The sequence below is a fragment of the Pseudomonas brassicacearum genome (assembly GCF_003732175.1).
GTDB classification, from domain to species: domain Bacteria; phylum Pseudomonadota; class Gammaproteobacteria; order Pseudomonadales; family Pseudomonadaceae; genus Aquipseudomonas; species Aquipseudomonas brassicacearum_G.
In genome coordinates, this window is the sequence record NZ_MOBI01000030.1 from 1 (window position 1) to 83924 (window position 83924).

The 83924-nt window shown below is 58.7% G+C and carries 69 protein-coding genes; 42 read left to right on the forward strand and 27 right to left on the reverse strand.

What is annotated here, in order from left to right; all coding sequences use genetic code 11:
- The first annotated feature begins 574 nt into the window (after positions 1-574).
- The gene (locus BK658_RS26730; RefSeq protein ID WP_123584908.1) at positions 575-946 is read left to right on the forward strand and encodes a DUF6124 family protein; all 372 of its coding nucleotides are present in this window, start codon (positions 575-577) and stop codon (positions 944-946) included.
- A 73-nt stretch (positions 947-1019) separates the two neighbouring features.
- Here the strand turns inward: BK658_RS26730 and BK658_RS26735 are convergent, their stop codons facing one another.
- The 4 genes from BK658_RS26735 to BK658_RS26750 all read right to left on the reverse strand — a co-directional run bounded on the left by BK658_RS26735 (position 1020) and on the right by BK658_RS26750 (position 6935).
- A complete protein-coding gene (locus tag BK658_RS26735; protein ID WP_123584909.1) occupies positions 1020-1397 on the reverse strand; it encodes a response regulator in 378 nt (125 codons plus the stop codon).
- Between the two features lie 68 nt (positions 1398-1465).
- Positions 1466-2656, reverse strand: a complete 1191-nt coding sequence (locus BK658_RS26740) for a hybrid sensor histidine kinase/response regulator (protein ID WP_123584910.1) — start codon at positions 2654-2656, stop codon at positions 1466-1468.
- Positions 2646-3467, reverse strand: coding sequence for a CheR family methyltransferase (locus tag BK658_RS26745; protein ID WP_123584911.1), 822 nt, complete (start codon positions 3465-3467; stop codon positions 2646-2648). The genes BK658_RS26740 and BK658_RS26745 overlap by 11 nt, the downstream gene beginning before the upstream one ends.
- The gene (locus tag BK658_RS26750) at positions 3468-6935 is read right to left on the reverse strand and encodes a response regulator (RefSeq protein WP_123584912.1); all 3468 of its coding nucleotides are present in this window, start codon (positions 6933-6935) and stop codon (positions 3468-3470) included.
- A 193-nt stretch (positions 6936-7128) separates the two neighbouring features.
- On the opposite strand from BK658_RS26750, the gene BK658_RS26755 reads away from it, so the two are divergent.
- Positions 7129-7491: a response regulator gene (locus tag BK658_RS26755; protein WP_123584968.1), complete on the forward strand. Its 363-nt coding sequence runs from the start codon at positions 7129-7131 to the stop codon at positions 7489-7491.
- A gap of 2 nt (positions 7492-7493) precedes the next feature.
- Here BK658_RS26755 and BK658_RS26760 read toward each other — a convergent pair whose 3' ends face one another.
- Positions 7494-8372, reverse strand: a complete 879-nt coding sequence (locus tag BK658_RS26760; RefSeq protein WP_123584913.1) for a GntR family transcriptional regulator — start codon at positions 8370-8372, stop codon at positions 7494-7496.
- A 17-nt stretch (positions 8373-8389) separates the two neighbouring features.
- Positions 8390-8554, reverse strand: coding sequence for a hypothetical protein (locus BK658_RS30085; RefSeq protein WP_185019907.1), 165 nt, complete (start codon positions 8552-8554; stop codon positions 8390-8392).
- On the opposite strand from BK658_RS30085, the gene BK658_RS26765 reads away from it, so the two are divergent.
- Complete coding sequence (locus BK658_RS26765; RefSeq protein WP_123584914.1) at positions 8553-9848, forward strand: glycosyltransferase; 1296 nt, start codon at positions 8553-8555, stop codon at positions 9846-9848. The two genes, BK658_RS30085 and BK658_RS26765, sit on opposite strands and share 2 nt — an antisense overlap.
- Before the next feature lie 62 nt (positions 9849-9910).
- On the opposite strand, the gene BK658_RS26770 is transcribed toward BK658_RS26765, so the two are convergent.
- Positions 9911-10747 (reverse strand): phosphatidylinositol-specific phospholipase C domain-containing protein, encoded by an 837-nt coding sequence (locus BK658_RS26770; protein WP_123584915.1) that lies wholly within the window; start codon positions 10745-10747, stop codon positions 9911-9913.
- A 304-nt stretch (positions 10748-11051) separates the two neighbouring features.
- Here BK658_RS26770 and BK658_RS26775 point away from each other — a divergent pair, with 304 nt between their 5' ends.
- Entirely contained in the window at positions 11052-11915 is an 864-nt protein-coding gene (locus tag BK658_RS26775) for a phosphatidylinositol-specific phospholipase C domain-containing protein (protein ID WP_123584916.1), read from the forward strand.
- An 89-nt stretch (positions 11916-12004) separates the two neighbouring features.
- Entirely contained in the window at positions 12005-12910 is a 906-nt protein-coding gene (locus tag BK658_RS26780; RefSeq protein WP_123584917.1) for an AraC family transcriptional regulator, read from the forward strand.
- Between the two features lie 10 nt (positions 12911-12920).
- Here BK658_RS26780 and zapE read toward each other — a convergent pair whose 3' ends face one another.
- From zapE to BK658_RS26805, 5 genes are all read right to left on the reverse strand, one after another.
- Positions 12921-14039, reverse strand: a complete 1119-nt coding sequence (gene zapE / locus BK658_RS26785) for a cell division protein ZapE (protein ID WP_123584969.1) — start codon at positions 14037-14039, stop codon at positions 12921-12923.
- Positions 14040-14212: 173 nt separating this feature from the next.
- Entirely contained in the window at positions 14213-14554 is a 342-nt protein-coding gene (locus BK658_RS26790) for a nuclear transport factor 2 family protein (RefSeq protein WP_123584918.1), read from the reverse strand.
- Positions 14555-14605: 51 nt separating this feature from the next.
- Complete coding sequence (locus BK658_RS26795; RefSeq protein ID WP_123584919.1) at positions 14606-15322, reverse strand: helix-turn-helix transcriptional regulator; 717 nt, start codon at positions 15320-15322, stop codon at positions 14606-14608.
- A 326-nt stretch (positions 15323-15648) separates the two neighbouring features.
- Positions 15649-16608: an agmatinase gene (gene speB / locus BK658_RS26800; RefSeq protein ID WP_123584920.1), complete on the reverse strand. Its 960-nt coding sequence runs from the start codon at positions 16606-16608 to the stop codon at positions 15649-15651.
- Between the two features lie 13 nt (positions 16609-16621).
- Entirely contained in the window at positions 16622-17713 is a 1092-nt protein-coding gene (locus BK658_RS26805) for a polyamine ABC transporter substrate-binding protein (protein ID WP_123584970.1), read from the reverse strand.
- A gap of 101 nt (positions 17714-17814) precedes the next feature.
- Here BK658_RS26805 and BK658_RS26810 point away from each other — a divergent pair, with 101 nt between their 5' ends.
- The 5 genes from BK658_RS26810 to BK658_RS26830 all read left to right on the forward strand — a co-directional run bounded on the left by BK658_RS26810 (position 17815) and on the right by BK658_RS26830 (position 22344).
- Positions 17815-18723 (forward strand): LysR family transcriptional regulator, encoded by a 909-nt coding sequence (locus BK658_RS26810; protein ID WP_123584921.1) that lies wholly within the window; start codon positions 17815-17817, stop codon positions 18721-18723.
- Between the two features lie 320 nt (positions 18724-19043).
- The gene (locus BK658_RS26815) at positions 19044-19409 is read left to right on the forward strand and encodes a DUF6124 family protein (protein ID WP_123584922.1); all 366 of its coding nucleotides are present in this window, start codon (positions 19044-19046) and stop codon (positions 19407-19409) included.
- Between the two features lie 332 nt (positions 19410-19741).
- Entirely contained in the window at positions 19742-21214 is a 1473-nt protein-coding gene (locus tag BK658_RS26820; RefSeq protein WP_123584923.1) for a nucleobase:cation symporter-2 family protein, read from the forward strand.
- 56 nt (positions 21215-21270) lie between these two features.
- Positions 21271-21744: an LEA/WHy family protein gene (locus tag BK658_RS26825; RefSeq protein WP_123584924.1), complete on the forward strand. Its 474-nt coding sequence runs from the start codon at positions 21271-21273 to the stop codon at positions 21742-21744.
- 54 nt (positions 21745-21798) lie between these two features.
- Positions 21799-22344 carry a GNAT family N-acetyltransferase gene (locus tag BK658_RS26830; RefSeq protein WP_123584925.1) on the forward strand — a complete coding sequence of 182 codons (546 nt, stop codon included), beginning with the start codon at positions 21799-21801 and terminating at the stop codon, positions 22342-22344.
- Here BK658_RS26830 and BK658_RS26835 read toward each other — a convergent pair.
- Complete coding sequence (locus BK658_RS26835; RefSeq protein ID WP_123584926.1) at positions 22337-23257, reverse strand: carbon-nitrogen hydrolase family protein; 921 nt, start codon at positions 23255-23257, stop codon at positions 22337-22339. The genes BK658_RS26830 and BK658_RS26835 overlap by 8 nt on opposite strands.
- Before the next feature lie 85 nt (positions 23258-23342).
- On the opposite strand from BK658_RS26835, the gene BK658_RS26840 reads away from it, so the two are divergent.
- Positions 23343-24281 (forward strand): LysR family transcriptional regulator, encoded by a 939-nt coding sequence (locus tag BK658_RS26840; RefSeq protein ID WP_123584927.1) that lies wholly within the window; start codon positions 23343-23345, stop codon positions 24279-24281.
- Here the strand turns inward: BK658_RS26840 and BK658_RS26845 are convergent.
- Positions 24256-24507, reverse strand: coding sequence for a hypothetical protein (locus BK658_RS26845; RefSeq protein WP_123584928.1), 252 nt, complete (start codon positions 24505-24507; stop codon positions 24256-24258). The genes BK658_RS26840 and BK658_RS26845 overlap by 26 nt on opposite strands.
- 165 nt (positions 24508-24672) lie before the next feature.
- Between BK658_RS26845 and BK658_RS26850 the strand changes: the two genes are divergently transcribed.
- Entirely contained in the window at positions 24673-24990 is a 318-nt protein-coding gene (locus BK658_RS26850) for an ElaB/YgaM/YqjD family protein (protein WP_123584929.1), read from the forward strand.
- 200 nt (positions 24991-25190) lie between these two features.
- Here BK658_RS26850 and BK658_RS26855 read toward each other — a convergent pair whose 3' ends face one another.
- Positions 25191-26231, reverse strand: coding sequence for an Ldh family oxidoreductase (locus tag BK658_RS26855; RefSeq protein WP_123584930.1), 1041 nt, complete (start codon positions 26229-26231; stop codon positions 25191-25193).
- 252 nt (positions 26232-26483) lie between these two features.
- Here BK658_RS26855 and BK658_RS30465 point away from each other — a divergent pair, with 252 nt between their 5' ends.
- Together BK658_RS30465 and BK658_RS26865 are read left to right on the forward strand one after the other, a co-directional pair.
- A complete protein-coding gene (locus BK658_RS30465) occupies positions 26484-31313 on the forward strand; it encodes a dermonecrotic toxin domain-containing protein (RefSeq protein ID WP_259740150.1) in 4830 nt (1609 codons plus the stop codon).
- A gap of 78 nt (positions 31314-31391) precedes the next feature.
- Positions 31392-32393: a FecR family protein gene (locus BK658_RS26865; protein WP_123584931.1), complete on the forward strand. Its 1002-nt coding sequence runs from the start codon at positions 31392-31394 to the stop codon at positions 32391-32393.
- An 83-nt stretch (positions 32394-32476) separates the two neighbouring features.
- Here BK658_RS26865 and pvdQ read toward each other — a convergent pair whose 3' ends face one another.
- Positions 32477-34822 carry a bifunctional acylase PvdQ gene (gene pvdQ, locus BK658_RS26870; protein WP_123584932.1) on the reverse strand — a complete coding sequence of 782 codons (2346 nt, stop codon included), beginning with the start codon at positions 34820-34822 and terminating at the stop codon, positions 32477-32479.
- A 313-nt stretch (positions 34823-35135) separates the two neighbouring features.
- Here pvdQ and BK658_RS26875 point away from each other — a divergent pair, with 313 nt between their 5' ends.
- Positions 35136-35513, forward strand: coding sequence for a fe2+ zn2+ uptake regulation protein (locus BK658_RS26875; protein WP_123584933.1), 378 nt, complete (start codon positions 35136-35138; stop codon positions 35511-35513).
- Between the two features lie 16 nt (positions 35514-35529).
- Here BK658_RS26875 and BK658_RS26880 read toward each other — a convergent pair whose 3' ends face one another.
- Complete coding sequence (locus tag BK658_RS26880; RefSeq protein WP_019690573.1) at positions 35530-35718, reverse strand: hypothetical protein; 189 nt, start codon at positions 35716-35718, stop codon at positions 35530-35532.
- 596 nt (positions 35719-36314) lie between these two features.
- Between BK658_RS26880 and BK658_RS26885 the strand changes: the two genes are divergently transcribed.
- Genes BK658_RS26885 through BK658_RS26905 form a run of 5 tightly spaced genes read left to right on the forward strand, consistent with a single transcriptional unit; the run spans position 36315 to position 43435 of the window.
- Positions 36315-37562, forward strand: a complete 1248-nt coding sequence (locus tag BK658_RS26885; RefSeq protein ID WP_123584934.1) for an MFS transporter — start codon at positions 36315-36317, stop codon at positions 37560-37562.
- Positions 37563-37584: 22 nt separating this feature from the next.
- Entirely contained in the window at positions 37585-38712 is a 1128-nt protein-coding gene (locus tag BK658_RS26890) for a LuxE/PaaK family acyltransferase (protein ID WP_123584935.1), read from the forward strand.
- 1 nt (position 38713) lies between these two features.
- On the forward strand, positions 38714-41146 hold the full coding sequence (locus BK658_RS26895; protein ID WP_123584936.1) for an acyl-CoA reductase: 2433 nt from the start codon (positions 38714-38716) through the stop codon (positions 41144-41146).
- A gap of 34 nt (positions 41147-41180) precedes the next feature.
- Positions 41181-42473: a phenylacetate--CoA ligase family protein gene (locus tag BK658_RS26900; RefSeq protein WP_123584937.1), complete on the forward strand. Its 1293-nt coding sequence runs from the start codon at positions 41181-41183 to the stop codon at positions 42471-42473.
- Positions 42470-43435 carry a GNAT family N-acetyltransferase gene (locus BK658_RS26905; RefSeq protein ID WP_123584938.1) on the forward strand — a complete coding sequence of 322 codons (966 nt, stop codon included), beginning with the start codon at positions 42470-42472 and terminating at the stop codon, positions 43433-43435. The genes BK658_RS26900 and BK658_RS26905 overlap by 4 nt, the downstream gene beginning before the upstream one ends.
- On the opposite strand, the gene BK658_RS26910 is transcribed toward BK658_RS26905, so the two are convergent.
- Positions 43393-44319, reverse strand: a complete 927-nt coding sequence (locus tag BK658_RS26910) for a LysR family transcriptional regulator (RefSeq protein ID WP_123584939.1) — start codon at positions 44317-44319, stop codon at positions 43393-43395. The two genes, BK658_RS26905 and BK658_RS26910, sit on opposite strands and share 43 nt — an antisense overlap.
- A gap of 117 nt (positions 44320-44436) precedes the next feature.
- On the opposite strand from BK658_RS26910, the gene BK658_RS26915 reads away from it, so the two are divergent.
- Positions 44437-45432 carry an aldo/keto reductase gene (locus BK658_RS26915; protein ID WP_123584940.1) on the forward strand — a complete coding sequence of 332 codons (996 nt, stop codon included), beginning with the start codon at positions 44437-44439 and terminating at the stop codon, positions 45430-45432.
- Between the two features lie 57 nt (positions 45433-45489).
- Here BK658_RS26915 and BK658_RS26920 read toward each other — a convergent pair whose 3' ends face one another.
- The gene (locus BK658_RS26920) at positions 45490-46026 is read right to left on the reverse strand and encodes a hypothetical protein (RefSeq protein WP_123584941.1); all 537 of its coding nucleotides are present in this window, start codon (positions 46024-46026) and stop codon (positions 45490-45492) included.
- Between the two features lie 406 nt (positions 46027-46432).
- Between BK658_RS26920 and BK658_RS26925 the strand changes: the two genes are divergently transcribed.
- The 21 genes from BK658_RS26925 (at position 46433) to BK658_RS27025 (ending at position 77119) form a co-directional block, all read left to right on the forward strand.
- The gene (locus tag BK658_RS26925) at positions 46433-48427 is read left to right on the forward strand and encodes a methyl-accepting chemotaxis protein (RefSeq protein WP_123584942.1); all 1995 of its coding nucleotides are present in this window, start codon (positions 46433-46435) and stop codon (positions 48425-48427) included.
- A gap of 141 nt (positions 48428-48568) precedes the next feature.
- Entirely contained in the window at positions 48569-49012 is a 444-nt protein-coding gene (locus tag BK658_RS26930) for a DUF411 domain-containing protein (RefSeq protein WP_123584943.1), read from the forward strand.
- Positions 49012-49446: a YqaA family protein gene (locus BK658_RS26935; protein ID WP_123584944.1), complete on the forward strand. Its 435-nt coding sequence runs from the start codon at positions 49012-49014 to the stop codon at positions 49444-49446. The genes BK658_RS26930 and BK658_RS26935 overlap by 1 nt, the downstream gene beginning before the upstream one ends.
- A 97-nt stretch (positions 49447-49543) precedes the next feature.
- Positions 49544-50497 carry a D-2-hydroxyacid dehydrogenase family protein gene (locus BK658_RS26940; RefSeq protein WP_123584972.1) on the forward strand — a complete coding sequence of 318 codons (954 nt, stop codon included), beginning with the start codon at positions 49544-49546 and terminating at the stop codon, positions 50495-50497.
- Between the two features lie 551 nt (positions 50498-51048).
- On the forward strand, positions 51049-52617 hold the full coding sequence (glgA, locus tag BK658_RS26945; RefSeq protein WP_123584945.1) for a glycogen synthase GlgA: 1569 nt from the start codon (positions 51049-51051) through the stop codon (positions 52615-52617).
- 13 nt (positions 52618-52630) lie between these two features.
- On the forward strand, positions 52631-54436 hold the full coding sequence (treZ, locus tag BK658_RS26950) for a malto-oligosyltrehalose trehalohydrolase (RefSeq protein ID WP_123584946.1): 1806 nt from the start codon (positions 52631-52633) through the stop codon (positions 54434-54436).
- On the forward strand, positions 54433-56514 hold the full coding sequence (gene malQ / locus BK658_RS26955) for a 4-alpha-glucanotransferase (protein WP_123584947.1): 2082 nt from the start codon (positions 54433-54435) through the stop codon (positions 56512-56514). Before treZ ends, malQ begins: the two co-directional genes overlap by 4 nt.
- Positions 56511-59297 carry a malto-oligosyltrehalose synthase gene (locus BK658_RS26960; RefSeq protein ID WP_123584948.1) on the forward strand — a complete coding sequence of 929 codons (2787 nt, stop codon included), beginning with the start codon at positions 56511-56513 and terminating at the stop codon, positions 59295-59297. Before malQ ends, BK658_RS26960 begins: the two co-directional genes overlap by 4 nt.
- Positions 59298-59318: 21 nt before the next feature.
- Positions 59319-59636 carry a DUF2934 domain-containing protein gene (locus BK658_RS26965; protein WP_123584949.1) on the forward strand — a complete coding sequence of 106 codons (318 nt, stop codon included), beginning with the start codon at positions 59319-59321 and terminating at the stop codon, positions 59634-59636.
- Between the two features lie 116 nt (positions 59637-59752).
- Complete coding sequence (gene glgX, locus BK658_RS26970; protein WP_123584950.1) at positions 59753-61912, forward strand: glycogen debranching protein GlgX; 2160 nt, start codon at positions 59753-59755, stop codon at positions 61910-61912.
- Positions 61913-62143: 231 nt separating this feature from the next.
- A complete protein-coding gene (locus tag BK658_RS26975) occupies positions 62144-62902 on the forward strand; it encodes a PIG-L deacetylase family protein (RefSeq protein WP_123584951.1) in 759 nt (252 codons plus the stop codon).
- A 470-nt stretch (positions 62903-63372) separates the two neighbouring features.
- Complete coding sequence (locus tag BK658_RS26980) at positions 63373-64437, forward strand: autotransporter domain-containing protein (protein WP_123584952.1); 1065 nt, start codon at positions 63373-63375, stop codon at positions 64435-64437.
- A gap of 280 nt (positions 64438-64717) precedes the next feature.
- The gene (locus BK658_RS26985) at positions 64718-65677 is read left to right on the forward strand and encodes an AAA family ATPase (RefSeq protein WP_019690591.1); all 960 of its coding nucleotides are present in this window, start codon (positions 64718-64720) and stop codon (positions 65675-65677) included.
- A 5-nt stretch (positions 65678-65682) separates the two neighbouring features.
- Positions 65683-66627: a DUF58 domain-containing protein gene (locus BK658_RS26990; protein WP_123584953.1), complete on the forward strand. Its 945-nt coding sequence runs from the start codon at positions 65683-65685 to the stop codon at positions 66625-66627.
- Positions 66624-67118, forward strand: coding sequence for a DUF4381 domain-containing protein (locus BK658_RS26995; protein ID WP_123584954.1), 495 nt, complete (start codon positions 66624-66626; stop codon positions 67116-67118). The genes BK658_RS26990 and BK658_RS26995 overlap by 4 nt, the downstream gene beginning before the upstream one ends.
- Entirely contained in the window at positions 67111-68187 is a 1077-nt protein-coding gene (locus BK658_RS27000; RefSeq protein ID WP_123584955.1) for a vWA domain-containing protein, read from the forward strand. Before BK658_RS26995 ends, BK658_RS27000 begins: the two co-directional genes overlap by 8 nt.
- Positions 68184-69935, forward strand: a complete 1752-nt coding sequence (locus tag BK658_RS27005; RefSeq protein ID WP_123584956.1) for a VWA domain-containing protein — start codon at positions 68184-68186, stop codon at positions 69933-69935. The genes BK658_RS27000 and BK658_RS27005 overlap by 4 nt, the downstream gene beginning before the upstream one ends.
- Positions 69932-71572 (forward strand): BatD family protein, encoded by a 1641-nt coding sequence (locus BK658_RS27010; RefSeq protein ID WP_123584957.1) that lies wholly within the window; start codon positions 69932-69934, stop codon positions 71570-71572. The genes BK658_RS27005 and BK658_RS27010 overlap by 4 nt, the downstream gene beginning before the upstream one ends.
- 62 nt (positions 71573-71634) lie before the next feature.
- Positions 71635-72879 carry an exonuclease SbcCD subunit D C-terminal domain-containing protein gene (locus BK658_RS27015; RefSeq protein ID WP_123584958.1) on the forward strand — a complete coding sequence of 415 codons (1245 nt, stop codon included), beginning with the start codon at positions 71635-71637 and terminating at the stop codon, positions 72877-72879.
- On the forward strand, positions 72876-76517 hold the full coding sequence (locus tag BK658_RS27020) for an AAA family ATPase (protein ID WP_123584959.1): 3642 nt from the start codon (positions 72876-72878) through the stop codon (positions 76515-76517). Before BK658_RS27015 ends, BK658_RS27020 begins: the two co-directional genes overlap by 4 nt.
- The gene (locus BK658_RS27025; RefSeq protein WP_123584960.1) at positions 76514-77119 is read left to right on the forward strand and encodes a glutathione S-transferase; all 606 of its coding nucleotides are present in this window, start codon (positions 76514-76516) and stop codon (positions 77117-77119) included. Before BK658_RS27020 ends, BK658_RS27025 begins: the two co-directional genes overlap by 4 nt.
- 95 nt (positions 77120-77214) lie before the next feature.
- Here the strand turns inward: BK658_RS27025 and BK658_RS27030 are convergent, their stop codons facing one another.
- The 8 genes from BK658_RS27030 to BK658_RS27060 all read right to left on the reverse strand — a co-directional run bounded on the left by BK658_RS27030 (position 77215) and on the right by BK658_RS27060 (position 83529).
- On the reverse strand, positions 77215-77472 hold the full coding sequence (locus BK658_RS27030) for a hypothetical protein (RefSeq protein ID WP_123584961.1): 258 nt from the start codon (positions 77470-77472) through the stop codon (positions 77215-77217).
- Positions 77469-77678 (reverse strand): hypothetical protein, encoded by a 210-nt coding sequence (locus BK658_RS27035; protein ID WP_123584962.1) that lies wholly within the window; start codon positions 77676-77678, stop codon positions 77469-77471. The genes BK658_RS27030 and BK658_RS27035 overlap by 4 nt, the downstream gene beginning before the upstream one ends.
- Before the next feature lie 115 nt (positions 77679-77793).
- The gene (locus BK658_RS30470; protein WP_259740151.1) at positions 77794-77919 is read right to left on the reverse strand and encodes a hypothetical protein; all 126 of its coding nucleotides are present in this window, start codon (positions 77917-77919) and stop codon (positions 77794-77796) included.
- Between the two features lie 211 nt (positions 77920-78130).
- On the reverse strand, positions 78131-78310 hold the full coding sequence (locus BK658_RS27040) for a hypothetical protein (protein ID WP_123584963.1): 180 nt from the start codon (positions 78308-78310) through the stop codon (positions 78131-78133).
- 156 nt (positions 78311-78466) lie between these two features.
- Complete coding sequence (locus tag BK658_RS27045) at positions 78467-79642, reverse strand: lactonase family protein (RefSeq protein ID WP_123584964.1); 1176 nt, start codon at positions 79640-79642, stop codon at positions 78467-78469.
- Positions 79629-79961, reverse strand: a complete 333-nt coding sequence (locus tag BK658_RS27050; protein WP_123584965.1) for a DUF5629 family protein — start codon at positions 79959-79961, stop codon at positions 79629-79631. The genes BK658_RS27045 and BK658_RS27050 overlap by 14 nt, the downstream gene beginning before the upstream one ends.
- A 115-nt stretch (positions 79962-80076) precedes the next feature.
- On the reverse strand, positions 80077-82452 hold the full coding sequence (locus tag BK658_RS27055) for an efflux RND transporter permease subunit (RefSeq protein ID WP_404943200.1): 2376 nt from the start codon (positions 82450-82452) through the stop codon (positions 80077-80079).
- Positions 82453-82476: 24 nt separating this feature from the next.
- On the reverse strand, positions 82477-83529 hold the full coding sequence (locus BK658_RS27060; protein ID WP_123584967.1) for a WD40/YVTN/BNR-like repeat-containing protein: 1053 nt from the start codon (positions 83527-83529) through the stop codon (positions 82477-82479).
- Positions 83530-83924 lie beyond the last annotated feature (395 nt).

An 83924-nucleotide genomic window follows, 5' to 3' on the forward strand; every position in this document is an offset into this window, starting at 1 on the left:
AGCTCCCCCTTCAGTTTTTACCGGACACTAGTGACGCTCTGCGTGGGAATGCCTCTAGGGACGCGGAGCGTCACGGGCTGCATTCCCACGCGGGAGCGTGGGAACGATCAAGTCCTCGCCAATCCTGTGTACGCGGTTTGCCTGAAAGAAGGTGTTGCTTGATTTTACGACCGCTCTGTCCGGATGCGGCCCAGACCGAACGCAGCCTCGCGGGCTCGACAGCTGCTACGAGTGTTTATACCTGCCGACTCGGCCTTCGCCTCGGGCTACAGCACCTTGCGTAGCGACCTACACCTACGCCAGAATCCGCCGGCTTGTGCGCTTTGGTCGTCGTCTCTATTGTTTCCGTGTCACTGCTTATCAGTGATCGGGTTTAGTCGCTCGCGGTTCTCCAAGGCGTATCACGCAACAATCAGTCAGATATTCCCTATCCCTGCACTTGATGGTGGCTGTGCGCAGGGCGCTTCGGCGCGCCGGATTTCCTTGGGTCCCCGGTCGACTAACCTGCGTACAGCCGCCACCCATTCGTTTAGTCGCGAAGTGGTGGCAGCTCCAACCTTAAGGACCCAATACCATGTTCAAAGCCACGCCAAATCCGCCCGAAACCGATCCGGTCTCCCCCTACGCCTCCCTCGATTCAAAAGAACTTCACGCCGCTGCGCACCGTGCGCTCGATCACTACCTGGTACTGCCTGAGACCAAGGCACTGTTAGCCGACCGGCGTCCCGGCTGCATTTTCGTCATTGCACCAGATGTCGACAGCGAGACCCTGCTGGCCCACGCCTGCGAAACCCCGGCCTCGGCGAATGTCATGGCCAGCGACCTGGCGTTTGAGCTTGAAGGTCCGAAGCGCAATACCGCGCTGGCGATTCAGCAGATGATTTCTCTGGCCGAGTTGGCGGTGAATCGTGCACTGGATCACCTCGATACACCTGAACCAGCGTAGGAGCTGGCGCAGCCTGCGATCTTTGATCCTGGAAAGATCGCAGTCTTCGGCTGCTCGGGGTATTGCGTGGAGCTTACGAAAGCATTGCGTGCATCAAGACCTGCAATTCATCCAGATCGAACGGTTTGGCCAGGATCGGAGCCTTTTGCGCGATCGGGCTGCCAGACTCACGAATTTCCTGCGGGTAACCGCTGATGAAAATCACCTTGAGTTCAGGTCGCAGCTTCACCGCAGGTTCCGCAATCTGTACCCCGGAGATGCCACCGGGCAGACGGTAATCGGTGATCATCATATCCAGGTGCGGTTTGCTCGCGAGAATTTCAAAAGCCTGCTCGCCATCTACAGCCTGCAAAACCCGATAGCCTTCACCCGACAGATAGGCGACCAGCACCATCAGGATCGAAGGGTCATCTTCAACGATCAATACGACGTCTTGTGCATCTTCACTCATGGGAAGCCTTTGTTCGGTCAATAGCTGCTGATACGACCCTTCGGTCACGCAGAGGTTGCGTTGCTTTGTCAGTTTTCCTTCAGCGGTAGACAAACACGAAATAACGAACCTTGATTAATCTTGCTCTCAACGGTGATGGATCCGCCATGGGCGGCGACGATTTGCTCGGAAATAAACAGCCCCAAGCCAAGTCCGGCCACCACGGTTTTCGCCGACACACGCTCGAACTGCTGAAAAATACGCTTCTGGTTTTCCTCACTGATGCCAATCCCCTGGTCTCTGATCTCCATTCGGGCTTCGCCGTCCTGGCTGTACACGCGCACCTCGATTGGACGTTTGGCACCGTAACGCAGAGCGTTGGTCAGCAAGTTGGACACCACCTGCTCGATGCGAAATTCATCCCAATTGCCTTCCACCGGCAGCGGCGCGACAAACGTCACCGACGACTCGGCAGACTCCACCTGCGGTGCAAAATCCTGCAACAGGTTACCCGTCAACTGCGTCAGGTCAAAACGACTGGGGCGGATGGACAGCTTGCCGGTGCGAATCCGCGACACATCGAGCATGTCCTCGATCAAGCGAATCAGGCTCTTGATCTGCCGCTCATCGCGATCGACCATCGCGTGCATCTTGTCCAGGGTAAACGCTGCAGCATTGTCCCGGGCCAGGTGCATCTTGCGCAGCTGGGTTTCGAGGATCAGCCCGTTCAACGGTGTACGGACCTCGTGAGCGACAATCGACATGAAGTCATCGCGCATGCGCACGGCCTGCTCCAGTTCGCTCTGCGTGGCCTGCAATTGCTTGAGTAACGCCTCCTGCTCACGACGGCTTTGCTCCAGGGCGTCGACCTGCAGCTTCATCGCCTTGCGCTGCCGGTACAGGTCGACAAACATGTTGACCTTGCTTTTCACCGCGTGGATATCCAGCGGTTTATGCAAAAAGTCCACGGCGCCACTTTCGTAACCCTTGAACGCGTAATAACTCTCTTGCCCGGCCGCACTGACGAAAATAATCGGAATGCTCCGGGTTTTCTCGGTACCGCGCATCAGTTCGGCCAGTTCGAAGCCGTTCATGCCGGGCATCTGCACATCGAGGATGGCGATGGCGAACTCGTGTTGCAGCAGCAATGACAAGGCTTCGTCCGCGGATAGCGCCTTGTGCACCGTGCGATTTTCACGCGTGATCAACGCTTCGAGCGCCAGCAGGTTCTCTGGCAGATCGTCGACAATCAGCAATTTGGCCTGGATATTACTCAGCATGCTTGCGGTAGATCCGTTCTTGTTTGACCAAAGGTTCGAACTGCTTGCCATAGGTCGAGAAGTCCAGGGTTTCCTTACTGCCCAGCACCAGGAAACCACGATGACACAGCGACTCATGAAACAGCCCGAAGGCGCGATCCTGTAATTTTTTATTGAAATAAATCAATACATTGCGACATGAAATTAATTGAGTTTCTGTAAAGACACTGTCAGTCGCCAGGCTGTGATCGGCAAAGGTCACGTTCTCACACAGGGTCTTGTCGAAAATCGCGTGGTCATACGCTGCCGTATAGTAGTCGGCGAACGAGCATCGACCACCGGCCTGCTGGTAGTTATGGGTGTAGGCGCGGATGTTCGCCAGCGAAAAGATCCCCTGTTTGGCCTTTTCCAGCGAGCGTGGGTTGATGTCAGTGGCGTAAATGATGGTGCGCTCCAGCAAACCCTCTTCGCGCAGCAGAATGGCCATCGAATAGACCTCTTCGCCCGTGCTGCACCCGGCAATCCAGATCTTGATCGAAGGATAGGTCTTGAGCAGTGGCACCACTTCCTGACGAATGGCCTGGAAGTGTGCCGGGTCGCGAAACATCTCGCTGACTGGAATCGTCAGCAATTGCAGCAACTGCATGAACGCCGTCGGGTCGTGCAGTACCCGCTCCTGCAGCGCGGAAATGGTCTTGCACTCGAACTGATGCAAGGCGTGATTGACCCGACGCTTGATCGAAGCGCCGGAGTAATCACGAAAGTCGTAGCTGTATTTGAGGTAGATCGCTTCGACCAGCAACCGCAGTTCGATGTCGGTATTTCGTTCCACTTAGATACGTTCCATCTTCGGTAACCACACGCGAATCAGCGAGAACAGGCGGTCCAGGTCGATGGGCTTGGCCAGGTAATCGTTGGAACCTGCTTGCAGGCAGCGCTCCTGATCGTCCTTCATGGCCTTGGCCGTCACCGCGATGATCGGCAGCTTGCGCCAGCGCGGGTCCTTGCGGATCTCGATGGTGGCTTCGAATCCGTCCATCTCCGGCATCATCACGTCCATCAGCACCAGGTCGATGTCATCCACCTCATTGAGTTTCTCGATCGCTTCACGACCGTTACGGCCAATCACCACGATAGCGCCCTTGTGCTCCAGCGCGCTGGTGAGGGAAAAGATATTGCGCACATCATCATCCACCAACAGCACCTTGCGGCCTTCGAAGACCCTGTCGCGGCTGCGGGCAGTCTTGAGCATGGTTTGCCGCTCATGGGACAACCGCGATTCGACTTTGTGCAGAAAGAGTGTCACCTCGTCAAGCAGGCGCTCTGGCGAGCGCGCGCCCTTGATGATGATCGAGCGTGAATACTTGCGCAGATCCGCCTCTTCATCGCGGGTCAGGTTACGCCCGGTATAGACGATCACGGGCGGGAACGAGCAGATTTCTTCGGTGGACATGCGCTTGAGCAAGTCATTGCCGAGCATGTCCGGCAGTTTCAGGTCGATGATCATGCAGTCATAGATCGTCTCGCGCAGCAGGTCCAATGCTTCCTGGGCCAGGCCGACAGCGGTGATCTCGATGTCATCGTCACCGATCAGCCGGGCAATACTGTCGCGTTGCAGGTCATCGTCCTCCACCAGCAGCACGCGTTTGACCTTTTGCGTCAATTTGGCTTCCAGTCGTGCGAATACGTCCTTGAGCTCTTCGCGGGTGGTCGGCTTGAGCGCATAACCGATGGCGCCCATGTGCATGGCGGCCTCGACGCGATCCTCGACGGAAATCACGTGAACCGGGATGTGCCGGGTTTCGGCATGTTCCTTCAGGCGCTGCAACACCGTCAGCCCGGAATGGTCCGGCAGGCGCATGTCCAGCAGGATTGCATCGGGCATGAATTGTGTCGCCAGGTCGTAACCTTCATCGGCGCCGTGAGCCACCAGGCATTGATAGCCCAGCTCGTGGGCCAGGTCGAAGAGGATGTGTGCAAAGTTCACTTCATCTTCCACTACCAGCATGCAACGGCGAGTGAACGGCGCTTTGTCACGGTCATCCGCAAAGCGCGGAATCTTCGCTTCGACGATCAGCGGCACAGGCGCGGCAGTCACCTTGGAAGCTGCGGCGACCGGTACGATCTTCAGCAGCTCACGCGGCTCATCGCCGAGGTCGACATACTGCACAGGCAACACCAGCGTGAATGAGCTGCCCTGCCCCGGTTCGCTGATGACGCTGATCGAGCCGCCGAGCAACGCTGCCAGGTCACGCGAAATCGACAAGCCCAGCCCCGTGCCACCGTAACGACGGTTGGTACTGCCATCGGCCTGACGGAAGGCCTCGAAAATACCTTCCTGCTGATCGCGGGCAATACCGATGCCCGAGTCACGAACGATAAAAGCAATGCCCTCGCCCGCCTGCCTGGCGACCGTCAGGTTGACGCTACCCTTCTCGGTAAACTTGATAGCGTTCGACAACAGGTTCTTGAGCACCTGCTCCAGACGCTGACGATCAGTGAACACCATCAACGGCGCATCCGTTTGCAGTTCGACGTTGAACGCCAAATGCTTGTGCGCTGCCAACGGTTCAAACATGCCGCGCAAGCCATCGACCAACCGTGCGACGCTGGTGTTCTCCGGGCGTATTTCCAGCTTGCCGGCCTCGACCTTGGAAATATCGAGAATGTCGTTGATCAGGTTGAGCAAATCGTTGCCGGCCGAGTAGATAGACTCGGCAAATATCACCTGTTCGGCGCTGAGGTTTTGTTGTGGGTTCTCTGCCAGCAACCTGGCGAGAATCAGCGAGCTGTTCAGCGGCGTGCGCAGTTCGTGGGACATATTGGCGAGGAATTCGGATTTGTACTGACTGGAACGCTGCAACTCTTGCGCACGCTCTTCAAGTTGTACCTGGGCCTGATTCAACTCACCGTTCTTGCGATCCATCGCATCGCGCTGTTCGGCTAGCTGCTCGTTGGTCTGCTCAAGCTCGACCTGCTGAGTCTCCAGGTGCCACTGCGACTCTTTGAGCACCCGCGACTGTTCTTCCAGCTCTTCGTTGGCAGTCTTCAGTTCCTCTTGCTGCACCTGCAACTCTTCATTGAGTTGCTGGGTCTGGGCGAGGACTTCCTGCAATCGTTGGCGATAACGCGCCGCTTCGATGGAGGTGCCGATATTCCCGGCTATCAGCTCCAGCAACTCGACATCGCGCTCGGTCAGGGCACGCAGAAACCCCAGTTCGATGACACCGTTGACTCGATCGTCATCACGGGTCGGCACCACCAGCACACTGCACGGCACACCCTCACCCAACCCGGAGCTGACTTTGAAATAGCCGGCCGACACTTCATCCAGACGGATCAGCCGGCCTTGCTGTGCCACCTGGCCGGTAATGCCCTCGCCACTGTTGATCGCTTGCTCGCGCCCTTCCTGCTCGCGGGAGAAACCATAAGAGGCAATGCGCGTGAGGCCTCCGCGCTCTTCTTTGACGTACATCGCGCCGACGGCGCTGCCGAGGTATTGCGCGCAAAACTGCAGAATATTGCGACCCAGCCGATTTAACGTCAGTTGCCCAAGTACCTGTTCCGCCAATTCGGTCTGGCCATTACGCAGCCAGGCTTGTTGTTCCAGACGTTGCGCGCTGCTCTGTTGCGCCGCGAGGTTGGCACTGTAGCTTTTCGACAGACTGAGCAAATCGCGACGGCCGATGTAGGCCAGCAAACCACTGATACCGGCAACCAACAGCAAATACAGGGAAATGCTCCAGATCGTCGTGCGTCGAACCTCTTCGTTGCGCGTGATACGCAACTGTTGCTCCATGTCGATGACATCTTCGTACTGCTTGCGGATTTCATCAGTCAGTCGCTTACCGCGGCCGGATTTCACGGCAGCCCGGTAATCACCGCTGCGGTGCTGCAAATCGATCATGGTCTGCGCGTAATCGTTCCACTCGACCTGCAACGCCTCGATCCTGCGCAGGCGATCAACCTGTGGCGGGTTATCGGCCGTCAGTTCCTGCAAGGTCTTGAGCGCTGCGATGATCCTCGGTTTGGCCGTTTCGTAGGGATCGAGAAAATGCTCGTCACCGGACAACAGAAAACCACGCATCCCGGTTTCCAGATCGACCGTCAGCGTTAACGCTTGGTTGGCGTTATTGATCACCCGGTCCGTGTGCTCGACCCATTGAATCACCGACAACAGATAGGTGATCAAAGAGACAAAAAATACCGCGCTAAGCACGCCCATACCCAGCGGCAGGCTGATATTGCGGCTCAGGAGTTTGCGAAAACCTTGCTCATCAACCGAAGACGAAGAAGTCATTGGATGGCCTTGGTGAACCGTTGTAAGTGAAGGAGTTTGCTCCATAAACGCCTCTCGGATCCTTTTTTCTGACAACCTTGCGGCAATATCCTGCATCGTTCTGCATGATTCAGCGAGAATGGTTACCCTGTCGACTCACGTCGGTAACTACAATCAACCCGTGACCGAACGCCTTCTTCCGAGAGCCGCCACCATGTCCGCCACAGCGCCCACCATCCTTGTAGTCGAAGACGATAGCATCGTGCGGATGCTGATCGTCGACGTGCTGGAAGAACTCGAGTTCAAGGTGCTGGAGGCCGACAGTGGCAAAGCAGCGCTCGCCCTGATCAACAATAGCGCGCAAATCATTGATTTGCTGATGACCGATGTGGGATTGCCGGGGATGGATGGCCGGGAGCTGGCTGCACAGGCGCGCGAGCTGCGTCCGGCGTTACCGATACTGTTTGCCAGTGGTTATGCGGAAAATATCGACGTGCCGGAAGGCATGTCGGTGATTGGCAAGCCGTTCTCTATTGAGCAGTTGCGCGACAAGGTTCTGAGCATGCTCGCGGCCTGAACTCAGCCTTTCTTGGGCATTTCGTTCAGGGTGCTGGCGACTTTCAGATGGCGGTACAACAAGGTCGATGCCCATTCCCGATCGCCGTGCTCTAGCGCATCAATAATTTCCAGGTGTTCGCGGCACGAGGTGCGAACCCGCTCGAGATTGGACACGGTGTGAAATTCGGTCAGCCGGCGCAGGCGGTTTTGCTGCTGCACGGTTTGCAGAATGAAGCTATTGCCGGACGCAGCAGCCAATAACTCGTGGAACTCGGCATTGGCTTCGAAAAAGCTCAGGCTGTCGGGAGTACCTTCGAGCAGTGCCTGCTGCTTTTCACGACAACGCTGTAGACGTTCACGCGGCAGGTTGAAGGTCGGTTCGAGCAAACCCGCAGGTTCCAGGAGCATGCGGAAACGATAGCTTTCGAAGCGCTTTTCTGCCGAGCTCAACGTGGGTAAAAACATCCAGCCGTGCCCGTGTTTGCGCTGCATGACCCCTTCGTCGGACAACCGCAGCAAACAACGGCGCAATACCGCTTTACTGGCACCGTAACGACGCAACAGATCACTCTCCATCACCTGATCGGGAATCGCCTGAGCCAGTCGATCATCGATCAACCGCTGATACAACTCCTCATCCTCACCGATCGGCAGACTGACCTTGGCCAACTCATCGCTGAGCGGTGTATCCAGCACGCAATAACCCTGATGCGGCAAGCGTCCGATCACCAGCTCTTGCGCCAGATAGACCAGCGCCCCACGAATCGGTGAGCGAGACACGCCAAAGCGCTCGGCCAGTTCGACCTCTTTAAGGTGACTGCCGGGTGTTAACTCGCCAGACCGGATCGCCATGAGAATCTGCGAGGCGACTTTAGTCTGAAGTGCGGTGGGTTGGGTCATCGAAAAACGTCCATGAATCAGCTGTCAGACGCTAACTCATGAATCGGGAAACTTCCAGTCAATACAAGCGCATAAGGCATCGTTGGACGATTGCCGGGCACAATAAACACCATCAGCTGTGGTTTAATTGCGCCCCTCGTTTCTTCCCAGTCTTCTGCCTGCATCAAGGAAATCCCGTTCATGAGTCAGCCCCGCGCAACCAAAGTCCTGGTCATTGGTTACGTCTGGCCCGAGCCGCGCTCTTCCGCAGCCAGCGGACACGTGATGCAAATCCTTGAAACGTTTTTACAGCAAGGCTGGGACATCACGTTCAGCAGCCCGGCCGGTGCGGGCGAACACAAGGCCGATCTGACGGAGCTGGGTATTCGTGAAGTCCCCATCGAGTTGAACAACAGCAGTTTCGATACCTTCGTCAGCGATCTGGCTCCGGATATCGTGCTGTTCGATCAGTTCATGATGGAAGAACAGTTCGGCTGGCGTGTTGAGAAACATTGCCCGGGCGCCTTGCGCGTACTTGAGACCTCTGACCTGCAGAGCTTGCGACATGCCCGCCACCAGCGGCTCAAGGAGCGCCTGAAGGCCAGTGACGACGCCAATGACTTCAGCGAGTTGTTCGCCCCGGCGTTGCGTGAAGAGTTCGAGCTCATGGCCGAAACCGACCTGGCCAAGCGTGAAATTGCCGCGCTGTTCCGTTGCGACCTGAACCTGATGATCTCGGAGGTCGAGATTGAGTTGCTGATCGAGCAGTTCAAACTGCCGCGTCAGGTGCTGCACTGGTGCCCGTTGATGATCGACCCGATCACTCAGCCGTTCACCCCCTTCGAGGACCGTGCGCACTTCCTGAGCATCGGCAATTTCCGTCACGCGCCTAACTGGGACGCCGTACTCTGGATGAAAACCACTCTCTGGCCGCTGATCCGGCAACAACTACCCGGTGCGCAACTGCACATTTATGGCGCCTACACACCGCCCAAAGCCACCGCATTGCACAACCCGAGCCAAGGGTTTCATGTGATGAACTGGGCCGAAGACGCCTTGCAGGTCATGTCTGCGGCACGCATCTGCCTGGCACCGCTACGATTCGGCGCTGGCATCAAGGGCAAGATTGTCGACGCCATGCTTTGCGGCACTCCGAATGTCACCACGCCGGTCGGTGCCGAAGGCATGTCGGGGAATATGCCTTGGCCGGGCGCGATCGCCGAAAGCGCCCAAAGCCTTGCCGATGCAGCCGTGCGCCTATACCAAGACAAGACGCAGTGGACCCTTGCTCAAAACGCCGGCATAAAACTATTGGCCGGTCGTTACCAACAGCGCGTCCATGGCCCGGCACTGATTGATCGGCTGATGGGTTGCCGCGAAAACCTGTTGAAACAGCGCAATGATAACTTTATCGGCAGTATGTTGCGGCACCATCAGCACAAGAGCACTCAATATATGTCGCAGTGGATTGAAGAAAAAAACCGCACTAACGGTTAAGCTTTCGTTAACCCGCGGGTCGTTCATGCTGACTTTTCGGTCGAGCCCGACACAACAAAGCGTCACTTTTGTTTCGCTTTCGCCTTCATAAGATTGGCTTCCATGCAATGAGCAACCAGCGCCGACTCTTCAAAGAAATCAACATTGATCACGCTGCAATTCAACACCCTTTCATTGCGAGCCGGGTCAAACCACTCATTCAAATGAGTGGTTATGTTCACAGGCCCTTGTGCCAAACCGTAACTCGTGGCGGACATTGACCATGGCATCCCAACACCCTCTGGATACTCTATGGTTTTGGTAATAAACACCTTTACATCAGCGACACTGGCAAGGTCTATCCCCGTCCATTCGCCTCTGAGTCCCCAATTGAAGTAACTGCGATCAACGTCCCCATAAGACGCCAGCATGACACGTTGAAATGGACTGACACTTTTTAGCTCCCCCAACGTCAAATAACGATTTTCGGGGGGAATCACCCGGCCTCCCAAGTGTTGCGTCAGCAGTCGAGAAAATTCTTTTTCGTCGAAGCGACTGCTATTGGAACTCAGTTGCTGAAAATTCAGGACAATGAACTCACCGGGATTTTGCTCAAGGAATCTGTCCACGGCCATGATCAGATCTTCCAGGGCCCGAGAAGATCGATATCCATTGTGCTGAAACCAGAAGCCGCCCTTGCCGTCATACTCAAGCCTGAGATCAAGTGCGCGGGCACCATTGACCAGTTGATAGTAAAAACTATTATTCTGGCAAGCTGCCCAGTGGCTGACGCCCGGAACGGCATAAGCAGCCTTTTTGTCGACGCCCGAATTGTGAGCGCCTGGCAATACCAACTCTCCCAATGTCAAGCCGTCGAGGACAGGCATGTCGGTCATCCATTTATAAAAATTGTTAGCCATATTTCATCCAATACGTATGTGTTTTTGCGCGCAGCATGACAATGTGCTCATCGCAACTTTCGCTATCTTTATATCCGCATACACGCCAACTAACCACTCACCCAACAACCTCAAGATTGACAATATATTACTGTGCCGCCAGCGTATTCCTACGTAACAAAAGGATCGTAGTAGCTGTCACCCGGTACACACTGCACTTATCTTGTTATGTGCAGCCTGTGTCCGCGAAGGCTCAGCACTCAACACCCAAAAAACATACCGCGCGTCTATGGATTGACACGTGCAACAGACAGCAGGAGCACACATGCCACAAAACACTGCAGGACATTTAAACAAGCAGGCCTGGATGAACGAAGTCCTGGATATCGACACCCTGAAGTTAACCGACATTATCTGGCCAGGCGCCCACAATTGCGGCATGGATAAAAAGGCCCCTAACTACGACGTGGTTATCGGCCATTGGACAACCTGTCAAAACGATACATTTCCCTGGCAACTGGCCCAGGGTGTCAGAGCGTTCGATATACGCCTGGGGTATAAGCCGGGACACGATCAGGATATTTTTTACTTTCACCACAATGGCCTGGAGTCTCATCGCGTACTGGATGAACTTATCGACGCCGTTCTGGCGTTTCTTCAACGCAATCCTAACGAGTTCATCGTGCTTGATTTTCACCTTCTGGCGGGTGGCAAGCACTCCTTCGACTATAAAAAGTTCAACGCCTTGCTCTTGAGGCGGCTGGGACACACAACCATTCCATTTGCACAATCGCGGCTCTCCATCGGGCAACTGAAGCGAGCCAGCCCTCATCGCAGGCTAGTGCTGGCCGCCCACGGGCCGGATGATCTTGATGAAACCACGTTCTGGCCGAGAGTTGTTCACAAGTGGAGCGACAAGCTATTCACTGATATCGACGATTTGCGCAACCACATTGCCAACACCTTGAGTACTGAGCATTCCGGCAATTTTCTATGGTCCCTGTCAGCCACCAGCTATTCGTTTCTTGGAGGTCCCGTGGACATCAAGAACGCTATCAATGACTGGTTTCATCAATCACGGGACTGGGTGAGCCGCTGCTGCATTATCAACACCGACTTTGTCGAAGAGTCCGAAATTGTTCGTTATTGCTGGATAGCCAACAGTATGAAGGCCGTCAGCATGGGCTGATCGCGCTTGCGCCGGGCGCGTAACTCAAGACTGGTGTCCCTTTCTTGAAGGAGGCATTATCGGCTGCAGATACCCACAAGCGTGCAGCCATGACCCGAGCGGCAAGAGTCACCGACCCCTCATACGAATTGATGGACGACCATAACGGGTTGTCCATCATTTATCGCCAGCACGGATTCCCCTGCCCGCTGGTGCGTTGGCATTTCCATAAGGAATATGAACTGCACCTGATTGTCGCAAGCTCGGGCAAGGTGTTCATCGGCGATTACATCGGCAATTTTTACCCCGAAACGCTGTTTCTGACCGGCCCTAACCTGCCCCACAACTGGATCAGCCAGGTCGCCGAAGACGAAGTGGTGCCCAAGCGCGACATGCTGGTGAACTTCACCGATGAGCTGTTCGAAAGCGGCCATCAGGTGTTCACCGAGCTCAAGAGCCTGACACCCCTGCTGGAGCGTGCGCAGTACGGCATCGAGTTTCGGTGTAAACACACGATTCGCCAGGCGATGGACCTGATGCAGCGGATTGCCGACGCCAAAGGCGTTACCCGCCTCGGGTACTTTTTCATTCTGCTGGAGTTGCTGGCGGCCACCGACGATTACCAGTTGCTGTCCGGTGCCACCACGCCGCAATTGGCCGACGAACATAACATCGACCGCACCAACCGGGCGGTGGATTACATCTTTGCCCACTACGCTCGCGAACTGCCACTGGAAGAAGTCGCCGAACATCTGGGCATGAAACCGACCTACTTCTCGCGAGTCTTCAAGCAGGCTACCGGGCGCTGTTTCATCGAGTTCGTCAATCGCTTGCGCATCAGTAAATCCTGCGAGTTGCTGGCCGATGGCGATAAACCGGTGACCGAGGTGTGCTTCGAGTCGGGCTTCAACAATATTTCCAACTTCAACCGACGCTTTCAGCAACTCAAAGGGATGACCCCTTCCCATTACCGTCGGCTGGCGGTGCAGCGTTTGACCGAACAAAATCTCGGTTAGCCTAATAGTTTCAGGCTTCGGCAAAGCGCTGTAATTGCATTTCTTTCAACCGGCTGTGGGTCCGGCGAAACGGGAACTCCAGGTAACCCTCGGTATACAGCTCATCCATCGGCACCTGCGCGTCGAGGTACAGCGGCACTTTGCGGTCGTAGCACTCGTCGACCAGCGCGATGAAGCGCCGCACGCTGTCATCGTGTATAGACAATTGCGGCAGTTCACGGTCGCCGGCCTCGACGCGCTCGGCGCCATCCTCAGTGCCTCGGGCAATGCGGCCGGGACGCTGATGGGCGCTGAGACTGGGGACTTCGCTCAACAGAATAGCGTTGAAGCGGTCACACAGTGCCATGAAGTCCATCGCCGCAAATGGTTGCTCGCACAGGTCCCCGTAACGGCACCAGAGTACGGTTTCACTGGCCTTGACGACCGTTACCGAGCGATAGCCGATGGTGACCGAATCGCTGGATACCGGCTGTCCTTCGGTCAGTTGTTTGAACACCTCACTCATCGGATCGTGCTGACCGGGTGCGCTGACCCAATAACGCTGCAGAGCTGCGCCAGGATGCAATCGGTGATCTTCGCCACCCTCCACCGCCACCACTTGCATGTGGCCTTTGATCGCGGCAATCCCCGGCAAAAACCGGTCACGGTTGAAACCGTCTGCGTAGAGCTGATCCGGTGGTTGATTGGAAGTGCAGACCATCACCACGCCTTCGTCGAACATCACCTGAAACAATCGCCCGAGGATGATCGCGTCACCGATGTCATTGACGAACAATTCGTCAAAACACAGCACCCGCACATCCCGGGCCAACTCACGGGCCAGCGCTCGCAGCGGGTCGGCCGTGCCGGTCAGTTGAAACGAGCGCTGATGCACCCAGCCCATGAAATGGTGAAAGTGCTGACGCCGCGCCGGAACACGCAGGCTTTGGTAAAACTGATCCATCAACCAGGTCTTGCCACGCCCGACCGGCCCCCAGAGGTAAACCCCGGTGACCGGCGTTCGGCCTTGATGCAAGGCTTCGTGACAGTGCTGTAACGCCAGAACGGCATGTTCTTGCGCGGCATCGGGGACGAAGCCTTTTTGCTTGATTGCGTATTGGTAAGCGCTGAGGGGCGAATCGAAAGTCATATCGGCCATTGGTCAGTGCACAAAACGCCAAGTATGGCATGTGTTTGTCGACGGATGATCGTTCCCACGCTCTGCGTGGGAATGCAGCCCGTGACGCTCTGCGTCACTGGACGCGGAGCGTCCCAAGAGGCATTCCCACGCGGGAGCGTGGGAACGATCAATAGCGGATGTAGTTAGAGCGAGATATCGAGTCGGGCAATTTTGCCTTGTTCGTTCAGACGGAACATGTAGCGCAATTCCAGCGGGCTGCCGGGGAACGTGCCGGAAATCAGGTTACTGACCAGTACTTTTCCGGTGCGTTGCTGCACATCCAGCACCTCGACCCGAGGCTGGTAACGGCGTGCGGTGTCTTCCATCCATTGGGCGATGGCGTGGGTGCCGACCTGATGGGCGCCTTCATCGAAAACGTTGGCATCCTCGGCGAAAAAACTGGCGACCGCCGAACTGTCACGAGCATTGGCGGCAGCGATATAGGCGGCAATGGCGGGTGCGAGTGAAACGGCTGGGTTCGACATGGTACGGCTCCTTGTTGATTGATTCTGGAGCCATGCTAAAACAACCTCGTGTCAGTTCTTGTCAGGAGTGAAACGCCCTGTTTCATCCAGTTGCATTGCCTTGCGCCAGGCGCGCAACAGGTCACTACGACGCCCCGGATAGCGCTCACCCAGCTCTCGGGCAGCGGCAATCCGGTCGGTACGAAACGTTCGATAATCCCCGCGCAACTCGCACCAGGCAACGATCACCCGCGCCTCATTCAGAAACCCCAGCGCCAACGGCCAGATCAACCGCTGGCTAGGGGTTTTGTTCACGTCCGCGTAATCGATATGCAACTTGGCCTGCGCACGAATCGCCTGGCGAAACACGTTCAATTCCACCGCGTTTTGCGGATAGCCATAACCCGGCGGCCCCGGCAAGACCGTCGGGTTGCGCAAGGCCTCCTGAGCGTCGGGCGCCAGCACCGCGGCAATCTTCGCCAACGCATCGGCGGCGGCCTTGCTCAACACCTCATCGCCACGCTGATCGACATAACGCAAACCCAGCACCACCGCTTCCGTCTCGTCGGCATTGAGCATCAGCGGCGGCAGAAACAAACCGCTGCGCAGCACATAACCGATACCCGCTTCGCCAAAGATCGGCGCACCGAGGGCCGTCAGTTCCGCGATATCGCGATACAGCGTACGCTCCGAGATCTCCAGCTCACTGGCCAGTGTCGCCGCCGTCACCGGACGACTTTTACCGCGCAGCACTTGCAACAAGGTCAACAACCGACTGGTACGCGACACGATCAGCCTGCTCTGTGGAATGAAGGTCGGCGGAGCTTAGCAGAGGCCACTGTCAGAAACTGTCAGCAGCAAATGCCCCTCCTGTGAAGGAGCGGGCTTTCCCTGGTGCTGGTAAGTCAGACGCCTAATCTGTGGCGAGGGGGCTTGCCCCCGCTGGGTCGCAAAGCGGCCCTAAATTCGATGGTCGTCTTTCATCAGGGAGAATGCATCTGCCGGTTTACGACTGCTTCGCAGCCGAGCGGGGGCAAGCCCCCTCGCCACAAATTTCCGCCAGGCGAAAGATTTATGTTACTGACTGGCATTAGGGCAAGCTCGCTCCCACAGGGTTAGCGATCGACCTTGTGTTTAGCCGCGTACAAACACAGCATCTCCATCGCCAGTGTCGCCGCCGCCAGTGAGGTGATTTCCGCGCAGTCGTACGCCGGCGCGACTTCCACCACGTCCATGCCCACCACATTGATCCCGCGCAGGCCGCCGAGAATCTCCAGCGCTTGCACCGTGCTCAAGCCACCGCACACCGGGGTGCCGGTGCCGGGCGCGAAGGCCGGGTCGAGGCAGTCGATGTCGAAGGTCAGGTACACCGGGTTATCGCCGACCCGGGCACGAATCGCTTCGATGATCGCGTCACAGCCGCGCCGATGCACGTGCCGTGCGTCCAGCACTTCAAAGCCCTGGTGATCGTTGTTGGTGGTGCGCAAGCCGATTTGCACCGAACGCGATGGATCGACCAGGCCTTCTTTGGCTGCGTGCCAGAACATCGTGCCGTGGTCGATGCGCTTGCCATCTTCGTCCGGCCAAGTGTCGCTGTGCGCATCAAAATGGATCAGCGACAAGGCGCCGTGCTTGCGGGCATGGGCCTTGAGCAACGGATAGCTGATGAAATGGTCGCCGCCGAAGGTCAACATCGCGCAACCCGCCGTGAGGATTTTCTCGGCATGGGCTTCGATGCTGTCCGGTACCGACTCCGGCGTACCGGAGTCGAAGGCGCAATCGCCATAGTCAATCACCGCCAAATGATCGAACGGGTCAAACGTCCATGGCCAGTGACGTTCCCAGGCGATACCGGTCGACGCGGCGCGAATCCCCCGAGGCCCGAAGCGTGCGCCGGGACGGTTGCTGGTAGCCGTGTCGAACGGCACGCCGCTGACCACCACATCCACACCACGCAGGTCTCGGCTGTAACGGCGCCGCATGAAACTGGTGATACCGGCGTAGGTACTTTCGGCGGCAGTCCCGTAAAGACTGTCGCGAGTGATGGCCTGGTCGTTCTGTTCAGAGATATCCATGAAGCAATCCTTGTTATTCGCGGCTACGGAAAGTGGTCCACAGACGGGTGCGCTGACGCATGTCCTTGAGGCTCATGGTCTGGTCGGCGTAAAGCCGGCCGCGTACGTCATCGGGCGGAAAGATGTCTGGGTCATTGCGCACCGCCGAATCAACCAAAGGCGTGGCGGCGAGGTTGGCGGTGGCGAAAAACAGCGTGTTGGTCAGCGCTGCAACGGATTCGGGGCGCAACATGAATTCGATGAAGGCCCGCGCGGCTTCCGGGTGCGGAGCATCCTTCGGGATCGCCAGATTGTCCTGCCAGACCAGCGTGCCCTGCGTAGGAATCCGGTAGGCAACTTCGAAGGTTTTGTTGGCCTTGCGCGCCTGATCGGCGGCCATGCTGGCGTCACCGTTGTAGGTCAGCGCCAGGCACACGCTGCCGTTGGCCAGGTCATTGATCTGTCGGCCGCTGGCGACGTACAACACGGAAGGCTGTAGCTGGTGCAACAAGGCTTCGGCAGCCGCCAGATCATTCTTGTCGGTGCTGTAGGGATCTTTACCGAGGTAATGCAGCGCAAGGCCGATGACTTCCTGCGGCGAATCGATGATCGCGATGCCGCAATCCTTCAACTTGCTGGCGTATTCAGGCTTGAATAGCAAGTCCAGGCTGTTCAGCGGTACGCCGGGCAAGCGCTTCTCCACGGCCTCGACGTTCATGCCCAAGCCCAGAGTGCCCCAGGTATACGGCACGCCATAGCGGTTACCGGGATCGACGGCGGCGAGTTTGCCGAGTAAATCCGGATCAAGGTTGGCGTAGCCTTTGAGCTGATCGTGGGGAATTTCCTTCAGCGCCCCGGCCGCCAGCCCACGGGCCAGCACGCTGGAAGACGGCACCACCACGTCATAACCACTGCCGCCGGTGAGCAGTTTGGTTTCCAGGACTTCCGGTGTGTCGAAGGTGTCGTAGCGCACATGGATGCCGGTTTCCTGCTCGAAGCGCTGCAGGGTTTCGGGTGCCACGTAATCGGCCCAACTGTAGAGATTGATGACCTTTTCTTCAGCCTGCGCCGACAGGGCCGCAGCCAACATTAACGCGGGAAACGCAAACCTGAGAGCCGTAACCATGACGAGCACCTGAGCGATTGAAGTGCTTGCAGCTTGCAGCGAAAGATACATTGGAAAAATATTAAGTTTATTATCCTGACTTTCGCCTGGAGTAATGTTTGATGCTCGGTCAACTGCATGATCTGGATCTGCACCTGCTGCGCCTGTTCGTCAGCGTCGTCGAATGCGGCGGCTTCAGCGCTGCACAAGGTGAACTAGGCCTGAGCCAGTCGAGCATCAGTCAGCAAATGGCCAAGCTGGAAACCCGCCTCGGCTATCGGTTGTGCAGTCGCGGCAAAGGCGGATTCAGGCTGACGCCCAAGGGTGAGCAGTTACTGCTGGCGACTCGCGGGCTGTTCGAGTCCATCGAAGCCTTCCGCCATCAATCCAATGGCGTGGCCGGACGGTTGATCGGCGAGGTGCGCCTGGGGCTGTCCGAAGCTCTCGATCAGTCCGTGCTGCAACAGGTCGCCGAGGCGATTCGACGCTTTCGTGAACGGGATGAATCGGTGCGCATCGAGCTGATCAGCGCGATGCCCGGGGAAATGGAACGGCTGTTGTTGCAACAGCGGCTGGACCTGGCGATCGGTTACTTCTCCCAGGTGCAAAGCGCTTTCGACTACCGTTCGCTGTTCAGCGAAACCCAGCACCTGTATTGCGCGATCGGGCATCCGCTGTTCAACAACGACGCACCGGATGAAGAAGCGTTGCGCAACACCGACCGGGTCGATCACCCCTACCGCTTCCTGCGCAGTGACGAACCGCTGCACAGCAAACTCAGCTCGGCGCGTTCGGAACAGGTCGAAGGCACCCTCGCCTTCATTCTTTCCGGCAAACACGTTGGCTACCTGCCCGACCACTTCGCCCGGTCGTGGGAAGACAAAGGCTTGATCAAAGCGGTTGGCCAGCCAGCGTTGAGTTTTGACGTGAACTTCCACCTGGCCCGACACCGCGCGCAGGTGCCGGGCGATGCGCAGTTGGCGTTTGAAGAGGATTTGTTGGCGGCGTTTAATTTGTCGGCCAACGGATAAACCAAAGGCTACAACACCTTGCGTCGCTGCCTACACCTGCGCCAGAATCCGCCGGCTTGTGCGCTTTGGTCCTCGCCTCTATCGTTTCCGTGTCGCTGATTATCAGCGATCGGGTTTGGTAGCCCGAGGTAAGGCGCACAGCTCCGACATTTCCATTCAGTTGACGCTTTTTGTCGTCTGCTGTTTGTTATGGCGGCTGTGCGCAGGGCGCCTTCGGGTGCGCCGGTTTCCTTACCCGGTCTACCAACCTGCGTTCAGTCGCCACCCTATCGTTTGGTAGCAATAGGTTGCGACTCCACTTTTAAGTAAGGAGATTCGCCATGTTCAAAGCTACCCCAAATCCCCCCGAAACGGACCCTGTTTCCCCCTACGCTTCCCTCGATTCAAAAGAACTCCACGCCGCCGCACACCGTGCGCTCGATCATTACCTGGTGCTGCCCGAGACCAAGCAATTGTTGGCCGACCGACGCCCCGGCTGCATTTTCGTCATTGCCCCGGATGTCGACAGTGAAACCCTGCTGGCCCACACCTGCGAGACCCTCGCCTCGGCGAATGTCATGGCCAGCGATCTGGCGTTCGAACTCGAAGGCCCCAAACGCAATACCGCACTGGCGATCCAGCAGATGATTTCCCTGGCCGAACTCGCCGTAAATCGCGCCCTGGATCACCTCGATCCACCGGATTGACCGCAGTAACAAGCAACACCGGGGGGCCCTTGTGGCGAGGGGGCTTGCCCCCGTTCGGCTGCGCAGCAGTCGTCACCCCGGCCAACAGAAACTTCCAGATACACCGCGGACACCGGTTTTAGGGTCGCTTCGCGCCCCAACGGGGGCAAGCCCCCTCGCCACAGGTTCTCCTGCGGGTCTGCAAATAACACAAAACCCGCCACCTTTTCACAAGGCTGGCGGGTTTGTCGTTCCAGCCCCGTCCGTTTTGAACAGCCGTGCGTTGCCCTTGATGCCCGCGGCTGGCATCCTGCGCCTCCCTTTTCTGACCTGGCCTTTTTGGCCCCCTTCCCGTGACCTCATCTGACCACTCGAAAACTGCGCTTCGTTCCGACCTGATCTACGGTCTCTACGACCGCCCGCACTTCACCGCGACGGTCTTCGCCGCACTTCAACACGTATTGGCGAGCTTTGTCGGGATCATCACACCGACCCTGATCATGGGCAGCGCTCTGGGCCTGCAAAGCGAAATCCCGTATCTGATCAGCATGGCGCTGTTCGTCTCGGGCCTGGGCACTTTCGTTCAGGCTCGGCGCTTCGGGCCAATCGGTTCCGGCCTGCTGTGCCTGCAAGGCACCAGCTTCTCGTTTATCAGCGTGATTCTCAGCGCCGGCTTCATGGTCAAGGCGCGTGGTGGTGGCACCGATGAAATCCTATCGACGATTTTCGGTGTGTGCTTCTTTGCCGCGTTTATCGAAGTGGTGCTGAGCCAGTTCATTGGCAAGTTACGGATGTTGATCACCCCGGTAGTGACCGGCACCATCATCACCTTGATGGGTTTGTCGCTGGTCAAGGTCGCCATGACCGACATCGCCGGCGGCTTTGGCGCTGCGGACCTGGGCGCCGCAAGCCACCTGGCTCTGGCCGCATTGGTGCTGGGCACCATCGTCGTTCTCAATCGGGTCGATGTACCGTTCTTGCGTCTGGGCGCCATTGTCATTGGCCTGACCCTCGGTTACGTCGTCGCGTGGCTGATGGGCGCTGTCGATTTCGCCAACATGACTGCTGTGCCGCTGATGAGCGTGCCGGTGCCGTTCAAGTACGGTTTCAACTTCGATTGGGTGGCGTTCGTTCCGGTGGCGGTGATTTTCCTGGTCTCGCCGCTGGAAGCGGCGGGCGACCTGACCGCCAACTCGATGATTTCCCAGCAACCGGTCAAGGGCCCGATCTACATTCGGCGGATCAAGTCCGGCTTGCTTGCCGACGGCCTCAACTCGGCAATGGCGGCGGTCTTCAATAGCATGCCAATGGTGACCTTCGCGCAAAACAACGGGGTGATCCAGCTCACCGGCGTGGCCAGTCGTTATGTCGCGTTCTTTATTGCCGGGCTGCTGGTAGTGCTCGGGCTGTTCCCGATGATTGGCGCCGTGTTGCAACTGATGCCCAAACCGGTGCTGGGCGGCGCTGAGCTGGTGATGTTCGGCACGGTGGCGGTGGCCGGGATCAAGATCCTCGCCGAGGCCGGACTGCATCGGCGCAACATGCTGATCGTCGCCATTTCGCTAGGCATGGGACTGGGTGTTGCGGCCGTACCGGAAGTGCTGCACGAATTGCCCAAGGCGCTGCACAACATCTTCGAGTCGCCGATCACCGTCGGCGCATTGTGCGCTATCGTGCTGAATATCTTTCTGCCCGAAGAATTCATTGAGCTGGAAGAAGACGATTTCGATCCGGAAGCCTCGATCCTCACGGTCATGGAGAACCCGGATGTCACACCTCACGGCGAACCACTCAAGCCGGTCGTGGTCGCACAGGTGAACCGCTAACGCTGCTCGAGGGTCGAGCCGCCTGCGGTTCGACCCTTATTTTCGAGAGCTCGTTCATGCGCAGATTCCTCGCTTTAAGCCTTTCCCTGCTGTTGCTCAGTCTGAGCGCCTGCGCCCTGTTCCCCAATCGTGATCCGCTGAACATCAACGTGGTCGGCATCGAACCGTTGCAAAACCAGGACCTGGAAGTGCGCTTTGCGGTGAAACTGCGCCTGCAAAACCCCAACGAAACTCCCATCAACTACAACGGCGTGGCCCTGAGCCTGGAGGTCAACGGCCAACCCCTCGCCACTGGCGTGAGCGATCAAACAGGATCGATCCCGCGTTACTCGGAAGCGATCATCAGCGTACCCGTGAGTATTTCGGCGTTCTCCATGCTGCGCCAAACCCTTGGCCTGAGCCAGACACAATCCCTCAACAACCTGCCTTATGTATTACGCGGCAAACTGTCTGGCGGCGTGTTTGGCACCATCCGTTTTGTCGACAAAGGCACACTCAACCTGCCGGGCTCGACAGCCGGCATCTGGTAAATCAGCCGCAGAACACAGTGCGTATTGCTGACAAACAGGGAAGTGGATTCAACCATGGAAAGATCCCCCACGCTGTACACCGAACGCTTGATCCTGCGGCCACTGGAACTGGCCGATGCCGAAGCAATTCAACAGCACTTCCCGCACTGGGAAGTGGTGCGCTACCTGAATGCCCTGGTCCCGTGGCCCTATCCGGCAGATGGCGCGCTGACTTACCTGCGCGACATCGCCCTGCCGGCGATTGCCCGTGGCGAAGAATGGCATTGGTCGATTCGCTTGAAATCAGCGCCCGAGCAGTTGATCGGTAATGTCAGCCTGATGAACGAGCCGGACAACAACCGTGGCTTCTGGCTCAGTCCGCAGTGGCAAGGTCAAGGGTTGATGGCCGAAGCCAGCGCTGCAGTCACTCAATACTGGTTCGAGACCCTCGACCGTTCGCTGATGCGGGTGCCCAAGGCCGCGCCCAATCTGGCTTCGCGGCGACTGTCGGAGCGCACCGGGATGCGTTTGATTCACTGCGATGATGGCGATTTTGTCGGTGGGCGCTTTCCCAGGGAGCTCTGGGAAATCACCCGCGAAGAGTGGCGGCGTCTCAGATAAACCGCACACCGGGTTTGGCCCGTTCATCCACGGTCAGCTCGAACACGTCCGGGCGCGCGTAGTGCCCGACCACGTCGTAGTCGTAGCGCGCACGCACCAGTTCGTCGGTGTCGATCTCGGCGGTCAGCAAACCTGCGCCGCCCAACAATGGCCCGGCCAGAACGTCGCCCATCGGGCCGATGATCACACTGCCGCCGGAAATCAACGGGCGCTCGGCCGGCCAGTTGGCAATCTTAAGACCCAAGGCTTGGGGTGATTGCTGAACCTGGCAGGCGCTGACCACGAAGCAACGTCCTTCATGGGCGATGTGGCGCATGCTGACTTGCCACATTTCGCGCTCGTCGACCGTCGGCGCGCACCAGACTTCCACGCCCTTGGCGTACATCGCCGTGCGCAGCAGCGGCATCATGTTTTCCCAGCACACGGCCGCGCCAATGCGCCCGACCTGGCTGTCGACCACGGGCAGCGTGGAGCCGTCGCCCTTGCCCCAGATCAACCGCTCGGTGCCGGTGGGCATCAATTTGCGGTGCTTGGCCACCAACCCGGCTTGTGGCTCGAAGTACAACACGGTGCAGTACAAGGTGCTGCCTGAACGTTCGATCACCCCCAGCACCAGATTCGCACCGGTACGCGCAGACAATCCCGCCAAGGCTTCGGTTTCAGCGCCCGGCACATCGATGGCATTGGCGAAATAGCGCGCAAACGCCTCACGACCTTCCGGCAATCGGTAACCCAACTGCGTGCCGAAGCCTTCGCCTTTGGGGTAACCGCCGAGCAATGCCTCGGGCATGACCACCAGCCCGGCGCCGGACTCGATGATCGCCTGTTCATAAGACAGTATCTGTTCCAGGGTCTCGCCCTTGCCACCTGGCAACGAACCGATTTGCAGTGCAGCAACAATGGATTTTGGCATCGCGGTAACTCCCTGAGCTGTGAGGTATTGCTCATTCTCCGGCCACCGCCGATCATGAATAAAGCCCCGCTCACTGCTGAAAGATATGAGCCAAATGAATATCGCCGAGATCGACCTCAACTTGCTCAAAGTCTTCGAAGCGCTGCACGACGAATCCAGCGCCAGCCGCGCCGCACTGCGCCTGGGCGTCACGCAATCGGCGGTCAGTGCGGCATTGCGCCGGCTGCGCGACGTCTACGCCGATCAACTGTTCGTGCGCACCGGTCGCGGCCTGGCGCCGACATTGCGCGCCAATCAATTGAAACCGGTGATCAGCGATGCGCTGAACAAATGCCGACAAAGCCTGGCAATGGTCGATCCGACCGCCAACCAGTACGAAGGTCGTTCAGTGATTGTGGGGCTGTCGGATGATTTCGAGATTGCCTACGGTCGGCGATTGATCGAGGAAATCGCCCAGTGCGCGCCAAAGCTGCGCCTGATCTTTCGCCAGACCCACAGCCAGATCGTGGCTCAGGCCTTGATGGAGCGCAGCGTTGACCTGGCGATCACCGCCGGCGGTTTTGCCGAACGTTTGCTCAGCCGTCAGGTACTGGGTGAAGGCGGCTATCAGTGCCTAGTCGACCCCGAAAGCCTGGCCGACGGACAACAGGAAATAGGCCTCGACGAGTTTGTCGCTCGCGAGCACATTCTGGTGTCGTCTGGAGGGTTTATCGGCATTACCGATGAGGGGTTGGCGGGGCTAGGGCTGAGTCGGAGGGTGTGCGCATCAACTACGCATTTCGCTGCGTTGCCGTTCCTGCTCAAGGGCAGCCAGGCCGTGGCGACGATCCCCGCCCATGCGGCGCAGAGCATCGCCGCACTCAGCGGGCTGACAGTGCTGCCCTGCCCGCTGGCACTGCCGCGCTATCCGATTGAACTGGGCTGGCGGACCAACAGCCAGCTGGATCCGCTGTTGCTGAAAGTGCGTGAAGCGATCGTAGCGAGCTTTTTACAAGCGCCTACTTGGCGGTCATCAAGCGATTGACTTCGCTGCGGACCATATTCGCGTATTCCGGCGGTGACATGGCGTCCAGTTCGGAGCGCACCCACTCCGCCCATTTGCCTTTACGCTTGGAGCGCTCGCCGAACAAGCGTGCCGCTTCGCCTTTGGATTTACCCAGGTTGCTCTGCCAGAGATCGAACAGACGGGACTTTTCATCTTCAAGCGCAGCGCGCTCGGCAAGGGGCTTGTCGGCCAGATTGAAGCTCATGGGAGTTACCTGCTGCATAAAATAGGCAACATCTTACACTGAAGGTGGAAATCTCCGGAGGCAGATTTTCCATTGGCGTTGAGTTTCAGGGCAAAAAGCCTGCAACTTTTCCGCCGCGCCTACACTCCATTGATCATTGCCCCAAAACCAGCAAGGAGTCACCTGATGGCCCGAAAAACCCCGGTGCACGCAAACGACGAGCAAATCAAGGATCAAGTCTTCAGCGAGCTTCAAGCGCTGATCGAAGAATCGGAGAAGCTGCTCAAAAGCAGTGCCTCACTGGTCGGTGAGGAAGCTGAGAACCTGCGCGAACAAATCGCGCTGAAACTGCGGCAGGCACGCGATTCCGTCTCCAGCGTGCGTGAGCGGACCCAGCCGGTGATCGACGCGACCGAAACCTACATCGGCGGCCACCCTTGGCAAACCGTTGCGATCTCGGCCGGTTTCGGTCTGGTGGTGGGGTTGCTGCTGGGGCGTCGCTGAAACAATGAAGGCGATCCATGGAGCGAAGCAGGTCCAGTGTGGGAGCGAGCTTGCTCGCGATGGCGTCCGTCCAGTCGGTATTGATGTCAGCTGACACACCGCTATCGCGAGCAAGCTCGCTCCCACATTTGTTCTTTGCTGTTTCTGAGTTTGAGTCGCTTAACTAAATTGGCATTACGTCATAGCTCGCCTTTTTCACCTCAATTACCCGCCAGTTCGTGCAATTGCGCCAGGGTCTGCGCATCGAGCGCGATGCCTTCGGTCTGTGACTTGGCCCGCTCGCGGTGACGGCGGTCACCCGGCAGGCGCCGCAGCCCGACTCCGTGCATCTGTCTGACCAGTTCCTGACTGCGTTCGGCGAAGTTCTGCCCGGCGGCTTTGCTCGGGTCGATCACAATCAGTAACTGGCCGGTCCACGGGGTTTTCGCCCCTGGATGATTCGACCAGTCGAACTCGAACGAAAAATTACCGCCCGTCAACGCCGCCGCCAGCAGTTCGACCATCATCGACAACGCCGACCCCTTGTGCCCGCCGAACGGCAGCAATGCGCCGCCCTCCAGGATGGCTTTCGGGTCCTGCGTTGGCTGGCCCAGGCTGTCGACACCCATGCCGGGTGGCAGACGCTCGCCCTTGCGCGCAGCGATCTGCACGTCGCCATGGGCGATGGCGCTGGTGGCCAGGTCAAACACGATCGGGTCTGCCCCCGCACGGGGTGCAGCGAAAGCAATCGGGTTGGTGCCAAACAGCGGGCGATCAGCACCGTGCGGCACCACGCAGGTCATGCTGTTGACCACGCTCAGCGCCACCAGGCCTTCATAGGCAAAGGGTTCGACGTCTGGCCAAAGTGCAGCGAAATGATGGGAATTGCGGATCGCCATGACCGCGATGCCGGCGCTGCGGGCTTTCGCCACCAACAGTTCGCGGCCTGCGGCCAATGCCGGTTGGGCGAAGCCGTTGCCGGCATCCACCCGGACAAAACCCGAGGCCACATCCTCGACCACCGGAACGGCCTTGCCATTGACCCAACCGCTGTTCAGCGTCGAGACATAGCCAGGCATCCGGAACACTCCATGGCTGTGGGCACCATCGCGTTCGGCGCCCGCACAGTTTTGCGCCAGCACCCGGGCAACCTCGGGGCTTGTGCCATGCCTCAGAAATATCGATTCCAGTAGGCCAACCAACTCTTCGTACGACAAGTGTTGCGAGACTGCATTGACGGCATGATCGTGTGGCACAGACATCTGAAGCTCCAGGTTTTTTATTGGAGGGGGCAACAGCGTACGGGGACCTTACGAGCTGATTAAACACCGTTTTGCGAGCCCTCTGTCAACCTTCGTCGTTCAACGCTGCCAAGACCTGCCACAGGCCAGATCATCAACGATGCAGGCGCCGCGCGTGCCCTAACTATTTACCACCGTTTGATGCTGCCACGACTCTAGCCTTGCGCTTTCTTCCTGCGACGTAGAACCGTCGCTTCAGCTGAGGCAAAAACAATGACTGACGATTCGTTACCGCTTTTTTTTCCTGAAGCATTACGCGACACCAGAATATTGAGCCCACGCATCAGGGCCATGGGTTTCACACTCGCGGACCTGTCCTGGCTGCGTACCGTTGAACTGGCGACCCACGCGCTTCGTTCGGCGCAAACATCGCCGATGACCGCCGAGAACATCATGCTGAAGGCTGCTGGTTCAGACGCCGAGCCCCTTGCGGGCAGCTTCATGATGCATCCGGTGCCCAACGGCACACAGGCCATCCTCTACACACCCTATGGCGGGCTGCAAAAGTTCGATGACCGACAAGCATTGTTGAAGGCGCTGGACGACAAACTGAAAAATGCTGCAGAGCGCAAGGACCTGTTGCGCTTTCTCCCCATCTCCAGACGCGACGCGCTAGGTATCAACGATGCATTCACGCTGACTAGCGAAATGATCGACGGTCTGGTATTCGAAGATCAGACCCGTATTCTCAAACAGTGTCATCGCAAAAATGTCGAACTCATGCTCCAGGAGCTGAGTGCAATACCGACACTGACGGCCATGCTCAATCAATTGCTCAACAACGCGCTGCGCAAGCCCTTTCCCAGGCTCGATCAAAGCGCCACCCATGTCAGCTTTTTCGTAGAAAGCCGGGCCGCTGGAGCGACGAACACTACCACCGCTCGACACCAGGTGGACTCCATGGCCCTGAGTGATGCACTACTGAATTTTTACCTGCATCAGACATGGCCTTCGGGACAGGTTCGCGAGTTCACCAATCCTCTACAACCCTCCTCTCCCGTTAACCCGGTACACCAGTATCAGTGGGAGCGGGCCACAAAGGAGCTAGCAGCAAGCCTGACGCCCATGCTGGCAAGTCTGTTGCAGGTCTATTGGACAACGGACGTTCGTACAGGCGTTTCTCGCCGGGACTTTTTTGCTCAAGCCATGGCTGACAAGGCTCGAATGGATCTGTTGTTCAAGCGCCAGAGCGCAATCATCAGCCCTGAGCAAAGCCTGGCACTAACCGGACTCCTCGACCATGAAAGCGCTGCACGCAGCCATGCTGCCAGCGACCTGAAACCGGAAAAAATCCGCATCTGGGAACACCGCGAGCACTTCGTCGAACTTGCTGGCGCCATGATGCTGAACAGCGACTCCACGGCTTATCTGTATACCCAGTCCAATGGCTTGCAGGTCCTGAAAGATTACGCAGACCTTAAAGCGATCATACAAACCATGGTCAGGTCAGCCGGACACGAGGACGAGCTGTACAGCTTGCTGACACCGCAACAGCGTGATGTGTTTCTGGGCTTCGACAAGCCTGAGGTATCGGGAGTGCCGATACTCGGTCCGGTCTTTCATGACATGGTCGACGACATCATCGCCAAGCAACAACTCAGCATCACGGATGCACTGGACACTTGCCGACACAGCGATGGTGCCATTGATGTCCAGGCCTTGTTCGACCAGGCACTGGATGTGCGTGACATGCTCGACACTCAGTTGCTGGAGGCGGCGACCACGGAGCGCTGGAGCACGCGCCCGCTGATTTCTGGCGACAATCGCCTTTCGATCGTATTGGCTGACAAGGCCGCCCTGTCGCTAAAAACACTACACAGCGTTCAATCCTCCCTTGAGGTGAAAACAGCCGCTCAACCTTCGGGAAGTGTTGAACAACAAGGCACTTTTCTGGAGACCATCAAGACCGATCTCGCCCATGCAATGTCGGTGGGAATCCGCGGTGAGGCCGCACTTCGTGTGAGCACCAAGACGCTCCGTGCGGACGAAAAGGCCATCATCGATACCGTGCTCAACCCCGACAAACCGACCCGAAAGCAAAGGCAAGCGCTGCACGGGTTTCGGCCAGATGCCTGGTCGTTGACGCTTGAGTGCTCGAACGAGCCGGATCTGATGCCGCTGGCCAACTGCTTTTTGCTGACCGAGCGTGGCGGGCTTGACCCGGCACACTCCGGTCGGGCGATCCTGTGGACGCCCGGGCGCGGGCTCGAAACCTTCAGCTCCGTCACCAGTGTCAAGGTCGAGCTGGGCAGGCGCCTCCTGGATGACGAACAACGAATGTTGCTCCTGGAAAATATCCCTCGCACGCAATATCGCCCACACCGAACCTACACGCTTGGGCCTTTTCGATTGATTGAAAGAAATATGCTTCAGGAGTGTCAACAGTCAGCCATCAAACAGTATCTGGACGCCCGAAGGCATACCCATTCACTTGAATTGCCCAGCTCGGTGGTACGGGCTGATTTTGAGCAACACAAACAGACCCCCACCCAACTCAACCTTCAGCGTGCGACGCAGATTGCCGAGGGGATCGTCACGCAACAGTCACTCCCCGTCTGGCTAGGGGCGGCGCCCGAGCATGAAGTGCTGCAACATGTAGAAATACTGGAGCAATTGCGCCACAGCATAGAGAGCGGCAAAGACTACCTGTATGGCTTTAAGCCGCTGACTGACTATGCCCGCGAACAGCTGAAAACGCTGATGACCACGCAATTTCCGGGAGCAGGTCTCGATCCGGATCAACTGCTGGTGACGCCCAATCTGGCGTTGGCCGGTCCTGTGCGAACATTGACCGATTTTGCGCTGAACCATACCAATACATTGCAAAACACCGGGTTCAGCATTGCCTCGAAAATCGCTCAGACGCTCCCGACAGCCCTTGATGCCAGCGCAGTCAAAAGGCTTTTGCTGCAGCTGGACATCAAGACCGCCTATCGTCAATTTCTTTCGGACACATTGGCGATCGACGCGCCAGCTGTCGCGACCCGACAGCTCCGATTCATCAAGCAACTGCCCTGGCAACTGCTGTTGCATGCCCACACGCTGAAGCTTCAGGGAAAACTCTCCGAACGCGGCTTCGGGTTGGTTCAGCAAGTTCTGGACATGCCGGATGCCCTGGCACGCGCAGCGGTAACGGGCGCCAATGCAATCGTTCGCCCTCTGGAGCTGATCGCGACCGAAGGCGCTGCGGCCGTCAAAACACTAGGGCTCTACCTGATAGGAGAGCGCGCTGCGGGACCACAAATTCTGTACGCGCCATACGACAGGCATCTGGGGATCACCGAGTATGAAAATGAAGCCAGCGTGCTGAGCGCAATCAACCTTCCGGGGGCATTGCAGGATCTACTGATCAGGCGCCTGCCGGATCCGCAAAAGGCCACCTACAAAAATTTGCTGGCAGGCAGCCGCGATACTGACATTCGACTGGCGTCCAGCCCTATCGATGGAAATCTGTTGCATCAACTGTTCATCGATAACAAAACGCTGCTGTCACACATGCTCGACAGTCAATCGCAATCTTCCGGGCAATCCGACTGGGAGGCGCTCAAGGCGCTGTTTAGCAAAGGCTTCAGGTATGGCATAGAGTTTCTGCCAGGCAAACTGGCGATCCCGCGCATTCTCTGGGATAGCTACACGTCATTCAAACAGTCGGCCGAAGCCCTGCAGGACCATCATTGGAAGACTGCGCTCAAGACCTTTATCAACGGCGTGTCGCAAATGGCGACACTGGGCAAGTTGTTGCATCAACCTGGCGCTTCGACTGGCGAGCCGGTTGTGCACAGCGGACCTGTCGTCGAAAAGCCTTTCGTTGCCACCGACCTTGCCAAGGTCGACCTCACCTCTCCTTCTCGCACTTCACTGCAACCCTTTGAAGCCACCGGCATCGAGTTGAAAAAGCTGGAGGCCAAGGCGGCTGACGGCACTTACCGTGATTCAATAACCAGGCACAAATACGCCCCGGTCGACGGAAAGGTTTATCGGGTCGAAAAGTTCGGTGTGGCACCACGAGTCGTCGACGATCAACGACAAGGCCCTTATCTGCAGAACAGCGGCACGCAGTGGGTGCTGGATCCGGATGTGCACACCGTTCATTTCGGGAAAGCCATGTCTCAAATGTACAACCGGTACCAGTCCTACTTCAGTGCTCGAAAACACATCAACATAGAGGCTCACGGCATGGAGGCCATCCGTCAGCTCTACCCGGAAAGGGCCCGGATGATTGTCCAGTCGCTGGATCTGGCACGGTTCTACGCATTTAACAGCCTGCATAATCTGGCTCAATTGAAAGTGGCCACATCTGGAACACGACTGGATGGTTTTCTCAAAGCGTTCTTTGATGTGCCGACGATCGATAGAGCCATTCTGGATAAAATCAAGGCAACCATCGTTCCGCTGTGCAAGGCACTGGTAGATCCGACACTGGACAGGCTCGACAGCAAGCGATTTGTCGTCGGTTCAAACCGTTATCCCGAGGACGGCTTGATTGCCTTTGTACTCGACGATGATCAGCAACAGAAAGTGCACTTTACAGAAAGGTTCTTCGATCAAAATCTAAACCACTACAACCATGTGCTGACAGAGCCCTTTGATGTCGTTGCCCATGCGCAGGCGGCAACGCTTATCCATGAGTTCTCGCACCTGTTTTCAAATACGCTGGATATCGCGTACCTGGAAGCGAGAAGACCCTTCAGCGACCTGATCTCGACGATCACCACTCAAGCCAGCCAGTTGAAACAGGATCAGGAGCAATTTCAGAGCGAAGCATTGTCGATGCAAACCCCCGTCGATGAATTGTTCGCCTACTGGAACAGCGCGCAGAAAACCTGGCATGACCTCGATGACATTCCTGCCGCGAAAAAACTGAGTGATGAGATCAAGACCATCACCGGCACCAACAGTCTGAACGAAGCCCGCAGAGTATTTCGCGATCGGGCTTCAGCGGATCGGCGGATCGACACTATCCTTCGCAATGCCGATTCTGTCGCACGTCTGGTCTGTGAAATGGGACGTCAACTCGACCCGGTGCCTTTGGCCGAAAACTGATGCCCGTGAATCAAACGTAAAGGGTGGTTCTCGCCAGCTCACCGCGAAGGTTAGAATGCGGGAAATCAGGATGAGTCAATGAGCGAAGATACCCTCTCGGAAGCAGAATACGACGCCGTCACAGACGCCGCGGCGCATTGGTGCATGCGTCTGCACGCCACCGACTGCACCGCGGCCGAACGTCAGGCATTCGAGCAGTGGCGTGATGCCCATCCGCTGCATGCCTTCGAATACGAGGCGATGCTGGAAATCTGGGATGTCTCTGAGCATTTGCCGCGCACCGAAAACCTTGCCCCGGTATCACCGCCCAAGTTCCGTTCGAGTTGGCGTGCCTGGGGCATGGCCGCCGCAATCAGCGCATTTGCATTGCCCCTTGCCGCCTACACGGGATGGGAACTGGGTTGGCTGCCGAACGCCTACGAGCGTTTCGAGGCCGAGGGAGCGCTGCGTCATGTGACCCTGAGCGATGGCAGCCAGGTCGAGCTGAATCTGGGTACGGTGCTGACGTACAGCAACTACAAGGATCAACGCCGGGTCACACTGAAAAAAGGCGAAGCCTTTTTCCGTGTCAGCCATGACCGTCAGCACCCGTTCGTGGTCAAGGCAGCTGAGGGCCAGATCCGCGTCACCGGTACGCAGTTCAACGTCTGGAAATATCAGGATCAGGTGCGCGTGACCCTGGTGGAAGGCTCGGTGCTGGTCACCAGCAACGATACCCTTCGCGGTGACGGTTTACGGCTCGAGCCCGGCATGCAGGCGCGCTACAAAGGCGGGGACTATCAACCCCGGATCAGTCAGGCCGACGCCAACGATGCCTCACTGGCCTGGCGAGAGGGCAAGCTGGTGCTGGACAATCTCTCGCTGAACGAAGCACTGCCATTGATCAATCGGTACCTGAGCAATCCGGTAATGCTCGCGGACACGGCCACCGGCATGCTTCGCGTTGGCGGCATTTACAACATCAGCGAGCTGAAAACGCTGGTGCTCTCTCTGCCCCAGGTACTGCCCGTGTACCTGAGCCAAAACACCGATGGCAATCCGGTGATCAATTCCCTGCTGCAACAACCGCTAAAACGCTGAAGGCCGCAACCTGGGGGCGCGGCCTAATGCCTGTCAGTCAAGTGTTGGCTACCCCCCAAAAAGATCGCAGCCTGCGGCAGCTCCTACGGCGTAGCCATATTCCCTTGCTGATCGCGCGTCTCACGGATCGTCCGCACTTGGTATTGCGGATCAGAGGTGATCTGCTGTTCGGTGAATGGCAAGACACTCCATTGCTTCTTCGAAAACGCTTCAGTCTGGTCCCGGGAATGCTCCGATGCCGGATCGCTGGAGATGGAAAACGCCAGTAGCCCTTGTGCGTGCGGTCCCTTGTCGTCGAATGTCACCACTTGCAGGTAACTGGTGCCACTGACCACTTCGCGATGACCGTCCTCGGTCGGTACGCTCTGTATGGCGTTGTAGACCCCAAGGCTCGCCGGGCCACCGTGAATCGGTATCTGCCGCCCGCCACTGCTGACCCTCTGGATATCACCCCAGCGGCTCTGTGCCGTGTGCCCTGTTTTGTCTATCTGCTCAACCGATGCCAGCATTGCCTGACTCACTGCCTGCGCCACTTCAGGCTGCTCGATGTTCAACCCTCGCGGAGTGTGCTGTGGGTCTTTCGGATCGAACCCGACGCGCCAGACGTTGGGTACTTGTGCCAAATGCTCCATCAGATTCTGGAAATGCAAAAACCCCACGCCACTGTCCAGATTGGCACTGCGGTCCCAGGCCTTGAGACTGGCGCACAACCCTGACAATGCGCTCGTATTCGCACCCAGGTCAGTAGCGCAAAACTGCAGCAGGTCCGGCATGATCTGACCGGCCTGATACACCTGATCGTCCATGACCATTCGTTGCAAATCCAGCGTCGTCACCGGACCGGTTTTGGCCAATGTGCCGAGGTAATCCAGTGCAAAGCGTGTACGTTGGCCCAGCGGTTGCCCGGCCTGACTGATCAAGGGCGAATACCCGGCGAGTGGCTGTGCCGGGTTGACCATCCAGGCCGAATCGTTAGAGTGCTGCACGAAGTCGCTGCGCAACAATTGCGGCAACTTGTCTGCCGCAAAAATACCCTTTTGCGCCGCCTTGCTATCGATATCCCAGGCGCAAGCACTGTTGGAACCGTCGAGCACGATCATCGCCAGACCGGCCCGCGGATCGCTGCATTTTTCCAGTTTTTCAGCGTTGACGTTCGGCACCACGGACAGGTTCATGTACAGCGCCTGCCCCTGATCATCCACCGCCAGCGTATTGACCCACGGAATGCCTTGAATCTTGTGCACCGACGCTTGTAGATCCTTGAGGCTGCGGGCCTGGTTCATCGAGTACCACTGCTGTAGCACGCGATCATTGTCCAGGTTGGCATCGCGCAAGCTGTAGGCGAACTGATGATCCCAGTCCAGCTTGCCGGGCCATTGGACCACCGGACCAAATACCGAGCTGTACACCCCATGTGAAATCGTTGTGATCTGACCATCGGCCTGTTTGACCCTGGCCGTTATCGTTTGCTTGCTCAATGGCCTGGACTTGCCGTCGAGCATGTACCGGGTCGGGTCCTTCGGATCAAGTTGCAGGCGATACAACGTGAAGTGCTTTGACGTATCGACGGTATGGGTCCAGGCCAGATGCTGGTTGAATCCGATATTGATCATCGGCAAGCCCGGCAATGCAGCACCCATCACATCAAGCTTGCCCGGGATGGTCAGGTGCATCTGGTAAAACCGCATACCGCCGACCCAGGGGAAATGCGGGTTGGCCAGCAACATTCCGCGCCCATTGAACGAACGCTCGCGTCCAATGGCAACCGCATTGCTGCCTCGGTCGAGGGCGAAACGCTGGAGTCGCGCGGCAGCGACTTCGAACGCCTGCGGAGCACCCGACATCCGGGTGACGGCTTTGGGTGGAGAGGCTCCGGCCAAGGCTTCGGCAAACAGCCCAACTCCGCCCTCGACCAACAGCCGTCGGGTCAGCTTGACCAGATCCAGCGCGGTGATCGGCCGCACCCAGTCAGCCCGGCACTGCTCAGGCAAACCCTGAGGTGTGCGCTCAGCCAGCCAGCGGTTGTACCCGGCCACGTAGCCTTCGATCAGCTGACGCACATGCGGGGGCTGCGCTTGCCAGAAACCGAACACCGCCTGTGGTGTATTCAGCCAGTTGAAAAACAGGTCACTGACCCGGTTCTCGCGCTCTTCAAGCGTGAACTGCGCAGGTCCGAAATAGCGTGAACGCTCACCGTTGACCGTGACAATTTCGTTGGCCAGCAGGCACAGGTTGTCCTGCGCGTAGGCATAGCCGATTCCGTACCCGAGCCCTCGTTCGTCCTGGGCACGAATATGTGGCACGCCGAAGCTGGTACGGCGAATCTCGGCCGTCGTCTCATCCGCCTGAACCCGCGCGTGGGCCGAAAGGCTCAGCCCCAGAAACACACCCGCAAGGCACACCCTGGGAAACTGCCTGAAAATAATCACGCTGACTCCTGATCGCAATAAACAAAGGCCAGGACAGACGCAAAGTATGATGACGATGCAGGAACACCCGACCCGGCCTGGGAAAGACCATCCCTGCGGCTGACGGGAATGTGCCTTGCCAGAGTAACGAGTCAACATGAAAAAAATTTAATGGTTCAGACCCCGACAAAACAGCGCATCTCACCTTGCACTGACGTGGTTCCGACAAATTTTCTACATACGAGCCCTCATGATTTACGCAGCTCATTCGTCATTAATCAATGAGAGCACCCATCACTTTTTTACTGATCAGGCTCTGAAAAGGAGTTTTTGCATGTACAACTCGCAACTGCCAACGGATGGCAACCCTGCGGCAAACGGTTCGCTGAACCTGGACGCTCGCGCGTTCACCAAAACCGCTGAACGCCACAACAACGAGCGCATCAGGCAGTTGCTCAAAAGCTTCGGCCTGCGAACCAGCCTGATTCGCCTGAAAGTGATCGACGCGCTACTGACCGCCGCCGAAAACGATCGTCCGCAGGGGGTGCGCGGCGTGCACAGCCACTTGCTGGACCTGGGTATTCCCCTGTCCTTTCTCAGCGTTCGTGAAGTGTTGAAGCGACTGTGCAGCGAAGGCGTGATTGTCTTGAACGAAGACAAGAGCTACAGCCTGCACCCGCAAGCCGCAGCCGTGCTCTACGGCAACCGATGATGCGTTACCGCGTCGCCTAAGGTTTGACCTTGCGACGCATCACACCATTGATCACTACGACGATCACCGCAACGCCAATAGCGATGTACTGGAACAGCTTCTCGCTGATCATTCCGGCGTTCTGCATGTACGACAGACCAAGCATGATCCCCAGCACGACAAGGGAGATCAGAATCGAATATTTCAAACGTTGCGACTGGGTCATTGCGGGTTCCTGAACCTGAAGATATGTATCCGGTTTGTATCGTGATGCATGCCAAGCTCATACGCATCTTCGGGGATGAGCAACTGCAAGCGGGGTCTCATGTTACAGCCCATGAAGCATTTTGGCTGCATGCGGTTCAAACGATGAGGATTGAGAAATGTTCCGTCGAATCACAATGCTGATTCCCCTGCTGATTATCCTGACCATGAGCGGTTGTGTATGTTTCCCATGCGGAGGTGGCTGGCATGGCGACCACCGCTATCACCATGATGGCTACTACCGCCGTTGACCTGAATCAAGCGGGGCGCTCTCCTTATTAAGTGCTCCCCTGCTCTCGATAGTTGACAACTATTGAGAACACCACGACATAAGCCCGCCACCCCGCGGGCTTTTTCGTACAAGGGCACTGCACTTTGGTCTGTAAGACAATATCAAAAACAGGCATCGGCATAATGACTCAATATACCCACCAGAAATAACGCGACAACTATTACCGCCCTCAAAACAATAATTTGGCTTGGCTTATTACTATTCCAGACTACTCTCACTCATGCCGCGGTACTTTTATATAAATCAGCACTACACCCTGGAATTTTATGCTCAAGCCCATTATAAAAATCGGACCCTTTCGAGCGCTAGGCTTTTGCCTGGCGATTACAGCTTTTGAGTTACTGACCTACTTGGCCAGCGACATGATAATGCCTGCCATGTTGACAGTAACCGATGACTTGAATGCCAGTACTCGGCATATTCCATCGGCCTTCAATCTTTACTTGCTGGGGGGTGTTCTTCTGCAATGGCTGATTGGCCCGCTCGCGGATTGTTTTGGACGCCGAAAAGTACTCTTGATTGGTTGTGCAGTCTTTGCCATGACCTGCGTCATGACCCTCTGGGTGCAGAGTATTTTTGCATTCAACCTGCTGCGCCTGCTTCAGGGGATGGGCTTGGGGTTTGTCATTGCCGTCAGTTACCCCGCGCTGCAGGAGGTATTCTGTGAAGCCGACGCCGTCCGGATCATGGCCTTGCTGGGTAATGTTGCCCTGCTCTCTCCGCTCCTTGGCCCCCTGCTCGGTAGCCTGATGCTGAAATGGATTTCCTGGCGTGAGCTGTTTCTCATGTTCGGCGTCCTTGGCATCGTGGTGTGGTTGGCGATCTATTGGGTGATGCCGGAAACCATAGGCGCACTACGTCACGACGGTAACCGGCTAAACCCCACGCCATTCAAGCTGCGTGCGATAGCTCATCGATATATTGCCCTTCTCAGGAACCTTAGATTTATTTGCGCCAGTACTGCGCTCGGGCTGATGAGTTTGCCCCTGATCGCTTGGATCGGCCTGTCCCCATTGCTGTTGATTCAGGGGCAAGGGTTATCCGTTCTTGAGTACGGCCTGTGGCAGATCCCGGTCTTCGCCGCCGTCATCATCGGCAATCTGATACTGAACCTGATTATTTCCAGGACCCATCTGGAAGGCTTGATTCAATGGGCGCTCTGGCCATTCTGCGCGGGCCTTGTGGCGCTCATCATTGCCAGCCGGTTTGCCCTTTCGATCCCGGTTCTCGTCGGTGGCCTGATGCTTTACAGCATTGGCCTGGGGATGAGCAATGCCGCGCTGTACCGCGCGGCGCTGTTTACCAGTGACGACAACAAAGGATTGGTCTCGGCCATGTTGGGGATGATCTCCATCGCACTCATGGCCGGCGCAGGCTCGCTGATCGCAACGCTGGGTGCTGGCGAAGATCCAGGGTACTTCGCCCTGACAGTCGGTATCGCCGGGCTTCTGGCACTGGTGCCATTGCGTTGGGTACTGCTGCCGGCCGCGCCTGCGTCCGTGCACTCTCTATAACTCAATCAAAAAAGGATTTTTGATGATTCATCTACCCCACACCGATGCCTTATGTGCATTGTCACGGCCGTATTGTCTGGACGCCGTCCCGCCAGGGTTGTTCGACAACTCGATGCGTGAAACCAGCCTCTTTCACTGCCATCACACACCCGGTTATGAGCATTGGCTGGAGGCTAACGGCCTGAGTGCCAGCGCGCTGGATAACCTGGACGACTGGTCGCGCCTCCCTCCCCTGTACGCCAACTACTTCAAGCAACGCCTGCTGCTGAGCCCCACCGGGCAGGACGCCCTGGAGTTGACTTCCTCGGGCACCAGCGGCCAGAAAAGCCGCATGCGCTATGACGTGCGAAGCATCACCGCGGCGCAGAACATGGTGACTCGGATCTTCGAACATTACGACTGGATCAGCCACACCCCGTGCAACTATCTGTTGCTGAGTTATGAGCCTGTAGGCGCCATCAGCCTGGGAACGTCCTATACCGACCAGTTCCTGTGCCAATACGCGCCGGCCAACCGGGTGGTCTATGCGCTACGGTCCACAGGCAGCGGCCACGAGTTCGATGTATTCGGTGTGATCGAAGCCCTGCGCCAGTTTGCAATTGAAGGTTTACCGGTGCGCATCTTTGGCTTTCCTGCATTTCTTTGGCAGGCCTTGCAACGCATGCAAGACCTTGGAGCACCCGACCTTGAGCTGCATCCCGATTCGCTGGCATTCCTTGGCGGTGGCTGGAAAACCCGGGCGAGCGAGGAAGTCCCCAGACAGCAACTTTATTCCCGGATTGCGCAGCAATTGAGGATAGATACCCGTCGTTGTCGAGACGGGTACGGCGCTGTCGAGCATGCCGTGCCGTATATCGAATGCGCCAACCATCACTTTCATGCACCGGTTTACTCAAAGGTGTTTGTCCGAAACCCAAGCGACTTCACCGTCCAGCCCTATGGCAAGCGTGGCCTGTTGCACTTCGTATCGCCTTATATTTCATCGAGCCCGGCGCACGCCGTGGTCATGAGTGACCTGGCAACGCTGCACCCCGGTGCCGCCTGTGGTTGTGGCCTGGTCACCGACTGGTTTGAGCTGCATGGTCGCGCCGGAACCAGTGCCAGTCGTAGTTGCGCGATGGCCGCATCCGAACTGATTGGGGGAGCTTGATATGTACCTGATCAACGGCCAACTGCACGGCACACTCACACCCGAAGCGGCCCTCGACACGCTGCTGCCAGGATTGGCGCAACAACTGGAGCAACCACCGACCAGCGAAAGGGTTCTTGAATGCGCGGACCATTTCACACAGAAACTGCAGACCCATCAACACACCCTTGAACTCGATGAGGGGCAACGTCTGGAACTGCTCGCGTTCTGCCAACGGAGCGCCTTGAATGCAAAACTGGAGCGTGAATTGGGCGTGCAGCCGCGTTCATTACGGCGTATTGCCTACGATCAACCGCAGTACGAAAGCTGGCACCCGTTAGGACTCGTGGTGCATATCACGCCTGCCAACGCGCCATTGCTGGGCTTCTGCGCAGTGCTTGAAAGCCTGCTGGTAGGCAACATCAACTGGCTGCGCCCAAGTTCCAGTGACAACAGCCTGAGTGCGCAATTACTGGCGGCGTTCCTCGAATGCGACGCCAGCGGATTACTGGCCAACTGCGTCGCTGTGCTGCCTGTCGATACCGATCGCCTTGATCTTCTATGCGCTCATGCCGATGGCGTCAGCGCATGGGGTGGCGACGCAGCACTCAATGCCATTCGCCGGCTGGTCCCGAGCGGTTGTCGCTGGATCGACTGGGGACACAAGATCAGTTTTGCCTACCTGTCGCCTGAAGCCGTGTCTCCCTCAGCGCTGGATGCTCTGGTCGATGAGGTTTGTCGACTCGACCAACAAGCGTGCTCCAGCCCGCAGTGGCTGCTGGTGGACAGTGATGATCCGCAAACCCTGCACGCTGTCGGCGGACAACTCGCTGATGCGTTCGAACGCCGCGCCAGCCACTGGCCAGCGTTGCCCCCCACGCCTCAGGAAGCTTCGGAGATCACCACCCGGATTGCTTTCGCGCAACTCGATCAGAGTTTTGCCGATCAGACGGGCCGCGTCTGGTCCGGTGATGGATGGCGCATTATTTGGGAGCACCATCTCCAACTCGCGCCTTCCCCATTGTTTCGAACGCTGTTGTTACGGCCGATGCCAAACGCATTGATCGCCGAGTCACTGCTGCCGTGGCGGACGCATCTGCAAAGTTGTGCACTGATCAGCACACCCGGGCAAACGCCGGGTCTGGTCAGGCAACTGCTGAGCGCCGGCGTCAACCGAATCGCACCGCCCGAGCTGATTCATGACGGCTACGCAGGCGAACCCCATGACGGTGTTTTTGCCCTGTCACGCTTGACCCGCAGGACCTCGGCAACCTTGCCGCCGCAGTTGTCGAGCAACCGCGCGACACTGGACCAGCCCCCTGGCGCCCCGGCGCAACTGAACGCTTGCGCAGTGATGAGCAAGGCGGATTTCATCGCGCAATCAGGGTCGTCCGATGCTCAACTGTTTTTCCGTTCAGGTGGTACTAGCGGCGCTCCCGCCTTGGCTGGCTACAGCTATCGAGACTTTAACCGGCAGATGCGCGCGGCGGCAGACGGCATGTTCGCCATGGGGCTGGCCCCAGGTCAGGATCGAGTGATGAATCTGTTCTACGGTGGCAGCCTCTATGGCGGGCTGTTCAGTTTCTCCAGGATCCTCGAGCAGATGGGGGTCACGCACTTCCCCATGGGCGGCCCCCACGACAACGACTTCAGTGAAATAGCCCAACTGATTGTGGACCAACGCATCAACACTTTGATTGGCATGCCCAGCACGTTGCAGCGTCTGTTTTTCAGCGAGCAGGATCGCCTCAAGGCCTACGGTGGGGTCAATAAAGTCTTCATGGGCGGCGAACATTCTGGCGATGCAAGCCGACAGCTGATGGAGCGTTGTGGGGTCTCGACGGTTCGTTCCGCCCTCTACGGTTCTGTCGACGCCGGCCCTCTCGGTCATGCGTGCCGGGCGAGCGCAGATGGCGTTTTTCACCTGATGAGCGACATCCAGTGGCTGGAAATCGTCAACCTTGAGCACGACGCTCCTGTCGAACCCGACGAAGTCGGTCGTTTGCTCTTTACCTCGCGGGCACGCGAAGGTCAGACGATCAACCGTTACGAGGTCGGGGACACTGGTCGTTGGGTGCCGGGAACCTGCCCTTGTGGCCTGGATACGCCTCGATTTGAACTGCAAGGAAGGCACGGTCGACTGCTGCGGATCGCTACGCATTTCGTCTCGATCAGCGACCTGGAAGAAAAGGCCGCCACTCAACTGCAGCTTGTCCTTGATCACGACCCGAACGGAACCGAACGTTTGGTGGTACGCGCGGAACACGATCCGCAGATTCTGCGCCAACGCGTGCTGGAAATCCCCGCTATTGCAACAGCGGTGAATAGCCACCTGCTGGAACTTGATGTTCAGAGGTATTCACCCTTGCGCTTCGAACGCAACAAGCACAGCGGCAAAGTGCCCCTGATTATTGACTTGAGAACTGACTTTTCAGCGAACAAGCATCACAACTGAACGCCTATTTTCAAACTATCAAGAGCCTAAATTCATGAACACTGACTATTCATTCGAAGAGTTGCTGCTGCACTCACGAAAACATTCTCACTATTACAAAACACACTTCAATCATCTGCCAGAACATCATTGCACTGTCGAAGATCTACCACTCACCGTCGCTTCAGACTATTGGAATGGCAGCAACAATTTAAACACCTGGCCGGTACTGACCGGTAAAACCGAAAACGCCCTGATTTACAAAACCGGTGGTTCAACCGGCCAGGAAAAACTGGTGGCGTACACCCGTGATGAATGGCAGAACATGGTGACTCACTTCGGGAACGCCCTCTCGGGACAACTGTGCGACGGCGACCGGGTTGCCAACCTGTTTTTTGCCGGCGACCTTTATGCCAGTTTTCTGTTTATCCATGAATCATTGGCCCATGTGACGCCTTCCATCTGCGAGTTCCCGTTTGCCGGCGAAGTCGACTCCGCAACGCTTGCAGCGGCCATTGCCGAACACCAGATCAATGTCCTCGCTGGCGTACCCGCACAACTTCTGCGATTCGCCGCCGGTCTGGCCGAGCGACACTGCGTCCTGCCACAGATAACCACCGTGCTCTACGGTGGCGAAAGTCTGTTTGCCGCACAATTGCCGATGCTGGCTCAGGTCTTTCCCAATGCACGCGTCGCGTCCATTGGCTATGCCTGTGTCGACGCAGGACTCGTGGGCGCCAGCACCCGGGATTGTGAGATGGGTGAACACCGGGTGTTTGATGAACAGACGGTGGTGGAAATTGTCGATGAACACACCCACGAGGCCATCGAGGAATGTCATCGCCCAGGCCAATTGATCATCACCAACCTGACCCGAATGTTGATGCCACTGCTGCGTTATCCAGTCGGTGATCGCGCGTGTTGGCGCGAACCGAGCGGCACTCGGCAACGCAAATTCGCCTTGCTGGGACGTAGCGAACAGAGCATTCGTATTCGCATCGGTGTCATCTCGTTGTTCCAGGAGGAGATCGCCGAAATCCTTCAGCGCCTGGCCGGTTGCTGGCAATGGCAGTTGGTGATCGAAAGTGTCGGGGTCAAGGATCGAATGACCCTGAGGTGGGTGCCCGCGCACGACTCGACGTCAATAAACGCTTCAATCCCGGCCATTCACGCAGCACTGTTGGGTCAGTACCCGGACATCAGCCAAATGATCGGCAGTGGTCAGCTTGAATGTGTCTTCAGCCCCTGCACGGCCGGTGCATTGCTGCTGCATCCACGCTCGGGAAAGCAGCGCAGGATCGTTGACCTGCGCGTGTATAGCGCCCCTCAGCGGGAGCCTGCTCCATGAGTACAATTAGATTTCGACGTTTCAGGCAAGCGGACTCTAGCGCTGTCAGTGCATTGTTTCGCCAGGTGTATGGGGAAAATTATGTACAGCCTGATGTCTATTTGCCGTCGATGATTGGCCAACACAACGCCGACAATCAATGGCACTCAATACTGGCTTTGATCGATGACCGCATTGTTGGCCACGCGGCATTGTGCAGGGATGCACACTGCCGGGATCACGCGGAATTCGCCTTGTGCCTTGTACACCCGCAAGCCCGGGGCAAAAACATCGCCACCCGGCTGGGTCGCGAACTGCTGCGACGTGCGAGCCGACTCAGCCTCAAGAGCGTCTCGATCAAGCAGGTCACTCATCATCTCTACACTCAGCAGATGGCGCAAAAACTCGGTTTCAAAAACATCGGGCTGCTTCCCGACTATGTTCCCTCGCCCTTTGGTGAGTCCCATGAGGAAAGCGTTGTCATTGGCTATCAAATGGTCAAAGGGCATGCACGTCCGTTACCGCAACTGGAATGGCCGGCGGCCTGTGCAACCTTCATGAGGCAACTGTCTGCTTCATTCGGCACCCGAAACGACTCGCCATCACAACGCACTTTTCCAATGCAGATCAGCCAGCACCATGAGCGAGTGGAAGTCGTGCTTTATCAGTTGGACAAGAGCGTGCTGTTGCAGCTCCAGCAGCTACCCGCGCACTGGATGATCTCGATCAAGCTTGATCTGTCGCAGCATTCTCCACAGAACATGCGTCGACTCTGCGCCATCGATTTCGTATTTACCGGGTTGATGCCTGCGCCCGCAGCATCTGGCTGGTATGCATTGTTTCATCGCGGTGCAAAACCGCGGCCCGTGAGTTTCTACTGTCCGCACATGCAGCAACTGCATGACACCTTACTCCACCGGCAGCCAGAGTCGCCTCACCGTCAGTTACCTGAATCGGTACGTAGCAGCCCGTTACCCGGCTGAGCGCAGAGTTGCACCAGCCAGTCGACAAACACCCGCACTCGCAGAGACAACTGGCGGTGCGGAGGATAGAGCGCCGTCAGGGGTAACCCTGGCGGCGGCAGATGCTCTAACACCTCGCACAACGTTCCCTCGCGCAGCTGCCGTGCAACGTGATAGTACGGCGTCTGGACCAGACCATAACCCGCTTCACAAGAGGCCAGATAACCATCGGCGCTGTTGACCGCCACCTGTTTGGGCAGGTTCACCGGGTGCACGTGCCCGTCTATTTCAAATTCCAGGCCGAAACGCCTGCCAGTGGTGCTGGAGAAATACTCGACCATCTGATGCCCCGCCAGGTCTTCCAGGCCGTGCGGCGTGCCCTGGCGTTGCAAGTAGTCGGGGCTGGCGCAGGTGACCTGATCGAGCATCGCCAGCGATCGCGCTACCAGCGAATCATCCAGAGACGAGCCACCGCGCAGCACACAATCGACGCCCTCGCGAATCAGGTCGACCGGGCGATCGTTCAAGCCGATTTCCAACTCGATCAGCGGGTAACGCCGGGTAAATTCCGGCAAGGCCGGGATCACCAGCAAACGCCCGATGCCGGCAGGCATGTCGATGCGCAAAAGCCCGCGTGGATTTTGCCGAGAGGTGGAAAACGCTGCCTCTGCCTCGTCCAGATCAGCCAGCAATCGCACGCAACGTTGGTAATACGCCGAGCCATCGGCGGTTGGACTGACGTGCCGTGTGGTGCGCTGCAAGAGTTGCACGCCCAAATGCGCCTCAAGCTGCTTGATCAGGATAGTCACCGAAGCCCGGGGCATTTGCAGGCTGTCCGCGGCCTTGGCAAATCCTTCCAGCTCGACAATGCGAGTGAATACTCGCATGGCATTAAAACGGTCCATTGCTCTTGGTTACCCACGGATTATTTAGAAATTACAAACAGTGATAGCGCTTTTAGCCGGTTTATCTTGTTTTTGTCGAGCGCAACAATGGGTCCACATCAAAAAAGGAGCGACACCATGCACACTCGTCAATTGGGCAAAAACGGCCCTCAGGTTTCTGCGATCGGTCTGGGCTGCATGGGCATGACCGACTTCTACACCACGGGCGGCGATACCCGCGAGGCATTGGCGACATTGCATCGCGCCATGGATCTGGGTATCAACTTGCTCGATACTGCCGATATGTATGGCCCGCACACCAACGAAGAACTGATTGGCAAAGCGATTGCGGGCAAGCGCGATCAGGTGTTCCTGGCCAGTAAATTCGGCATCGTGCGTGATCCGGCCAACCCCACTGCACGCGGAGTCGATGGCCGGCCGGAGTACGTCCGTGCCGCCATCGACGGCACGCTGAAACGCCTGGGCGTAGACACTCTGGACTTGTACTACCAGCATCGCGTCGATCCGGACGTGGCCATCGAAGAAACCGTAGGTGCCATGGCCGAACTGGTCCAGGCCGGTAAAGTGCGCTACCTCGGCTTGAGCGAAGCCTCGGCGATAACCCTCGAACGAGCACATAAGGTTCACCCGATCAGCGCGCTGCAAAGTGAATACTCGCTGTGGAGTCGCGATCAGGAGCACAACGATTGCCTGGCCACCTGCCAGCGCCTGGGGATTGCCTTTGTGCCGTACAGCCCGCTCGGTCGAGGCTTTCTGACTGGCGCCCTGAAAAGTCCCGACGATTTTGCAGCGGACGACTACCGGCGCTTCAGCCCGCGCTTTCAGGGCGAAAACTTCAACAGGAATTTGCAGTTGGTCCGGCAGGTGCAAACGCTGGCGGCAGAAAAAGGTGTGACCGCCGGGCAACTGGCGTTGGCCTGGGTACTGGCACAAGGTGATTACCTGATCCCTATTCCGGGCACCAAGCAACGCAAATATCTGGAGGAGAATGTCGCCGCGCTGGACGTTGTATTAAGTCCGCAAGACTTGTCGGCGCTGGAGGCGATTTTTCCGGATGACGCGGTGCTCGGAGCGCGTTACCCGCAAGCCGTCATGCAGATGCTCGATCGATAACATTGAGCATCGCAGGCCCGTTCATGCTGTGTATGACGGGCCTGTTGCACTTGAAGATCAGGCTTTGCCGCTGACACCCTTGGTGTTCGGGACGGCGGGGCCATTGCCCATGCCATAAGTCTTCAGGTTCTGCAGGACGTAAATCGCCTTCTTGTACTCGGGAATCAGGTGGTTGGCGTACTTGTTGCCTTTGAGGTTGTTGCTCTGGATGTTATCCAGCTGCGTGGCGAAGTACTCCAGCGCATTGAATTTTTCATCCAGGTTTTTCGGCACCCCAAAGCGATCGAACTTGTCGCCGGCGTTGAGCAGCGTCAGGGCCGTCACATCGCTGATCAAACCGCGATCACGCAAAAAGGCGCTGATGTTTCCGAGCTGTTTGACCGTGACGGTCTCGGGGTCGAATCCCTTGAAATTCTTGTAGAGCTTCTGCTCGTTCATTTTCGTGGTATTCAGCGCCAATGGGTCGTTGCCCACCAGTGCGAGCATTTGCTTGACCTTGACGCTCTGCGCTACGGGTTTACTGCCACTCGTCCCGCCCTCGCGAATCAGTAATCCGGCCTTGCTGGTCCAGCCTCCGACATAACCGATAGTCATGACAATGTCCCTGTGTGCAGACGTCCTTGTAAGGTGACCATAAAAAGTCCTTGTTCAACCGATGAATTGGTACGCGAGTATCAATGTGCCAGCGCCCCTCCACCTAGAAATATTTCAGCTTTTAACAATTCTTGTACAATTCGGATACAAATCACCAAACCCTTGAATTCATTGACTTGAAACAATTGTTTAACAATCAGACCGTCACTGAATCAGGCTGATAACCCCGAAAGAAACCACGTCACCAGCCCGGAATGAAACCGCACATGGCTCATGTCCATGACCAACCGGTCGTCTGTAAAAGACCTGATTTGGGACCATGGTACTAAAGTCGGCCTGCCGCGGGCCGATAGCTGCTAAACGCCGCAATAAATCAACAAGAGCGCTCAGCACAAGGACAGGTCCAATGCCCGCATTCCGTACCATTCAAGCCCGTTACACACTGTTTCTGGTGTTGTTTATCCTGTTGTTATTCGCCTTGACGGTGGTGGGCATCAGCCAGTTGGTCGCGCCGAAACTTCGGCACACGGAAGAACAGGTGGCCCTGAACCGTATTGCCGAAGTGGCCGAACAGATCCAGGGCGAACTGAACAAGGTTCAAGCGCAACAACGCAGCATCACCCAGACCATTCCCCTGCTCGACAGCGCGACCATCGACACCGTGTTGCCTGGCCTCGTGGACCAGTACGGTGAGCTGAAGGTGTTTGGTGGCGGGATCTGGCCGTTGCCTGGCCAGCGCGAAGCCGGACGCAACAAATTCAGTACCTTCTGGCACCGGGATGCGTCGGGCAAGTTGGCCGTTAACACCTTCTGGAACAGTGACGCGGCGCCCAACTATTACGATCAGTCCTGGTACAAGGGCGGCATGCAGACACCCCGCGGCCAATGCGCCTGGGCTGCGGCCTATAAGGATGACGCCAGCGCCGAACCGCGTACCAACTGCGCCATGGCAATAGCCCGCGGCGGCGTGCCGTACGGGGTCGCGACCATTGACGTTACCCTGGGCTTTTTCAATGACCTGGTAGCGCGCAAGGAAAAAGACCTGGGCGCCGAAATGCTGATCGTCGAGGCCGACGGCAAGATCATCAGCAACAGCTCGCGCATCAGTGGTCCGATTGTCCTGAAAAACATCCGTGAATTGGCTGGTAACTCACCGTTTGCGGCACAGATCAAAACCGCACTGGAGCGCCGTGACGTTTCGCTGCAACGCGTCGAATTCGACAATCTAGGTGTGGCGAATACCTTCTTCATGCGTCCGATCGAAGGCACGCCGTGGTTCCTCGCCACCACTCTGCCGACCAGCCTGATCACCGCTCAACGCGACGATGTATTGAGCACTTTGAGTCTGTTGCAGACCCCGATGGTTTTGCTGCTGGTGCTGCTGCAAATCTACGCAATCCGCCAACTGATCCAGCGCATGAAAGCCTTGAAAGCCAACATTGATGCGCTGTCCACCGGCGACGCCGACCTGACCCGGCGCATCACCATTCGCGCCGAGGATGAACTGGGCGCAATCGGTCATTCGGTCAACACCTTTATCGCCTACCTGCAAAACATGATCGGCGAAGTCACCCAGGCCACGGGCGCCATGGCCTCAAGCCTGGAAAACCTGCAACAGACCTCGGCGCATACCAACCAGATCCTGCAGCGTCACGCCTCGGAGACCGACCAGACCGTCACCGCTATCACCGAGATGAGCTCGACCGCCGACAGCGTCGCCGAGAACGCCGCACAAACCGCCGCGTTTACCCAGCGCGCCAACGAACACGCCGACCGCTCGCGAGTGGTGGTGGGCGAAGCCTCAAGCAGCGTGAGCGCATTGATCGGCGAAGTGGCCAGCGCCACCCACAAAGTCGAAAGCATGCAGCAGGACGCCCAGCGCATCACCGAAATCCTCGGGGTGATCGGCGCCATTGCCGGGCAAACCAACTTGCTGGCACTCAACGCCGCGATTGAAGCCGCGCGAGCCGGTGAACAAGGTCGAGGCTTTGCCGTGGTCGCCGATGAAGTCCGCGCCCTCGCCGCCCGCACCCAGGCCAGCACCTCGGAGATCAACGAGATGCTCAGTCGTCTGACCCAGGGTGTCAGTTCTTCGGTGGCGGCAATGGAAAACACCCAGGCCAGCTGTCAGTCCGCCGCCGATGCGACAGCGCGAGTCAACGCCGGGCTGGACGAAATGGCCGGTTCGGTCAGCCACATCAACAGCCTCAGCACTCAGATCGCCACTGCCGCCGAGCAACAAAGCGCAGTGACCGAGGAGATCAATCGCAGCATGGTGCAGATCCGCCATATGGTCGAAGAGCTGGTGCAAAGCGGTCACGCCACCGACCTCAATACGCGCCAGTTGCTGGACGCCAATAGCCGGGTCAGTTCGATCATGGGGCGTTTCAAGGTCAAGTGAACCCGTGAATGCCGCCCGCGCGTTTCGCGTGGGCATAACCTTCAAGGGATATCCACGTATAACTTTGAAACATAAGCGCCCTATTTCATCGGGAGAAATGGGCAAAATGCGCTGCGTGAGATGATCAACGAGAGATAACCGATGAAAACCACACTTCGTCTAGCCGCCCTTGGCGCCCTGTTCATCAGTTCCCTGGCCCAGGCCGCCGAGCGGATTCCGATCGATGTCCACCGCGATGCCAATTGCGGTTGCTGCAAAAAATGGATCGCGCACCTGGAAGCCAATGGTTTCAAGGTCAACGATCATGTTGAAACCAACATGAGCGAAGTCAAGCAGCGCCTCGGCGTCCCGCCGCGACTGGCTTCGTGCCACACCGCGGTGATCAACGACAAATTCGTCGAAGGCCATGTCCCCGCCGAACAGGTACTGGCCTTGAGTCAATCCGACCTGCTCGGCGCGGCCGCGCCGGGTATGCCCATGGGCTCGCCAGGCATGGAAATGGACGGCATGGCCGATGCTTATCAGGTCATAGGGTTGACTAAAAATGGCACCGATAAAGTGATCGCCGACTACCCGGCCCGGTAATGCTCGCTGGCTATCTCGGGCTATTCTTCGCGGCATTCGGTGCCGCGACGTTGTTACCGTTGCAGTCCGAGGCCGTGCTGGTGGGGTTGCTGCTCAACGGCGAGCATGGGTTGTGGTGGCTGCTCGCCGTCGCCACGCTCGGCAACGTACTGGGTTCGTTGCTGAACTGGTGGCTAGGACGCAGCGTCGGGCGCTTCAGGGAGCGTCGCTGGTTTCCGGTCAGCCCTGTTCATCTGAAAAAAGCCCGCACTCACTATCAACGTTATGGCCATTGGTCACTGCCGCTGAGCTGGGTGCCGATCATTGGCGACCCACTGACCCTGGTGGCCGGCGTGATGCGAGAACCCGTGGGGCGTTTTTTGCTGATCGTGACCTTCGCCAAAGGCGCGCGTTATGGTGTGCTGGCGCTGGCGACACTGGGCTGGATGCCTTGAACCTTGGGTGCGCCTCCTTGTTAATGTCGCCATAATCGCGACGTTACAGCCTCGGCCAACGGTTAAATCCACGCCCCCCTTTGAAGAGACAATGCTCATGACTGTGCAGATTGCGGTGATCGATGACTGGCAGGGTGTGGCCCGCAATGTGGTCGATTGGTCGGTGCTGGACGGCATCGGCGAGGTCAGTTTTTTGCATGACTACCCTGCCGACCACGCCACACTGAGCGACCGCCTGCGATCCTTCGAGGTGATATGCGTGATGCGCGAGCGCACGCTGTTCGACGAAGCACTCCTGCGTAGCCTGCCCAAGCTGAAATTGCTGGTCACCGGCGGCATGCGCAATGCCGCCATCGACCTCAAGGCCGCTGCTGCGTTGGGGATTCAGGTTTGCGGGACCGACAGCTACAAACAGGCGGCGCCCGAATTGACCTGGACGCTGATCATGGCCCTGACCCGCAATCTGCTTGCAGAGGCCAACGCCCTGCGTGCCGGTCACTGGCAACAAGGCCTGGGCGGCGACGTGTACGGCAAGACCCTGGGTATTCTGGGCCTGGGCAGCATCGGCAAACGGATCGCCGAGTTCGGCCAGGTGTTCGGGATGCGCGTTATCGCCTGGAGCGAAAACCTCACCGCCGAGCGCGCAGCCGAAGCCGGGGTTACGTATGTCAGCAAGCGCGAGCTGTTCGAGCAAGCCGATGTGCTGTCGATCCATCTGGTGCTCAGCGAGCGCAGCCGGGGCCTGGTCGATGAACAGGCACTCGGCTGGATGAAACCGTCTGCATTACTGATCAATACCGCGCGCGGACCGATTGTCGATGAAGCCGCATTGATCCGGGCCCTTGAACAGAACCGCCTGAAGGGTGCAGCGCTGGATGTCTTCGAGCGCGAGCCATTAGCCGTCGACCATCCATTTCGGACATTGCCCAACGTACTGGCCACACCGCATGTCGGCTATGTCAGTGAGCAGAACTATCGGCTGTTCTTTTCACAGATGATTGAAGATATTCAAGCCTGGACAACCGGCCATTCGATCCGGATGTTGAATTAGGCCATACCGAAAATTCCGTGACCGCTGTCCCGACACACAATCCGTAGCAGCTGGCTGCTACGGGGTTGGCAGTGTCTTCTTCTACAAGTTGTTCGCACCAATACAGTGCGGACAACTCTTTGCCACGCTCCACTCTCTGGCAACCGCCTCCCCCTTTTTGTGCCTTGGCGGCGACAGAACCTGCACTTCGTCGGTGCGGGCGCAGCTCATTGAGCGCGGAAATCGTGACGTCAGACCGATTGTCGAACAATTTCAAAACGTCACACACCCCGCTCTAAGTTCTGACCTAGACTCCATTTTGTGACTGGAAACCGGCCGGTCATTTCGTGGGGAAAAAATCGAAACTTTCTGCCGACGCAACGGGTCAGGTTAAAGGTGGGGCCGCAGCGACTGGTGCAATCCTTGCAACGACCACTACAGCCTTTCAGATTCAGCGCATCGACCAGCGTTTGCTGCTCCTTGCGTAGCGCTTTTGCGCCCGGCCACAGGAACTGGCCGCCTGCTTCATGGGGTGAGATGCCTGAAACAGATCAATAAAACGGGAGAAACACATGAACGGTGCCGCTTTAGAAATCCAGGGAGAGCGTTCTCACCAGCAAGTCGGCGAGCCGACCTCGATGTCGGTTCTTGCCCCGGGCGCGAAAACGGTACTGCCCGCTCCACGTCAGAATCCAAACAAAAAGAAAGTGCTGTTCGTGACCTCGGAAATCGCCGACCTGGTGAAAACCGGTGGCCTGGGTGACGTTTCTGCCGCATTGCCCCGAGCCATGGCCCATTTGCACGATGTCCGGATATTGATCCCCGGTTATCGGCAAGTGATGCAGAGCGAAAACCCGATCCACATCATCGGCGAACTGGGCGGGCACGCTGCTTTGCCACCCTGCAAGATCGGCCGCATGGACATGCCCGACGGGCTGGTCATCTACGTCTTGATCTGCCCCGAACTGTACGAACGCGAAGGCTCGCCTTACGGCGCCAACAATGGCCGCGACTGGCCGGACAACCACATTCGTTTTGCCCGTCTGGGCCTGGCTGCCGCCGACATCGCCGCCAACCTGGCACACATTCACTGGCGCCCGGATCTGGTGCACGCCCATGACTGGCCCGCAGGCTTGGCCCCGGCCTACATGCACTGGCGTGGTCAGCGTACGCCGACCCTGTTCACCATTCATAACCTCGCTTATCAAGGCGTGGTCAGCCTCGCCTCTTGCCCCGAACTGGGTATTCCCGAACATGCCCTGCAACAGGAAGGCATGGAGTTCTACGGTAAACTGTCGTTCCTCAAGGCTGGCATGGCCTATTCGAGCCATATCACCACCGTCAGCGCGACCTACGCCCAGGAAATCACCACCCCGGCCTTCGGCTGCGGTCTCGACGGTTTCCTCGCCAGCAAGACCCAGCAAGGCCTGCTCAGCGGCATCCCGAATGGCATCGACGAAAGTTGGGATGCGGCGACCGACCCCCACCTGTTTTGCCCGTTCAGCATCGGTGACTGGGACGGCAAGGCGGTGAATGCTGCCCACGTGCGCAAACTGTTCGACCTGAAGGATTCCAAGGGTCCGCTGTTCGCCGTGGTTTCGCGACTGGTCTACCAAAAAGGCCTGGACCTGACCGAAGCCGTGTCCGAGTTCATCGTCTCTTCGGGTGGGCAAATCGCGATCATCGGCCGTGGCGAACCGGAAGAAGAACAAGCCATGCGCGCCCTCGCCCTGCGTTTTCCGGGGCAGATCGGTGTACGCATCGGTTTTAACGAAACCGATGCGCGGCGGATGTTCGCCGGCAGTGATTTCCTGTTGATGCCTTCACGTTATGAACCGTGCGGCTTGAGCCAGATGTATGCGCAGCGTTTCGGCTCGTTGCCGGTCGCGCGCAATACCGGCGGGCTGGCCGACACCATCGACAACGGCGTCACCGGTTTTCTCTTCGATGAGTCGACGGTTGCCAGCTACGAGGAAGCCTTGAGTCGGGCGTTCAAGGTGTTCGCCCACCCGCCCCTGTTGAACGCGATGCGTTGCCGGGCCATGGCCGCGCCGTTCAATTGGTGCAAAGCGGTCGAACCCTACGCTGAACTCTATGAGCAACTGGTCGCCAAGGCGTTGGGTCAGTCGGTCAAGCAGTGAGAGGGATTCTTGAATGCCGTTACGGACTCTGGAAACCTGGCCCCACGGCGCCGTCATGCTGGATGCCGAACACACCCGGTTCGCCCTGTGGGCGCCAGATGCGTTTTATGTGAGTGTCGAGCTTGAAGACGGGCAATCACAGCCGATGCTGCCTCAGGCGGACGGCTGGTTCGTGATTGAGACCCGCTGCCCGGCCGGAACTCACTATCGCTACAACATCGATGGCGAACGCGACGTGCCGGACCCCGCATCCCGGGCTCAAGCCGGCGGTCTTGCATCACCCAGCGTGGTGGTTGACCCCCACGCTTACCGTTGGCAGCACCTCTTGTGGCAAGGCCGCCCCTGGCATGAAGCGGTGATCTACGAACTGCACGTGGGTGTGCTGGGTGGTTTTGCCGAAGTCGAAAAGCACCTGCCACGGCTGGCCGAATTGGGCGTTACCGCGATCGAACTGATGCCCCTGGCGCAGTTTCCCGGCGAGCGTAACTGGGGCTACGACGGCGTGCTGCCCTATGCCCCGCAATCGTCATATGGCACGCCTGATGCGCTCAAGCACCTGATCGATAGTGCCCACGGCCTGGGTCTGGCCGTGATCATCGACGTGGTTTACAACCATTTCGGCCCGGACGGCAATTACCTGCATCACTATGCCAAGGGCTTTTTCCGCGAAGACCTGCATACGCCTTGGGGCGCGGCCATTGATTTCCGCCGTCGCGAGGTGCGCGACTTCTTTATCGACAACGCACTGATGTGGCTCCTTGAGTACCGCTTCGACGGCTTGCGTCTGGATGCGGTACATGCCATCGAAGATCCGGATTTCCTTCAGGAACTGGCGGCGATAGTGCGCGAGCATATCGACCCATCCCGTCATGTCTGGCTCACCCTGGAAAACGAGCACAACCAGGCCAGCCTGCTGGAGCAGGGCTTCGACGCGCAGTGGAACGACGATGGGCACAACGCGCTGCATGTACTGCTGACCGGAGAAACCGAGGCTTATTACGCAGACTTTGCCGAGCGACCCACCGAAAAACTGGCCCGCTGCCTGAGCCAGGGTTTCGTCTATCAGGGTCATACCAATCGACATGGCCATGCCCGAGGCGAACCCAGTGGGCATTTGCCGCCCAGTGCCTTCGTGCTGTTTCTGCAAAACCATGACCAGATCGGCAACCGTGCCTTTGGCGAGCGTCTCCACCAGTTGACTGCACCTCAGGCGTTGCACGCAGCGACGGTCCTTCTGTTGTTGTCACCGATGATCCCGTTGCTGTTCATGGGCGACGAATACGCCGCTGACGAGCCGTTTCTGTTTTTCACCAGCCACCATGGCGTGTTAGCCAGGCAGGTGCGAGAAGGTCGCCGCAATGAGTTTGCGGCGTTCAGCGCTTTTGCCGATCCGCACACCCGCGAGCAGATTCCCGACCCGAATGCTGTGCACACGTTCACGGCTTCGCGCCCGACACTGTCGTCATCTGAACCGCTGACACAGCAAGCGACCCTGACGCTGTACCGACAGTTGCTGCTGATCCGTCATCGAGAAATCATCCCGCGCCTGCCCGGTGCTCACGCGCTAGGCGCCACGGTGCTGGCAACGGGCGCGGTAAGTGCGCGTTGGCACATGGGCGATGGCAGCCTGCTGTGCATCGACCTGAGCCTCACCGCGGAGCCTGTGCCCCATTCACCACAACCCAACTCCCGGCTGCTGTTCGAGTACCCGCAGCAATCCTTCGAACACCTGCAACAAGGCACTCTCGCCCCCTGCTGCGCGCTCGTCAGCCTGACCGCAGCGGCACCCTTGCTACCCCCCATTGGAGAGCGCCCATGAGCGATGCGCAACTGGAAATTCTCGCCAGCCGAGCCGGCCTGGCAGTCGACTGGATCGACGCCAACGGCCGGCCACAAAAAGTCGCACCGGCGGCATTGCGAGCGATCCTCAGCGGACTCGGCCACCCGGCTGGCAGCGCTCAGGAAATCGACGCCAGCCTGCAGGAACTGCAACAGAACCAACAAAACAAACGCTTACCGCCATTGATGACGGTCGACTTCGGCGCCGGCCTCGACCTCGCGCGTCACTTTGCCCCTGAAACGCCCTGCGAGATTCACCTGGAAGACGGCACGATTCTCCATCTGAAACTCGATGACGAAGCGGTTCTGCCGGGGCTGATCCCGGTCGGCTATCAGGACGTTCGCATCGCTGGCCAATGCTTCACTCTCGCTGTCGCGCCCTTGCAGTGCCATAGCGTGGCTGCTGCCGTTGACAGCCCAATACCCCGGGCCTGGGGCCTGAGTGTGCAATTGTATTCTTTACGGCGCCCCGGCGACGGCGGTTTCGGCGATCTGCAGGCACTGGAAAACCTCGCCCGCGTTGCCGGTGAACGCGGCGCCGATGCGTTAGCGATCAGCCCGCTGCACGCGATGTTCAGCAACGACACACAACGCTTCAGCCCTTACTCACCCTCCAGTCGTTTGTTTCTCAACAGCCTGTACGCCTCACCCGGGGAAATCCTCGGCGAACGCGCCCTGCGCCTGGCCATCGACGCCACTGAATTGGCCGACGAACTCAAACACCTGGAAGAGCAACCGCTGATTGACTGGCCAGCCGCCGCCAAAGCCAAGCAGCAATTGTTGCAAGCACTGTATGAAGGCTTCTCCCAGGGTGATCATCCCTTGTTCGCGGACTTCAGCAGCTTTCGCCACAGCGGTGGCGAGGCCCTGGAAAACCACTGCCGTTTCGAGGCGCTTCAGGAAGCCTGTGCCGCCCTTGGCGAAAGCCTCGACTGGCGCCAGTGGCCTGAACACTGGCGTGACCCGCGCAGTGCCGAACTGACGGTATTTGCCGAGAAAAATGCAGACCGCATCGGCTTCTACGCCTTTTGCCAATGGTTGATCGCCCGCAGTTTGCAACGCGCACAAACCGTTGCGCGTAGCAGTGGCATGGGCATCGGCTTGATCGCCGACCTGGCCGTTGGTGCAGATGGCGGTGGCAGCCAGGCCTGGAGTCGTCAGGACGAATTACTGGCGGCCCTCACCGTCGGCGCGCCCCCGGACATTCTCAACCGCACGGGTCAAGGCTGGGGGATTTCCGCGTTTTCCCCCGAAGGGCTGATACGCAATGGGTTTCGCGCGTTTATCGAAATGCTGCGGGCCAATTTTGCCCATACCGGGGGGCTGCGCATCGACCATGTCATGGGTTTGCAGCGGTTATGGGTGATTCCCCTCGGTGCGCCGCCGCGTGACGGCGCGTATCTGTATTACCCGGTGGACGATCTGCTGCGTTTGGTGACGTTGGAGTCCCATCGACATCAGGCGATCGTGCTCGGCGAAGACCTCGGCACCGTGCCCGATGGCCTGCGCGACAAACTCATCGCCCGCTCGATCCTGGGTATGCGCGTACTACTGTTCGAGCAGGACCACGGGGCACACTTCAAACCGATTCTCGATTGGTCGGACAACGCGCTGGCTACCACCAGCACCCATGACCTGCCGACGCTCAACGGTTGGTGGCATGGTCGCGACATCGAATGGAGTGTCCGGTTGGGGCTGGTCGACAGCCACGGTGAACAGCAATGGCGTGAACACCGTCAGCGCGAGCGTGAAGGTTTACGTCGGGCCTTGAGTCAGGACCCGCAAAACTTCCGCGAGGAGACCCACGAGACCGACCAGGTACTCGACGCCAGCGTGCGCTTCCTGGGTCATACCCGCGCCCCCTTGGTGCTGCTGCCGCTGGAAGATGCGCTGGGCATTGATGAGCAGGCCAATCTCCCCGGTACCACCGACAGTCATCCGAACTGGCGTCGGCGCTTTGCCGATGAAAGCGACGTGCTGCTGGACGATACGGATGCCGCACGACGGCTGGAACTGCTCGCTTGCGCACGCCTTCAGGCAGCCGAGCGTGATCAATGAGTGAGGTGCCAACCGTCTCGGTACGGGCGACGTTGCGCGTGCAGTTTCATCAGGGATTCACCCTGGATGACGCCGTACCGCTGGTGCCGTATTTCTGCGGTTTAGGCATCAGCCACCTCTATGCCTCGCCGCTGTTGAGTGCGCGGGCCGGGTCGATGCACGGCTATGACGTGGTCGACCCGACCCGGGTCAATCCCGAGCTGGGCGGCGAGGCAGCCCTGCGGCGACTGGTCAGCGCGCTGCGCGGCCAGAACATGGGGCTGATCCTGGACATCGTGTCCAACCACATGGCTGTCGGTGGCGCCGACAATCCCTGGTGGCTGGACTTGCTGGAATGGGGGCGGCTGAGTCCTTATGGTGAGTTTTTCGACATTCAATGGCATTCGCCAGACCCGTTGCTCGAAGGCCAGCTATTGCTGCCGTTTCTGGGTAGCGATTACGGCAGCGCCTTGCAGGACGGCACGCTGACGCTGCACTTCGATCCGGGACGGGGCAGCTTCCATGTCGAACACTATGAGCACCTCTTTCCGATCTGCCCCACCGACTACGCTGAGCTGCTCAAGCCTGACGATTCGCTCGACGTCGAACGGGTACTGCAACTCAAGGCATTGGCCGATCAATTCACCACCCTGCATTACCAGACCGATGCCCACTCCCTTGCGCCCCCCTTGCAGCAAGCGCTGATCACACTGGCGACTGATCCGGCGATCTTGCGCTGTATCGAGCACAACCTCAGCCTCCATGACTCCCGCCAACCCGAAGGTTTCAGCCGGCTGCACGAGTTGCTCGAACGCCAAAGCTATCGCCTGGCCAGTTGGCGCACGGCGGCCGATGACATCAACTGGCGGCGCTTCTTCGACGTCAATGAACTGGCCGGGCTGCGGGTCGAACGCCCGGCCGTGTTCGAAGCCACCCATGCAAAAATTTTCGAGCTGATTGCCGAGGGGCTGGTGGATGGATTGCGTATCGACCACATCGATGGACTCGCGGACCCGCGTGGTTATTGCCGCAAACTCAGGCGCAGGGTGAACGCCTTGTCACCGTTGCGGCACATACCGATCTATGTCGAGAAAATCCTCGGCGACGGTGAAACACTGCGTCGCGACTGGCAGGTCGATGGCACCACGGGCTATGAGTTCATGAATCAGCTGTCGTTGCTGCAACACGACCCGCAAGGCGAGCAAGTCCTTGGCGAACTGTGGAGCCGACACACCGAACGGCCCGCGGCATTCATCGAGGAAGCGCAGCTGGCGCGGCAGCAGACACTCAACGGTTCGCTGGCCGGCGACTTCGAAAGTGTCGCGCAAGCCTTGCTGCAAGTAGCCCGCGATGACCTGATGAGCCGAGACATGACCCTGGGTGCGATTCGTCGGGCATTGCAGGAACTGATCGTGCATTTCCCGGTGTACCGAACGTACATCGGCCCGTGCGGGCGCTCGGCGCAAGACGAGGTGTTTTTTCAACACGCGATGAACGGCGCGCGCCAGACCTTGGGCGAAGCCGACTGGCCGGTGCTCGACTATCTGGCGCTGTGGCTGGGTGGGCAGCCCTGGCGCAAGCGTCCGGTGGGCCGTCAACGCAAGATCCTCAAGCACGCCTGCGTGCGCTTTCAGCAACTGACCTCGCCGACCGCCGCCAAAGCCGTGGAAGACACCGCGCTCTATCGCTCAGGCGTATTGTTGTCGCGTAACGATGTCGGCTTCAATACCGAGCAGTTCAGCACCCCACTCGCCGACTTCCACACGGCGTGCAGCCAACGCCTCAGCGAATTCCCGGATTCGCTGCTGACCACCGCCACCCATGACCACAAACGCGGTGAAGACAGCCGCGCACGTCTGGCATTACTCAGCGAACGCAGTACCTGGTATGCCGAAACAGTCGAAGGTTGGCGGACACAGAGTGCTGCCCTGCGCTGCGATCCATCGATGCCCTCACCCGCGGACGAACTGCTGCTCTACCAGACCTTGCTCGCCAGTTGGCCACTGGAGCTGCATTGCGAAGACGCGCAGTCGATGACGGCCTACACCGAACGACTGTGGCAGTGGCAGCAAAAAGCCCTGCGTGAAGCCAAACTCCAGAGCAGCTGGAGCGCACCGAACGAACCTTATGAACAGGCCACTCGGGCCTTCCTCGAACGCCTTCTGCTCAGCCCCGAAGGCCTGCCTTTACGCGGCGCTATCGCCGATGCTGCGCAAGCGATTGCCTGCGGCGGCGCGCTGAATGGATTGGCGCAAACCTTGCTGCGCATGACGGTGCCCGGGGTTCCGGATCTGTATCAGAGCAATGAGTTCTGGGACTTCAGCCTGGTGGACCCGGACAATCGGCGAGCGGTTGATTTCAGCGTCCGCCAGCACGTATTGCAAACCCCGGTGGACACTCGACAGTTGCTGCACAACTGGCGTGACGGGCATATCAAACAAGCGTTGATCGCCCGCACGCTGGCGGTACGCGCGCACTACCCGCAGCTGTTTCGGCGGGGCCGTTATCAAGCGTTGCAGGTGGTGGGCAGCCAGGCTGGGCGAGTGTTGGCTTTCGCTCGTGAACTCAACGGCCAACGGGCGATTGTGCTGGTGCCAGTGCGGGTTGCGTCGCTGCTGGAAAGCAGTGCCACACCGCAGGTGCCCGCCCTGCTCTGGGGCGACACCCGAGTCAAACTGCCATTCACCGCCGCCGAAGAAAAGCTGAAGGGACTTTTTACAACAGGTGCAGTCACACACCACAAGGAATTGCTGATCAGCGCCGCGCTGGGAGATTTCCCGGTCAATCTGTTTATCCAGACTTGAGTTCAACTCAGGAGCATTGCGATGAGTACCGATGACAAACGCATTCGTGAATTTGCCTATCTGATCTGGGAGTCCGAGGGGAAACCCGAAGGCCAGGAGACGCGCCACTGGGAGATGGCGTGCAAGCTGGCAGAAGCCGAAGCCTTGGCCCCGAGCAAGTCTGCCCGGACCGGCAAAACCAATAGCGGCAAAACCAACAACAGCAAAACAGCTGCCAGCAAACCCACTGCGACCAAGCCCAAAACCAAAGCCACTACAACCGCCAAGGTCGCAACGCCACCGGGTGAAAAGCCTGTGACCGCGAAAAAGCCTCGAGCGCCACGCAAGCCAGCCAGTTGAGGGTGCCCGATCCTGATTGACCGCGTGGCGAGCAGATTCGCCACTTCGGGGATGACGCGGCCTTGAGAGGCCAGCAATGCCGGCGCCATCACCCAAGCCCAATTGCAGGAGCAATGATGACCACGCCAAAAAAAACCGCGCCAGAACCTCACGTCGAGGCCTCCCGAATCCGTGAAGGCTTGCCCTTCCCGCTCGGTGCGAACTGGGATGGTCTGGGGGTCAACTTCGCGATATTTTCGGCTAACGCCACCAAGGTCGAACTGTGTTTGTTCGACGATGCCGGCGAAGTCGAGCTCGAACGTATCGAGCTACCGGAATACACCGACGAAATCTTTCACGGCTACTTGCCGGACGCTCATCCGGGGCTGATCTATGGCTACCGGGTGTATGGGCCTTACGACCCGCAAAACGGTCACCGCTTCAACCACCATAAATTGTTGATAGACCCCTACGCCAAGCAGTTGGTGGGGCAATTGAAGTGGTCCGAAGCCTTGTTCGGCTACACCATTGGCCACCCCGACGCCGACCTCAGTTTCGATGAACGCGACAGTGCGCCTTTCGTGCCCAAGTGCAAGGTCATAGACCCGGCGCACACCTGGGGCCACGACCATCGGGTCAATGTGCCGTGGGATCGAACGATCATTTATGAGGCTCACGTACGCGGCATCAGCATGCGCCACCCGTCCGTCCCGCAAGCGCTGCGCGGGACCTTCGCCGGGTTGATGGTCGATGACCTGCTGGAACACATCCGCAAACTCGGTGTGTCGTCGGTGGAGTTATTGCCGATTCATGCTTTCGTCAACGATCAGCACCTGCTGCACAAGGGCATGACCAATTACTGGGGCTACAACAGCATCGCGTTCTTCGCCCCCGATCCGCGTTACCTGGCCAGTGGCAAGATCGCCGAATTCAAGGAAATGGTTGCACATCTGCACGAAGCCAATCTTGAAGTGATTCTGGACGTGGTCTACAACCACACCGCCGAGGGCAACGAACAAGGCCCGACCCTGTCGATGCGCGGCATCGACAATGTGTCCTACTACCGCTTGATACCGGACGACAAGCGCTTCTACATCAACGATTCCGGCACCGGCAACACGCTGGACCTGAGCCACCCCTGCGTACTGCAAATGGTCACCGATTCGCTGCGTTACTGGGCCACCGAAATGCACGTCGACGGTTTCCGCTTCGACCTGGCGACCATACTCGGGCGTTATCACGACGGTTTCGACGAGCGTCACAGCTTCCTCGTCGCCTGCCGCCAGGACCCGATTCTGCGTCAGGTAAAACTGATCGCCGAGCCTTGGGACATTGGTCCCGGTGGCTACCAGGTCGGCCATTTTCCGCCGGGCTGGGTCGAGTGGAACGACCGATTCCGCGACACCGTGCGCGCGTTCTGGAAAGGCGATGACGGCCAGCTCGCCGATTTCGCCGCGCGCATGACGGCATCGGGTGAGATGTTCAATCAACGTGGTCGCCGTCCCTACGCCTCCATGAACTTCGTCACCGCCCATGACGGCTTCACCTTGAATGACCTGGTCTCTTACAACGACAAGCACAACGAAGCCAACGACGAGAACAATCAGGACGGTACCCATCACAACCTGTCCTGGAATCATGGTGTTGAAGGCCCCACCGACGATCCCGAGATCAATGCACTGCGCCAGCGGCAGATGCGCAATTTCTTCGCAACCCTGCTGCTGGCCCAAGGCACACCGATGCTGGTGGCCGGTGACGAATTTGCCCGGACCCAGTACGGCAACAACAACGCCTACTGTCAGGACAGCGAAATTGGCTGGGTCAACTGGGACCTGAGCGAAGACGGCAAGGCCTTGCTCAAATTCGTCAAACGCCTGATCAAGCTGCGCCTGGCCTATCCGATTCTGCGGCGCGGACGTTTTCTGGTGGGCAATTACAACGAGGATATTGGCGTCAAGGACGTCACCTGGCTGGCACCCGACGGCAGCGAAATGTCCACCGAACAATGGCAGGACAGCCACGGGAGATGCCTGGGCATGTTGCTCGATGGACGCGCGCAGGAAACCGGAATCCGTCGCAAAGGGGCCGACGCTACCTTGCTGCTGGTGGTTAACGCTCATCACGACATTGTCAATTTTCAGCTGCCAGAAGTGCCTGACGGCGGATTCTGGACCTGCATGATTGACACCAACCAACCATTGATTTGGGGCCAGGAGCGATTCGACTTCAATCAGCAATATTCGGTAACCGGACGCTCATTGCTGCTGTTCGAGTTGCAGCATGAGGAGCAAGACTGATACGCAATTGCCCGCCTCGTCGGCAGTGCTTGAGCAAACCACTGCATAAAAAAACGCTCATTGAGGAGGTGACGGGGCGACGAATGGTGATCTATGAGCAATACTCTGCTCGCAGCAATCCAGGGTTTGGAGCGCTGTGCCCTGCGATCATCCGGCCGCAAGGGGTCTGCGCTGGCGTGTTCAGCCAGCTGCAATACGTGTGACGGCACACCAGAACAAGGACGTATCGCCATGAAATCCAGCACCCTCGTCGACAGTAGTTTGCCTGTGCAGATCTGGAACACTGCCCGGCAACTGGACAATATTCCCGTCATCAGCACATCTACCCTTATCCCGGCAGGCGCTCGCGCGGTGGTGATCGCACCGCATCCGGGTGATGAAGTCGTGACCTGCGGTGGCCTGCTGCAGTTGTTCGCCACCCTCGGCCACCCCCTGCAATTGATCTCGATCACCGATGGCAGCGCCGGTCATCCAGGCTCGAACCTGTGGTCGGAGAAGCGCCTGAGTGTGTTCCGCCCACAGGAAAGCGTCGAAGCCCTGCGTCGCCTCGGTTTGCCCATGCATAGCCTGAAATGGATTCGCGGCGGTTTCACCGACAACGGGCTGGCAGAGCGTGAACTGCAATTGACGCAATTCATCGCACGCTACCTGCGGCCGGGTGATGTGGTATTCAGCACCTGGAGTGAGGACGGCATCATCGACCATGACACGGTAGGTCGAGCCACCGCAAAAGCCGCCCTTATGGTGGGAGCGAGTTTCAATGAAGTGCCGGTCTGGGCCTGGCACTGGCCCGCACGCGATCATGGGCTGATTCCCTGGCACCGCGCCCGCAAGGTTCGCCTCGACACCTGGACCGTCGCACGCAAATGCCACGCCACCCATGCGTACGCCAGCCAGTTGAACGGTGAACCCGAGATCGGCATCGCGCCGAAGCTACCCAGGGCTATCCTGGCGCGGATGCGTCAACCCTATGAAATCATTTTTGTGTGACCGCGAACGGTGTGATGCCTTGGCCCTGTTCAAAACGCCGAGCTGCTGACCAATGCATCAGCGCATGCAGTCATGAACAGAAAATCCAGGGAACAAACCGTGGCCCCACCTCTACGCCCCTCTGCAGCGAGCCTTTAAAGTGCATTTTCAAAGTCTTTTTGACGTGGGAAAAACCGCTGATTTGACGTCAAAAAGGCGACCCCCCAAATAAACAACAACTTAGATAATTAATAATTATCAGCCATTTGCAGAGCCTAATTTAGTCGTACCGCTCATCGTTCAATTTCTTGACGCAATGCCAGCAGTCTTCTTAGCTAAACGTTACTACCCCCGGAATTACCTCCTGGGGCAAGCCCCGAAAACCCGCTGAAGCGGGCCGCCGGGTCTTGCCTCAATGAAATCGGTCGCCCCTCATTCGGGGTAGGAGAGACGCCAATTAGAAATATGGCATGCGTGCAAGGTAGACCTCCATGAACACCTCCCTCATTCAACACGAGATCAAAATCACTCTGTACACCGTTTCCACTTCGTTATTGCTGTGCACCTCCATGGAAATTCAGGCGTCCTCTGCCGAGGGCGAGGCGACGCCTTGGTATCAGCAAGATGTCCCGACGCTCACCCTCCCGACGGCTGATACGAGTAGCAACATCCGTTTCATGCGCAATCCCGGCCTTGATAACCGGTTGCTGACAGTCGAGCAAGCCGCTCCTTCTGCCTGGGATCGGGTTTATGGCCAGCCTGCCAGAAGCGCAGAGCGCGACGTCCTCGGCTCACCGTTTTCCGGCATGAGCGGTTCCGAACTCAAGGGCCCGGCGTTGATTACCCTGCAAAGCAGCGCCGGCAGCACTCAACGCGTTGGCCTGGTGGGCGGTACAAACCAGCTTCAGGGCAATGGCAATGGCCTGTTGATCAGCTCTGCTATCGTCGACCCGAATAACACCCTCAACGTGCAAGGCCCCAATCTTGGCGCCTATTGGAGCCTGACCGGCGCAAGCGGCTGGCACGTGGATTTGACCGCCAGCGGTGGTCGGGTCAATGGTTACAACGTCAATGATCAGGGCCAGCGCCAAGCGGCCGAAGGCAGCGCAATGACCCTCTCGGTGCAAGGCGGGTTCCCCATCGGCATCAGTGAAAACTGGGTAATCGAACCCCAGGCGGAATTAATCAACCAGCGTATTAGCCTGGACACCCCGTATGCCGGTAGCGGCAATGCCTCATCCACCGACCTGACGTCCTGGAGCGGCAGGGTCGGCGCAAGCTTGAAAGGCAGCTATGACATCAAGGGCCTGCCGATCGAACCCTATGTTCGTACCAACTTCTGGCATACGGTCAATACCAGCGACACCGTGACCCTCGGCCAGGTCGACAAGCTCAGCAGCAGCCGGAACGCGTCCTCGATTGAACTGGGACTGGGCCTGGTGGCCAGAGTCACACCCACTGTCAGCCTGTATGTCAGCGGCGATTACAACAGCGCGACCGTTAACAACGACTTGAATGGATTGATCGGCAGCCTCGGGGTGCGGATGCGTTGGTGACTGTCAGGAAGATTTGCGAACCGTAGGCGCACGGTTTGCCAGCGATGGCAGCCGTAAGATCGCCATCGCCGGCAAACCATGCGCCCACAGGTCGCGCGCAAAACAGCGCTGATTCAGGCTCTGCACAGCAAAAAACCTGAATATCCCCCAAACCAGCCCACAAAACCCAAAAAATCCCTGATCGCCGTTAGTCTCCACCCCCTGCGATGGATTAAAGTAACGCCCCCAGCCCTGGCGTTATTCGAACGCCTTTGCTCACCCTCTCCAGGAACAGTCATCGATGGAACATCGTGAAGCGCTGCTTGCGCTGCGAACCTTTCTTTCAACGCAGATTCTCGGCCAGGAAAAACTCATCGAGCGGTTGCTCATCGCTCTGCTCGCTGACGGCCACATGCTGGTCGAAGGCGCCCCTGGCCTGGCCAAGACCAAGGCCATCAAAGAGCTTGCCGAAGGTATCGAAGCACAATTCCATCGCATCCAGTTCACGCCCGACCTGCTGCCTGCCGACATCACCGGTACCGAGATCTACCGTCCGGAAACTGGCAGTTTCGTGTTCCAGCAGGGACCGATCTTTCATAACCTGGTACTGGCCGACGAAATCAACCGGGCACCGGCCAAGGTCCAGTCGGCCTTGCTCGAAGCCATGGGCGAGCGGCAGGTCAGCGTGGGCCGCAGCACGTATGAGCTGTCGCCGCTGTTTCTGGTCATGGCGACCCAAAACCCGATCGAACAGGAAGGCACCTACCCGCTGCCTGAAGCCCAGCTCGACCGTTTCCTGATGCACGTCAAAATAGGTTTCCCGGACGCGGCCGTCGAGCGGCGCATCCTGCAACAGGCCCGCGGTGAAGCGCTGCACGGCGAAACCAAGCCCGAGCGGCGGATCAGCCAGCAAGCGATATTTGCCGCGCGCAAGGAAATCCTCGGTTTGTACATGGCCGACGCCGTGGAGGAATACCTGGTGCAGTTGGTCATGGCGACCCGCACGCCGGGCAAGTTCGACCCGGAAATGTCCGAGTGGATTGCCTATGGCGCCAGCCCGCGCGGCTCCATCGCCCTCGACCGCTGCGCCCGCGCTCACGCCTGGCTGGCCGGTCGCGACTTCGTCAGCCCCGAAGACATTCAAGCGGTGCTGTTCGACGTGTTGCGTCATCGCATCATTCTTTCCTTCGAAGCCGAAGCCGCTGGTATTGACCAGGACCGTGTGGTCCAGCGGATTCTCGACGTCGTTGCCGTCGCTTGACCCCGATGACCAAGCCGCTTGCGCCCGAACCGGGTATCCGGGTCAGTCTCTCCGAGCTGATCGAGATGCGCCATCGCGTGCGCGAAGTGCAATTGTTTTCCACGCCGAGCCAGCGCAGCCCGCTGATTGGCCTGCACCATTCCAAGCTGCGCGGGCGTGGCGTGGACTTCGATCAGGTGCGGGTCTATCAGGCTGGCGACGATGTGCGAACCATCGACTGGCGCGTCACCGCACGCACCCAGGAACCGCACACCAAGCTGTTTCACGAAGAGCGCGAGCGGCCGATTTTCATCATGGTCGAGCAAAGTCGTCGGCTGTTTTTCGGCTCGGGGCTGATGTTCAAATCGGTGTTGGCCGCGCAAGCCGCGAGCCTGATCGGTTGGGCTGCGCTGGGACACAACGACCGTGTTGGCGGGCTGGTGTACGGCGACAACGAGCATTACGAAATCAAACCCCGGCGCAGCAAGCAAAGCCTGCTGCAACTGCTCAACCGCATGGTGCGCGTCAATCAGTCCCTCACGACCGAAAGCGAGCCGGATCGCGACAGTCTGGGCATGGCCTTGCGCCGCGCACGCGAAGTTCTGCGCCCCGGGAGCCTGGTGATCGTGATCTGCGACGAGCGCGCCTTGTCCGAAGGCGCCGAGCAGCAACTAAGCCTGCTGTCGCGGCACTGTGATTTACTGTTATTGCCTGTCTCCGACCCTCTGGACCACGCCCTGCCCGCTGCCGGTTTGCTGCGTTTCGCCGAGCGAGGGGCTCAACTTGAACTCGATACGCTGAACGTCGACCTGCGCCAAAATTATCGCGCTCAGGCCGAAGCCCGCATCGCCCGCTGGGAATTGCTGGCGCAGAAACTGCGCGTGCTGTTAATGCCGCTGAGCACTCAAAGCGAAATGGTCGAACAATTGCGTGAATACCTGAACCCGAAACGTCCGGGTAAAAGCCAATGAACAGCCTTGATCAACTGCAACCCCTGATGACTCCACCGCCTATCGAGTTCTGGCCACCGGCGCCGGGCTGGTGGCTGCTGTTGGTACTGCTGCCACTGATCGGCTTGGGCTTGTGGCAACTGCGCCGCTTTATTCCCGTCAAACGTTCTATTGTGCGCGCCGAACAGCCGCTGGACCCGGTGCGACTGGCGGCGCTGGCGGAACTGGCGCAAATGCCCAAACCCTATGACGGTGCGCCCGCCGGGGCCTGGTTGCAGCAACTCAATGGGCTGCTCAAGCGCCTGTGCCGCAACCATTACCCCTACAGCCAGAGCCACACCCTTAACGGTCGTAAATGGCTGGCGTTTCTCGACAACCGTTGTCCGGCTGCCGGCCTGACCCGCTGGATGATCCTGGTTGAAGGCGCTTACAAACCGGAATGCAAACTCGACGACAAGGCCATCGCCGGCCTGACACAAGCCGTCGACACCTGGATTCGCAAGCATGTTTGAGTTCGCCTGGCCATGGATCTTCGCTCTGCTGCCACTGCCGTGGCTGATGCGGATTGTGCTTCCGGTCGCCGACAGCGGCGAACCGGCGCTCAAGGTCAGCTTTCTGTCCGACCTTGAAGGCCTGGCCCGGCGTCGCGCCCGTGTCAACCTGCCGACCTGGCGCCAGCAAGCACCGTTCATCCTGCTCTGGCTGCTGCTGTTGATCGCCGCCGCACGCCCGCAATGGCTCGGCGAACCGCTGCCGATTGCCGCCAGTGGGCGCGACTTGCTGGTGGCTGTCGATGTTTCAGGCTCCATGGATTTCCCCGACATGGAGTGGCAAGACGAAGACGTCAGCCGCCTGACACTGGTCAAACACTTGCTCGGTGACTTCCTTGAAGGGCGCGATGGCGATCGCGTCGGTCTGATCCTGTTCGGCAGCCAGGCGTATCTGCAAGCACCGCTGACGTTCGACCGGCGCACCGTGCGCATCTGGCTTGACGAAGCGCGGATCGGCATTGCCGGCAAGAACACCGCCATTGGCGACGCCATCGGCCTGGCCTTGAAGCGCTTGCGCCAACGTCCGGCGCAGAGCCGCGTGCTGATTCTGGTCACCGACGGCGCGAACAATGGCGGTGAAATCGATCCGCTGACCGCTGCGCGACTGGCTGCCGAAGAAGGCGTGAAAATCTACCCGATCGGCATTGGCGCCGATCCGGAGCAAGCAGGCCCTCTGGCTTTTCTAGCGGGAAACCCGACCATGGACCTCGATGAACCCGCCTTGAAAGCCATCGCCGAGGCTACCGGTGGGCGCTACTTCCGTGCACGGGACGGCAAGGAACTGCTGGAGATCAAGAAGACCCTCGATCAACTCGAACCTGTGACTCAACAACCCACCCAGGCTCGCCCGGCGCAAGCGCTGTACAGCTGGCCGCTGGCCGCCGCGTTGCTGATGAGCCTGTTGCTGGTGATCCGCGAACGCTGGCCAGACAACCCGATGCAACGTTTTTTCACCCGGTCGAATTTTCTGCAACAGCACCCAGACTGGCGCCAGCGGCTTAACCGCCTGCGCCTACGGAGACGCCGATGATCGCGCTCTGGCCGCATTGGTTCCGTCCCTGGTGGCTGCTGCTGTTGCCGCTATTGGGCTGGTTGCTGTGGCAACTCTGGCACCGGCAAAAACGCGCGGGTCGCTGGCAGATGATCCTGCCGCCGGCCTTCCACGCCGCCCTGCTCAGCGGTGGCAACGGACGTGAAAGCAAGTTGCCGTGGGTCGCCCTGGGTCTGGCCTGGGCTCTGGCGGTATTGGCGCTATTGGGGCCCAGTTGGGAACGGGTCGAACAATCTGCGCAGAAACCTGCCGACCCCTTGGTGGTTCTGTTTGAATTGACCCCGGAAATGCTCGCCACCGACGTGCCGTCCACGCGTCTTGAACAGGCCCGGCGCAAGCTGCTCGATCTCTTGCAAGCCCGCAGCGACGCACAGACCGCCATCGTCGTCTATGCCGGCAGCGCGCACACGCTGGTGCCGCTCTCGGACGACCTGGCCACCAGCAGCAACCTGCTGGAAGCGCTGAAACCTTCGATCATGCCCGAGGCCGGTCATCGCGCCGATCTGGCCGTGGCCAAGGCACTGACATTACTCAACCGCGGCGCCCTCGGCCAGGGCCGGATTCTGCTGATTGGCTCATCCCTCAGCGAACAGGAGCGCCAGGGTATTCGTCAGGCTCTGCGCGGTCAGGCACCGCAATGGTTGATGCTCGGCATCGGCACCCCGCAAGGCGCACCGATCGCTGACGAACACGGCAGTTTCCTCAAGGATGCGCAAGGCGCGATCCTCGTGCCGCGTCTCGACGGGCCAAGCCTGAAAGCCTTTGCCAGTGAAATGGAGGGGCGTTACCGGCAGGCACAACTGGACGACAGCGACCTGCGCGGTCTCGGGCTGCTCGATAGCCCGCATAGCGTGCGTAACGATGGCCAGACCCTGCGCCTCGATACCTGGGCCGATCAGGGCTATTGGCTGTTACTGCCGCTGTTGCTGCTGACGGCCTGCGCGGGACGCCGAGGCTGGCTGTTCTGCCTGCCACTGCTGTTCATGCTGCCGCAACCGAGTTACGCCTTCGACTTCAACGATCTTTGGCTGCGCCCGGACCAACAGGGCCTGCACTTGCTCAAGCAACAGCAGCCCGCGGAGGCCGCGCAGCGTTTTCAGGACCGGCAATGGCAAGGCGTCGCGCTTTATGAGGCCGGTGAGTATGCCGCTGCCGCCGAGCGTTTCGCCGAAGGCAACGACGCCCGTGCGAACTACAATCGCGGCAACGCCCTGGCTAAAAGCGGCGAACTGGAAGCTGCCGTCGATGCCTATGAACAAGCCCTTGAGCTGCAACCTGATTTACGCCCGGCGCAGACCAACAAAGCGCTGGTAGAAGCGTTGATCAAACAGAAAGCCCCCACCCCACCCAATGAGCCCGATAAAACCGACGGCGAAGAGCACCCGCAAACTCAGCAACCCCCACCACCGGGTGCGTCGACACAAACCTCGACCGGTGACGAGCAAAAGACCGACACGCAAACCGCGCAATCGCGCAACGACGCCAACAGCGAAAACCAGACCGACAGCCCGCCACAACCGGGCAATAATGAAGTGCCGGGCAGTGAGTTGGGCAACGAACAACGCAGCACACCGCCGATCCGCACCGCCGACGCCAACTTCGACGGCGAGCACCGCCAGGCCCTGGAGCAATGGCTGCGTAAAATCCCGGATGAGCCGGGCGAACTGCTTAAACGTAAATTCTGGTACGAACAGCAACAACATCAGGATCAGGGAAAAACTCGATGACCCGCTTCACCGCTCTATTGCTCAGCCTTTCGCTCTGGACCGTGGGTGCCCAGGCTGCGGGTCTGGTTGCCAGCATCGATCGCAGCCGCGTGAATTCCGGCGAGACGGTCGAACTGACCCTCGAATCCAGTGATGTCACGCAGTTCGGCAAACCTGACCTGAGCGTACTTGACCCGCTGTTCGAGGTTCGCGGCACCCGCCAGGTCAACCAGCTCACAACCCTGGGCGCCGACAGCCACGCCACCACCCGCTGGATCATCACCCTCCTGCCCCGGCACAACGGCACACTGGTTATCCCACCCCTGGCGCTTGGTGAGTACAAAAGCCAGCCGATCAACTTGCAGGTGGTCGAAAGCGAGAAGCAGGACAGCGCTGACAAACTGGCGCCCGTGTTCATCGAGACCAGCCTTGATCAAGACACGGTGTACGTGCAGGCCCAGGCGATTCTGACCTTGCGCATCTATCACTCGGTGTCGCTGTATGACGACAGCAGCCTTACCGCGCTGCAAATCCCCGATGCCCGTGTCGAACAACTCGGCGAGTCGCGCACTTACGAAAAAGTCATCAATGACCTGCGCCACGGCGTGATCGAACGGCAGTACGCAATTTACCCACAACACAGTGGCCTGCTGACGATTCCCGCGCAGATATTCAGCGCCACCCTGGTGGAGACGCAACCTTCTCAGGAGCCGGCCCCGCAAGGGCCAAAAGCGGGCAAACTGATTCGCGTGAGTTCCACCGGGCTCAACCTGAACGTCAAGCCCAAACCGGCCGATTATCCTGCCGACGCCCCTTGGCTGCCAGCACGCAGCCTGAGTCTCAGTGAAAGCTGGAACCCTACGCCTGATCACGTTCAAGTGGGCGACTCCATGACCCGCAGCCTGACCCTGAAAGCCGAAGGCCTGGCCAGCTCGCAACTGCCGCCCCTGCCCGCCACCGAAACCAGCGGATTGCGGCGTTATCCCGATCAGCCACAACTGAGCAATCAGCCCAGTGACCGGGGGTTGATCGGCACCCGCGAAGACCGCGAAGCATTGGTGCCCACTCGTATCGGGCAGATCGAATTGCCGCCCGTGGAAGTGGTCTGGTGGAATACCCTTCAAGATCATCTGGAGCGCAGCAGCCTGCCCGCTCGCACCCTGAACGCCGTGAGTAACCCGAGCCTGATGGTCGATACTCCAGCGGGCAACGTGCCGGCTACCGTAGCGCTCGGCAGTGAAGCACTCTGGTACTGGAAACTCAGCACCTTGATCCTCGCCTGCACCACCTTGCTTGGCTTCGGCCTGTGGTGGCGTGCGCGTTGGCAGCCGGCGATTCTGCGCGCCGCGCAAACCGGCCCGAGCCCGCGCACGCTACTCGACGACCTCAAGCGTGCGTGCCAGGCCAACGACCCTCAGGCCACCCGTCAGGCGCTCGACGCCTGGGCCCGTCAACAGCCGGAAACCCTGGCCGACATGGCTGCACGCTTCGTACCGCTGTCCGACGCACTCGACGGCTTGAACGGTGCGCTCTACAGCGAAACCGGGCATTACTGGCAAGGCGAAGAACTCTGGCGCGCGATCCGCGCCATCCCGATTGCCGAACGGGTCCACGACCCGGTCGGCGACAGTGGCTTGCCGCCGCTTTATCCGAAGTAACCGCTCGTCCCAAACCCAATCAACGGGTTCTTTTTTCATATTGAGTATTCGCGGAGTTTGCCTTGCGTCTGTTCCACACCTCCGACTGGCACCTTGGGCAAAACCTGCATGGCCAGGAACGCGACTTTGAACACGGCTGTTTCCTCGACTGGCTGCTGCGTCAGCTGGCGCTCGAAAAGCCCGATGTGCTGCTGATCGCTGGCGACATCTTCGACACGGTCAATCCACCGGTCAAAGCCCAGGAACGGCTCTATGACTTCATCGTCAGCGCACACGAGCAGCAGCCATCGCTGACCATCGTGATGATCGCCGGCAACCATGACTCCGGCTCGCGAATCGAATTGCCCGCGCCGCTGATGCGCCGGTTGCGCACTCACGCGCTGGGCCGGGTGTTGTGGCTCGATGACGGGCAACTGGACGCCGAACGCTTGCTGATTCCGCTACCCGATGCCTCCGGTGAAATCGCCGGCTGGTGCCTGGCGCTGCCGTTTCTGCGCCCCGCCGAAGTTACCGGCGCGCATCTGGGCGACAACTACCTGCGCGGTATCGGTCAGGTGCATGAATGGCTGATCGAAGCCGCCAATGCCAAGCGCCAACCCGGTCAGGCATTGATCGCCATCAGCCATGCGCACATGGCCGGTGGATCGGTGTCCGAGGACTCCGAGCGCAGCCTGATCATCGGCAATGCCGAAGCCCTGCCCGCCAGCCTGTTCGGGCCGAGTATCAGCTACGTTGCCCTTGGCCATTTGCACAAGCCGCAGAAGGTCAACGGCGAGGAGCGCATTCGCTACAGCGGGTCGCCAATTCCGTTGTCGTTTTCCGAAATCGGCTATCAGCATCAGATTCTCGACATCACGCTCGATGGCGAGACGCTGCTCAGCGTCGAACCCCGGTTGATCCCCCGTGCGGTCAACCTGCAACGCCTGGGCCCTGCTCCGCTCAGTGAAATCCTGACGCAACTCGCGGATTTGCCGAACATCGATCTGCTGGCCGATCTCCAGCGCCAACCGTGGCTTGAAGTCCGCGTACGCCTCGATGAACCGCAACCGGACCTGCGCCAACAGATCGAAACCGCCCTGCAAGGCAAAGCTGTGCGGCTGGTGCGAATCGCTGCCGAATACGCAGGCAATGGCGGTCGAGACGGCGCGGATGATACGGGTCAGCTGGTCGAACTGGACCAGCTCACGCCAGAGGAATTATTCAGCCGTGCCTGGCTCGATAACTACGGCAGCGCCGTCGACGAACAGACACTCAAGGACTTTGCGGTGCTGCTGCAAGACGTTCAGCAGGAGAGCGAACAGCCATGAAAATCCTCGCGATCCGCCTGAAAAACCTCGCCTCGCTGGCGGGCCCCTTTGAAATCGACTTCACCGCCGAACCCCTGGCCAGTTCCGGTCTGTTTGCGATTACCGGGCCAACCGGTGCCGGCAAAAGCACCTTGCTCGATGCGTTGTGCCTGGCGCTGTTTGGCGCAGTGCCGCGCCTCAACAACACCGGACGAGACGCCAAGGTACCGGATGCAGATGGCGAAATCGCCACCGGCGACCCGCGCACCCTGCTGCGCCGTGGCACCGGTGACGGCTATGCCGAGGTCGACTTTGTCGGCATCGACGGCCGTCGCTACCGTGCACGCTGGGAGGCCAATCGCGCCCGTGAAAAAGCCAACGGCAAACTGCAAGCCAGCCGTCAAAGCCTGCGCGACCTCGACACCGATCAGCTACTGGCCAGCCAGAAAGGCGAATACAAGACTCAGCTTGAAGCCGTGCTGGGCCTGAACTTCGAACAGTTCACCCGCGCGGTGATGCTCGCTCAAAGCGAGTTCAGCGCGTTTCTCAAGGCTGATGACAACGACCGCAGCGAACTGCTGGAAAAACTCACCGACACCGCGCTCTACACGCGCCTGGGCAAGCGTGCTTTCGACAAAAGCAAGGAAACCCGCGAAGCCCACAAGTTGCTGCAAGATCAGGCCACTGGCGTAACGCCCCTTGAACCCGAGGCCCGCGCCGAACTCGATCAGCGCTTCAACGACGCCCAGCAACAACTCAAGAACCAGCAAGCACAGCTCAAGCAACTTGAACTGCAGAACACCTGGCTCAAGGAATTGCACCAGTTGCAGGACCAGCAACAGGCCGCTGCTGAACAACTGCAACAGGCTCAACAGTCGTGGGACGCCCAGGCTGGCGAACGACTGAACCTGGCGCGCCTGGAACAACTGGCGCCACAGCGGCATCAGTTTGCCCGGCAAACCGAGCTGAGCGCGCAATTGAGCCCGTTGGCCGCGCTGATTCAGCAACACGGTCAACAGCAAAGCGAGCTGCAAACCCGTCAGGTACAACTCGAAACCAGCCTGGAATCCGCAAAAGCCGCGTTGACCCAGGCCCAAAGCCAGCACAGCAACAACGCCCCGCTGCTGCGTCAGGCCTTCGAAGAACAGAGCAACCTGGCGCGACTGACCCAGGCCATCAACGCCTCAACCGAACTCAAGCACAACGCCGAACAGGCCAGCACCGAAGGCCAGCAAGCCATCGCGCAAATGCTCGAACAGCAACAACGGGTTGCCGAACGCCTGGCGACGATTGCGACGCAACTGGAACAGAGCCTCCAACTGGCTCCCGTCAGTGATGCCTGGAATGCTTATCGCGAACGTTTGCAGCAACTGATGCTGGTGGGCAATCGCTTGAAAAAGGGCCAGGTCGAACTACTCGACCTGGAGCAACGGGCTGCCGACACCGCCGCCCAGCTCAGCGCGCAACGCAAAAGCCTGGAGCTGCTCTACAGCGAAGCCGGCGCTGAACCTGCGGCTGTTGCCGAACAGATTCAGATCCTCGGCAGCCTGCTGCAAGACAACCGCAAGCAGCAACGCGCCATCGAAGAACTCGCGCGGCTGTGGGCCCGTCAGCAGGAGCTGGACACGCGCACGCAGGAACTGCAACAACGCCTGCAGACCGTCCAGACAGAACGCGAACGCCTGACCCGCGAAGGCGTCCAGGCCAAGGCCGAACTGACCGTCGCCGAGCAAACCCTGAAAGTCACCCAGGAACTGCTGGAGCGTCAGCGCCTGGCGCGCAGTGCCAGCGTCGAAGAGTTGCGCGGGCAGTTGCAGGACGATCAACCGTGCCCGGTCTGCGGCAGCGTCGAGCATCCTTATCATCGGCCAGAAGCGTTGTTGCAAAGCCTCGGCCGTCACGACGAAGGTGAACAGGCCAACGCGCAAAAAGCCGTTGACCTGCTCAAGGAGAAACTGGCGGACCTGCGCACCGACGTCGGCGGGCTGATTGCCCAGCAAAAAGAACTGCTGCAACAACAGGAACAGCTGGCGACCCAGCAGCAGAGCCTGACACCGAGCCTTGAAGCGCATCCACTGGCCGCCCAGTTGCTGATCCAGGAAGCCGGCAAACGCGACGCCTGGCTGAATCAGCAAAGTGCTCAGTTGAATCAGAGCATTGCCCAGGACGAACAACGACAAAGCGCCCTGCTCACCTTGCAGCAAGACGCCGCACGTCTTCAGCAACAACTGCAAGCCGCCGACCAGGCCGGCCAACAGGCTGCCCAGCAACTGGCGATCCAGCAACGCGAGTTGAGCAATGACAGCCAGCGCCTTGAAGAAGAACTGGCAGCGTTCAGCGCCCTGCTCCCGGCTGCGACCCTTAACGATTTGCGCAACGAGCCCGCTGCGACCTTCATGCAACTCGATCAGCAGGTTGCCCAGCGTCTGGAACAGCTGGAGCTGCAACGCGAAGAGCTCAGCGAACAACAACAGCGTCAACAAAACCTGGAGAAAGAACAGGACCGGCAGCTGACACGCGTGCAGCAATTGGAAGCCGCACAATTGCAGTTCAGCGCACTCGCCGAGCAGCAACACGCCGCCCAACAGAAACTCGCTGAACTGCTGGGCGACCAGCCGAGCGCCGAACAGTGGCAACAGCAACTGGATCAGGCCGTCGAACAGGCTCGACAGGCTGAAGCCATGGCCAATCAGCACCTGCAGGAAGTCCGCAGCCAGCAGATTCAACTGGCCGCCGAGCTCAGGGCGGAGCAACAACGCCAGCACGCGCTGGAAGCCGAAAGTCATGAGCTGAGCGGCAGGATTGCCCAATGGCGTGCCCTTCATCCGGAACTGGACGATGGCGGTCTGGAGCAGTTACTCGCGTTCAGCGACGAGCACGTCAGCCAGCTGCGCCAACAGCTTCAGCTCGGCGAAAAAGCCATCGAGCAAGCCAAGGTGCTAGTGCATGAACGCGAACAGCGCCTGCACAGCCATCAGACGCAACACAACGGCAATCTCGATGGCGAACAACTGGCCTCAGCCCTCAGCGAGCTGCAAAACCAGTTCGGCATCAGCGAACAGCTCTGCGCCGAACTGCGTGCGCAACAAGCCGAAGATCAACGCCGTCAGGACGCCAATCAAGCGCTGGCCCAACGCATCAGCGATGCCTACAACGAGTGGCAGCGCTGGGCACGACTGAATGCCCTGATTGGCTCGGCCACCGGAGACACTTTCCGCAAGATCGCCCAGGCCTACAACCTCGACCTGCTGGTGCATCACGCCAACGCCCAGTTACGCCAACTGGTGCGCCGCTACCGGCTCAAGCGCGGCGGCAGCATGCTTGGTTTGCTGGTGATGGACACGGAGATGGGCGATGAACTGCGTTCGGTGCATTCGCTGTCGGGCGGCGAAACCTTCCTGGTGTCGCTGGCACTGGCGCTGGGCCTGGCCTCGATGGCATCGAGCACGCTGAAAATCGAATCGCTGTTCATCGATGAAGGCTTCGGCAGCCTCGATCCCGAGTCACTGCAATTGGCGATGGACGCCCTCGATGGCTTGCAGGCGCAAGGTCGCAAGGTCGGGGTGATCTCCCACGTACAGGAAATGCACGAGCGAATCCCGGTGCAGATCCAGGTTCGTCGCCAAGGCAATGGCCTGAGCACACTGGAGGTCAAATGAGCACGCCGACGCTCTACTCCTTCCGCCGCTGCCCCTACGCCATGCGCGCACGCATGGCGCTGCGTTACAGTTCAGTGGCGGTGGACATTGTCGAGGTCAGCCTGAAAGCCAAGCCGCCGGAGCTGCTCGCGCTGTCGAGCAAAGGCACCGTGCCGGTGCTGAGCCTGGACGGTCGGGTGATCGAGCAAAGCCTGGAGATCATGCAGTGGGCGCTGGAACAGAACGACCCGCAGGATTGGTTGCTAAAGGACGATCCAGCAGCGCAGCAACTGGGCGCTGCGCTGATCGAGGCAAACGATCAGACGTTCAAGCTGCACCTCAATCGCTACAAATACGCTGAGCGCTACCCGGACCACCCCATGGAGCATTACCGCGCGGAAGGCGAAGTGTTTTTGCGCGAACTGGATGAGTTGCTGCAACAGCGAGCTTATCTGGTAGCCGATCACGTGAGCCTGGCGGACATCGCCCTGGCGCCGTTCATACGTCAGTTCGCGCATGTCGACCGCGAGTGGTTTGCGCAGACGCCTTATCGGCACTTGCAGGCGTGGTTACAGAATATTCTAGAGTCAGATCTTTTTATCGCGGTCATGGCAAAGACCTAGTGTGGGAGCGAGCCTGCTCGCGATGACTGACTGACATTCAACATTGATATCGACTGTCATATTGCTATCGCGAGCAGGCTCGCTCCCACATTTGATTACGCCAACGCATTGCACATTTGCAGCGCCGAGCAATCAACCTCAAACGGCCCCAGAACCACTGCCTTGGGTTTGGCCGGCGGGTTACCCGCCAATAACCCCAGCGCCTTGGCGGTCTGGATGTTGTGGGCAATGTTGTGATTGCACTCGATGGCCCGTGCCAGCGATCCCGCCGAGCCTTGGCCGATGCCGAGCAGTGAAGATCCATTGGTCAGGAATGCCAGGAAGGCGACGACCATCAGTTTGCGCCCTTTCATACCCCCACGGCTCCCGCGACGTCAGAATGCTCAGCGCTGGCGTGCTGCGCGTGTTCAAACTGGATGGCGGGATAAGCGACCTGAATCGGCGCTTGCATGACGCGCTGCGACTGGGCCGAAAGGCTGACCACCAGAACCATCACCACGTATAAACCAATGGCTACATACGCGCCGTGTTTGGCAGAAGAAAGGATTGCGCTGGCCATGGGATTCTCCGTGGGCATGTTTCAGTGCCCACAGAATCAATCAAACAACCGGCCATGAATAGCGACCTTTATGCATAGTAGCTATCAGTTTAATTGATCGAAAATCTGACGACTTTCAGTCTTGCAACACGCTCATCAAACGCTCGTGCGCGGCCTCAGGCTCGCTCTCGACCGGCCGGGCAGCCGAGAGAATCGGGGTGGAATAGAGAAACAGCAGCACCACAGCCAGACGCATCGCCATGTCATCGATCCTTGGGAAAGATTGAGTCAATAAATTAGCGTCAAATTTAAACACATGGCCATGTGATATTACACGAGATATTTGTGCTGATTGGGGTGCGGAGTCGCAAATGCTTTATGCAGGAGCGACATCACTCTGGTCTTTCCAGCGAAAGAATCGCCGATCGGATCAAGTGACTTCGCTCCTGCATAAAATCGGCAGGGTTTGAATCTCAGTGTTGAATCTTGTGATCCAGCGCGGCGTAGAAGTTGGCACTTTGTTGCAGGTATTTCTGGGTGTAGCTGTGGGTGCCGGATTTTTTCGAGCTGATCTCAATATTGGCACTGGCTGGCAGAGCAACGCTGGCTGAGATAGCGGAAGCGGCGATAACAGAGAAGAGATTGAAGTTCATGACGGTAACCCTCGTAGATTCAGTTGGCTTTTGCCGGTGTAGACCGTGAAGCAAACTTACGCCCGAGGGTTGGCGCTCTTGAAATCTTTTGTAGCAGTAGCGGATATCACTCAGATTAATAGAACCACGCAGGCCCCGGCGTACGGGGCCTGCGACCTATTGACGCAGGAAGAACTTGATGTCGCTGGGTGAGTCGAACGGCAGTTTTTGCACGGTTTTGCCCAGCAGACCGGTCTTCACATCACGCGCGATGATGACGATCTGGTTGCTCTTCTGGTTGCCGACCAGCACGAACTTGCCGCTTGGGTCGAGGCTGAACTCACGCGGGTGATCCCCCTCCACCGAACGGCGCTGAAGCTCCTTGAGCTCGCCATTGGCCGGATCGATGGCGAACACCAGCAACTCGTTAGTGGTGCCACGGTTGCTGACGTAGAGGAATTTGCCATCCGACGAGGCATGCAGCGCAGCGGCGGCTTTCTGCGCCGGGGCTTTGCCGGCTGCCAGGTCGACCATCTGCCGCTGAGTCAGCTTGCCGGCCTGGTAATCGAACACCGCAACTTGCGCGCTCATTTCCAGGGTCAGGTACGCGTGCTTGCCATCGCTACTGAACAGCAAATGCCGCGGCCCGCTGCCGGGTGGCAACTGAACCGAGGCCGGCGTGGCAGCGGTCAGCGGCCGTTCCGGATTGACCTTGGGGTCATAGCGATAGACAAAGATCTTGTCGGCGCCCAGGTCATTGGCAAACACGTACTGACCGTCCGGCGAGGACACTGTCGAATGCACGTGCGCCGACATCTGCCGCTCAGGATTGACCCGGCTCGGCTGATGGCTGCTCAGTTGCACCGGTGGCGCCAGCTTGCCATCGGAGCTCACCGGCAATACCGCCAGGTTGCCACCTGGGTCTTCAGCCACCGAGTAATTACTGACAAACAGGTACTTGCCGTCAGCGCTCAGGCTGGAATGGGTCGGCTCGTTGCCCAGGCTCTGCACCTGACCGATCAGGCTCAGCGCATGGGTGTTCGGCTCGACGGCGAAGCTGCTGACGCGCCCTACCGGGTCGGCTTGCCCCGGACCATTCTCGTTGACCACAAACAGTCGACGCTGATCGCTGGACAAGGTCAGCCACGACGGGTTGGCACTCTTGACCACCTGCAATGGCGTCGCGTCGAGTTGACCGCTCTGGCTATCGAATTTGAGTCGGTAAATCCCCTGGCTCTGGCCTTGGGTGTAGGTGCCGATCAGCAACTCATGGATGTCGGCGGGGGCTGCCTGCAGCCCCATCGCGCCGAAACTGCCGGCCATCAACAGTGGCCAGACGTTACGCATCTTCATGCTCGTCGTCCCCTTCGTCACCACCACCGAACGCGTCCATGCACACCAGTCGGTGCTCGCCGGTATCACCGGTGATGGTCCAGCTCTGCAAGGTTTGATCGAATACCGCCGCCTGCACCTGAGCCGGGCTGAACGCCCAGTGCTTGGCCGCTCGGCCGTCCATGCATTCGATGTGCAGATTGTCGTCTTCGTCGAGAGCGAATTCGAAGGCGTGCAAGCCGTCGATTTCGACCATGGTGCAGTGTTCGAGGGCGTTGAGAAGGGTTTCGGCAGTCATGGCAATCATGTCTTTCAGGGGAAAACAGCAATGATAGCGCATTGTTGCCGCAAACCCTGTGGGAGCGAGCAGGCTCGCCCCCACAGGGGGGGTGTGAAATTCGAGAATTAAAAAAGCCGCAACCCGAAGGTAGCGGCTTTGTTATTTTCGGCCTCGATCAGTGAGCGAACAACGAGTTGCCCTTCTGCCCGGCGAGTTTTTCCGGTTTGATCAAGAAGCGTGCCAGCGCCGGCAACAGCCACAGTGCACCGAACATGTTCCAGAGCAGCATGAAGGTCAGCATCAGGCCCATGTCGGCCTGGAACTTGATCGCCGAGAAGATCCAGGTGCACACGCCGATGGCCAGGCACAGACCGGTGAACAGCACCGCTTTACCAGTGGATTTCAGGGTCTGGTAGTACGCCTCTTGCAGCGGCAAGCCGGCACGCAGGAAGCTTTCGAGGCGGCTGTAAATGTAGATGCCGTAATCCACGCCAATCCCTACCCCGAGCGCCACCACCGGCAAGGTCGCGACTTTCACACCGATGCCCATGAACGCCATCAGCGCGTTGCCGAGCACCGAGGTCAGCACCAGCGGCAACACAATGCACAAGGTCGCCGCCCAGGAGCGGAAGGTGATCATGCACATGGTGGCCACGCAGATGTACACCAGCACCAGGATGGTCAGTTCCGATTCCTTGATCACCTCGTTGGTAGCCGCCTCGATCCCGGCGTTACCGGCAGCCAGGATGAACTCCAGGCCGTCCTTGTTGTTCTCCTTGGCGAAGTCCTGCACCGCATGCACCGCACGGTCGAGGGTTTCGGCCTTGTGGTCGTTGAGGAACACCAGCACCGGCGCCAGCGAGCAACTGTTGTTGTACAGGCCGTCGGCACGGGCGATGGAGTTGTTCAGCACGTCCGGGTTACGCGACAGGGTTTCCCATTTCAGGTTGCCCTCGTTCATGCCCTTGATCATTTGCTTGGAAACGGTCACCAGGGAAATCGCCGACTGCACGCCCTCGGTGTTCTGCATCTTCCACATCAGCTCATCGATTGGCGCCATGGCTTCGTAACGCGAGCAGCCTTCCGCCTTGGTCTTGACCATCACTACCAGCACATCGGAGCTGGTGGAGTAGTTCTTGATGATGAAATTGTTGTCCTGGTTGTAGCGCGAGTCCGGACGCAGCTCCGGCGCACCTTGGTCGAGGTCACCGATTTTCAGGTTCTGGCTGTACCAGAGGCCGCCACCAAAGGCGATCAGCGCCAGGAGAATCGAAACCGGGGCGACTTTCGAGCTGGCAAAATTCGACAGTAGACGCCAGAACGAATGCTCGCGGATTGCATCTTTCTTGCTGCGCTCGACCGCACGTTTGCTGATGCCGACGTAGGAAATCGCTACCGGCAGCAGGATCAGGTTGGTGAACACGATCACCGCCACGCCAATGGACGCACCGATGGCCAGTTCACGAATCACCCCGATATCGATGATCAGCAAGGTAATGAAGCCCACCGCATCCGCGAGGATCGCAATCATCCCCGGCAGAAACAGCTGACGGAACGTGCGCCGGGCAGCAGTCAAGGCGTTGTCCGCATCGCTGGACTGCAAGGCAATCCCGTTGATCTTCTGTACACCGTGGGAAATACCAATGGCGAAGATCAGGAACGGTACCAGCATCGAATACGGGTCCAGACCAAAGCCGAACGCGTGCATCAACCCGAGTTGCCAGACCACCGCCACCAGGGTGGTACTCAACACCGCCACGGTGCTGCGCAGACAGTTGGTGAACCACAACAACAGGATCAGCGTTATGACGAACGCCACGCCGAAGAACATGACCACCATGATCAGGCCATCAATCAGGTCACCGACCTTCTTGGCAAAACCGACGATATGGATCTGTACGTTGGGGTTCTGTTTTTCGAACTTGTCGCGGATCTTGTTTTCAAGTTCATGGGAGAACTTCTGGTAGTCCAGTGCCAGCAGCTTGCCCTGGTCCTGCGGGTCCGGGTAGGACTCCAGCAGCGGGATATCGACGATGCTCGACTTGAAATCGTTGGACACCAACCGACCGACCTGACCGGATTTGAGCACGTTGTTGCGCAACTGATCGAGGCTGTCGGCCGAGCCGTTGTAGCTCTGCGGAATGACTTCACCGCCGGCAAAACCCTCCTCGGTCACTTCGGTCCAGCGCACGCTCGGACTCCACAGCGACTTGAGCCCGGAACGGTCGACACCGGAGATGTAGAACACCTCGTCGTTGATCTGGCGCAGGGTCTCCATGTACTCCTTGGAGAAGATGTCGCCATCGGTGGCTTCCACGGAAATACGCACGGTATTGCCGAGATTGGCCAGGTCATTGCGGTGTTCAAGCATCTTCTCGATGAAAGGATGCTTGAGCGGGATCATTTTTTCGAAGCTGGTGGATGGCCGGATCAGCGTCGCCTGCCAGAACAGTAAAATGCTGACCAGCAGGCAGATGACGATCACTGCCGGGCGGTTGTTGAAAATCAGGCGCTCGAGTAGCGTCGCCTTGTCCTGATGATGACTGCTCATGGATGTCATAGCTCCGCCTTCTTATTATTTGCCCAGCTCGGCGCCGATTGGCGAAGTAGCGCGAACGCCGCCCTGTCCTACCAGAATCAAGTTGCCATTGCCCGCCGCCGTGACCGCCGAAACGGAAATGCGGTCGGGTCGGTTGAATACGCTGAAGGTCACGCCGTCGTCACTGCTGCGCACCACGCTGCCGCCATTGCCGACGATCACGATGCTGCCGTCATCGAGCAAGGTCGCACCGGACAGACCGAACTCCAACGCGCCGCGCGCAGCCTTGAGCTCGACCTGCTCCCAGGTATTGCCAAAGTCAGTGGAGCGGAACAGATTGCCGCGCAGACCGTAGGCCAGCAATGTCGCCGGTTTGGCGGTACCGATCACCCCGAACAGCGAACCCTGGTACGGACCTTGAAGGCGTTCCCAGGTTTGCCCCCAGTCAGGGGAACGGAACATGCTGCCCTGCTCGCCCACGATGAACAGCCCGGAATCCTTGACGGCTGCGATCGCGTTGAGGTGGTACTGATCCGGGTTATCGAGGCGATCGCCGACGTCTGCCCAGTTCTTTCCACCGTCAGTGGTTTCCAGCAGAGCGCCGTAAGCGCCCACGGCAAAACCGCTGCTGAGGTCCTTGAACCAGACAGCCAGCAGCGGCGCTTCGCGCTTCAAGTCTTCGAATTGTTTGATCCAGGTAACGCCACCGTCTTCACTGGCGAGGATTTGCGCGTCATGACCGACAGCCCAGCCGTGCTTGTCATCGACGAAATAGACCGCAGTCAGCAGTTGCCGACTGGGCACTTTGGCCTGGGTCCAGGTCTGGCCCTGGTCATCGGAATATAGAATGTGGCCACGATCGCCAACTGCCACCAATCGCTTGCCTGCATGCGCAACATCAAGCATCAGACCCTTGGCGGACTTTGCGGATTCAATCGAATAGACCGTATCGGACGCCGGTTCATCTGCGGCCAGTACAGGTGCCGACAGCACAGCAGAACCCAACAGCGAGAGCGCTGTAGCCAGCAACGCGAATCTGCGTAGCGCCGGCGGGCGGCAAAAACCCACACCCATGACAGGCTCACTCATAGACCTTTCCCCCATTATTATTGTTAGGTCGTTCAACCTTTCAGGGCGTCGCAGGGCTGCTCGTAGCGATTGACCGTTTTGGGAGCATAGTCCTGAAACGCGCAATCTAGAGCCCCTTCGGAAGCTGGCCTATCCTATCCAGCTTTCGAAAGGTCTGACAATCAACGCCACGTTATCTTTTGTTAACTGGGGGAATCACGGACGGTCACTGAATGACAAGGCATTCGCAGGGATGATGAGCGAGGATTCACAGACGACAGATCGTTCCCACGCTCTGCGTGGGAATGCATCCCGTGACGCTCCGCGTCACGACGTCAACAGCGGACGCTGAGCGTCCATGGCGGCATTCCCACGCAGAGCGTCACTAGTGTCCGGTAAAAACTGAAGGGGGAGCT

Bases quoted from the DNA above. Each gene is read 5' to 3' on its own strand.
- BK658_RS26730 (WP_123584908.1), top strand. From the start codon at position 575: ATGTTCAAAGCCACGCCAAATCCGCCCGAAACCGATCCGGTCTCCCCC.
- BK658_RS26735 (WP_123584909.1), bottom strand. From the start codon at position 1,397: ATGAGTGAAGATGCACAAGACGTCGTATTGATCGTTGAAGATGACCCT.
- BK658_RS26740 (WP_123584910.1), bottom strand. From the start codon at position 2,656: ATGCTGAGTAATATCCAGGCCAAATTGCTGATTGTCGACGATCTGCCA.
- BK658_RS26750 (WP_123584912.1), bottom strand. From the start codon at position 6,935: ATGACTTCTTCGTCTTCGGTTGATGAGCAAGGTTTTCGCAAACTCCTG.
- BK658_RS26755 (WP_123584968.1), top strand. From the start codon at position 7,129: ATGTCCGCCACAGCGCCCACCATCCTTGTAGTCGAAGACGATAGCATC.
- BK658_RS26760 (WP_123584913.1), bottom strand. From the start codon at position 8,372: ATGACCCAACCCACCGCACTTCAGACTAAAGTCGCCTCGCAGATTCTC.
- BK658_RS26765 (WP_123584914.1), top strand. From the start codon at position 8,553: ATGAGTCAGCCCCGCGCAACCAAAGTCCTGGTCATTGGTTACGTCTGG.
- BK658_RS30085 (WP_185019907.1), bottom strand. From the start codon at position 8,554: ATGAACGGGATTTCCTTGATGCAGGCAGAAGACTGGGAAGAAACGAGG.
- BK658_RS26770 (WP_123584915.1), bottom strand. From the start codon at position 10,747: ATGGCTAACAATTTTTATAAATGGATGACCGACATGCCTGTCCTCGAC.
- BK658_RS26775 (WP_123584916.1), top strand. From the start codon at position 11,052: ATGCCACAAAACACTGCAGGACATTTAAACAAGCAGGCCTGGATGAAC.
- BK658_RS26780 (WP_123584917.1), top strand. From the start codon at position 12,005: ATGACCCGAGCGGCAAGAGTCACCGACCCCTCATACGAATTGATGGAC.
- zapE (WP_123584969.1), bottom strand. From the start codon at position 14,039: ATGACTTTCGATTCGCCCCTCAGCGCTTACCAATACGCAATCAAGCAA.
- BK658_RS26790 (WP_123584918.1), bottom strand. From the start codon at position 14,554: ATGTCGAACCCAGCCGTTTCACTCGCACCCGCCATTGCCGCCTATATC.
- speB (WP_123584920.1), bottom strand. From the start codon at position 16,608: ATGGATATCTCTGAACAGAACGACCAGGCCATCACTCGCGACAGTCTT.
- BK658_RS26805 (WP_123584970.1), bottom strand. From the start codon at position 17,713: ATGGTTACGGCTCTCAGGTTTGCGTTTCCCGCGTTAATGTTGGCTGCG.
- BK658_RS26810 (WP_123584921.1), top strand. From the start codon at position 17,815: ATGCTCGGTCAACTGCATGATCTGGATCTGCACCTGCTGCGCCTGTTC.
- BK658_RS26815 (WP_123584922.1), top strand. From the start codon at position 19,044: ATGTTCAAAGCTACCCCAAATCCCCCCGAAACGGACCCTGTTTCCCCC.
- BK658_RS26825 (WP_123584924.1), top strand. From the start codon at position 21,271: ATGCGCAGATTCCTCGCTTTAAGCCTTTCCCTGCTGTTGCTCAGTCTG.
- BK658_RS26830 (WP_123584925.1), top strand. From the start codon at position 21,799: ATGGAAAGATCCCCCACGCTGTACACCGAACGCTTGATCCTGCGGCCA.
- BK658_RS26835 (WP_123584926.1), bottom strand. From the start codon at position 23,257: ATGCCAAAATCCATTGTTGCTGCACTGCAAATCGGTTCGTTGCCAGGT.
- BK658_RS26840 (WP_123584927.1), top strand. From the start codon at position 23,343: ATGAGCCAAATGAATATCGCCGAGATCGACCTCAACTTGCTCAAAGTC.
- BK658_RS26845 (WP_123584928.1), bottom strand. From the start codon at position 24,507: ATGAGCTTCAATCTGGCCGACAAGCCCCTTGCCGAGCGCGCTGCGCTT.
- BK658_RS26850 (WP_123584929.1), top strand. From the start codon at position 24,673: ATGGCCCGAAAAACCCCGGTGCACGCAAACGACGAGCAAATCAAGGAT.
- BK658_RS26855 (WP_123584930.1), bottom strand. From the start codon at position 26,231: ATGTCTGTGCCACACGATCATGCCGTCAATGCAGTCTCGCAACACTTG.
- BK658_RS30465 (WP_259740150.1), top strand. From the start codon at position 26,484: ATGACTGACGATTCGTTACCGCTTTTTTTTCCTGAAGCATTACGCGAC.
- BK658_RS26865 (WP_123584931.1), top strand. From the start codon at position 31,392: ATGAGCGAAGATACCCTCTCGGAAGCAGAATACGACGCCGTCACAGAC.
- BK658_RS26875 (WP_123584933.1), top strand. From the start codon at position 35,136: ATGTACAACTCGCAACTGCCAACGGATGGCAACCCTGCGGCAAACGGT.
- BK658_RS26880 (WP_019690573.1), bottom strand. From the start codon at position 35,718: ATGACCCAGTCGCAACGTTTGAAATATTCGATTCTGATCTCCCTTGTC.
- BK658_RS26885 (WP_123584934.1), top strand. From the start codon at position 36,315: ATGCTCAAGCCCATTATAAAAATCGGACCCTTTCGAGCGCTAGGCTTT.
- BK658_RS26890 (WP_123584935.1), top strand. From the start codon at position 37,585: ATGATTCATCTACCCCACACCGATGCCTTATGTGCATTGTCACGGCCG.
- BK658_RS26895 (WP_123584936.1), top strand. From the start codon at position 38,714: ATGTACCTGATCAACGGCCAACTGCACGGCACACTCACACCCGAAGCG.
- BK658_RS26900 (WP_123584937.1), top strand. From the start codon at position 41,181: ATGAACACTGACTATTCATTCGAAGAGTTGCTGCTGCACTCACGAAAA.
- BK658_RS26905 (WP_123584938.1), top strand. From the start codon at position 42,470: ATGAGTACAATTAGATTTCGACGTTTCAGGCAAGCGGACTCTAGCGCT.
- BK658_RS26910 (WP_123584939.1), bottom strand. From the start codon at position 44,319: ATGGACCGTTTTAATGCCATGCGAGTATTCACTCGCATTGTCGAGCTG.
- BK658_RS26915 (WP_123584940.1), top strand. From the start codon at position 44,437: ATGCACACTCGTCAATTGGGCAAAAACGGCCCTCAGGTTTCTGCGATC.
- BK658_RS26920 (WP_123584941.1), bottom strand. From the start codon at position 46,026: ATGACTATCGGTTATGTCGGAGGCTGGACCAGCAAGGCCGGATTACTG.
- BK658_RS26925 (WP_123584942.1), top strand. From the start codon at position 46,433: ATGCCCGCATTCCGTACCATTCAAGCCCGTTACACACTGTTTCTGGTG.
- BK658_RS26930 (WP_123584943.1), top strand. From the start codon at position 48,569: ATGAAAACCACACTTCGTCTAGCCGCCCTTGGCGCCCTGTTCATCAGT.
- BK658_RS26935 (WP_123584944.1), top strand. From the start codon at position 49,012: ATGCTCGCTGGCTATCTCGGGCTATTCTTCGCGGCATTCGGTGCCGCG.
- BK658_RS26940 (WP_123584972.1), top strand. From the start codon at position 49,544: ATGACTGTGCAGATTGCGGTGATCGATGACTGGCAGGGTGTGGCCCGC.
- glgA (WP_123584945.1), top strand. From the start codon at position 51,049: ATGAACGGTGCCGCTTTAGAAATCCAGGGAGAGCGTTCTCACCAGCAA.
- treZ (WP_123584946.1), top strand. From the start codon at position 52,631: ATGCCGTTACGGACTCTGGAAACCTGGCCCCACGGCGCCGTCATGCTG.
- malQ (WP_123584947.1), top strand. From the start codon at position 54,433: ATGAGCGATGCGCAACTGGAAATTCTCGCCAGCCGAGCCGGCCTGGCA.
- BK658_RS26960 (WP_123584948.1), top strand. From the start codon at position 56,511: ATGAGTGAGGTGCCAACCGTCTCGGTACGGGCGACGTTGCGCGTGCAG.
- BK658_RS26965 (WP_123584949.1), top strand. From the start codon at position 59,319: ATGAGTACCGATGACAAACGCATTCGTGAATTTGCCTATCTGATCTGG.
- glgX (WP_123584950.1), top strand. From the start codon at position 59,753: ATGACCACGCCAAAAAAAACCGCGCCAGAACCTCACGTCGAGGCCTCC.
- BK658_RS26975 (WP_123584951.1), top strand. From the start codon at position 62,144: ATGAAATCCAGCACCCTCGTCGACAGTAGTTTGCCTGTGCAGATCTGG.
- BK658_RS26980 (WP_123584952.1), top strand. From the start codon at position 63,373: ATGAACACCTCCCTCATTCAACACGAGATCAAAATCACTCTGTACACC.
- BK658_RS26985 (WP_019690591.1), top strand. From the start codon at position 64,718: ATGGAACATCGTGAAGCGCTGCTTGCGCTGCGAACCTTTCTTTCAACG.
- BK658_RS26990 (WP_123584953.1), top strand. From the start codon at position 65,683: ATGACCAAGCCGCTTGCGCCCGAACCGGGTATCCGGGTCAGTCTCTCC.
- BK658_RS26995 (WP_123584954.1), top strand. From the start codon at position 66,624: ATGAACAGCCTTGATCAACTGCAACCCCTGATGACTCCACCGCCTATC.
- BK658_RS27000 (WP_123584955.1), top strand. From the start codon at position 67,111: ATGTTTGAGTTCGCCTGGCCATGGATCTTCGCTCTGCTGCCACTGCCG.
- BK658_RS27005 (WP_123584956.1), top strand. From the start codon at position 68,184: ATGATCGCGCTCTGGCCGCATTGGTTCCGTCCCTGGTGGCTGCTGCTG.
- BK658_RS27010 (WP_123584957.1), top strand. From the start codon at position 69,932: ATGACCCGCTTCACCGCTCTATTGCTCAGCCTTTCGCTCTGGACCGTG.
- BK658_RS27020 (WP_123584959.1), top strand. From the start codon at position 72,876: ATGAAAATCCTCGCGATCCGCCTGAAAAACCTCGCCTCGCTGGCGGGC.
- BK658_RS27025 (WP_123584960.1), top strand. From the start codon at position 76,514: ATGAGCACGCCGACGCTCTACTCCTTCCGCCGCTGCCCCTACGCCATG.
- BK658_RS27030 (WP_123584961.1), bottom strand. From the start codon at position 77,472: ATGAAAGGGCGCAAACTGATGGTCGTCGCCTTCCTGGCATTCCTGACC.
- BK658_RS27035 (WP_123584962.1), bottom strand. From the start codon at position 77,678: ATGGCCAGCGCAATCCTTTCTTCTGCCAAACACGGCGCGTATGTAGCC.
- BK658_RS30470 (WP_259740151.1), bottom strand. From the start codon at position 77,919: ATGGCGATGCGTCTGGCTGTGGTGCTGCTGTTTCTCTATTCCACCCCG.
- BK658_RS27040 (WP_123584963.1), bottom strand. From the start codon at position 78,310: ATGAACTTCAATCTCTTCTCTGTTATCGCCGCTTCCGCTATCTCAGCC.
- BK658_RS27045 (WP_123584964.1), bottom strand. From the start codon at position 79,642: ATGAAGATGCGTAACGTCTGGCCACTGTTGATGGCCGGCAGTTTCGGC.
- BK658_RS27050 (WP_123584965.1), bottom strand. From the start codon at position 79,961: ATGCGCTATCATTGCTGTTTTCCCCTGAAAGACATGATTGCCATGACT.
- BK658_RS27055 (WP_404943200.1), bottom strand. From the start codon at position 82,452: ATGAGCAGTCATCATCAGGACAAGGCGACGCTACTCGAGCGCCTGATT.
- BK658_RS27060 (WP_123584967.1), bottom strand. From the start codon at position 83,529: ATGAGTGAGCCTGTCATGGGTGTGGGTTTTTGCCGCCCGCCGGCGCTA.